Here is a 115343-nt window from a genome sequence, read left to right as displayed (position 1 = left end):
GCGGCTACGAACGGGGCTGGCCGGACAAGGCCAACGACTCCTTCAACGCAGGCAACCCGGCCATCCTCCTGGACACTCCCGAGTACGTGGTCCATCCGCCCGTGGGCAAGTGGATGATCGCCGGCGGCATGTGGCTCTTCGGGGCCGATAATCCGTTCGGCTGGCGGTTCGCGGCCGCACTGACCGGAACCCTGTCCATCCTGCTGCTCACACTGATTGCACTGAAACTGTTCCGCTCAGTGCCGCTGGCTGCCGCCGCTGGCCTGCTGCTCGCCGTCGACGGCCACCACCTGGTGATGTCGCGGACATCACTCCTGGATATCTTCCTGATGTTCTGGCTCCTGGCGGCCTTCGGAGCTTTGCTGCTGGACCGCGATGACGGACGACGGCGGCTGGCCGCACGGCTCGGACGGCTCGCGGCCGCGTCCCGGAACGCTCGGCCCGCAGCCAGCCAACTGCTGGCTGGACCGTGGCTGGGGATCCGCTGGTGGCGTCTCGCCGCGGGCGTGTGCATGGGACTCGCCATAGGCACCAAATGGTCGGGCCTGTTTTTCCTCGCCGGCTTCGGCGTGCTGACGGTCCTGTGGGACCTCAATGCACGGCGCGTCGCGGGAATCCGCGGCTGGGTCAGCGGCGGAATCATCAAGGATGGCCTGCCTGCCTTTGTCAGCATGGTTCCGGTTGCGGCGGTGGTCTACACCGCCACCTGGACGGGCTGGTTCCGTTCCGAGGGCGCCTACTTCCGGCGGTGGGCCCAGAGCAACCCCTCAGCGGAGTGGGGCTGGCTGCCGGACTCCCTGCGTTCGCTGGCACACTACCATCTGGAGGCCTACAAGTTCCATCAGGGACTGGGCTCCGAACACCCTTACGAGGCAAGCGCCTGGAGCTGGCTGGTGATGGGCCGGCCGACGTCGTTCTTCTACCAGAAGCCGGAGCAGGGCGTCCCGGGATGCGATGTGCCCAACTGCGCCTCAGCCATTCTCTCGGTGGGGAACCCGATGATCTGGTGGGGAGCGGCCATCTCGCTGGTGGTCCTGCTGTTCTGGTGGGCCGGGCGCCGGGACTGGCGCGCAGGGGCGATCCTTGCGGGCGTGGGCGCCGGCTACCTGCCGTGGTTCCTGTACCCGGAGCGGACTATGTTCTTCTTTTACGCCGTCTCCTTTGAGCCCTTCCTGGTGCTCGCGCTGGTGTATTGCCTGGGCCTCGTCCTGGGCCGGGACACCGATCCGCTCTGGCGCCGGCGGTCCGGTGTCTACGTGGTGGCGCTCTTCGTCGCGGGGGCAGTCCTGTTGTCCGCATTTTTCTACCCGGTGTGGACCGCGGAGACCATCCCCTACCAGGAATGGCGCTACCGGATGTGGATGCCGTCCTGGATCTAAGGCAGGATTGCATGAAACCCTGACCAGCCGCGAACTGCGTTGAGGCAGCGGAACGGAGACGCCCCCTTGCGAGAAGCAAGCACAAAACTCTTGGTGGAGCTGGAGCCCGGCAGCAATGTCACGGATCTCCTGCGCCAGCGGGAGTCCGCCAACCCGGCCCACGCCCTCTACGCGCGCAAAGGCCCCAACGGCTGGACCGACGTCCCGGCGCAAAAATTCCTGCACGATGTCTGTGCCCTCGCCAAAGGACTGATCGCCGGCGGCCTGGAGCCGGGCGACACCGTGGCCGTCATGTCCGCAACCCGCTATGAGTGGGCCCTGGTGGACTTCGCCATCTGGTTTGCCGGCGGCGTGAGCGTCCCCATCGACGAGACCTCGACCCCCGGCCAGGTGGAGTGGATCCTGCACGACTCCGGCGCGCGCCGCGTGTTCGCGCAGGACCGCGGCAAGGTGTCGCTTATTACAGGCATCCTGGAGACCTCCACTCTGCTCAAGGACCGGCTGGTCACCGTGGTGAGGATGGATAACGACGGCGACGCCCCGAACCTCGCCAGCCTCTCGGCTGCCGGAATGGGCGTCACGGACGCCGAGCTGGAACGCCACCGCTCCGCCGCGGACCTGGACGACGTCGCGTCCCTGGCCTACACCTCCGGCACCACCGGACGGCCCAAAGGGTGCGAGCTCACCCACGGCAACTTTGCGCTCGTGGCCGTCAACGTCGTCGCCTTTCTCCCGGAGATCCTCAAGGGGCAGAATGCGCGCACCCTGATGTTCCTGCCGCTGGCCAATGTGCTCGCCCGCGCCGCCCAGGTGGCGTGCCTCCATGCGGGCGCCACGCTGGGACACGTCAGCCGTCCAGCTGATCTGCCAGCGGATCTGGGCACGTTCAAACCCACGTTCCTCCTGGCGGTGCCGCGGATCTTCGAGAAGGTCCGGGCTGACGCCGCGCACCAGGCTGCCGGGTCCGGGAAAGCGGGGATCTTCAGGGCTGCGTCAGCCGCCGCCGTCCGTTTCTCCACGGCACAGGACACCGTGGCCCGCGGCGGGGGCAGCGGACCCGGGCTGGCGTTGCGGGCGCGGCATGCCGTCTTCGACCGGCTGGTGTACCCGAAGCTCCGCCAGCTCCTTGGCGGCCGGGTCCGTTACGCGGTATCGGCGGCCGGCCCCCTGGCACCTGAGGACGCGCACTTCTTCCGCGGCGCCGGGATCCCGGTCCTTGAGGGCTACGGGCTGAGCGAGACAACCGCCCCCTGTACAGCCAACACCCCCGCCCGGACCAGGGTGGGCAGCGTGGGCGTCCCCCTGCCGGGCACCACCATCCGCGTGGCCGAGGACGGCGAAGTGCTGGTCAAGGGGATCGGCGTGTTCAAGGGTTACCACGCCAACGAAGCGGCCACCGCCGAGGCCTTTGTGGACGGGTTCTTTCGTACCGGGGACCTCGGCGAGCTGGACCCTCAGGGCTTCCTGACCATCAACGGCCGCAAGAAGCAGCCCGCCAAAATAAACGGCTGAGCACGTGCAGTTACTTGGGGCTACGCCTCAGCGGCGATCGGCTCATCCTTGGCCAGGCCGCGACGGCGGCGGGTGGGCCAAGTGAGGATGAGCGTCACCAGGGACGCCAGGAGGACCAGCGCGGCGATGACAATACCGGCGTCGATCCAGAACTGGCCCGGGAACAGCCTGATCAGGGTGTCTTCAAGGGCAAACGTCCAGGAACCGCTGGCGAAGAAGATCCGGTGGAATTCGGTGAAGAACTGCTGCCAGCCGAGCACGGCCAATGCGCCAAGGCCCAGGATGATCGCCAGCGCAACAATGGATCCCGCGAAGAGTCCGCGGCGCACACCGCCGGTGCTGCGGCGGCGCAGGTATGCGATGGCCACGAGGCTGAGGACGATCAGGAGCGCTCCCCCGCCAAACGCGGAAAGGATGACAACTTTCACGTCGGCCATGTGGCTGACTTCGCCGTCCTTGAAAAGGTCCCCGCCGCTGCGGTTGACCAGATCACCCAGGTACCGCGGCCCCGCCCAGTTGCTGAGGTAGTCAACCGCGTAGGAACCGTACGTCATCCGGTCGTCGGTGCTGAACCCGTACCCGTCGCCCGGGAACCCGGGCCGGTTGTACTCGGCCCACAGGAACAGCGGGCTGGTGACCGCGCGGACGGCCAGCACCAGCAGGATCACCGGGTAGAAAAGGGCCAGCAGGACTTGCCAGATGCGCGGGGCCACGGGCTTGGCGTTGGCTGCGCTTTCGCGCTCCGCATTGCGGCGCTCCACTTCCTCCTGCGGCGGACGGACCTGCAGCGCTGACGTAGGCAGCGGCTCGCTGAAGTGGGCACCGTTTCGGGTGGCGCCCTGGGCGGACGGTTCTTTGCGGAGCGACTCTTCTACGGAAGGTACCGCGGCGGGAGGTTCGACGGCGGCCTCCGCGGCTTTGCGGCCGGCGCGGCTTTCGGGCTGGGTGACACCGCCCTGCCCGGCACCGGCGCCACTTGCTGGGGACACGTCGGGAGTGCTGGAGCCGGAGTCTTTCAGCCAGACAAAAGCCGGCTCTTCCGAGTCCGACGAAGTATCCAGGTCCGGATCCGGCTGCGGCTCCGTGCGTTTGGCAGGGGTCGGCGAATTGTCGTTCACAGCAGCGTCACTTCCGTTGGGTTCCACGCCGCCGGCTCTGATCCGGGCAGCGCCGTGTATCTGATATCGAGCCTACCGCCCGCTCCTCCACGAGGGCGAGGAGCCACCCCGTCGCTCCCGGATTCATGCGGCGATTTCGCTGTATCCAGCGTCGCCGGCCACCAAGTCGCCGCGTTCACCGGCGTCATAGGCCCGCCGTCCCCATACCAGGACGTAGCCCCAGTAGGCAGCCAGCACCGCCAGGCCGATGCCGATCTTGGCCCATACCGGAAGCGGGCTGGGCGTGACAAAACCTTCCACTAATCCGGAAACGAACAGCACCAGCACCAACCCCAGGGCCACGGTGATCAGCGACCTGCCTTCGTCCGCCACGGCCCGTCCCCGCGTCCGTGGTCCCGGGGACACCATGGCCCAGAAGATCCTCAAGCCCGCCGCGCAGGCAATAAAAACAGCCGTCAGTTCCATCAGGCCATGCGGCAGGATGTAGCTGTAAAAGACATCCTGCCGGCCCACGGCGGCGAAAACTCCGGCGGCGATCCCGACGCCCTGGGCGTTCGTGAACAGGATCATGGGTACCCAGAAGCCGGTGATGCCCAGGGCCACCGCCTGCGCGCTGATCCAGGCATTGTTGGTCCAGACGGCCCCCGCAAACGAGGCCGCAGGATTTTCCGAGTAGTAGCCAATGAAGTCTTCCTCGACGTACTGCCGGACCGCAGCCTCGGAGGCAACGGACCGCAGGGCCTCGGAGGACGTCCCGATCCAGAGCGCATAGGCGCCGGCAGCCAGGATAAATGCGGCGCCGCAGGCCACCGTCAGCCACCGCAGGCGGTACAAAGCCGCCGGCAGGGCAGCCACGAAGAACCGGGCCAGGTCCGCCATCACGTTGGACCGTGCACCTGTGAAACGGGTCCGGGCCTGGGCCAGGGTGGCGGACAAGGACGCCGACAGGCCGCTCTCCGGGGCAATCGACCGGATGAAGGAAAGGTGGGCCGACGTCGACTGGTAAAGGCGCAGCAGTTCATCGGCCTCTTCGCCGCTGAGGCGCCGCTTATGGGCGAGCCAGTGCAGCCTTGACCACTTGTCCCCGTTGGCGGCGGAGAAGGCATCCATATCCACGGCAACAGCCTAGCCGCCATAGACTGTGAAGGTCCGCAGGATGGCTGACAAGGGATTGGGGTATCCGCTTGAGTTCGATAATCACCGGCGAGGCCGTTGTCCTGGAACTGCGCCCCGCGTCCTTCGCCGCCCGTGCCCTCGGCCTCCTGCTGGATGTCCTGTTCAACATCATCCTGCTGGTCCTGATCCTGCTGGGCGTCGCAGCCGCCGGCCAGGACCTTGACGAGGCAGCAATGCGGGCGCTGACGCTGGTGAGCGTGGTCTTCTGCTTCGTGATTGTCCCGGTAGCCGTGGAGACCCTCACCCGGGGGCTCTCGCTCGGAAAACTGGCGACCGGCCTGCGCGTGGTCCGGGACGACGGCGGCGCCATCCGGTTCCGCCACGCCGTGATCCGGGGGCTGACCGGATTCCTGGAAATCTACCTCACCCTGGGCGGCCTCGCCATCGGCGTCGCCCTCTTCAACAGCCGCTCCAAACGGCTGGGTGACATTCTCGCCGGCACGTATGCGCTGCGCCGGCGCGTGCCGGTGGAGGCACCGGTCCGCGTCTTTGTACCCCCACAGCTTCAGGCCTGGGCCACGGCCGCGGACATCGGTCGGATCCCAGATGCGACCGCACGGCAGGCCGCCCAATTCATCCGGCAGGCCGGGCGCATGTCACCGCTGTCCGCCGCCGGAATGGCAGCGTCGATCGCCACCGAACTGGCCGGGCATGTGGCCCCTCCGCCGCCCCCGGGAACCAGCCCGGACCAGTACCTGGCGGCCGTTACCGCCGAACGCCGTCACCGTGAACTCGCGCGGCTGCAGCAGGCCCGGCGCCGGAACTCGGCCACGGCGGAGCGGTTGGACCGCCTGCCCTTCGGGCCATAGGCCTGGACCTGCCCTGGTTCTGGTCCCGGACCGAACGGTTCCTAGTTGTTGTACTCCGCCCAGGGGATGTTCCAGTCGCCATAGCCGTCGTCGACGGCGGCGTAGTCGCCTTCGGTGTTGATGATCTGAACCACATCGCCGGTGGTCATGTTCTCAAATACCCAGGCGGCGCCGTCGGGAGCGAACCCGATGCAGCCGTGCGAGACGTTCGTGTTGCCGATGAAGGGGTAGGCGGACTCCAGCGCCTGGTGGATGTAGGCGCCGCTCAGGGTGAGGCGGATGGCATACTCCACGTCCACTTCGCCGTAGTAGGCCGGATCGCCGGGCTTGAGTCCGATGCTGGCCGCCCGGAAGCGGTCATAGCGGTTCTTTTCCATCAGGACCGCGTAGCCGCGCGCTGACGGGAAGCGCTGATCGCCCATGCTGACCGGGAGGGTTTTCACTACCTGGTCATTAACGCTGAGCGTGAAAGTGTGTGCGGCGGCATCGGCGATAGCCACCCGCTTGTCACCGAAATTCACGGTGACCTTTTTATTGAAGTTGGCAATCTGGCCGTTGCCGAGGTCCACGCCGAAAAGCTGCATGTCCATGGTGACGGTGGAGTTCGCCGCCCAGAAGGCTTCCGGGCGGTACCGGACCATGGTGTCGCTGAACCAGTGGAAGGCCCCGGCCTGCCCTGCGCTGGAGGTGATTTTGATGGCCTTCTCCACGGTATCCCGGTTGACCACCGGCTCGCTGAAGATGACCTGCAGCGGCTGGCCCACGCCAACCTTCATCCCGTCCAGCGGGTAGATGGCGGCATCCGCCTCGTGCGTGCTCGAAACCGTGCTGAACGAGTTTGTGGTCCTGGTATCCCGTCCCGCCCCGTCAGTGACCACATACGTGTAGCTGTACTCGGCGTTGAATTTCAGCGGGTCGGTCGCAGTCCAGCTGCTGCCGTCCCCTGCGAACGTGCCGTGGACTACTTCACCGGCGGTGGTGGTCAGCGTGACGCTCTCGATCCTGCCGTTGCCCACCTTGAGCGACACCGGCGTGGCCGGGTTCACCTGCTTTGCGGCGTTGGCCGGCGTGACGTCCACCTTGACCGGGGCCACCACGGGCGATGCGACACCCGGTGCGGACCGGACTGCGGAGCTGGCTTCGGACTCCAGGCCACCGCGCGCAAAACCCGGCGCGACGGCGGCGAACACGCCGCCCGTTGCGGCAAGGACACACACGGCTGCCACCAAGAGAATCTTCTTGGCGGTCCCCCGCCGGCGTGGCTTAACTACAGGTTCCATAGTCCGATCTTAATGCTTGGACATAACAGCCCCGGGCACCGTCTGCACCCGGGGCATCACACGTCAGTAACGATAGTGCTCGGGCTTGTACGGTCCGGCGATGTCCAGGTCCAGGTAGTCGGCCTGTTCCTTGGAGAGTTCCGTAAGCTCCACGTCGAGGGCGTCGAGGTGCAGGCGGGCAACCTTTTCGTCCAGGATCTTGGGCAGGACATAGACCTGGTTGCTGTATTCGCGTTCGCCTTCGGGCTGGTCCCGCTTGGTCCACAGCTCGATCTGGGCGATGGTCTGGTTGGCGAACGAGTTGCTCATCACGAAGGACGGGTGGCCGGTGGCGTTGCCCAGGTTCAACAGGCGTCCCTCGGACAGGACGATGATGGAGCGCTCTTCGGCGGTCCCGGCGTCGAGCACCCACTCATGCACCTGCGGCTTGATCTCCACCTTTTTGATGCCGGGGATCCGCGCCAGGCCAGCCATGTCGATCTCGTTGTCGAAGTGGCCGATGTTGCCCACGATGGCTTTGTCGCGCATGCCGGCCATGTGTTCGGCCAGGATGACGTCCTTGTTCCCGGTGGTGGTGATGAAGATGTGGCCTTGGCTCAGCACCGACTCCAGCTTGGCCACCTGGTAGCCGTCCATGGCTGCCTGGAGGGCACAGATGGGGTCGATCTCTGTGACGATGACGCGGGAACCCTGGCCGCGGAATGCTTCTGCGGCTCCCTTGCCGACGTCGCCATAACCGCAGACGACGGCCACCTTGCCGCCCATCAGGACGTCGGTGGCGCGGTTGATGCCGTCAGGCAGCGAGTGGCGGATGCCGTACTTGTTGTCGAACTTGCTCTTGGTGACCGAGTCGTTGACGTTGATGGCCGGGAACAGCAGCTTGCCCTGTTCAGCCAGCTGGTAGAGCCGGTGCACGCCGGTGGTGGTTTCCTCGGTGACGCCGCGCAGGCTGGCCCCGATCCGGGTCCACCACTGCGGGTCTTCCTGCAGCGAGGCGCGAAGCACGTCCAGGAAGATCCGGCCTTCCTCGGACTCGTCTTCGCCTGCCGCCGGTACAGCGCCGGCAGCTTCGAACTCAACGCCCTTGTGGACCAGCATGGTGGCGTCGCCGCCGTCGTCCAGGATCATGTTCGGGCCGAGCTCCGGATTGGTGTCCGCGCCGGGCCAGGCCAGGATCTGCTGTGCAGTCCACCAGTATTCCTCCAGCGTCTCGCCCTTCCAGGCGAACACCGGGACACCCTGCGGGTCCTCGACCGTTCCCGTGCCCACCACGACGGCTGCGGCGGCATCGTCCTGGGTAGAGAAGATGTTGCACGAGGCCCAGCGGACCTCGGCACCGAGGGCTGTGAGGGTTTCGATCAGGACGGCGGTCTGCACCGTCATGTGCAGGGATCCGGCGATCCGGGCGCCCTTCAGCGGCTGGGTGGGTCCGAACTCCTTGCGGAGTGACATCAGGCCTGGCATCTCGTGCTCGGCCAGGCGGATCTGGTGGCGGCCGGCTTCGGCCAGCGCGATGTCGGCTACCTTGTAGTCAAATGTCATGGGGTTCCTTTGCTTTTGTCCGATGGCGGCGACGGCGTTGAAGCCTTTGCGCGAAAGTCGACCGCTGGTGGTGGTACGTGTTGTCCAGGCGTTGCCTAGCCAGTAGCTGCGGTTTTGTCCGTGGCGGGGCTTGGGTCCGTGGCCGGCCGGACGGCGGGATCATGCTGGTCCGAGCCGGCAGCCGTGGCGGCCTGGAGAAGTTCCGGCGGCAGCAGCAGCGGGATACCGTCCTCGATCGGGTAGCGCAGCTTCACGCCCGAAGCTCCCGCCGCCGTCGACACAAGCTCTTCGCCTTCCTGGACCAGGGGCGATCCGGTCACGGGACAGCGGAGGACGGACAACAGTTCAGGACTGATCTTTGGCATGATTGGTGCTCCCGACAGGGGCGCGTTCGCGCCGTTGGCTGACTGATTAGCAGGTTCCAGCCTACCGCCAGATCCGCCTCAGGAAGGTTCGCGCAGGACGCGCAGATGCCCCCGGCGGACGCCTTCGGTGCCGGGCGGGGCCTCCAGCGCTGAATGCGAGCCACGCTGACCCGGCATGGTCTGCGACTTGGGCGGCTGGGCCGCTGCTTCGCGGACCGCATTGGCGAGGGCCAGGAGGTCGTCCGGTCCGGGCTGCTGCGGGCTTGTGGGCATCGCCAGGCGAAGCACTTCCCAGCCGCGGGGCACGGTCAGTGACCCGGCGTGCTGCTCGCACAAATCGTAGCAATGCGGCTCGGCGTAGGTGGCAAGCGGACCCAGGACGGCGGTGGAGTCGGCATAGACGTACGTCAAAGTTGCCACCGCCGACTGACGGCAGGCTGACCTTGAACATTGACGGATAGCTCCCACGACATCACAGACTACTCCGTATCCCAAGTTGTTCGGAGTATTTGCCGAATCGGTGCCGCGCCCTGGCACGAAAACCGAGGTTATGTCGCGTAATTCTGCGCCCGGGTTTACAGTCAAGGTATGCAGTCATCGAACCAAGATTCAGCTTTTACGGTCCGTTTGGCTGACCCGGATGACCGCGCCGCAGAAACGGGTTCGGGTTCGCCCGGCCGAAGCTTTGCGATGCGCCGCCGGAACCGCCACGGTCGCGGCCTGCGCGGGGAGCTGGTGTTGCCAACGCACCCCGGTTATCGGACACGGTCGGACCGCTTTGACGACCTGGTGCTGGATTCCGCGCAGCGGCTCCACGACATCTGGGGCAAAACGCTCGACGGCGTCCGGTTTGCCGTCGACGAAATACCCCCGCAGCTGGAGCAACTGGTGGCCGACGCCGCCCCGCCTCCCATGGGCGTCTACACTCCCGCCACGGCAGAGGAAGGCCCGGTGATCACCCTGTACCGCCGGGTGGTTGAGCAGGGTTGCGCCAGCCGGGAGGAACTCCAGGATCTGGTGCACGACGTCGTCGTGGAACACACCGCCGAAATGCTCGGCGTAGCGCCGGAAACCCTGGATCCGGTCTACCGCCGCCGGTACTGACGCCGCCGGTACTGTCCTGTCAGTACCCCAGGGAGACCGGCACTTTTTCCTGCCCTGAAGCCGCCGGCGTGAAGGCCACCGTGGAGATGTCGTCCCGGCCGTCCTGCTGCAGGAGCAGCGCGCCGTAGGCAGCGTCACCTGACGCGGAGACAACATACGCCACCACTTCCGACTCGTCCACCTTCTCGGGGACCTTGATGGACGTTGTGGTGCCGCCGGCGACGTCGGCAGTGGCGGCCGCGCGGATCTTGCCGTCCGCGGTGATGGCAGCGTAGGAGACCGTGGCCCGGTTCTCAAGGACGCCAAACACGAGGGTTCGGTCACCGCCCTGGGGCACGGGCACCACATGCTGGCTTCCCAGCCGGACACCGGAGGCAGCCCAGGCGACGTCGGAGGCCTTCTCGTTCGTGACGCCCCGCGTGATGCGGGTTGCGGCCACAAATGACACGTCCGAAATGGTGGACACCGTGTAGTGGCCGGCGGGGACGCCAGCCAGGGAAATCTCGGTGACGGCCCCGGCTTTTGCCGTGACAACGCCGCCGCCGGGGAGGGCCTTCTGGCCGTCCCGGCCGAAGAGCTTGACCTCCACTACCGCGTCCGACGGTCCCGGAACCGTGATGGCCAGCGCGGGGCCCGCGTCGTTGAAGCCGCTGTTTCCCGTGAAGGCGGAGATCGCGCCTGCGTCTTGGATGTCCACTCCGGTCATGACCTGCCGTGCGGCAGGTGCGGCGCCCGGAGCAATGAAGTCGACGCCGCCTGGCGTCAGTCCCCTCAGGACACTCTGCTGGATGGACGCGGCCACCGGACCGCCGGCGCTCCGGACATGGACCGTGAGCTGGGCTTCACCAGGGGCCAGGCCAGCCAGGACGATTGAGCGGGTACCTCCCGGCGCGACCAGCAGCCCCCTGCTGCCCGGGGCCTGGATCTGACCCTTGCTGCCGAAGAGCTCCAGGCTGACGGTGGCAGGTGTGCTTGAGGCGTTGCTGAGGACAAGAACGGAGGTGCGGCCCACGGTGGTGCTGGCACCGGACAGCCAGAGGTCGTTGGCGGGCGGCTGGCAATTGGCAGCCGCCGAGCCCTGCAGGTCACCGTCCGTGGCAGTGAATCTCATAAGCCCGGCGGCTGAGGGCTTCTGGCCTGCCTGGGCGTCGGCGCTCAGGAAGCTGGCATCATCCACGCTGTGCCCGGCGAGGACGCCGGCGGTCAGGTCCTGGGGACCTGTCCCCTGGCCGGGCTGGCTGCCGTCCTTGGCGATCTCGACGGCGGGAGTCCCGTCAAGGGCAGCGAGCCTGCTGCCGGGGAGGACACCGCCGGGGGCGCTCAGGACGGCGCCCGTGACAGCGCTCTTGGCGGTCGCGGATTCGGGGCTGAACTGGGGGTCGGTGCCCGCCTCCGTTCCTTCGAGCAGGCGGGCCGGGCCAGGACATACCCCTGCGCTGGCGCCTGCGGGAACTGCAGCCAGCACGGCCGGGATGCTGCGGCTCCCTGCCGGCTGCGGAGCGACCGAGGAGGCTGCGAGTCCCGCGCCGGCTGCGGCCACAATCGCCACGGCCGAGACCAGGCCTGCCAGCATCTGCTTGCGAGGGGTCCTGCGGGCTGCGTCCTTATGCATTCTGGTGTTCCTTACGCAAAGATCCCTCGTCCCTCGAGAGCCCTGTGTTGGGCCGGCGCGCGGGCATGGGAATGGCGAGCATTACAGTGAGTCCTATCACCGTGATCTGTGCGATTCCGGACCAAAGGGCCCAAGGGGTGTCGTAGCGGATGGTCAGCTGGCCGGCGGTGGCAGGCAAGGTAAAGGCCTGGGCCGAGCCGGATGTTGTGGCAGTGAGCTTCCGCCCGTCGAACCAGGCGCTCCATCCCGGGTCCGCCCGTTCGGCGAGCACCACCAGCCGCCCTTCCGGTCCCTCGGCGACGGGGGTGTCGACGTCGTCGTATTTGGAGGGCACCAGCGCCACAGTGGCGCCGGCGCCGTCCACGATCCTGACGCGATGGGCAACGTCGGCGGGCTGCAGTACCGGCTGGTTCAGCGGCGTAATCCGCCAGAGCCAGCCGACATCCGTCTGGCCGACGGCAACGAGCCCCGGAACTGCGTCCATTCTGCTGGCCGTGAGCTGGGCGGCGGTATCTGCCGAGCGCAGCACCACGAATCCGGCACCAAGGCGCTCGAGCTCGGAACGGGGGTCCACGCCTTGGCCGGCCACCAGCGTGGCCACCACGCTGCGGATGGACGCCGTGACGTCGTCGTCCTCCCTGACCGTCTCCTGGCCGGGCGCGCCCAGGATGTTCCGGGCGGCGGCAATCGTTGACAAACTGTCCAGGGTGGTCCCGGCACCACGCATCAGGGCCGCGTCAAAGGCGCCGTTCTCCTGGGTGCTGATCAGCAGCGTGCGTGTCTGCTCCGGCCCGGTGCCACGGTCTATGGCGGTGGCGGGAAGCGTCCGGGCGCTGCCTGGCTGCACCAGCCGTGGCGTTCCCAGCGCGGGCCCTGCCGGCACGTCGGCCGGGAGGGCAACGGCTGAGGAACGTAGCAGGTTCTGCGCCGACCACACCGCCATGCCGGCCAGCGGACCGGCCAGCAGCACTACCATGGCAAGGGCCGTAGCGGAGCGAAGGGCCACGTTTCGCCGAATACTCGGCGAGGCTGCCCGGTCCGCGGCATCAAGCAAACGCTCGGCACCGATCAGGGCGGCTCCGAGCAGGGCGAACCCTGCGGCGGAGACGGCTGGACCGGTGAACGGTGTCACGAGGGTGTCGGCAGTTGCGCCGGTGGCAACGTGCCCTGCGAGCCAGCCACCGGCGAAGATCACCAGAGCCGCCACCCAGAGAACACGTGCTGTTCTGCTGCGCTTACCCGGGAGGAACAGGGCGGCAACGGCAAGCAGCAGGACGGGAACGGCCAGCAACAGTGCCAGCACGAGTGCCCATGGGATCGCCTGGCCGCTGAAGAACGGAAGGCCGGACAGGCCACCTTCGGCGGAGAACAGCAGCGGCTGGCCCAGGAACTGCTGCCACAGCGGGGCTGCCTCGAATCCCAGCGGAACACCCGGGTCTGCCAGCAATGCCCGCGGCCGGTCGATAACGGACAGCCCGAAGGGAAGAAAGAGCGCGGCGCTGGGCAAAAGAGCCCACCACACGGTGCGGCCACGACGGCCAAGCATCAGCCCGCAGAGCACAATAACCACAACGGCCGGGACTAGCAGTGAAGGCGCCGACGCGGTCACAACACCCAGCGTCAACCCTGCGGCGGCGGCGGCAGTCCAGGACGGCATGCCGTTGATCCCAGGCCGTGCGGGTGGTTTTTCGGTGAAACGCCGGTCACCCGCGGACGGGACAATGAACCGTCCGTGGCCCACAGCGGACCCGGTGGCGCGCAGGAGTGCCAGGACGAGCAGCGGGATCATGATGTGGGCCACCAAGGCACCGGCTCGGCCCTGGTTCAGTGCTATCTGCAAGGCAGGAGCGGCCGCCCAGAAGAGGGCGGCAACGAGGCGGAAGCGGCGCCGGATGGTCAGGCCCCCGGCCGCAAACCATGCGGTCAGGCCGGAAAGCGGGGCGGCGAGCAGCAGGAGCCAGGCCATGGCCGCGTTGGCGTCTCCCCCGCCGAGCAGGCCAAGGATCCACAGCACATAGCCGAAGGGGTCGCCCTTGCCCGGAAGCCCTGCCCCCAGGCTGATCCACCAGCTGGAGGCGTGGTGCCAGATTTCGCCAAGGGTGGAGGACACCGGAATGAGGCCTCCACCGGAAACAGCGTCGGCCCGGAACATCCCGGTGAGCGCCGTGAGGGAAGCCACGGACGCGATGATGATGGCGGCGATGGCGCCGGTCCCCACCCAACCCCGTTCGGTGGTGGTCAGGGCAGCGAAGTCATCTGATGAGTCCCCCGTGGGCTGGTCCGCCAGGGGGTCATGGACCAGGCCATCGGCCGTGGAGTTGTCGGCGCCCAGGGCTTCCATCAGGGAGCGGCGGTGGTTCCAGACTTCACGCCGGGGCGTCTGCAGCTTCTTGATGACGGACCGCCGGATCCGCCGGCTGTTTGCCGCGGTCCGGCGGGCCCTTGCCACGGCACCGGGCCGGGCCAGGGCAGCGAATGTGGCCACAAGCTGGGAGAAACCGTGCCCGGGATCCTTGACCGCAATGCTGAGCACGAGTTTGAAAATGCTGCCAAGCAGCGCACCGACCGCATGGACAGGCACCTTCCACAGCGGGGCGTGCTTGAGGCGCAGATGGACCTGGGCTTTTCGCGCCGCTGAAGCGTTTCCCTGGGCATGCGGCCGGTGGGCTACGTGGAACATCCGTGCAGTGGGAACTACCACCACACGATGCCCGGCGAGGCGGTTGCGCCAGCAGAAGTCGACGTCGTCGCCGGTGCCCGGCAGTGCGGGGTCGAAGCCCTTCAGGAGTTCCCAGATATCACGGCGGACGAGCATGCCGGCCGAGTTCACCGCAAACGCGTCAGTGCGGCCGTTGTACTGGCCCTGGTCCAGTTCGTCGGCATCGATCAGGGTAAGCCGCTCGGCCCAGCGGCTGGTGGAGAGTCCGACGTCGATCAGCCGGCGTTCCGAGTGCCAGTCCAGTTGCTTGCAGCCGGCCACGGTCACGGATGGCGCGCGCTCCACGGCACTGAGGAGTTCGGCCAGCGCCTCCGGGGCCGGGGCCGCATCGTCGTGCAGCAGCCAGACCCACTCTGTGGCGGCGCGCTGGGACTGGCCTTCCCAGGGCGCGTGCTTGTTGAGCCCGGCGCGCACGGCGCCGCCCATGCCGCTCTTGCCGGGCGGAAAGGTGCTCACATTGGTTGCACCGAAGGCCCGTTCCAGGAGGACGGCGGAGTCGTCGCGGGATCCGGTGTCCACTCCGATGAGGGAGTCCGCGGGCCGGGTCTGGTCCGCGAGGGCAGCCAGGGTTCTGGGGAGATAGGCACTGCCGTTGTGGGACACCACAACGGCAGTGACATGTACTTCCTGAAGAATTAGATTGCTCGCTTCCTTAGCCGCCGGCGCTCACGCTCGGAAAGGCCACCCCAAATGCCAAACCGTTCGTCGTTTGCCAGCGCATATTCTAGGCACTGCGACCGCACATTGCATGCACCGCAGACCTTCTTGGCGTCGCGCGTGGATCCGCCCTTCTCCGGGAAGAAGGCTTCCGGATCCGTTTGCGCGCACAATGCATCAGTCTGCCAGCCGAGTTCGCCTTCGTCGTCGAAGTCCTGCCTGAACGGCAGTCCGATCCACACCGGCTGAGTACTTGTTCCCTGTGCCGGGGTGCGCAGTTCCATGGGCGGATCCAGGTCGTCATCGTCCTGGTCGTGTCCGCCGTCAAGGAGTGCTTCGTGCGCCGCCAGGAAGGCTGTGGCCTGGTCCTGGAGGGGGTCTTTGGTATTGCGGTTGTAACGGTCCGCGGCGTCGGGATCCGCGGGATCGACGTACCAGTCGCTCGGCACCCCCCGTGCGCGGTATTTAGCCGTTGCCAGTCCGGCGACGACGGCATCTTCATGGATACGCTCTGCTTGCCCCACGGCGACCCTCCCCAAATGTTGCAGCCCTTGCCTGAATACTTGGACACTCGGTTGCGTGTCCGTATTTATGCAGTGACTTTCGATATCTAATTACACGCGTGTAACTAGTGGGGAGTCAAGCCGTGGACGGGATAATAATCAACTTTCCGGGCCAATCCCGGTCACGCCACGCCCGGGAGTTTTTCGAAGGCCCGGCGCGCCGGAGGCCTGGCGGTCAGCATCGGCGGCCAAAAGGTCCCATTTCCGCTGATTAGCTGCCAAAAATACAGGCGAAGCCCGAATTAGACAAATAGGATGACAAACTCCTGTGAGTAACATCACATCCCTGAGGGACCCGACTGGGATCCTTAGGGACTCGGTGCGCGGCATCCCCGCCAAGGACGCCCCATGGGGTCCGTGACAAGATAAAGCCATGAGTATCCCGGCGATAGATCTGATGACCACCCTGCGTTCCGGCCACGCCACGTCGCCCCGCCTGACCTGGTACGGCCCGGACTCCGAGCGCGTGGAACTCTCCGGTCGTGTGCTGGACAACTGGGTGGCAAAAACGAGCAATCTGCTGCAGGACGAACTCGACGCAGAGCCCGGCATGCGGCTGACCCTTGACCTGCCAGCCCACTGGAAATCAATGATCTGGGCACTGGCCGCCTGGCAGCTGGGCATGGAAACAGTCCTGGACGGCGGGGAGGCGGAGCTCCTGGTCACCGACAGGCCCGGAACCGTTGTGGGGAAGCACGACGCCGTTATCGCCGTCGCGCTGCCGGCCCTGGCGATGCGGTGGCCGGGTGACCTGCCTGCCGGGGTCATCGACTACGCCGCCGAGGTCCGCTCCCATGGTGACGTCTTTATGGCACACACAGACCCTTCGGCGGCCGGCTGTGCCATTCGGGCTGGCGGAGGCCAGCGGCACATCCACGAAAGCCTGATCACTGGTTTTGCGGCGTCGCATGAGGAAGGCGTCAGGCTTCTGGTCCCGGCCTCTGAAGGGCTGGAGCCTGCGCTGGCGAACTCGCTCGGCGCGTGGCACAGCGGTGGTTCAGTGGTGCTGGCGCACCCCGATGTGGAACTGACGGACAAGCTGCTGGCCGCGGAACGCATCCACGGCAAATAGTTTTCCTGCGTCAGGGCTGACGGCGGCTTTCTTGTGAGTCCCCGTCCGGCTGTTCCCCGTGCTGGGCGACGGCAGCAGCAGCTGCCTTCTCACGATGGTGCCGTTCGATGAGCTCGTGGTCGTGGGAGAACTCCGGCTCCTGATCCAGTTCTTCGTTGAAGACCCAGAACCGGTAAGCGAAGAAGCGGAAGATGGTGCCCAGGACCAGGCCCACGACGCTGCCGGCGATAAAGAGCGAGGGCTTGTCGTTCAGGTCCAGGATGTACTTCGCGAACCAGACGCAGCCTGAGGCGATCAGCAGTCCCACCAGGTTCATGACGGCGAACAGCGCGGCCTCACGGGCCACATTGGCCTGCTTGCGGTGTCTGAACGTCCAGTAACGGTTGGCAACCCACGAGAAGATGCTTGCCACGATGGTTGCCACCGCTTTGGCCCAGACCTCGCTGCCGTGCATCGGTCCGGTGAACAGCCAGATGAAGATGGCCGAGTCAATGATGAAGGCCACACCGCCCACGGCTCCGAACTTGGCCACTTCACGCCAAAATAGCGAGGCGAGCCCCCGGATACGATCTGCAAGTGCGCTAAACATGACCCTCCATGGCCGTCAGTTCATTGGGCCACACGGCCAGAGGTCTATTTTAGACCCGAAATCGGTGAACCCGCCCCACGCGGAGTGAAGGGTGATCGCGGAAATACCCGAAAAGCGGGCCCTTCGACGTCCCAAAGCCCGGATCCGGTGAGCTTTTCTGTAGGCTGGCATATGTGACTTTTCCAGTAATCGGCGTAGTTGGCGGCGGCCAACTCGCGCGCATGATGGCCCCGGCCGCTACCGCCCTTGGCTTTGAACTCCGTGTCCTGGCTGAGGGTGAGGACGTTTCAGCCGTGTCTGCTGTGTCCACTTCACCGGTGGGTGACTACAAGGACCTCCAGACTCTCCTTGACTTCGCGGCCGGCCTGGATGTCATGACGTTCGACCACGAACACGTCCCCACGGACCACCTCCGCGCGCTTTTGGCCGCCGGCGTGAATGTCCAGCCCGGTCCAGACGCCCTGGTTAATGCCCAGGACAAACTGGTGATGAGGGCTGCCATCGACAGCCTTGGGCTCCCAAACCCCATCTGGGCTGCTGTCGCTGACGTCGCCGCGCTCGTGGACTTCGGCGAAGAAACGGGTTGGCCGGTTGTCCTCAAGATGCCCCGCGGCGGCTACGACGGAAAGGGCGTGCGGATCATCGACTCCGCCGAGGCCGCCGAAGAGGCTGCTCCGTGGTTCGAGGCCATGAGCCCGCTCCTCGCCGAAGCCAAAGTTGAGTTCAGCCGCGAACTGTCCGCGCTGGTGGCGCGGACCCCGGGCGGCGAAGCGAGAGCCTGGCCGGTGGTGCACACTATCCAGGTGGACGGCGTCTGCGACGAAGTCATCGCCCCTGCCCTGGACATCCCCCTCGAGGTCGCCGCGGCTGCGGAAGACGCGGCGCTGCGCGTCGCCACGGAACTGGGCGTCACCGGAGTCATGGCGGCGGAACTCTTTGAAACACCGGGCTCCGGCGTCGGCTTCCTGATCAACGAACTCGCGATGCGCCCCCACAACACCGGGCACTGGACCCAGGACGGTTCGGTTACCAGCCAGTTTGAGCAGCACCTGCGGGCGGTCCTGGACCTGCCGCTGGGTGCCACCGACATCCTGGGCCCGGTAGTGGTCATGAAAAACTTCCTGGGCGGCGACAACCAGGATCTGTTTTCCGCCTACCCGGCCGCCCTCGCCAGCGAGCCGGCCGCCAAGGTCCACTGCTACGGAAAATCAGTGCGTCCGGGACGCAAGATTGGCCATGTCAACCTCGTAGGGACCTCCACGGATGATGTGGACTCGGTCCGGCAACGCGCAACCCGGGTGGCGGCCATCATCCGCGACGGCCGGGTTCCCACCGAAGAATCAGCACGGATTTCCGAGGAGAACGCATGACCACCGAAACCACCACCGGCACCGACCCCCGTCCCATCGTTGGGCTGGTCATGGGCTCAGACTCGGATTGGCCGGTCATGGAGGCCGCCGCGGATGCATTGGCTGAGTTCGGCATCCCCTTTGAAGCCGATGTGGTCTCCGCACACCGGATGCCCACCGAAATGATCCGATACGGCCAGACCGCCCACGAACGCGGGCTGCGCGTCATCATCGCGGGCGCCGGCGGAGCTGCCCACCTTCCCGGCATGCTGGCAAGCGTGACTCCCTTGCCCGTTATTGGCGTCCCGGTCCCGCTGAAGACCCTGGACGGCATGGATTCCCTCCTCTCCATCGTGCAAATGCCGGCCGGCGTTCCCGTAGCCACCGTGTCCATTGCCGGTGCCCGGAACGCAGGCCTGCTAGCAGTCCGGATCCTCGCGTCGGGCACGGACGAACTGGCAGCCACGCTCCGCGCCGACCTCCTGGACTTCGCCCAGGAACTCAACGACGTCGCCACCCGCAAGGGAGCCAACCTCAGGCAGAAAGTCAGCGAAGTCTTCGCCGACGGCAATGGTGTTCTCCGGGGCAGCCGTTAAGGAACGGGACATGTCCAGAAGCGAACCGCAGCAGCCAGCCACCGGCACGATCATGACTGATCCCGTCCGCTATCCGACCAGCGCCTCAGCCCCCGTCCGGACCAAACGGGGCTTTGCCCTGGTCCTGATGACCCTTCTGGTGCCCGGCAGCGCCCAGATTGTGGCCGGCGACCGCAAGCTCGGCCGTATTGCCCTGCGCGTCACCCTTACCGCCTGGGCTTTGCTGGCGGTCACCCTGCTGCTGCTGGCCGTGAACCGGTCGCTCCTGATCAACATCCTCACCAATCAGTTTGCCTCGCTGGTGATCATCCTCGTCCTGGTTGCCCTGGCGCTCGGATGGGCGTTCCTGTTCATCAACACCCTCCGGCTGATCCGCCCCGTTCTGCTGGCACCGGCGGCGCGTCCCGCCGTCGGCATTGCCCTGGTCCTCGCCCTGGTCCTGAGCAGCGGCACCCTTGGGTATGCCGCGTACCTGCTGAACGTGAGCCGCAACGCCATCGGCAGCATCTTCGCGGGGGGACCAGCGATCGATCCCGTGGACGGCCGCTACAACTTCCTGATGATGGGCGGTGACGCCGGCGACGACCGTACAGGCAGGCGCCCGGACAGCCTGTCCGTACTCAGCGTGGACGCCAAGACCGGCCAGACAGCCATCATCTCGGTGCCGCGCAACCTGCAGAACGCCCAGTTCAGCGAAGGCTCGCCCATGCGCGAGATCTACCCGGACGGCTACGACTGCGGCGACGCGTGCCTCATCAATGCCATCAACACCGAAGTGACCAACGAGCACGCGGACCTGTACCCGGGCGTCGCAGACCCCGGCGCCCAGGCCACCCTTGAGGCGGTATCGGGAACCCTCGGGATCACGGTCCAGGCCTACGTGCTGGTGGACATGGATGGCTTCGCCAAGCTGATCGACGCCATGGGCGGAATCCGGATCAAGGCCGGCGGCTGGGTTCCGATGAGCGGCTACTTCGACGAGGTTACCCGCACTCATGGCATGCCCTTGGGCTGGATTCCCGCCGGTGAACAAACACTCGATGGCGACCGCGCACTTTGGTACGGACGCTCGCGCGAATTCGTCGACGACTACGCCCGGATCCAGCGTCAGCAGTGTGTCCAACAGGCCATGCTCAAACAGCTGGATCCGGCCACGCTGGTGTCCAAATTCGAGGACATCGCCAGCGCAGGCACCAAAGTGGTGGATTCCAACATCTCCTCCTCCCAGCTGGGAAGTTTCGTGGATCTCGCCATGAAGGCCAAAGGCCAGGAAGTCAAACGGCTGACCATCGGGCCACCTGATTTTGACGCATCCTTCTCCACCGTGCCCGACTTTGACATCATCCACGAGAAGGTGGACCAGCTCCTGGCCTCCGCGTCGGGGCAGCCCCAGGCTGCCACGCCGGTCGACGGCATCTTGCAGCCCGCCGCGGCCGGCGGACGGCTGCAGGCGTCCTCGCAGCTGCCCACGGCTGCGTTCCTGGCAGCCGGTGGAGTCCGCGCGCAGACTGCCCCGCCGTCGTCGGACTTCACGCCGGTGACCACAACGCCCGACGGCGAGCCGATCACCGAGGCGATGCTGAACCAGCTCAAGAGCGAAGGCAACGAACAGGCGCTGCGTGAACTGGTGGCCACCAACGGCCAATGCGCGCCGCTCTAGGCCCGCTGCGCCGTCGCCCGGAAACCCGGCCGCGGCACCCGACTGCAAGACTACGTAGACCTGAAGACCAAGAATGGATACCGGCTGTGTACGAAATTGAAAACGTCCTCCGCGACTACGCCTGGGGTTCCACCACCGCCATCGCAGGGCTGCTGGGACGCCCCGAGTCCGGCCGGCCGGAAGCCGAACTCTGGATCGGCGCCCACCCCGGCGCCCCCTCGATGGCCCGCCGGGTGGACGGCTCCGTGGCACCGCTGGATGCCTTGATTGCCGAAGATCCGGAACATTTCCTGGGCGGCGAATCTGTGGCCGAGTTTGGCCCGCGGCTCCCGTTCCTGACCAAGATCCTTGCTGCCGCGCTGCCGTTGTCGCTCCAGGTCCATCCCAGCATCGAACAGGCCAAAGCGGGATTCGCCCGGGAGAATGCTGACGGCATTCCGCCCGATGCCGCGCACCGCAGCTACCGCGATGACAACCACAAGCCCGAAATGATCTTCGCGCTGACGCCGTTCGAAGCGTTGTGCGGGTTCCGGGCGCCGGCATCAACCCGGAAGATTCTGCTCCACCTTGCCGGCTGCTTCGACCTTGTGGAAACCGGGGTCCCGCCCCTGCTCGTGGAGCTGCTTGAGGTCCTGGAGAACCCGGACGAGGGCGCCGGCCTCAGGAGCGCCTTCGAGCGCCTGATCATGGGCGGCGAAGACGTCTCCCACACCACAGCCATGGTGGCCGCGACTCTGATCTCCGGCGCTCCGCTGGCACCGTACGAGGCGGAACTGTCCACGGTCATCAGCCTCAACGAGAAGTACCCGGGTGATCCCGGCGTGCTGATTTCGCTGCTGCTGAACAGGATTTCGCTTGCCCCCGGCGAGGCCGTCTACCTCCCAGCGGGCAACGTGCACGCGTACCTGCACGGCTTGGGTGTTGAAGTCATGGCGTCCTCGGACAACGTGCTCCGCGGCGGGCTGACGCCGAAGTACATCGATGTGCCGGAGCTGTTGCGGACCATCGAATTCCAGCCGGTGGCGGTGCCGATGCTCACGCCGGAATTCTCCGGTCTTGGCCAAGAGCTGTACCAGCCGCCCTTCCGGGAGTTCCAGCTTCAGCGGATCGAACTGGCACCCGGCGCGGAGCCGGTGCCGCTGGCCCAGGCGGGTGCCGTCGTCGTTATTGTCGTTGCCGGATCGGTGTATCTCGATTCGCCCAAGGGCGACCTGCAGCTGGCCCGCGGGGGCAGCGCTTTCCTTCCCGCCGCGGAAGCACCGGTCAATGTCCACCCGGTGGCCGGTGCCGAGTCCCCTGCCGTTGCCTTCGCCGTGACCACATCCCTGAAGGCCTGAGCCGTGGAATTCTTCCTGCAGACGCCTGCCTGGGCGGATGTCCAGTCGTCGCTGGGCCGCACAGTCCATCAGCAGTCCGGCCCGGGCTGGAGCTTCCTGGCCGTCGAGGAGAAAAACCCGGCCGGAAAGGTCCTCTACGCCCCCTATGGGCCGGTGGCATCCTCCGCGGAGGCGTTCGACGGCGCCCTAGCCGCCCTGGTGGCAACGGCCAGATCGTGCGGCGCTGTGTTTGTCCGGATTGAGCCGGTGTCCGCCGGGCTTGAGATGCCGGCCGCCACGGAGCTCAACCGGCGCGGCTTGCAGCCCGCACCCGTGAACCAGCAGCCTGAACTCAGCTGGATCGTGGACCTCGAAGATGACTTCAAGGATGTCCTCGCCGCGATGAAGCCCGTGAACCGGAACCTCTACCGGAACATCCACAAGAAGGGCGTCACATTCCGGGCGTCGCAGGACCCGGACGACATCAGTATCCTGCTGGACTTCCTGCACATGACATCTCGGCGGAACGGGTTCAAGCCGCAGAGCGACGCGTACCTGACGCAGGTGGCGGCCTCCCTCATGCCGGCAGGCGCTGCGACGCTGTTCATCGCCGAACTGCACGGCGAGCCGATCGCCGCGGCCTTGGCCTACGATTCCGCGGACACCCGGACCTACGCCCACGCCGCCTTGGATGACACTCACCGCAAGCTCAGCGCGGGCATCCCGCTCCTGGTGACCCTGATGGCAGACGCCAAGGACCGCGGCCTGAAACACGTGGACCTGTGGGGTGTCGCGCCCGCGGACCAGCCCGATCACAAGTGGGCAGGTTTCACCGCCTTCAAGAAGTCCTTCGGCGGCCGCGAGGTGGAGTACCCGGGCACCTGGGACCTCCCCGTTCAAAAGCTCCGCTACAACGCGTACCAGCTGGCCCGCAAGCTGCGCGACAAGCTTCGCGCCCTCCGCTCCCCCTCCGCGCGCCCAGCGCGAACGGACACTTAAGCCCCCTCACCTCCGCGCGAACTGGCAGCTAATACACTCAAATCCGCTGTTTGGGGTCATCAACTGCCAGTTCGTTCCCACCCGGTGCGGGCCGACGAACCGCTCAGGACCGCCCGCACTTTTTCGACGACGAAGGGCCGATCCCCTTCCAGGTCACTCTTCTGGACACGGATTTCTCGCCAGCCCAGATCTTCAGTCAGGCCCTGCCGCTTGATATCGCGGCGGTACTGGTCAGGATCACTGTGGTGGGCGCCGTCATATTGCAGTGCGATCCGATACTCCGGGTAGGCAGCATCCGGCCAGACCACAGGGTGACCCAGCCCGTTGCGGAGCACAGCATTCAATGTCGGTTCGGGAAGTCCGGCCTGTACCAGTGCCAGCCGCATCAAGCTTTCGGGTGCCGAGTCCGCCCCCACCCTGATCAGATCCAAGGCTAACCTCGCCGTTTTCACCCCGCGCATTCCCGGATACTGACCCACAATGTGCCTCAGGTCGGCAACAGTTGCCAGCGGCTTCCGTGGCATCGGGAAGTCATCTCCATGGCTGACGACAATGGAGTCACCGGCCGCGACAAGGTCGTTGAGGTCCAGCATGGTGGCCAGGTCGAGCCAGGTACGAGCCGGTGACGTGAGCCGAACGCCGTCGAACGATATGACCTCGCCGGGTTTGAACGACAACTGGTGACCCACAACGTTCCTGCGGCGCGGCTTGCAGCCGTCTGCAGGACGGGCTATGTGGATCCTCCAGTCCTGCTCCAGCCAAGCCGGGAGGCATACTCCGCAAATTCGCGCGCTGGTGGAGTGCGTCAGGACGCAACTAGGGTCAAGGCGGCTGTAGGCGCGGATGTTTTCTGCGACACTTCCCGTGCTGCCCAGCGGCAGTCTTATGCCGCGCGAGGGCGTGAATATGCCCTCCCTGCTCAGCTGTCTCCGAGTGAGGCCCAGGGCCTCTGCATCGGCAACAAGAAATGATCCGTGCGGGAGCTGAGGAGGCATGGGCGTCCGGGACATGCTCCATTGTGGACCGATTCCGGCCTGCGGTCTGCGTTATCCACAGGCTGGGTTACCTGCTGAAACGCGAACTGGCAGCTGATGACGCCAAATCAGGAATTTGGGGTCATTAGCTGCCAGTTCGCGCAGGAGTACGCGGGTTGAAGAACCTGCTAGTTCTTGCGGGCGTAGCCTTCCCACTTGCTGGCCTGGTGCTCGCCGTCAACAAAGCGGATGGTGCCGGACTTGGACCGCATCACGATGGACTGGGTCAGGACCTTGTCCTTGGAGTAGCGGACGCCCCGAAGGAGATCGCCGTCGGTGATGCCGGTGGCCGCGAAGTAGCAGTTGTCGCTGGACACGAGGTCGTTGGTGGACAGCACGCGGTCCAGGTCGTGGCCGGCGTCGATGGCCTTCTGCTTCTCGTCGTCGCTGGTGGGCCAGAGCCGGCCCTGGATGACGCCGCCGAGGGACTTGATGGCGCAGGCTGCAACGATGCCTTCCGGTGTGCCGCCGATGCCCATGAGGGCGTCGACGCCCGTGCCGGAGCGGGCTGCGGCAATCGCACCGGCAACGTCGCCGTCCATGATGAACTTGGTGCGTGCGCCGGCTTCGCGGATCTCTTCGACCAGGGGGCGGTGGCGGTCGCGGTCAAGGATCATGACGTTGAGCTGGTTGACCTTCACGCCCTTCGCCTTGGCGATCAGGTGCAGGTTCTGCTTGACCGGCAGGCGGAGGTCCACCATGTCGGCGGCTTCCGGGCCCGTGACGAGCTTTTCCATGTAGAACACGGCGGACGGATCGAACATCGAGCCGCGCTCAGCCACGGCGAGGACTGCCAAAGCGTTGTTGATGCCGAGGGCGGCCAGGCGGGTGCCGTCGATCGGGTCCACGGCAACGTCGCACTCAGGACCGGTACCGTCGCCAACATGTTCGCCGTTGAACAGCATGGGGGCTTCGTCTTTTTCGCCTTCGCCGATGACCACAACGCCGTTGAAGTGGACCGTGTGAAGGAAGGAGCGCATGGCGTCAACGGCCGCGCCGTCGGCTTTGTTCTTGTCGCCGAAGCCAACCCAGTGGCCGCCGGCGATGGCCGCGGCCTCGGTGACGCGGACAAGTTCAAGGGCGAGGTTGCGGTCTGGCTCGTCGATGCCCACGGCCAGGGAGGGGGAAATCGTGGAGTACTGCTGGGTCATAGGCGCTGGTGACACGTGAACCTCTTCTTCGAGTGGCGATCATTGGACCCGCTCGGCCGGATTCAGCCGGTGCGGTGATTCCTCTGATACTGATCATAGTCGTGGCGGCGCCTCCGGGGCGTGGCATGACGCAGTCCTGCAACATGGGCCTTGAGCCCCCGGCAATCCCCCGACTGTGAGTTGCGCCTGAACATGGGCGACTATAGAGGGGTGAGTGAAATGCAGGAAAAGACCAGCCCCGGGACCGACCCCTCCGACTCCGGAGCTAAAGGCGACGGCGACGGGACGGCTGAACCAACCCCCGTCCGCCCAGTGATCCCGGCGGCAGCGGCGAAGCGCGCCAATGCCTCCGTGATCGGCATGATCGTTGCCCTGGTGGTCAGCATCGCCGCCTTCCTGCCCATCATCCTGATGAATCCCCTCCCCAAGAGTGACGGATTCCGCCCGGACATTGACGTCAGCGCCGTGGCCCGGAACGCCTCGGATGTGGCGGGATTCACACCCGCAACACCGGACACCGGCAACACGTTCACGTCCAACTACGCACGATGGGAGTCGGGCAGCGGCAGCGGCGTTCCCACCTGGGAAGTTGGCTACCTGACACCGAACGAGTCCTTCATCGGCCTGGTCCAGACCCGCCAGTCCAACCCCACCTGGCTCGTCCAGCAGACCAAGAGCGCTCCCGTGACGGGAACGCGTGCGGCGGGCGGACAGGAGTGGGAGCTCCGTGACACCGGCAAAGGCGAGAAGAGCATGGTGCTGAACTACCGCGGAACCACCGTTGTCCTGACCGGAAGCGCACAGCTGGACGAATTCGCCGAACTGGGCGCCGCCGTCGTGAAGTCCATGGAGGCCAATCCGGCCGTCACAGTTTCACCGTCAGCCAGCACCGCCCCGTAAAGTAAGACCGTGGCTACCTACCTGACCCCCGCCCTTGCCTGGCGCCGCATGCGCGAAGGCAACGAACGCTTCGTTGCCGGCGAATCGTCGCACCCGAACCAGGATGCGTCCCGCCGGTCCTCGCTCGTGGAAAACCAGCACCCGTTTGCGGTGATCTTCGGCTGCTCGGACTCCAGGCTCGCCGCGGAGATTATCTTCGACCTGGGCCTGGGGGACGCCTTCGTGGTGCGCACCGCCGGCCAGGTGATTGACGACGCCGTACTGGGCTCCCTGGAGTACAGCATCAGTGTGCTGGGGGTGCCGCTGATCGTGGTGCTGGGGCATGACAGCTGCGGCGCCGTCAGTGCCACCAAGTCCGCAGTGGACACCGGCAACATGCCCGTGGGCTTTATGCGGGACCTGGTGGAGCGCATCACGCCCTCGGTGCTGACGTCCATGCGGAACGGCGAGCACGAGATCAACGACATGGTGGTGGAGCACGTCAAGCAGACGTCCCAGCGCCTTGTGGACAGCTCCCGTGTGATTTCCGCCGCAATCGAGGACGGCCGCGCCGCGGTGATCGGCCTCTCCTACAGCCTCGCCGAAGGCCGCGCCAACGTAGTTTCCGGGATCGGCGACGTCTAGGCGCTGCCCGAATCAATGCCCGTAGCATGCGGTTCACGGTTTTAGTCCGGGCCCCCGATCGCCCTAAGCTAGCCCCATGACTTCCACTGAAGAATTCCGCATTGAACACGACACGATGGGCGAAGTCCGCGTCCCCGTGAACGCCCTGTACCGTGCACAGACGCAGCGTGCAGTTGAAAACTTCCCCATCTCCGGCAAGACCCTGGAACGCGCGCACATCGAGGCGCTGGCCCGGGTCAAGAAGGCTGCCGCGCAGGCCAACGCAGAACTTGGGGTGCTCGACGGCGAGCTGGCCAAGGCGATTGCAGCGGCTGCCGATGAGGTAGCTGCCGGCAAGTACGACGGCGACTTCCCCATCGACGTTTTCCAGACCGGTTCCGGCACGTCCTCGAACATGAACATGAACGAGGTCATCGCCGAGCTGGCCACGCGTGCCCTCAAAGCCGCCGGGAGTGACAAAGTTGTCCACCCGAACGACCACGTCAACGCCTCGCAGTCCTCCAACGACGTCTTCCCCACCTCGGTCCACGTTGCCGCCACCTCGGCCCTGATCAACGACCTCATCCCGGCGCTTGGCTACCTGGCCGAGTCGCTGGAGCGCAAGGCCGTGGAGTTCACCGACGTCGTCAAGTCCGGCCGCACCCACCTCATGGACGCCACCCCGGTGACGCTCGGCCAGGAGTTCGGCGGCTATGCAGCCCAGGTCCGCTACGGCATCGAGCGCATCAACGCCGCCCTCCCCCGTGTTGCCGAAGTTCCGCTCGGCGGCACCGCGGTGGGCACCGGCATCAACACCCCGGCCGGCTTCCCGGAACGCGTCATCGAACTGCTCGCCACGGACACCGGCCTGCCGCTGACCGAGGCCCGCGACCACTTCGAGGCCCAGGCCAACCGCGACGGCCTCATCGAAGGCTCCAGCCAACTGCGCAACATCGCGATCTCCTTTATGAAGATCAACAATGACCTCCGCTGGATGGGCTCCGGCCCCAACACCGGCCTCGGCGAAATCGCCATTCCGGACCTGCAGCCGGGCTCCTCGATCATGCCGGGCAAGGTCAACCCTGTCATCTGCGAAGCGTCCATCATGGTCTGCGCCCAGGTCATCGGCAACGACACCGCGATCGCCTGGTCCGGCACCAACGGCGCGTTCGAACTCAACGTCGGCATCCCCGTGATGGCCGCCAACCTGCTCGAGTCCATCCGCCTGCTGGCCAACACCAGCCGCGTCATGGCGGACAAGATGATCGACGGTATTACCGCCAACGTGGAACGCGCCCGCTTCCTCGCCGAGGCCTCCCCCTCGATTGTCACCCCGCTGAACAAGTACATCGGCTACGAGAACGCGGCGAAGATCGCCAAGAAGGCCGTGGCCGAGGGCCTCACCATCCGTGAGACCGTCGTCGCCATGGGTTTCCTGGAGCGCGGCGAGGTCACCGAAGAGCAGCTGGATACCGCCCTGGACGTTATGTCCATGACGCGCCCGCCGCACAAGGCATAGCCCCGATCCCCACGGCGCCCAGCACGAACGTTCGACGGCGGCCGGCACCTTCCCCACGGAAGGCGCCGGCCGCCGTCGTACGTGGTGCCTGCGCTCAGCCTGTTCAAGAACCGGATCTTCGTCAACGCCACGGCCATCGGCTTTACCCTGGGCCTGGGCATGTTCTCCGCCATCGCCTTTGTGCCCACTTTCCTGCAAATGTCATCCGGGACGTCAGCGGCTGAATCCGGGCTTCTGATGCTGCCCATGATGGTAGGCCTCATGGGCATGGCCATCTATTCGGGCATCCGGATCTCCAAGACCGGCAAGTACAAGATGTTCCCCATCGTCGGGGCGGCCTTGACGATCGCGGCGATGCTGTGGCTCACCACCCTGACCGCCGAAACCCCCATCTGGGTCATCTGCGTCCAGCTGTTCGTGTTCGGCGCAGGACTGGGATCGATCATGCAGGTCATCGTCCTGGTGGTGCAGAATTCTGTCCCCGCGGATCAGATCGGCACGGCAACCAGCACCAACAACTACTTCCGCGAAGTCGGCGCGTCCCTGGGCGTGGCAGTGTTCGGCGCGATTTTCGCCAACCGGCTCTCGGAGTCACTGACCAGCGCGTTCACCGGCGCCGGAGCGTCCGCGGAACAGGCCTCGCAGTCCACCAGCACCCTGGACCCGCAGGCCCTGAGCCAGTTGCCGGACCAGCTGCGCGATGCAATCGTGAACGCCTACGCGGACTCCCTTGCTCCGGTCTTCTGGTACCTGGTGCCGTTCATCGCCCTCGCGCTGATCCTGGCCATCACGTTGAAGCAGATCCCGCTCTCGGACACCGCCGGCATGGTGGCCCGGGGCGAGGCTGTCGGCGGCGAGGAAGCAGAACGCCTGGAAGCAGAGCACCTGGCCCTGCTGAATGGCGGAACGGAGAAGGAACCCGCCGCCGTCCCTGACCCCGCGGACAGCCTGAAGGACGACGACGGCGAGCTGGTCTCCCAGCGCCGCTGACCGGCGTCGCAAGGCTATAAGCCATAGCGGCGGAGGCCGCAGTAAAAAGCCTGCAGGGGCGCCGCGATCTTGGGGGTTGCGGCGCCCCTGTTGTTTTCCTGGCGCCTGCGGACCGAGGCCGCAAGTGTCCTCTCGCGCTAAGCCGGCAGCAGCATCGCGGCAGCGGCACCGGCGAGCATAAACGGGCCGAACGGGATGGAGGACGTCAGGGTGCCGCGGCGGGCCGCCAGCAGCGCCAAGGACCAGAGGCCACCCAGCAGGAAAGCCGCGAAGGTCCCCGCGAAGACGTGCCCCCAGCCGAGATAGCCAAGGTACATTCCCAGGACACCGGCCAGCTTCACGTCGCCAAAACCCATGCCGGGCGGGTAAACCATCCGCAGGACAAAATAGAAGGCCCACAGAACCGCTCCCCCCGCCAGGATGCGCAGCGCCGGGATCCCCAGGAGCTCGGCGGCACCGTCGGGTGACCCCACGAGCGCGGCAGGACCGGCGATCACGTGCACCAAGGCCGCCGCGAGCAACAGGACCCCCGCCACACCGTAGGACGGGAAGACAATCCGGTTGGGCAGCAGATGGTGGCGAACGTCAATCACCGTCAGCCGGGCCGCCATAACAATAAAGTAGGCACAGGCGGCCAGCACCAGCCAGAACGCCAGCGGGGTGGCGTCCCACAGTCCATCGAGTCGTCGGATCACCCCTCGGATGCTACTGGATTCGCGCGCCGCACTGCTGAGCCCACGCGTAAACTGTGGATATGTCGACATGGGACACCAGGCGCCGGCCGGATCCGGAGGGCAGCGCCGCCGCTGCAGACCTGAGCACCATGTTCCGGAACCTTTGCCGGTCTTCCCCCTGGAAGTGGCAGTCACTGCGCTTTGAATACTGGGATGAACCGTTTTCCGACGTCCCCCACCCGTCTGCTCCGCTGGTCCGCGCCTGGCTGCGCCGGCCCGGGGCGCTGCGCCTGGAAACCGCTGACCGGCTTGTCCTCCACAGCACCACCGGCATCAACGATTCGAAGGACGGGTTGTACGTCAGCGCCACCCGGAAGTCCTGGCTGCTGCCGCCCCACCTCGTGGCGCCCGTTTACGACGACGGCGGCCTGGTCAGGCGCCGGCCGGAGGCAGCATACGGCGAGCCGGGCTTCGGGAACGGCCGTTTCTCGGCTGCCCTTGATCCCGTGGAACTCGCCGGGAATGCCCCGGTCCCGATCGAGTTCCCGGGCACCAACGCCGTAGAGGTCGACGCCGTTCGCCGCGTGGATCACGATGGCCGGCCGGCGCTGGAGGCAACCGTGACACCCACCGCGTCCTACCATCCAACGGATCCTGCCGCTCCGCTCTGCCTGCCCGGCAGCAACCGGGTGCGGATCGACGTGGAAACCGGCGTCTGCGTGGCCAGCCAGTCACTGGACGCGGCAACCCCGGATTACGGGCACTGGATCCGGATCCTCGCCGTGGACGAATATATGCTGGACGACCTGTTCGTGGCAGAGTCCATGAACCTTACGGACGTCCGACGCCACATCAGCTGGGACATCCACGCCTGACTACGGGTCCTCTCCGACCGCAACCGGCGGTTGACAGGCTCCACGGCCAGGCGTCGGCTAGGCTTCCCTGATGACCGCGCTGACTTCCATCTGGCCCCTCTTCGGCTTTGAGCTGACCACACCCCGCCTGGTGCTGCGTCCCATCGCCGACGCCGACATTCCGGCCGCAGTTGCCGCGGCCGCCAGCGGAGTCCACGAACCCGGCCGGAGCCCCTTCAGCACTCCGTGGACGGAACTGCCGGCGGAGTCCTTAGGGCACAACATGGCGCAGTGGTACTGGCGCTGCCGCGGCCAGGCCACGCCCGAGGACTGGACCCTGCTCCTGGGCATCTGGTACAAGGACGAATTCATCGGCTGCCAGGACATCGGCGCCAAGGACTTTGCCACCCTCAAGACCGTCAGCACCGGCTCATGGCTCAAGCAGTCCCTCCACGGCCAAGGGCTGGGCGCGGAGATGCGGGCCGCCGTCGCGCTTTACGCGTTCGACTGGCTCGGCGCCGAAGTGGCCGAATCCGAAGCCGCCGCCTGGAACGCCGCGTCCCTGGGCGTGTCCCGCTCCCTCGGCTACGAACTCAACGGCACCAACAGGCAATCCTGGGGCGGCAAGGCCGTCGAAGTCCAAAAAGTGCGCCTCACCCCCGCAACCTTCAAACGCCCCGACTGGACCCTCAAGGTAGAAGGCCACGAAGGAGCGGCCAAGTTCCTCGTCGGCTGAGTGCCGGGCGCGGCTGGGTTCGTGCGCCCCGTGCCCTTCGCCGTCGCTTAGACACCTCCCGACGCGCCGCTTCACAGAGCGGCCCGTAGCTGGGTCCGTCAGCCCCCGGACCTTCTCCGTCGCTTAGACACAGCGCATAGGGGCCATTTCGGTCGCTGGGCGACCTCCACGGCCCGATGCGCCGCGATGCGCTCCTACGAGAAGGCCCGGGGCCTGCCGTGTGCGTCGGTCACTTCTCGTGCCGATTCTTGCGGGACTGCCCGGGACGCACGAGAACGCCGGCTCAGCCTTCCGGCAGCGTGCGTCAGAGCGAGGAACGAGCAGCACGCAGAGGAAGGGTGACCCGGCGTTCGGACGGTACCGGGACAGGACCTTAGATCTCAGCCCCTTCGAGGAGCTCTGTTACCAGGGCTGCGATCGGGGAGCGCTCCGAGCGGGTCAGGGTGATGTGGCCGAAGAGGGGGTGTCCTTTCAGGGTTTCGACGACGGCGGCGATTCCGTCGTGCCGGCCGACGCGCAGGTTGTCACGCTGGGCGACGTCGTGGGTGAGGACGATCTTGGAGTTCTGGCCGATGCGGCTCATCACGGTGAGCAGGACGTTCTTCTCGAGTGACTGGGCCTCGTCGACGATCACGAAGGCGTCGTGCAGGGAACGGCCGCGGATGTGGGTCAGCGGCATGACCTCGAGCATGCCGCGGTCCATAACTTCTTCCACGACTTCCTGGCTGACCAGGGCACCGAGCGTATCAAAGACCGCCTGGGCCCAGGGGTTCATCTTTTCCGACTCGGAGCCGGGCAAGTAGCCGAGTTCCTGGCCGCCCACGGCGTAGAGCGGGCGGAAGACGATCACCTTGCGGTGCTCGCGGCGTTCCAGCACAGCTTCCAGGCCGGCGCACAGGGCCAGCGCGGATTTGCCGGTGCCGGCCCGTCCGCCGACCGAAACGATTCCGACGGCGGGGTCCATCAACAAGTCGATGGCCAGCCGCTGTTCCGCGGAGCGTCCGTGGAGCCCGAACACGTCCCGGTCCCCCTTGACCAGCCGCACCTGCTTGTCGGCGCCCACACGGCCCAGGGCTGAGCCCCGGTTGGAGAGGATCACCAGCCCGGTGTTGACCGGCATTTCGGCGGCTGCGGGGATGAAGACGGGTTCGTGGCCGTACAGGGTGGAGATTTCGTCCTCGCTGGCTTCCACCTCGGCGACGCCGGTCCAGCCCGAATCCTTCACGAGCTCGTTGCGGTATTCGTCGGCCGTAAGTCCCATGGCGGAGGCCTTAACCCGCATGGGGAGATCCTTTGAAACCACGGTGACATTCCGGCCTTCATTGGCCAGGTTCTTGGCCACTGCAAGGATGCGGCTGTCGTTGTCGCCGCTGCGGAAACCCAGCGGAAGCACCTCGGCGGAAATGTGGTTCAGCTCCACCAGCAGGGTGCCGCCCTCGTTTCCGATGGGGATGGGTTTGCTCAAGCCACCGTGTTTCACCCGGAGGTCATCGAGCAGCCGGAGCGCCTTGCGGGCAAAGTAGCCCAGTTCGGGGTCGTGCCGTTTCCCCTCAAGTTCGGTGATGACAACGATGGGAACAATGACTTCGTGCTCGGCAAAGCGCAGCAGCGCCTGTGGATCCGAGAGCAGGACGGAGGTGTCAATGACGAAGCTGCTGATGGTGGCGTCCCTTCCGGAGACAGCAAAACCGGCCGCAGATATTTCGTCTGCTGCACCGGTTTGTGAGGTGGCTCGCGTGGCGCGAGAGGTAGCTTTCTGTCCCTGGTCAAAAACGGCTTCGGGCAGTTGTTCAGAATTAGCCACATCGACTCCAGCCCCGGGCACGCCCGGAATTGTTATTGGTGAGGCGGCTCGGCCTGGAGGCCGGGTCCGGCCTCCCATACAACCGGTGCGAAATTCGCTCCATGTACTGGCCTCCCCGATCAGCCGGCGTATTTGCCTGCTGATGGATATAACGTAAATCCCTGCCCAGTAATTTCCGGTGCCATCCGTCGGCGATTCCTGTTGCCGGCTTGTGAATTCCGGATGAACGGACCGGCCGGATCAGGTCCCGAAGCGCCGCTGCCTGCCTGCGTAGTCGCGAAGGGCGCGGAGAAAGTCCACTTTGCGGAAGGCGGGCCACAAGGCCTCGCAGAAGTAGAACTCGCTGTACGCGCTCTGCCACATCAGGAACCCGGACAGCCGCTGCTCCCCGGAGGTTCTGATCACCAGGTCCGGATCCGGCTGGCCGCGCGTGTAGAGGAAACGGGAAATATCGTCCACGGACAGGGTGTCGGCGAGCGCCGAAATGTCAGAGCCCTTGGCGACGGCGTCGTGAAGCAGCTCCCGCACGGCGTCAACGATTTCGCGGCGTCCGCCGTAGCCCACCGCAACGTTGACATGGATCTTTTCGCGTACCGGTGTGCGGGCAGTGAGCTTGTTGAGCCGTTCCGCCAGGTAGTCGGGCAGGAGCTCGGGGGCGCCCATGGCGTTGACCGAGATGTTGGCGTCCTCGTCCAGGCGGTCCAGGGTGTTGGCAATGATCCCCATCAGAAGATCCAGCTCCTCGCTGGACCGGCTCATGTTGTCCGTGGACAGCATGTAGAGCGTGACCACCTTGACCCCAAGCTCCTGGCACCAGCCGAGGAATTCATGGATCTTGTCCGCGCCGGCCTGGTGGCCCTGGCTGGTGGGTGCGTTGAACTGTTTGGCCCAGCGGCGGTTGCCATCCACCATCACGCCGATGTGATTGGGAATGCGGCCGCCGGCCAACTCGCTGAGCAGCCGCCTCTCGTAGAAGTCATAAAGGAACCCGCGCAATTCCACGAGGAGACTCACCTGACTTCCGTTGCTGTTCGACGGCATTGCACATCCTAGGCTACCGTCCGGGACCGGGACCGGCGTGACGGTACGTTCCCGGATGACCCGTCATGATTGCTACCCATGAGTAACTTATCCAAAGAGAGGATATTCTGAAGCCATGAACAGCCAGACTCCTGACGGCCCCCGCGCGCCCTCGGCGGACCACGGCCACAGCCCCTTGAACGACGCCGCCGTCCGGCTGGCCGAGCTCCTGATGATCAAGCCCAAGTGGCGCGGCTGGATCCACACCGTCACGGCTCCGTTGGCACTGTCAGCGGGCATCGTCCTGGTGGTCCTCGCCCCCACTACGGACCGCAAGATCACCTCGGCCATCTACGCTGCCACCGGAGTCCTGCTTTTTGGCATCAGTGCCATCTACCACCGCGGCAACTGGTCTCCGGGCGTGAAGATTGTCCTCAAGCGCCTGGACCACACCAACATCATGCTGGTCATCGCCGGCAGCTATACGCCCCTGGCCTGGTCGCTCCTGGAACAGCCCAAGGCGGTCCTGCTGCTCTGGGTCATTTGGTCCGGGGCCATTCTCGGGGTGCTGTTCCGGCTGCTGTGGACGAACGCGCCGCGCTGGCTATACGTGCCGATCTACATCGCCCTGGGCTGCGGGTCGCTGTTCTACCTGCCTGAGTTCTTCGCGGCCAGCGTCCCCGCCGCCGTCCTGATCTGTGTGGGCGGCATTCTGTACATCACCGGTGCCGTGTTCTACGCGCTCAAGAAACCCAACTTCAGCTACGAGCACTTTGGCTTCCACGAACTCTTCCATGCCCTGACGGTCCTGGCCTTCGCAGCACATTTCACGGCGATCGCCATCGCAGTCCTCAGTTGAACCGTCGAGGCCCGGTGAGAACGCGGGAAATCGGCTCGCTTCAGTCGCGGGGCTGGGACCGGTCGGCGGCCTGGCTCTGACCATTCTCGTCGAGTCCGGCATTGTCGCCGGCAGCATCCGTGTCCCCGGCGGCACCGACGCCGTCGTGGTCATCCGCAGCTTCAATGTCAACCGCCTCAGCCGCAGCCTCCGCCGCCGCCTGGCGCTCCTCTGCCACCTGCGCCCGGTAGCGGACGCGGCGGATGCGGCGGACCATGTCCACAATCAGCAGCGTGGTGGCCAGCACAAAGAAAGCCGTCATGATGAAGCCCCACAGGCCCGGGGTGATCTGGTCCTCGGAGATGCCCTCACGCAGGCCGGGCGTCGGCAGCGGCGAGGGGGTGGCGGTCAGGGCGAGGAGCAAGTGATGCACGGTTCAAACCTTCTGTGGAAAATGATGGGCAGCCGGCCGCGGATTCCGGAGGCGGGTCCGCGGGACCCGGACCAGCCCACAGCTTTTCTACACGGCATAGAATATTCTGCCGCTTCTATCTTAGCCCGGCAAAAAGGTCCTTTTCGGGCAACTCCGCGGGGACCCTGGACTCGATCAGGGAGTAGTCTTCCCACGGCCACACGCGGCGCTGCATCTCGGCCGACACGGCAAAGAAGAACCCCAGCGGATCCACCTGCGTCCGGTGCGCGCGGAGTGCGTCGTCGCGGGCCTCAAAAAAATCCCCGCAGTCGATCTGCGTGGTGGTGGCATGGGCACCCTGCGGCGGGGTGTGGCCTTCCGCGTCCGTTTCCAGCCACGCGGCCAGCCGCTGGGCGTACGGGGACTGCAGGCCTGCTTCTTCCAGGGCAAAATGCAGTGCGCGGAACCGGTCCGGGCTGAAGGCCCTGTCGTAATAGAGCTTGCTGGGTTCCCAGGCCGCTCCGGCGTCGGGATACCTGCCGGGGTCACCCGCAGCCGCAAATGCCTCCACTGCCACCCGGTGCGCCATGATGTGGTCCGGGTGCGGGTATCCCCCGTTTTCGTCATAGCTGACGATCACCTGCGGCTTGAAGTCCCGGACCAGCCGCACCAGCGGCGCCGCGGCGCGCTCCAGCGGCTGGACGGCGAAGGATCCGGCCGGCAGCGGCGGCAGAGGATCGCCCTCTGGCAGGCCGGAGTCCGTGAATCCCAACCAGCGCTGCTGGATGCCAAGTACCTTGGCCGCCTGGTCCATTTCCAGCCGGCGCGCCCCGGCCATGTCCCGCTTGGGATGCGGCTCGCCTTCCACGGCAGGGTTCTGGATGTCTCCGCGGGATCCGTCGGTGCAGGTGGCCACCATGACTTCCACTCCGGCGGCGGCGTACATGGCCATGGTCGCGGCGCCCTTGCTGGACTCGTCGTCCGGGTGCGCATGAACGGCTAGCAGCCTCAGCGTTGCCGGGGTATTGGTGGACGCTGTCATCGAGGACGGCTCCTTATTCTTCTGCGGCTGCTGTGACGGCCACTGGACTGAAGGGACTGCATGACTGGACGGACGGGATAGCTGTGCCGGGGGTGCTGATCCGGACCGGACGGCCACGGCCTGGAACCGAACTAAACTGGACTGGTGACTACCCAGGATCAGCCCGCCGTGTCCCCGCCTGCAGACACTAGCCTAGCCAATCGTTATGGCAGTAAAAAGCAGCCCCTCCCGCGTGCGGTCAAACGTGGCATTGCCGTAGCAGCGCTGGCGGCTGGAGTGGGGTTTATGGCCTGGGTCTCCACGTCCTCAGCCGGCTCTGACGTAACGTTCAAGGACATCGGTTTCAGCACCATCGATGCCACGGCGGCCGAGGTTGATTTCCAGGTCACTAGGGAACCGGGGACGGCCGTCAAGTGCGCCGTCAAGGCCCTCGACTCCAAGTTCGCCGTGGTGGGCTGGAAAGTAGTGGACATCCCGCCCGGGGAAGCTGACGGAACGGCCGACGGCGGCAGGACAGTTTCGCAGCGCGTGACACTCCGGACGGAGTCCCTGTCCGTTTCCGGTGTGGTGGACGACTGCTGGATTCCGGGTGCCGGGACGTAGCGCCGTGTGATCTATGCCCCATCCCGGGTTGGGTATGTCCGGAGTTTTGACTACAATGGGTCAATACCTTTACCCCGCTGAGCTGGTTGCTGAGTTCCAAAAGTGGCCACCGTTGCGGGGTCTTTTGCATGTACGACCATTAGGAGAAGTCCGTGTCTACCACCAACAGCGCGCCTGCAGCCTGGCTCACCCAGGAAGCTTTTGACCGCCTGAAGGCAGAGCTGGACCACCTTTCCGGCCCTGGCCGTGCGGAGATTGTCCAGAAGATTGAAGCTGCCCGGCAAGAGGGCGACCTGAAGGAAAACGGCGGCTACCATGCGGCCAAAGAAGAGCAGGGCAAGATCGAAGCCCGGATCCGCCAGCTGACGGCCCTTCTGCGCGACGCCCACGTGGGCGAGTCCCCCGCTGACGACGGCATTGTGGAGCCCGGCATGCTCGTTGTTGCCCGGATCGCAGGCGACGAAGAGACATTCCTGCTGGGGTCCCGCGAAATCGCCGGCGATTCAGACCTGGACGTGTTCAGTGAGAAGTCACCCCTCGGCGCCGCAATCGTCGGCCACAAAGAGGGCGCGAAGCTCAGCTACACGGCTCCGAACGGCAAGGACATCACGGTGGAAATCCTCTCCGCCAAGCCTTACGCAGGCTGACGCTTCACACTGATCGTTTCAGGCCAACCAGGCCTGGCCAACGCCGGTCCCCGTCAGGGGGCCGGCGTTCTTGCGTGCTTGGGGCGCAGCAATAGGGCAGCGACAACTCCGCCTGCCGCTCCGCCGAGGTGCGCCTGCCAGGAGATGTAGCTGCCCATGATGGGCAGCACCCCCAGCAGGATGCCGCCGTAGACCATAAACAGCACCACGGCGAGCAGAATCTGGCGCCAGCTGTGGTTGAAGAAACCCCGCACGAGGAGGAAGGCGAACAATCCGAAAACCAGGCCGGAGGCGCCAACGGTGATGCCGCCGTCGCCAATCAGCCACACTGTCAGTCCGGAGCCCAGCCAGCTGAACCCGAGGGCCGCCAGGAACACCCTCGCGCCGGAGAGGAACACCAGGAAGCCGAAAACGATCAGGGGCAGGGCATTGGACAGCAGGTGGTTCAGATTGGCGTGCAGCAGCGGGAACGTCAGGATGTCCAGAAGCCCGTCCGCGGACCGGGGCCGGAGCCCGAAAGTCCGGTTCAGGGCATGCAGGGTCAGCATGTTGATCAGTTCGATCACAAAGAGCACGGCCACAAAGCCGCCGGCCACCAACAGTCCGCCTTTCGCCCGCGAGGCTGTGGTTTCCCGGTTCCGCGGCTTTCCGTCCCCCGTCGCGTCAAGCATGGCTGCTCCTAATGCACCACAATGGGCTGGAAACCCTCGGCACGAAGGGCGCCGAGGACCTGCTCGCAATGTTCGTGGCCCTTGGTTTCGAGGTTCACGGTGATGGAAACGTCGCCCATGCTGATGGACCCGCCAACACGGGTGTGGTCCAGGCCCGTGACGTTCGCATCGTTTTCGGCGATGATGCGGGCGATGGTGGCCAGCGAACCGGGCCGGTCATCCAGCATCATCCGGACGGTCATGTAGCGCCCGGCGGCGGACAGGCCCCGCTGGATGACTTTGAGCATCAGCATCGGATCGATGTTGCCGCCGGACAGGATCACGGCCGTGGTGCCGGGGTTTTCGATCTTGCCGTCCATCAAGGCGGCAACCCCCACCGCTCCCGCGGGTTCCACCACCATCTTGGCCCGTTCCAGCAGGAAGATCAGGGCCCGCGCCAGGGAATCCTCGCTGACGGTGACAACATCGTCCACGAGCTCACGGATGATGCTGAAGGGCAGCTGTCCGGGCCGGCCCACGGCGATGCCGTCAGCCATGGTGGACACCTTCTTCAGCGGAACCAGGGCGTCGGCGGCGAGGGACGGTGGATAAGCCGCGGCGTTTTCGGCCTGGACACCAATGATGCGGATTTCCCGCCCAAGTTCCCTGGCCCGGGCCTTGACGGCGACAGCGACGCCGGCCAGCAGCCCGCCGCCGCCCACACCCATCAGGATGGTGTCCACGTTGGGGATCTGCTCGAGAATTTCCAGGCCGATGGTTCCCTGGCCGGACACCACATCAACATTGTCGAAGGGGTGCACAAAGACCATGCCGGACTCGTCGGCGTAGCGCTGCGCCTCGGCGAGGGCCTCATCCACGTTGTGGCCGTGGAGGATCACCTCCGCACCGTGGCTGCGGGTGGCCGCCAGTTTCGGGAGGGCTACGCCCAGCGGCATGTAGATGCGGGCCTTGATGCCCAGGCTTTTGGCGGCTACGGCCACGCCCTGTGCGTGGTTGCCGGCTGACGCGGCCACAACACCGCGTTTTTTATCCTCAGCCGAGAGCTTGGCCATGCGGACATACGCACCGCGGACCTTGAACGATCCGGCCCGCTGCAGGTTTTCGCACTTGAAGAAGACGTCGCCGCCTACCATCCCGCCCAGGGCCCGTGAGGATTCCACCGGGGTCCGCATAATAATCCCCTCGAGCAGCTTCTGCGCCTCCAGGACATCGTCCAGCGTGACGGGAAGGGTTTCAAGGGTGTTCACGGACTTATTCTCCTTGGTGGATACGGCTCCGGCGCCATGGCTCATGTTTCAGGCCTGGGCGTCCGGATTGGCTGCTTCTGTGCTGGCTGCGGCGTCCTCGCCGCGCTTGGGCTTGAAGCCTGGCAACCGGACGTCCCTGATGGAGTCATCATGGTCCGGGCCTGGCGTCACCGGCCCTCCGGGGGTTGCCAGCACCTGTTCATGTTCCCACGTTCTGGCCGCGATGTAGCGAATTGCGGAGTTTGCTACGGCGAGGATGGGGACTGAGAACAGCGCGCCGGGGATGCCCGCAAGGTACGAACCCGCCGCCACAGAGAGGATGACCGCCACCGGGTGCAGTGCCACGGCCTTGCCCATCACGAGGGGTTGCAGGATGTGGCTCTCCAGCTGCTGGACCAGCAGGACGATAGCCAGCATGATCAGGGCGTTGACCGGCCCGTTGGCCACCAGGGCCAGGAGTACGGCGATGGCCCCGGTCACCAGGGCACCGACTACCGGGATAAAGGAACCGATGAACACGAGCACGCTCAGGGGCAGGGCCAGCGGCACCCCGATGATGGCCGCGCCGGCGCCGATGCCTACCGCGTCAACAAACGCAACAAACATCTGGATCCGTGCGTAGCTGACCATGGAAGCCCAGCCCTTGCGTCCGGCACCGAACGTTGCCGCACGCGCTTTCTTCGGGAGGAGGCGGACCAGGAAGGCCCAGATCCTGTCGCCTTCGAGCAGGAAGAAGATCAGGATGAACAGGGCCAGCACCATTCCCGCGGCGAAGTGGCCCGCGGTGCTGCCGAAGGACAACGCACCGCTGAGGATGCTGCTGCTGTTGTTCTGGAGTGCGGCGGATGCTTCCTTGAGGTACTGGTCGATCTGGTCGGCGGTGAGGTGCAGGGGCCCTTCGGCCAGCCAGTCCTGGATCTGCTTCACGCCGGTCAGCGCCTGGGACCACAATTCGCCGAAACCTGAAGCCAGCTGGCGTCCCACCAAGGCAAGGGCGCCAGCAATCACACCGATGAACCCCAGCACCGTGATGGCCACCGCGGCGCCGTTTGGCAGGCGCCTGCTCCGCAGCCAGCGCACTACCGGGCTCAGCAGCCCGGCCAGCAGTGCGGCCACCATAACGGGGATAATCAGGAAGCTGATCCGGCTGAGCAGCCAAATCAGGGCGCTGGCCATCAACAGGATGAGACCAAGCCGCCAGGCCCACGACGCAGCGATCCGGATACCATAGGGAATGTCCTGCTCAAGCTCCCGGTCCGCACGCACCCGCGCCGGGCGGGCAGTTTCCACCGGCCGGACCGTGTCCGGTACTGTGCCTGTGGGCGTTGAATCGGATGGTGTGGCGTCCTCGGCTGGCGTCATAGCCTAATACTTCCTCAGCACTGGCCCTTATGCGAAACGGCTACCCGGCCCCGCCCAGGACAGCATCGATCCCCCAGGCCATCGTGAACGTTTCCCCGGCCGAAAGCCACCGCAGCCCGTCACCCGAGTTGAAGGCGTTGGCCGGACCGGTCATGGGTTCGATGGCCACCGCCCTGGGCCTGCCGGGCAGCTCAGTTGTCACAAAGATGTGGACGTAGCCGCAGGATTCGTCCTGCCACAACGTGACACTGCGGCCGTCAGATGCGCTGAGCACATGGCGGGCCGCACCGCCGTCGAACGTCAGGTCAGTGAGGGCGACATCGATCTCAAGGTCCCCCACCGTTTGGCCGCTGCGGAAGTCACTGTCCCCGCTGACGGGCTCCGAGCTCCGCGGAATCAGGCGCTGGTCCGCCACCAGTCGGGTGCCGGCGGCGACGGTCAGGGTCAGGTGGTCCACGTCCGCGTCGCCCAGCCGCAGGTAAGGGTGGGCGCCCAGGACGAACGGCGCTGACGTGTTGGAATCGTTGATCAGCGTCTGGCGGACTTCCAGGCCACGGTCCTCACCGAGAAGGTACTGGACACGGTGCCGCACCAGGAAGGGGTAGCCATGCTGCGGGAAGACCGTCGCCTCGAGGGTCACGGAATATTGCGATTCATCAACCAAGCTGTAGGCGGAGTTGCGGAGCAGTCCATGGCTGGCGTTGTTCCGTGAAACCTCCGTGATGTCCAGTTGCTGCTTCTTACCGTCCAGGTACCAGAGCCCGTCCTCCACCCTGTTTGCCCAGGGGGCGAGGGTGATCCCGGCGGCGCCGGGGGAAATCTCGGCGTCCCCATAGGTCTCGGTGAGCTGGACACCGGCACGGCTGTAGAGCCGCAGGCCGGCCGCCAACTCAGTCACAACTGCGAACGCGTCACCCCTTCGGAGTTCGTACTGCCGGCCGGTGGCGTAGGTCTGGAATCCGGCGGGAATGCTCGCGTCCGGGGTTGTGCTCGAAGTCATGAGCCCCACCGTAACAGGGGGAAAGGACTGCCTGCCATCACCGCAAAAATGTTCTCTTTTGTGTGAAACTATTCTTTTTTGAGCGAAATATGGGATGATCGAGGCAACGGACGCCCGGCACCTGCCGGCACCAGCACGCAAAGGACCCCCGCCATGACAGGTATCACCACCACCACGCTCGCCGATGGCCGGGAGCTGATCTATTTCGACGACGGCGCCACTGCCAAGCCCCGCACGGCGGCCACCACCACCGATCACCGGCCCTTGCCCGAGCGCGGCGAGCCTGGCGAAGTACGCTTCGATGCCCTCACCGACGAGTGGGTGGCCGTCGCGGCGCACCGGCAGTCCCGCACCCACCTCCCGCCTGCCGACCAGTGCCCCATCTGCCCCACCACACCGAACAACCCCTCCGAGATCCCAGCACCCGACTACGACGTTGTGGTGTTTGAAAACCGCTTCCCGTCGCTGGGCCCGGCCGTGGGCCCAGTGCCGTCCACTCCGGCCTGGGGCACCACCGGACCCGCGTACGGACGCTGCGAAGTAGTGGCGTTCACTCCCGAGCACACGGGATCGTTCAGTGGCCTGGGTGAGGCCCGCGCCCGGACTGTAGTTGAGGCGTGGGCGCACCGCACCGAAGTCCTCAGCAAACTGCCGGGGATCAAGCAGGTGTTCCCGTTCGAAAACCGCGGGGCCGACATCGGCGTCACCCTCCACCACCCGCACGGCCAGATCTATGCGTACCCCTACCTCACGCCCCGGGCAGGGGTCATCGGAGCGGCCGCACGCAAGTTCTATGATGGGTCCGACGGGCGGCAGACGCTCACAGGCTCGCTTCTGCGGGCGGAACGCGAGGACGGGAGCCGAATGGTGATGGAGGGCGAGAATTTCAGCGCCTACGTGCCGTTCGCTGCCCGCTGGCCGCTGGAAATCCACCTGGTGCCGCACCGGCAGGTACCCGACCTGGCCGCCTTGAGCGGTGAGGAAAAGGATGAACTGGCCCATGTCTACCTTGACCTGCTCAAACGGCTCGATGCCCTGTATCCGACGCCAACGCCGTACATTTCCGCCTGGCACCAGGCCCCTCTTGACGACCTCCTGCGCCCCGCCAGCTACCTGCACCTCCAGCTGACGTCGCCCCGCCGGGCAGCGGACAAGCTCAAGTTCCTGGCCGGCTCCGAAGCCGCCATGGGCGCCTTTATCAATGACACCACCCCGGAGAGCGTGGCGGAACGGCTCCGGGCCGTGGTGGTTCCGGAGTCCAGCCCCGTCCCTGCAACAACCGCCCCTGCTGCTCTGGGGGCCCTGCCTGAAGGAGTACACGCGTGAGCGCCTCCCCTGACCCGTTGACTGCCCGGACCCCTCTGACCAACCCGGCGGAACCGGGCACTGAGGACCTGGACACAGCGCAGCCCGGCACGGCGGACCTGGCCGCCCGCTTTGGGCAGGAGTTCGGCAGGCTTCCCGACGGCGTCTGGCAGGCACCGGGACGCGTTAACCTCATCGGCGAGCACACCGACTACAACGAGGGTTTTGTGCTCCCGTTCGCGATCGATAAGACCGCCCGGGTGGCTGTCGCAGTCCGTGCGGACTCTACGGTCCGGCTCCTGTCCACTTATGGTGACCACGGCATGGTCACCGCCGACCTCGGCTCTTTGGACGCGGCTTCCGCCAAGGGCTGGACGAAGTATCCGCTCGGTGTGATGTGGGCGTTGCAGCAGCAGGGCATCACCGTTCCGGGGGTGGACCTGCTGCTCGATTCAAACGTTCCCCTGGGCGCCGGCCTGTCCTCATCGCACGCCATCGAATGCGCGGTCATCTCAGCCCTGAATGACCTGACGGGAGCTGGGCTTGAACCCGAGGAGATGGTCCTCGCCACTCAGCGCGCCGAGAACGACTTTGTCGGCGCCCCCACCGGCATCATGGACCAGTCAGCGTCGCTGCGCGGATCCAAGGGGCACGCGGTCTTCCTGGACTGCCGCGACCAGAGCGTTCAGCTGGTTCCCTTCGAGGCAGAACCTGCAGGGCTGGTGATGCTGGTGATCGATACCAACGTCTCCCACTCCCATGCCGACGGAGGCTACGCTTCCCGCCGTGCGTCCTGCGAACTGGGCGCCGAGGTCCTGGGCGTCAAGGCCCTGCGTGATGTCCGGCTGGAGGACCTGGAAGAAGCCGCCGGCCTCCTGGACGAGGTCACCTACCGGCGCGTGCGCCATATCGTGACCGAAAACGACCGCGTGCTGCAGACCGTGGAGCTGCTGGCCAGTGCCGGCCCCGGTTCCATCGGCGCCCTGCTGGACGCCAGCCACGTTTCCATGCGGGACGACTTTGAAATCTCCTGCCCGGAGCTGGATCTGGCGGTGGCCACCTCCCGTGCCAACGGGGCCATCGGCGCCCGGATGACCGGCGGCGGCTTCGGCGGGGCCGCCATCGCGCTCACCCCGGTGACGTCGGAACAGCAGGTGCGCGCCGCCGTCGTACGTGCCTTCGAAGAAGCCGGCTATGCGGCCCCTGACATCTTCACGGTGACCCCGGCAGCAGGAGCCATGCGCATTTCCTAGCGCGGGTACCCGCAAAAAGAGGGCCCCGCCTGATGCGAAATGCATCGGTGGGGCCCTCTTCGTGCATTGGGATTACGACGGCGGACGCCGGGTTTGTTGTCAGTCCTCGCCGCGGAGGATGGCCAGGACGCGGATGATCTCCACGTAGAGCCAGACCAGGGTGACCGTCAGGCCAAAGGCAGCGGTCCAGGAGAAGCGCTGCGGTGCGCCGCTCTGCACACCGGCTTCGATGCTGGTGAAGTCCATGACCAGGGAAAACGCGGCCAGGCCAATGGCCAGGATGCCGATGACAACACCAATGATGCCGCTGCGCAGGCCGAAGGGTTCCGTCGTCATACCCGTCATCATCATGACCAGGTTGACCACGGAGAACAGGCCGTAACCCACCAGTGCGATCATAAAGAACTTCATGGCTTTGGGAGAGGCGCGCACCTTGCCGCTCTTGAACAGGAGCAGCGTCACGGTGAACACGGACAGCGTGCCGATGACGGCCTGCAGGCCGACTCCCGGATACATCAGGTCAAGCACGCGGGTGAGGCCGCCGAGGAACAAGCCTTCGAGCCCGGCATAGGCCAGGATCAGGGCCGGCGAAGGCTGCTTCTTGAACGTGTTGACCAGTGCCAGGACGAAGCCGCCCAGCGCACCGACGATCATCAGGATGCTGGCCAGCCCCATGCTGACGAACAGGGTCACCGCGGCACCGGCCAGCAGGACTCCGAGGCAGGCAGCAGTCTTGACGATGACGTCGTCGTACGTCATCCGGCCGGTGTCCGCGGGACCTGCGGCCGGCTGGTTGTACATCTGGCGCAGCTGCTCATCGGTCATGTTCTGCTGCTGGCCCCAGCCATTCTGGGGATCCATGACCTGGCCGGGAGCCCGGCCGTAGGACTGCTGTCCGTAGGGCTGCTGGCCATACTGGGCCTGTCCGTAGGGCGCCTGCGGGACAGGGGGTCCCTGCGTGGCTCCACGGAAATTCTTTCCGTTGAAGATCGGGTTTCCGCCAAGTGCCATTGCTGGTGTCCTCCATATAAGGGTTAAGTGCTGAACCTTATGATCCACGTTACCAATTCCCACGCACTGGCGCCTTTGAAAGTTCCCCGCCCCAACGGGCCGCAACCCAACTGTGACCTGCGTCTTTTGGACTCTTTCCCGCTTGCGGGTCCCAGTTGTTATCCGATCGCGACCGCAAGGCCGCATTCGACGGCAAATTTTGGCCCTGACCCGCTGTAACATAGGCCACACACGGTGACGGACCTCACAGAACGAGTGCCGCCACCGTTTCGTTCGCAGCGGCTGCAAAGGCGCAGCCCAGACCACCCCCCCAAGTGGAGGTTTTCAATTTGAGAAGTACATCCAGAGGCCTGCCGCACAGACGGCGCGGCGGATTGCTAAAAATGATGGGGGCAGTCTCCGCCACCATTGTGGCAATCCTGCTCGTCGTCGCTCCGGCGTCACAGGCCACTTCCCCGTCTCCGACACCATCCCCGTCGAATCAGACGTTCCAGAACAACATCAGCGGCTTCCTCCGGGATGATGCCCGCGCACCGATCGCAGATGTCACCATCACCGCCAAAAGCGGTGACTTCGAAGGGACTGCAAAATCCGGTGCCAACGGAGCGTGGACCATTGGAGTCCCGGTCCAGGGCACCTATGAAATCGAACTGGACGAATCAACCCTGCCGGAGGGCATCAAGCTCGCGGACGGCCAGGAAAATCCCCGCAGCGTCACGTTCAGCCAGACCTCCAACCTCTCGGTGATCTTCGCCTTCGGCGAAGGCATCGTCGTCCAGCAACAGGACTTTGGCCAGAACCTGCTCAACAGGCTTGTGGCGGGACTCAGCTTTGGGCTCCTGCTGGCACTCGCCTCTGTCGGGCTGTCCCTGATCTTCGGAACCACGGGACTGACCAACTTTGCGCACGGTGAAATGGTCACCCTGGGCGCAGTGCTCGTGTTCACGTTCAACGCAACAGGCCTTCCCTTCTGGCTGGCGATCCTCCTGGCCCTGCTCGGCGGCGGTTTGTTCGGCTACGTCCAGGACGCAGGCCTGTGGAAGCCGCTGCGGCGCCGCGGCACCGGCCTGGTGCCCATGATGATCGTCAGCATCGGACTCGCCCTCGCCGTCCGGTACGTCATCCAGTTCTACTTTGGCGGCGCCACGCAGCAACTGCCCTTTGCCCAGAGCGCCGAGATCCAACTGGGTCCGGTCTCCATCTCTCCCAATAACCTCTGGTCGCTCATCATCAGCGCTATCGTGATCGCGCTGATCGGCATCATCCTGCTGAAGACCCGGCTCGGCAAGGCCACCCGCGCGGTGGCCGACAACCCGGCGTTGGCGGCCGCGTCCGGCATCGACGTCGACTCGGTCATCCGGATCGTCTGGGTTACCGGCGGCATGCTCGCCTCCCTCGGCGGAATCCTCTGGGCCTATTACCGGCCGGGCGTGACCTTCGACATGGGTTCGCAGATCCTGCTGCTCATCTTCGCCGGCGTGACTCTGGGCGGCCTCGGCACCGTCTTCGGCGCCCTGATCGGGTCCATCATCGTCGGCATCTTCGTAGAGCTGACCACCGTTTTCGGCCTCGCTGCCGACCTCAAGTATGTGGGAGCACTGTTCATCATGATTGTTGTCCTCTTGTTCCGGCCTCAGGGCATTTTGGGCCGTCGCGAGCGTGTGGGTTAGGAGACAGCCATGGACTTCGGATTCATTATTTCCAGCGCTGCCGGTGAGCTATTCAGCCCGACGACGGCGGCGTACGCACTTGCCGCCCTCGGCCTCGCGGTTCACTTCGGCTACTCGGGCCTGCTGAACTTCGGCCAGGCCGGCTTCATGGCGGTGGGAGCCTACGGCTTTGCCATCTCCACCCTCACTTTCGGCGTTCCGTTTTTTGTCGGACTTCTCATCGCCATTATCTGTTCGGCCATTTTCGCCTTATTGCTGGGTATCCCAACGCTCCGGCTCCGGGCAGACTACCTGGCAATTGTCACCATCGCCGCTGCGGAAATCGTCCGCTATATCGTCACGACCAACCAGCTCACATCCGTGACGGGTTCAGCCAACGGCCTGGCCGCGTTCGAGGGCGGGTTCTACTCGATGAACCCTTTCCCTGAAGGATCCTACTTCGGCATGAACAACAGGGATTTCTTCATCCGCGTTGTCGGCTGGGGACTTGTGATCGTCTGCTGCACCCTCGTGTGGCTCCTGATGCGCAGCCCCTGGGGCCGTGTCCTCAAGGGCATCCGGGAAGACGAGAACGCCGTCCGCTCGCTGGGCAAGAACGTCTACGCGTACAAGATGCAGGCCTTGATCATCGGTGGCGTCCTCGGCGCCCTGGCGGGCATGATATTCACCCTCCCCCGCGGCGCGGTCCAGCCGGCGAACTACGGCACCGAGCTGACGTTCTTCCTCTACACGTCCCTGCTGCTCGGCGGTCTCGCCACTGTGCTGGGACCGGTCGTGGGCGCCATGATTTTCTGGGTCGTGCTGTCACTCACACAAGGCATTCTGTTCGGCCTGATCGAATCCGGTGCCGTGACCTGGCTGAACACAGTCCAGGCCGGGCAGCTCCGCTTCATCCTGGTCGGCGTCGCGCTGATGCTGCTGATGATCTTCAGACCCCAGGGCGTCTTCGGCAACAAGAAGGAGCTGGCGTTCGCATGAGCAAGCACAGCGAAAATTCTGCAGAGGAAAACGTCGATTATATGACGGACGACCGTCCGATCGCCGCCGGGGAGGCTGCTCCAGGCTGCAAGAAACGGGACCCCATCGTGGTGGCGGAGAACGTCACGCGGAGCTTCGGCGGCATCAACGCCGTGGACGTCGAATACCTTGAGATCCCGCGCCACAAGATCACGGCGCTGATCGGCCCCAATGGTGCTGGCAAGACCACACTCTTCAACCTTCTCACCGGATTCGATACTCCGAACTCCGGCAAATGGCAGTTCGAAGGCAACAGCCTGGCCGGCGTCTCACCGTACAAAGTGGCCAGGATGGGCATGGTGCGCACGTTCCAGCTCACCAAGGTCATGGGCAAGCTCACGGTCATGGAGAACATGCGTCTTGGCGGTTCGGAGCAGCCCGGTGAGCGGCTGTCCAAGGCGCTGTTCAAGGGCATGTGGGGCGGCCGGGAGAAAGAGATAACGGCTCAGGCAGACGTCCTGCTGGAGAAGTTCAAGCTCGACACCAAAAAGGACGATTACGCGGCGTCCTTGTCCGGCGGACAACGCAAGCTGCTGGAAATGGCGCGTTCCCTGATGGTCCGGCCCAAGCTGGTGATGCTGGACGAGCCCATGGCAGGTGTCAACCCGGCACTCACCCAGTCACTCCTGGACCACATCAAGAACCTCAAAGCAGAAGGCATGACCGTGTTGTTCGTTGAACACGACATGAATATGGTCCGCCACATTGCCGACTGGGTGGTGGTGATGGCCGAAGGCAAGATTGTTGCTGAAGGCCCGCCGGGTGAAGTAATGAAGAACCCCGCAGTGATCGACGCCTACCTGGGCGCGCACCACGACGTCGACCTGGGCGACGCCGAGGGAATCAAGGAACTTGCGGCCGAACTCGTGGCCGACGAGGAGTCCATCGTCGGCACCGAAAACGCCGGCATCATCGCCCTCGAGATCGTCGCCGCGGAGTCCGACGAGCCCGGATCCAGGAAGAAGGACACCGAATGAGTGCCACCAGCGCGGCGCCCGCCGCAAGCAGCGCAGCAGCGCACGACTCCGTAGTTAAGGTAACCGACCTTGTGGCCGGCTATCTTCCTGGCGTGAACATCCTCAACGGCTGCAGCATCGAAGCCCGCAAGGGCGAACTGATCGGCATCATCGGCCCCAACGGCGCGGGCAAGTCCACGCTGTTGAAGGCCATGTTCGGGTTGGTGAAAGTCCATTCCGGCACCGTTGTGGTGCGCGGCCAGGACATCACCGGGCTGAAAGCCAACAAGCTCGTCTCCAAGGGCGTGGGATTCGTCCCGCAGAACAACAACGTGTTCGCCACGCTGACTATCGAGGAGAACATGCAGATGGGCATGTTCCAGCGGCCCAAGGACTTCGACAAACGGTTCGACTTCGTCACCAGCCTCTTCCCTGAGCTCGGCAAGCGCCGAGCCCAGCGGGCAGGCTCGCTATCCGGTGGCGAACGCCAAATGGTGGCCATGGGACGGGCCCTGATGATGGAGCCGGCCGTCCTGCTGCTCGATGAGCCGTCGGCAGGCCTCTCCCCCGTCAAGCAGGATGAGACATTCCTGCGGGTCCACGAGATCAACCGGGCAGGCGTATCGGTCATCATGGTGGAGCAGAACGCGCGCCGCTGCCTGCAGATCTGCGACCGCGCCTACGTGCTTGACCAGGGCAAAGACGCATACACGGGCACCGGCCGGGAGCTCATGAAGGATCCCAAGGTCATCCAGCTCTACCTGGGAACCCTGGCCGACGAAGCCTAGACCGGACTTCCCACCTCCGGCGCCCGTCCCGGAATACGACAAGGGGGCCGTCACCAGCCGGTGGCGGCCCCTTGTCGTGCCGCCCTGGGCCCTGGCCTCGCCCGCACGCACAGAAGCCCCCGTCCGAACCTGACGGGGGCTTCTGTGCGTCTGGGGAAGCGGCTTACAGCTTGCCGAATTCTTCCTTGGACGGCTTGTAGTTGTTGTTGTCCTGGTACTCGTAGATGCCAATGTAGGCTTCCGTCGGGTCGCCGGCATCGGAGAAGGTCACCGGACCGGACTGGCCGTCGTAATCGATGTCCTTACCGTTGCGGAGCAGCGTGACGCATGACGCGTAGTCGTTGCATTTCTCGCCGCTCTCGGAGACTGCCTTGAGCTGCTTGGCAATTTCCGTGCCCTTGGTGCTCTTGGCGGCCTCAGCGGCCAGTGCAATCAGGTTGACGGCATCGTAGGACTCGCCTGCGTAGCTGAAGTCCTTCAGGGCCGGATCAACCGCAAGCATCTTCTTCTTGAAGTCCTCCTTGGCAAACGTGCCCGGGATGGTGCCTTGCGCGCCCTTCAGCGTGCCCGGCTGGAAGTCCTTGCTGTAGTCTGACGTGTTCCCGTCCACGAGGAACATCTGAGTTGCCTTAACACCCTTGCCCGTCATCAGCGGAACGATGCTCTTGGCCTGGTCGAACGTGATCAGGGCAATGGCATCAGGCTTGGCTGCGATGACCTTGTCCACCTGGCTGCTGAACTGGGAGTCACCCTCGTTGAACAGTTCTTCAGCAACCACCTTGCCGCCGGCACCTTCAAAGGCCGCCTTGACGTTTTTCGCCAAGCCGGTGCCGTAGGCATCATTGAGGACTATCATGCCCACGGTCTGTGCGCCACAGGTCGCCATGTAATTGCCCAGGACCTTGCCCTGCAGCACATCCGACGGGGCCGTGCGCCAGTAAAGCCCCTTGTCATCCCACGCGGTGAAGTCCGGGGACGTGTTCGCGGGCGAGAACTGGATGACGCCTGCACCGGTGATCTGGTTGATGACAGTCTTCGAGACGCCGGATGATGCGGCGCCGATAATCGCACTGACGCCTGAGCCAAGCAACGCTGTGGTGGACTGGGTGGCGATATCGGTCTTGGTGTCACCGGAGTCGCGGTGGATCACCTCAACGGGCTTGCCAAGTACGCCGCCTGCGTCATTGACTTCCTTGATGCCAAGGTTGACACCGGCGATTTCGGGCGGGCCAAGGAACGCCAGCGAACCGGTTGTCGGCAGGAGCGATCCAAGCTTGAGCGGGGTTTCAGTGGTGGTGGTCGACGCCGGAACCGGGCCGCCGGCGCCCGGCTTAGCTGTGCTTCCGCCGGCAGGGCCGGGTGCCGGACAGGAAATTCCGGCTGCTGCTTTGGTGGTACTGGTTTCCGTCGAGCTCGGGGTGGAGGTACCACCACAGGCTGTAACCAGAAAGGCGACGCCGACGCTAAGCGCTGTGAGCTTGGCAAGACGGGGTGCCGCCGGGGAAAGTGAAATCATTGACAATCTCCTGGATCGAAAGGTGCGAACGGCCTTTGACGCGGATGATCAGGTGTTCCTGATTTAACTTCAAGCTAATGCAAATTTGCGGTGGATATAAGTGACTGAGGTCACATCCTTATAACAGTCGTTGCATATGCGGAATCAACGGAGGCGATGCTCGGTTTCGAAGTCGCGCGGGATGCATTGGAGGGCGCGGAGGGGCGCCGCAGGAGGACACTTGTACCCCAGGTGGGACTCGAACCCACAACACGCGGATTTTAAGTCCGCTGCCTCTGCCAATTGGGCTACTGGGGCGCCCGGTCAATGGTATCCCGTCATTCGCCCGCAAGCGGTCCGGCGTACCGGAACGTCCCGTGGACCCCGCCGGGCCAGACGGCCAGCGGGAGCAGCTGGAAGTGGTCCCCCCAGGCTGCGTCGGGCGGGAGGACGCCGAAGGACGCAGCCGGGACAAAGCCGAAGCGCGGGTAGTATTCGGTGCTGCCCAGCAACGCAATCCCGCCCTCCCCCGCCGCGTTGGCCCGGGCAATGGTGTCGTTCATGAGGGCAGTGCCGATTCCATGGCGCTGCAGCCGTGGTGTCACACCGATGGGCCCGAGCCCCAGCAACCCGTAGTCGCCCACCCAGCCCCGCGTGCTGATCACATGGCCGACTATCTCGTCGTCGAGCACCGCCACCACGCTGAACTCGGGCAGGTAGTCCTCGCACTCGAAGAGCTGGCGGAGCACGTCCACCTCCTCGGGCTCCCCGTCTACTGGCAGGCCCGTGACCGGGGAGACCGCGAACGCCTCGGCCGTCAACGCGAGGATCTTGTCCCTGTCCGCAGCCGTCTCGTACCTGAGCAACAGCTCGGGCCGCGGCACGTGCCGGCTGGCTGCTGACAGCTCAGCTAGGGCTTCGACGGCGCGTGGTGCGTCCGCCACCGGCACCAGCAGGTGGTCGTGGTGGAAGCCGGCCAGCACGTTGCAGCTGATCCTGGCGTCGGTCAGGGCCTTCCCAACGGCGGCGGTCAGGCCAACAGCCTCCAGCGCAGAGTGCACTTCGAGGGTGATCCAGGCCGCCACAAAGTCGTAGTGCAGCCCCAGGCCGTCTGCCCTTTCCCGCGGCAGGACAACCGTCAGGCCCTCGGCCTCGCGTACGGCAGCTTCGATGCCGGGCGCGAGCGGCCTGCCATGCGGCCACAGGACGTAGACGTACTCCCCCTCCCGCAGGACCGGTTTCAGTGTTGCCAGCAGGGTCTGGAGGTTCTTTTCGCCAGTCATGCTGACAGTCTAGAAGGGACACACGGCGGGAAACGCAAAACGGCGGCTATCCCCTCAAGGGGGCAGCCGCCGTCGGGCGTTACAAATGCTGTGTCAGGATGCCAGTGTTACTTGGCGTCCGCGGTGACCGACTGCTTAGGGTCCACGCTGGCGGCCTCGGCGGAGCCGGGCTTTGCCGCTCCGGCGGATGCCTCCGGCGCGCTGGCCACCGGGGCGGGAGCAGCCGCTGCCGGCTTGGGAGCCGGTGTGGCAGCGGCCACGAAAGCGCCGCGCGGGTTGTCGAGGTCGATCAGCTGGGTGGTGTCGCGGCCCATAAAGAACGCGAGGATCCAACCCATGATGACGCGGACCTTGCGCTCCATGGTGGGCATTGCCATGCCGTGGTAGCCGCGGTGTGCCAGCCAGGCGAGCGGGCCCTTAAGGCCGATGCGACCCAGGATGTTGATGTTGGCAACACCCTTCCACTCGCCGAAGCCAGCCACAGCACCCAGGTTCTTGTGCTTGTAGTCCTTCAGCGGCTTGTCCCAGCGCGAAGCCCACAGGTTCTTGGCGAGGCGCTTGGCCTGGCGAAGTGCGTGCTGGGCGTTCGGGACGCAGGTGCCGTCCGGCAGGCCGCTGCCCGTGAGGTCCGGCACGGCGGCGATGTCGCCGGCGGCCCAGGCGTTGTCGATGATGCCTTCATCGCCGGCGATGCGGAGGTCCGGCAGAACGCGGACGCGGCCGCGGGGTTCCAGCGGGAAGTCGGAGGAGCGGATCATCGGGTTGGCCTGCACGCCGGCAGTCCAGACGAGCGTGTCGGCTTCGAATTCCTGGGCGAGGGACTTGTCCGGGAGGTTGATGAGCTTCAGGGAGCCCTCAGCGCTGTCGAGGGAGGTGTTCAGCAGGACCTCGATGCCGCGGCTGCGGAGGTGCTCCACAACCCATTCGGCCTGCGGTGCCGTGACCTCGGGCATGATGCGGCCCATGGCTTCAACCAGGACAAAGCGTACTTCTTCCTGGCGGATGCGGGGGTTGTTCTTGACCGCGGCGCGGGCCAGGTCTTCCATTTCGGTGATGCACTCGATGCCGGCGAAGCCGCCACCGACAACCACGAATGTCAGTGCCTTGGCGCGGGCGGCGGGGTCCGCGATGGTGGACGCGGCTTCGAGGCGCTCCAGGACCTTGTTGCGAAGGGCCACGGCCTCTTCGATGGTCTTCAGGCCGATGCCCTTGTCCGCCAGGCCCTTGATGGGGAAGGTGCGGGTGATGGCGCCTGCGGCCACCACGATGTCGAAGTAGGGGATCTCGATGTGCTCTCCGCCGTCCGCGGGCGCCACGACGGCGGTGCGGTTGGCGTGGTCGATCGAGGTGACGCTGCCCTGGATGAGTTCAGTCTGCTTCAGGTGCTGGCGGTGCGAGACCACTGCGTGGCGGGCCTCGATGTTGCCGCCGGCCACTTCGGGCAGGAAGGGCTGGTAAGTCATGTAGGGCAGTGGATCCACGAGGGTGACGATGCCACCGGCATTCGCGATCTTCTTCTGCAGTTTGAGTGCTACGTACAGGCCGACGTATCCGCCGCCGACGACGAGTACCCTGGGACGGTCCTGGAGCTCTGGGGTGGTTGCCATGATTTAAGGATACAGCAGTTTGTGAAAATCTTCACTAACTACGTTTTGCCACCGGAATCAACGGTTTGGAACGCGCCGGTATCGGGTTCCTCGCGCGCCGCTCCGGGGTTTCGGGCAGCCCGCCGCAGCTGGAGGACTGCTGCCCCGATGATCACCACAAAGAGGATCACTGAACCGATCACGACGGCGGCGCCAACGGCACTGTCACGCTGTGAGGGCGCCTCCGCCGCGGGCACAGTGGGCTCGGGCAGGGTGGGAACGGCACTGGCCACTTCGTCGGTGGGCACCGGTGCCGGCGCACCAAGGTTGCCGCGGCGGTGGACGCGGATCCAGTCCGAGATGGAGCCGAGCGGGTTGGCGGCGGCTTCGGGGACGGAGTCCTTCAGGGCGGCCTCGGCGTTCAGCACGCCAAAGCCGTACAGCGGGTCTTTTCCGGCAGGACCGGCGTCCTTGGCCGTGCTGACGATCCGGTTGATGACCTGCTTGGCGCTCATCTCCGGCCACTTGGAACGGATGAGTGCGGCCACACCGGCAACGATCGGGGCAGCTCCGGACGTTCCCGCCCATTCTGCGTAGCCGCCGCCCGGCAGCCCGCCCAGCAGGTTTTCAGCCGGGGCCGCCACACCGATGCTGATCCCCTGGGAGGACGAGTCGACGCTCGCTGTGCCCTTGCGGTCCAGGCCGGCGACGGTGAGGACGCCAGGGATGGTGGCGGGCGCGCCGACCTGGAGGTTGCCGCCTATCCGGTTTCCGGCGGCGGCCACGATCACCACATCCTTCTGTTCGGCATAGAGGAAGGCAGCGTCCCAGCTCTGGGGCCACTGCGGTGTGGCGCTGCCCAGCGAAATGTTAATGACTTTGGCCCCGTTGTCCACGGCCCAACGGACCGCTTCGGGGATCTGGTCCTGATCGCTCTTGCCCGCGGGGTTGGCCGATCCCAGCCACGTTGACACGGACAGGATCTCAGCTTCAGGAGCCACGCCAATCATGCCGTCCGGTCCGCCGGCGGCAGCGGGGCCGGGACTGGGCGAAGCGGTGGCGCCGGCCGGCTGGTGGCCGCGGCCAGCCAGGATGGTGGCTACCAGGGTCCCGTGTTCCGGCTTGACCCCCAGGCTTTTCTGCCCGTTCGGGCTGCCGGCCCCGGACGCGTCGAAGCCTCCGGTAACGGCCCCCTTCAGGTCAGGGTGCTGGGCATCCACACCGCTGTCGATCACCGCGACCTTGACACCGGCGCCCTTGGAAACCTCCCAGGCCTTCGTAATTCCGGATTCGGCAAGCCAGTACTCTTTGTCCCGCTCAGCGTCTGCCCTCGCCGCGGGCGCCAGGGTCAGTCCGGCGGCCAGGCTGACGCCTGCAAGGGTCATCGCCAGGAGAGCTGACGCGGTCCGGCGGAACCGTGTTGTTGCTCTGGTCATGTGGGTTCCCATGCTTGGTTGGCTGATGGCCTCGTTAGTGGATGCTCAGGGCAATTCCGTCAAGAATATCGTGTTCGCTGGCCGTGGCCGTGACAATCCGGCCCGCGGTGAGCTCATTCAGCCGCTCCAGGATGCGCCGCCACACCAGCCCGCCGGCACCCATAACGTCGACGCGGCCGGGGTGCATATACGCCAGTTCCGCACGTTCTGCCCTGGTCATGTGGAGGAGGTCAGTGGCGGCTTCGGCGATGGTCCCGATGGACAATTCCGTCCCGTGGATCGCCGCCGGCGAATACTCCGGAAGCCGCAGGGCATGGGCGGTGATGGTGGTGATCGAGCCGGCCACCCCGACGACGGCGGTGGCGCGTTCCAGCGGAACATCCAGTCCCGCCCGGGCAATGGCGGCGTCGACGTCGGCTTCCGCGGCGGCGATCTGCTCCGCCGTGGGCGGATCGTCCTGCAGGTGCCGTTCGGTCAGGCGGACGCAGCCGACATCCACGGACCTGGCGGCCGTGACACCGGCGGAGGTACCGAGGACGAACTCCGTGCTGCCGCCGCCGAGGTCCACCACCAGCACCTGCTCGCCGTCAAGGATGGGCAGCACGCTGCTGGCCCCGGCGAACGACAGGGCAGCTTCTTCATCGCCCGAGATGACCTCCGGCTCAACGCCCAGCAGTTCCCGGATCCCGTCCACAAAGACCTGGCGGTTGCGCGCGTCCCGGCTGGCCGAGGTTGCCACAAAACGGATGGACTCGGCGCCATACTCGCGGATCATGGCTGCGTAATCCGCCGTGGCCGCGAAGGTGCGCTCCAGCGCCTCAGGGGCCAGTTCGCCGGTGGCGTCCACGCCCTGGCCCAGCCGGACAACCCGCATTTCGCGAACAACATCGGTGAGCTTCGCTGTCCCGTTGCTGCGGTCGATGTCGGCGATGAGCAGGCGGAGCGAGTTCGTGCCGCAGTCGATGGCGGCGACGCGGGTCATGCCCCTGCCCCGTCAGCGCTTGCGGTGTTGCGGACCGGAGCGGGCCGGCCCACGATCTCCGGCAGGCCCTGGGGTCCGTGGCGGCTGAGATCCTTTGACGGGGCCTCCCCTGCGGTGTCCCAGGCGCCGTCGCAGTAGCAGCGGTCCGTTGTCCACCATTCACTGATGCCGGCAATGGCCTCATCCCCCAGCGGGTTTACGCCGGGACCCGCCGCGAGAGAGTGGCCCACCAGGACGTGGAGGCATTTGACCCGGGTGGGCATGCCGCCGGCGGAGATGCCGTCAATCTCCGGGACGGCGCCGATGCCGGAACGCTCGCCGATGGCCGCGCGGGCTCCGAGATAGTCCTCGTGCGCTGCACGGTAGGCAGCCGCTAACGGCTCATCGGCACTCAGGCGCTCATTCATGTCGTTCATCAGCCCGGCAGCTTCCAGCCGGGAAACCGCCGAAGTGATAACGGGGTGCGTCAGATAGAACGTGGTGGGAAACGGTGTCCCGTTGCTCAGCCGCGGCGCCGTGGCGGCGACGAGGGGGTTGCCACAGACGCAGCGCGCCGGGATTTCCACCACATCGCGCACCGGCCGTCCCAACTGCCTGCTGAGTACTTCAAGATCGTGTGCTGATGGCTGGCGGGACTTCTCCGGCGCAGTCGCCGTGTTTTCTTCCACTGGCGCGGGCCATCCTTCCTCTAGCTGTTCAGTCTGTGGCCGCACGCCTGATGGACTCCCACAGGGAATCCACCCACGGCAGATCGGCGGGGTCTTGTGCTGCTGTGGCGGTCAGGCTACTGCTAGTTCCGGCCGGCAGATCGCTGCCGAAGACCCAGTAGCCGGATTCACCCGGCATAACCATGTTAATGCGGTCCCGGGCCTGCTGTTTCACGTAGTTCGGATCCTGCCACCGTGAGATCTGCTGCCGCAGGCCGTCCTGCTCGGCCTGGCGGGCGGCAATATCGGCGCTGAGGGCGGCGAGTTCGGCCCGTTTGTCGAAGAAGATCTTCACTGTGGGTGCCAGCATGATGGTGATGGCAATCATGACCACCGCCAGTGCCAGCATGCGGCCGGAGAACGCCTTGGCAGGTACGGGCTGAGTGTCATCCTGCGTGGTGTCAGGCTTCGGTGTCCTGCCCACGGCGTTACCGCTGTGGCCGCTCCCCTGCCCTTTGCTGGCCGGCATCCTCGTGTCCGGTGCGGACGTTCCTGCGCCGAACGCCGGGCTGGCTTTGCCCTTGGTCCCGCCCTTTGCGCTGCCGGCTGTACCGCCAAAATCGGCGCGGATGACGCCTGCGTCTTCCGTGGCTGGGTCCGTGGTGGCCTGATGCTTCGACGCGGCTTTGGGAACTTTGGGACGGCGGGTGGCCATGACACTCCTGAAACGTGCGGCCTGCCTCTGGCCGCAACTCTGCGCTTGATGCCGGCTCAATCAATGCCGGCTAAACAAAAACCGGTGGCTATGGTCTTTCAACCATAGCCACCGGTCAGAGGTTTACGCGGCTACTAGCCCTTGAAACGCGGGAAAGCGCTGCGGCCGGCGTAGCGTGCGGCGTCGTCGAGTTCTTCTTCGATGCGCAGGAGCTGGTTGTACTTGGCAACGCGCTCCGAGCGTGCCGGGGCACCGGTCTTGATCTGGCCGGCGTTGGTGGCCACCGAGATGTCGGCGATGGTGGTGTCCTCGGTCTCGCCGGAGCGGTGCGAGGTGATAGTGGTGTAACCGGCGCGCTGGGCCAGGCTGACGGCGTCCAGCGTTTCGGTCAGTGAACCGATCTGGTTGACCTTCACCAGCAGCGAGTTGGCGGTCTTGGTGTCGATGCCGCGCTGCAGGATGGCCGGGTTGGTGACGAAGAGGTCATCGCCGACGAGCTGGACCTTGTCACCGATGCTGTCGGTGAGGGTCTTCCAGCCGTCCCAGTCGTTCTCATCCAGGGGATCCTCGATGGAAACCAGCGGGTAGTCGGCCACGAGCTCGGCGTAGTAGGCGCTCATCTCGGTGGCGGACAGTGCCTTGCCCTCGAACTGGTAGGCACCGTCCTTGAAGAACTCGGAGGAGGCAACGTCCAGCGCCAGGGCGATGTCCTTGCCCGGGGTGTAGCCGGCGTTCGTGATGGCTTCCTGGATCAGGTCCAGCGCGGCACGGTTGGACGGCAGGTTCGGCGCGAAGCCACCTTCGTCACCGAGGCCGGTGGACAGGCCCTTGGCCTGCAGGACGGACTTGAGGTTGTGGTAGACCTCAACGCCCCAGCGGAGGCCCTCGGAGAAGGTCTCTGCGCCGATCGGGACAATCATGAATTCCTGGATGTCCACGTCGGAGTCGGCGTGGGAGCCACCGTTGAGGATGTTCATCAGCGGAACCGGCAGGACGTGCGCGTTGGGGCCGCCCAGATACTTGTACAGCGGCAGGTCAGCGGAGGCGGCAGCCGCGTTGGCAACGGCCAGCGAAACGCCCAGGATGGCGTTGGCGCCGAGCTTGGCTTTGTTGGGCGTGCCGTCCAGGTCAATCATGGCCTGGTCGATGCTGCGCTGGTCGGTGGCGTCGAAGCCGGTCAGTGCCGGAGCGATCTGGTCGATGACAGCGTCAACGGCCTTCTGGACACCCTTGCCGAGGTAGCGTCCCTTGTCTCCGTCACGGAGCTCAACAGCCTCGTGCTCACCGGTGGAGGCACCGGAGGGTACTGCCGCGCGGCCGATCTGGCCGTCGGAGAGCAGTACTTCAACTTCTACGGTCGGGTTTCCGCGGGAATCGAGGATTTCGCGGGCGTGGATGGCATCGATAAGCGCCATGGATGTGCTCCTTATGGGCGATTTTGGGGGAACGAACAGCTGGAAAAAGCGTTAAATCTGGGACGTCCTCGTCAGGACCAAGCCTAGTCGAGAGTGGTGCAGGTTACGGAACCCTATCCATCACCCGGACGTCATGATGGTGCCGCGAACTGCCGCCGGATGGCGCCCCGAAGGGCACGTTCGGCGTCGAATCCGCTGGCACGTGCAGAGCCGACGACGGCGAGCAGCAGGTCGCCGAGCTCCTCCTCGGAGCCTGGGCCCACGACCGCAGGGTTCCCTGGCCGAGCTTGCGAGGTTAGGGAGCGGTTGGGGACCGATCCGGCGCGCTCGGCCCGGTCAAGGAACTTCTGCGCCTTCGCCAGGGCCGGCAGTGCGTCCGGGATGCCTTCAAAGGGCCCCGTTCGCTCCGGACGTTCCGCAGTCTTCACGGCGTCCCACTTCCGGACAATCTCCGCCACCGAGGCAGGGAAGGTGTCCTGAAGCGTGCCGTCGGGCCGGAAGACATGCGGATTGCGGCGGACCATTTTGGCACTCAGCCCGCGTGCGACGTCGTCGAACGTGAACGTGCCGCGCTCCTCGGCGAGCCGGGCGTGCAGCACCACCTGAAGCAGCACATCGCCCAGTTCGCCGCGGAGCTCGGCGTCATCCGCGCCGGTCTCGATGGTCTCGGCAACCTCGAAGGCCTCCTCCAGGAGGTACTCCACCAGTGAGGCATGGGTGAGGGCGCCCATCCACGGGCAGTGCTCGCGCAGCTGGGCTACGACAGCGACCAGCCGATCGATGGGAGCCTGCTCAGCCAAGGTTGTCGTAGGCGTCGTTGATGTACTCCACCAACGCTTCCTTCTCTTCAAGCGGCAGGAAGGATGCCTCGGCAGCGTTGAGTGTTAGCTCCAGCAGATCGTCGAGGTCGTAGTCGAAGGTCTCCACGAAGAGTTCGAACTCGTCCGTCAGGGTGACGCCGCTCATCAGCCGGTTGTCGGTGTTGATGGTGACGTTGAAGCCCAGCTGGTACAGCATGTCCAGCGGGTGGCTCTCGATGCCCTCGCCGAATCCGGCGATCGCTCCGGTCTGGAGGTTCGATGACGGGCAGATCTCCAGGGCGATGCCGCGGTCGCGGATCCAGCTGGACAGGTCGCCCAGGGTGACCAGGCCGATGCTGTCCTCGTCGCTCGCGGCGTCGTCGTCTTCGTCGTCGAACTCCACCATGATGTCCTCGGCGATCCGGACGCCGTGGCCCAGGCGCAGTGCCCGGCCGTCAACGAGGGCGGACTGGATGCTTTCGAGTCCGGCGGCCTCGCCGGCGTGCACCGTCGCGGGGAAGTTGTGCTGGGCGAGGTAGGTGAAGGCGTCCTTGAACCGGGACGGGAGGAAGCCGTCTTCTGCTCCGGCGATGTCAAAGCCCACAGCGCCCTTGTTGCGGTGGCGGACAGCCAGTTCGGCGATTTCCTGGCCACGGTCCGCGTGGCGCATGGCGGTGATCAGCTGGCCCACCTGGATTTCGCGACCGCTTTCGCTCACGGCGTCGACGCCGGCTTCGAGGCCTTCCTGGACTGCTTCAACAACCTCGTCCAGTGACAGGCCCTTCTGGAGGTGCTGCTCCGGTGCCCAACGCACTTCGCCGTACACCACGCCGTCGTCCGCGAGGTCCTCGACGAATTCCTTGGCGACGCGGATGAGGCCTTCCTTGGTCTGCATCACGGCGACTGTGTGGTCGAACGTCTCCAGGTAGCGGACGAGTGAGCCGGAATCCGCGGACTCGCGGAACCACTCGCCCAGGGCCACCGGGTCGGTGGAGGGCAGCGTGTGGCCAACGGCCTCGGCCAGTTCGATGATGGTGGCTGGACGGAGACCACCGTCCAGGTGGTCGTGGAGCGACACCTTGGGCAGGCTCTTCAGGTCGAAATCGATGGCAGGGGCAGCGTCAACAATAGGCTCAGTCACCATCCAACCTTAGGGTCGGCAGGCGGCTTATGCCAGCCGCTACTTTCCGAGCTGCTCCGCCTCAGCCGGGGAGGACGCCAGCAGCGGCGAAGCCGCGGTATGCGCGGGCACGGAACCTTCCGGGCCGCCGTCGAGCCATTCATCCACAGTTTCGGCGTCATTGCGGGCCAGATGCTTGTGCCACCAGCGCAGGAGGTGGTCGATCAGGATGCCTAGCACGATGGCGAACACCACTGCAATGCCTGCGCTGAGCAGCGGGTTGTTGTGGAGCCAGGGGAACGAACTGGCCAGGATCCCGATGCCGATGGAGTACCCCACCCACGTGATGCAGGCGAAGGCATCCAGCAGGAAGAACCGGCGGTGCGCAAAGCCGGTGCTGCCAGCCACATAGTTGACCGCCACCCGGCCCCAGGGAATGTAGCGCGCGGTGAAAATCAGGACGGCGCCGCGTTTTTCGAGTTCATACCGTGCCCAGCCGAAAGCCTTCTGCACTTTGGGACGCCGCATCCACTTCCAGCGGTCAAGGCCGATCCTGCGGCCGAGCATAAACGCCATGTTGTCACCCGCGATGGCACCGATCAGTGCTGTCGCGCCCAAGATCCAAAGATTCGGTTCACCGCTGTGCCGGGAAAACGCGGCCAGCGCCACAATCAGCGTCTCGCTGGGAACCACCATGGCGAAGCCGTCAATGAAGAAGAACACAAGAAGGACCGGGTAGATCCACCATTGGCCCGCTGCATGGAGCACGGCCTCATTAATAAACTCCACGCGGGTCTTGCTCCTAGACGAAATGATGCAGCCGGAAGTGACGTAAATCGCTCTTCAGTGTCCCATGCCCGGGACCTCGCCCGCTACGCTCGGACGCCGCAAACCCTAGGCTTCCGGATCCTTCAGCCGCTCCACGACAGGAACCTTTCCCCGGATGCGGTTAATGATCAGATCCACGACGATTCCAAGGCCCACGGCGCAGACGATGGCGATGGCCGCGCCGAGCAGATGGTTGTTTTCAAACCACTGGCCGAAGAACAGCCCGATACCCACGGAGTAGGAGGCCCAGAGTGTGGCAGAGAGGACCGTCAGGCCAACGAAACGAAGGTGCGGATAGTGGGTCACGCCCGCGGTGAGGTTGACGGCAACCCTGCCGATGGGGATGAACCGCGCCACCAGGATCAGCGACGCCGGCCGTTTCCTCAGTTCGTCTCCTGCCCAGCGGAACGCACCTTGCATACGCGGCCCGCGCATCCAGTGCCAGCGCCGGGTACCCACACGGCGTCCGATGAGGTAGGCGATGTTGTCGCCCGAGAAGGCGCCCAGGCCCGCGACGGCCATCAGCAGCCAGGGATTGGGGACGTCCGCGGTGGCGGCCACGGCGGCTAGGCCCACCACCACGGATTCGCTGGGAATAGGCGGGAAAAACCCATCAATCAGGCAGCAGGCCAGCACAAGGAGGAGCACCCACGGCTGCCCGGCGGCAGCGAGGATGAATTCATTGATCGCCTGCATTGTCCCTATGCAATTCGGTCGATGATGAGCTGTTGCGCCGGGCGTGCCCCTTCGGGGGCGATCGTGACGGCGTGTTCCAGGGCTTCCTTGGCGCGCGCGAACTTCTCCGGCGTGTCTGTGAGCAGCGTCATGAGCGGCTCACCGGCACGGACCGTGGCACCGGGCTTTGCATGCATGCGGATCCCTGCACCGGCCTGGACGGCGTCTTCCTTGCGGGCACGTCCCGCGCCGAGGCGCCACGCCGCAACGCCCACTGCCAAGGCATCGAGCCCCACCAGGACACCGTCGGCCGGGGCGTAGATGACCTCGGATTCCTTGGCGACCGGCAGCTTGGCGCGCGGATCTCCGCCCTGCGCTTCGATCATCCGGTTCCAGACGTCCATGGCCCGGCCGTCCTTCAACGCGGCGCGCGGATCGGCGTCGTGTACGCCAGCGCAGGCCAGCATCTCTTCGGCCAGCCGGACGGTGAGTTCGACGACGTCTTCCGGGCCGCCGCCGGCCAGGACCTCCACGGATTCCTCCACTTCGATCGCGTTGCCTGCGGTGAGGCCGAGCGGGGTGCTCATGTTGGTCAGCAGCGCCACGGTGTTCACGCCCGCGTCCTTGCCGAGGGCCACCATGGTTTCGGCCAGTTCGCGTGCCCGGGCCTCGTCCTTCATAAAGGCTCCGCTGCCCACCTTGACGTCCAGGACCAGTGACCCCGTGCCTTCGGCGATCTTCTTGCTCATGATCGAGGAGGCGATCAGCGGGATCGCCTCGACCGTGCCTGTGACGTCACGCAGTGCGTAGAGTTTCTTGTCCGCCGGCGCCAGCCCTGCCCCGGCAGCGCAGATCACGGCGCCGATGTCCTGGAGCTGCGCCATCATTTCGTCGTTGCTCAGGGCCGCCCGCCAGCCGGGGATGGATTCCAGCTTGTCCAGGGTGCCGCCGGTGTGGCCAAGGCCGCGGCCCGAGAGCTGCGGCACGGCCACGCCGAACACTGCCACCAGCGGTGCCAGAGGCAGCGTGATCTTGTCCCCCACTCCCCCGGTGGAATGCTTGTCGCTGGTAGCCTTCACACCGCCGTCGGGCCGCCGGAGGCCCCCGAAGTCCATCCGTTCGCCCGACGCGATCATCGCCGCCGTCCAGCGCGAAATTTCGGCGCGGTCCATGCCGTTGAGCAGGATGGCCATGTTCAACGCGGCCATCTGTTCGTCGGCGATGACCCCTCGGGTGTACGCGTCAATGGTCCAGTCGATCTGTTCCGGACTCAGGACGCCCCGGTCCCGCTTGGTGCGGATGATGTCGACGGCGTCGAATGCCTCAGTTGCCTGTGTCACCTTGGGTCCTCCAGGTTTTGGGGACCAAATGCGTCGGGCAGCACCTGGTCCATGGTTTTGATGCCTTGGGTGGTCATAAGCTCCATGCCAGGCGCGCGGAATTCGTAGAGAAGCTGCCGGCAGCGGCCACACGGCATCAGGACGTTGCCGGCGGAGTCCACGCAGTAGAAGGCGCGCAGCAACCCGCCGCCGGTCATGTGCAGGTTTCCCACCAGGGCACATTCAGCACACAGGGTGAGACCGTAGCTGGCGTTCTCCACGTTGCAGCCGCTGACCAGCCGCCCGTCCTCGGTGAAGGCCGCGGCCCCCACCGGGAACTTCGAATACGGGGCGTAGGCGTTTTTCATGGCGTCCACGGCCGCGGCCTCCAGGGCCTGCCAGTCGACGGCGTTCTGTTCCACGGCCGTCAACCCTTGACGTACGGGATGCCGCTGGCTGCCGGTGGCCGGGACCTGCCCACCAGCCCGGCCACGGCCAGCACCGTCACCAGGTAGGGCAGCATGGCCATGAACTGGCTCGGCACCGGGGTTCCGATGATGGTCACAATGCTCTGCAGGTTGTCTGCAAAGCCGAACAGCAGGGCGGCGAAGAACGCGCCGATCGGGTTCCAGCGTCCGAAGATCAGCGCGGCGAGTGCTATGAAGCCTCGTCCGCCGGAGATCTCCTTCGTGAAGCTGTCGATCGCCACGAGCGTGAAGAACGAGCCACCGATTCCTGCAATGGCACCACCCAGGGTCACGTTCCAGAAGCGCGTGGCGTTGACCTTGATGCCCATCGTGTCGGCTGCCTGCGGGTGTTCACCCACAGCGCGGACCCGCAGGCCCCACTTGGTTTTGAACAACCCAACCCAGACAACGATGACGGCGACGTACATCAGGTAGCCCACCAGCGACTGCTTGAACAGGATGGGGCCGAGGATCGGAATTCCGGAGAGGATGGGAATCTGGACGATGTCCAGGCCGGGCGGTGAGTTGAACTTGGCCTTGTCCGCCTGCATAACAGTGCTGAACAGGAAGCCGGTGACGCCGGAAATCAGGACGTTGAGCACCACGCCGACAATGATTTGGTTGACCAGGTACCTGATGCTGAACACCGCAAGCACCATGGACACCGCCGCGCCGGCCACAGCGGCCGCGAGCAGGCCCACGAAGGGGTTCTGCGTAATGCTGGCCACGATTGCCGCGGTGAAGGCGCCGCCCAGGAGTTGGCCTTCGATGGCGATGTTGACTACCCCGACCCGCTCGCACAGCACGCCGGACAAAGAGCCGAACACCAGCGGGACGGCCAGGGTGACCGAACCGGCGATGAGTCCGGCGAGCGAAATGCTGGGCGTCCGGGCACCGCCCACCACCCAGATGAGGAAGGCTGCCACAAACAGCACCGTAAAAGTGACGGTCAGCCAGGCCGGCGCGGGCCGGGCCTTGGTCTTCAGATAGACGGCATAGGCCGCGAGCCCAAGCATCAGGACCGAGAGGACGATCCCACCCGGCATTGCAGGAATTTCCAGCGTGGGCAGCTGGAAGAAATCCCCGCCGGTGGAAATTCCGAACCTTGCGGTCTGCGCTGATCCCATCAGGCCGAAGAAAACAAAAGCGACGAGTCCCAGCGCCGAGAGCAGGACGGGGGTTTTCCAGAGCACCGGTTTGCCGGATGTTGGCTGGGCCTCGTCGGCCTGGGGCGATGTTCCGGGCGTTCCGCGTCCCGGCAGGGGCGATGTTGCTGTTGCGCTCATGCTGCGCCTCCGGTGGTTGCTGCCTGCTGGGTTTTTCCGGCCTTGGCCGGCTTCTTGCGGCGGGGGTTCAGCCCGAAGACTGCCCGCACCAGCGGCGGGGCCGCGATAAAGAGGACAATCAGCGACTGGACCACCAGGACAATGTCGATGGGCGTTCCGGTCTGGATCTGCATCTGCACGGCACCGGCGCGGAAGGCGCCGAACAGCAGGCCGGCAGCGAAGGTGCCCCACGGCGTCGAACGTCCCAGCAGCGCCACCGTGATGGCGTCAAACCCGTACGTTGCAGCGACGCCGTCTGTCAGGACCTTTTCCGTGCCCGCCACCTGGGCCACGCCGGACATGCCGGCCAGTGCGCCGGCAATGGCCATGACCAGGATGGTGGACCGGGAGACGTTGATGCCGGCGGTCAGGGCAGCCTTCGGATTGGCTCCCACGGCCCGGAATTCAAAGCCGACGGTGGAGCGGTTCAGCAGCCACCACACCAGGACGGTGGCCGCGATGGCCAGGACGAAGCCCAGGTGCAGGCGGTACTGCGAGCCGAAAATCTGGGGGTAGATCGCGGTGGGATCCAGAATGGGCGAGATCGGGTTGGACTCCCCCGGGCGCTGGAACGCCGGCGTGTTCAGCAGGTACCGCAGGAAGTAAAGGGCGATGTAGTTGAACATGATGGTCACGATGACTTCGTGGGCACCTGTCCTGGCTTTGAGAAGGCCAACCAGGCCACCCCAGAGAGCGCCGCCCACGATGCCCGCAACCAGCACCAGCAACAGGTGCAGGCCCAGGGGAAGGTGCAGGGCAAAACCAACCCAGGCCGCCAGGATGCCTGCCATGATGATCTGGCCCTGGGCACCAATGTTGAACAGGCCTGCCCGGAACGCGAGGGCAACGCCCAGGCCAGCCGTGATGAGCGGTGTGGCGATGGTGAGTGTCTCCATCATGGGTGCGAACCGGGCGGCCAGGCTGGAACCCCTGGGGTTGAAGACGGACCCCTGGAACAACGCCACATAGGACCGGGTGGCAGCGTCCCAGACCGCGGAAAGGAAATCGGTGGGCCGGGCGAAAAGGTACGACGAGGTGGCACCGACGCGTTCGTCAGTGGCGGCAATGAGCAGTCCGCCGATCACGAGTGCCAGCAGCACCGCCAGGACTGAGACCATGCCGCTGCCGGTGAAGATCTTCCGGAGCAGCGTGTCCGGCCCGCCGGGCAGCTTTCCGCTTTGGGCGCTGGCTGGTACGGCTGAAGGGCTGATGGCGCCGCCGGCCGTGTCCACGGCCACCCCTGCGGCGGTTTCGTCCGCCGCCGGGGTCGGCTGGTGCGGTTTCGGGTGCTGGTCAGCATGCTTAGGGTGATGCTCTTCAGGCATGATCGCCTCCTTCGGGGCTGGAGGCTGCACGGCGTTCTGCGGTAGCGGCATCCTTCGTGTCGGCCGGGGGCGTTTCAGTGGCCGGCGTGTCAGCTTTCACCAGGCCGGTGTGGTCAGCGCCGGCAGCGTCTTCCGCAGAGATCCCGGCCATCATCAGGCCCAGGACGTCGCGTCCGGTTCCTGCGGGAACGATTCCCACCAGTTTGCCCTTGTAGAGCACGGCGATACGGTCGGCGAGTTCCATGACCTCATCCAGTTCGGTAGAGATGATCATGACCGGTGTGCCCTGATCCCGTTCAGCCACGATCCGCTTGTGCAGGAACTCGATGGACCCGACGTCCACACCGCGGGTGGGCTGCGAGGCGATAAAGAGGCGCAGCGGCCGGGACAGTTCCCGCGCCATGACCACCTTTTGCTGGTTGCCGCCCGAGAGGGTGCCGGCGGCCAGCAGGCCCGAGGGCGTCCGGACATCGAACTCGTCGATCCGCGATTTCGCGTTCTCCAGGACCTTCGCCGGGCTCATACTGATGCCCTTGGCAAACGGTGGCTGATCGTAACGGTCAAGGATCAGGTTTTCGGCGATCGAGAACGTGCCGATCAGGCCATCAACAGACCTATCTTCCGGGACGAAGCCGACACCGGCGTTGAGGACGTCCTTCACGCTGCGGCCCACGAGCTCCACGTTGTCCAGGAGAATGGAGCCCTGCACGCGCTCCTGCAGTCCGAGGATGGCTTCGGTCAGTTCGGTCTGCCCGTTGCCTTGGACGCCCGCAACGGCCAGGATCTCTCCGCGCGCAATGTCGAAACTGATGCCGTCCACGGTGTGCTGACCGTTCGGAGCAATGACTGTGAGGTCCTTGACCTGGAAAGTCTTCTCTTTGGGGCTGGCGGGGGCTTTGTCGAGCGTGAGGCTGACGGCGCGGCCCACCATCATGGAGGCCAGCTCTGCTGTGGAGTCACCGGGACTGGCCGAACCCACAACTTTGCCGCGGCGGATCACGGTGATGGTGTCCGAGACAGCTTTCACTTCACGCAGCTTGTGCGAGATGAAGACAATCGAGGTTCCGCTGGACTTGAGCTGGCGCATGATGTCCAGCAGTTCGTCCGTTTCCTGGGGCGTCAGCACTGCCGTGGGCTCATCCAGGATCAGCACCCTGGCGTCGCGGACCAGTGCCTTGATGATTTCCACACGCTGTTGGACACCCACGGGGAGGTCCTCCACCAGCGCGTCCGGATCGACGTCGAACCCGTAGCGGTCGGAAATCTGTTTGATCTTGCGGCGGGTGTCCTCCAGGTTGAGGAAGCCTACGGCCTTTGTGGTCTCGGCTCCAAGAGCCACGTTCTCCGCGACGGTGAAGACGGGGACCAGCATAAAGTGCTGGTGCACCATGCCGATCCCGGCGGCCATGGCGTCGCCGGGCCCCCGGAACGAAACCGGTTTGTCGTCGATGAGGATCTCGCCCTCGGAGGGCTCGTAGAGCCCGTACAGCACATTCATCAGGGTGGACTTGCCGGCCCCGTTCTCGCCCAGCAGACAGTGGATCTGTCCGGGTTCAACCACCACGTCAATGTGGTCGTTGGCGAGCAGGGAGCCGAAGCGTTTGGTGATCCCTCTGAGTTCAAGTTTCAAAACTCTGACCAATCTCGAAGCGTCCGTACATGAACCGGACGGGATATGAGGCTGCAGCACCAGCCTAGTGCCTGCAGCCTCGGGTGGGCGGTAGCGCGGAGGCATGCATTGCAACGCAAAGCGCCACCTCCCGGGCAGTCGATGACCATCCGGGGGCGGCGCTTGGCGAGGATGACTATACCTTGGGACTTGCCGCTGACTCGACCTTCAGCTTGCCGTCGACGATGTCTTTCTTGAGCTGGTCCAGCTCGGACTTCAGATCGGCAGAGACCTGGGAGTCGAAGCTGTGGAACGGTGCCAGCTGGACGCCGTCGTTCGCCAATGTGCCCACGTAGGGGGTGTTGGTGAACTTGCCTTCCTTGTCTTCCTTCACCACGGTCTCAACGGCCTCGCCCATGAGCTTCATGACCGAGGACAGCATGATGTCCTTGTATTCCGGTGCAGTGAGGAAGCCATCGGAGTCGACCCAGATCATCTTGACGTCCTTGCCGGCCGCCTTCGCTTCGTTCAGGGCTGCGCCGGCGCCTTTGCCCACCGGACCAGCTACGGGCATCACGATGTCCGCACCCTGGTCCAGGAAGTTCTGGGTGAGCTGCTTGCCGACGTCCTGCTTTTCGAAGTCGCCGGTAAAGCTGCCGTCCTGTGAGGCCTTGTCCCAGCCAAGGACTTTAACGCTGGTGCCCTTCTTCTCGTTGTAGTACTTCACGCCGTCGGCATAGCCGTCCATGAAGATGGTGACCGTGGGGATCTTGATGCCGCCAAAGGTGGCCACGGTTCCGGTCTTGGTGGTGCCCGCAGCGAGGTAACCGGCCAGGAACGCAGCCTGGGAGGTGTCGTAGATGATGGGCTTGACGTTGCTGATGGGCGGGTCGTAGCCGAAGTCGACGATGGCGAAGTGGCTGTCCGGGTTTGCCGCGGCCTGGGTCTTGGTGGCGTCACCAAGCAGGAAGCCGACGGTCAGGGTGAGGTCGCAGTTGGCGGCAACCATCGCACGGAGGTTTGGTTCGAAGTCGTTGTTGGACTTGGACTCGGCCTGGTTGACCTTGATGCCCAGGTCCTTCTCAGCCTTCTTCAGTCCATCGTAGGAGGACTGGTTGAACGACTGGTCATCGAATCCGCCGGAGTCGGAAACGATGCAACCGGTGTAGTCTGTGGCCGTCACGGTGGGGCTGCCGGCTTCGGGCGGCGCACCGCAACTGGTCAGCAGGAGTGCGGTAGCACCCATGGTGGCCACGCTTGCAACTGAACCGTGCTTGAGGTGTGCACGCAGTGATGTCTTCAAGATTCCTCCAGGATGAAGAGAGAGGCGCTACGACGTGAATTCAATGAGTGTCTGTTTCAACCCTGAAATTCTGTTTTCACTGACGGTCCGCAGCACTGCGCCGAAGCGCTCTGATAGAACCAACATTAGTGGCCTGCAGCACATCCGCTATCACATTGGCGCCGGATCCTGAAGATTGTTGAGAATTTGTTACCAACCAGTAGAAGGCGGCCAGTCCGCACCCATCCACTAAGCGCGAACGGACACTTGGGGCCCGCCGGGAGCGGGCCTCAAGTGTCCGTTCGCGCTGGTGGGGAGCTTAGAGGCGCACCAGCATCTTGCCGGTGTTCGCGCCGTCGAGGAGGTCCATGAAGGCCTGGGGCGCATTCTCCAGTCCATCCACCACGGTCTCGTCATACTGGACTGAACCGTCCGCCAGCCAGGCTGACATCTTCCCGAAGAATTCAGCACTGTGCTGGCGCTGTCCACTGACCAGGAACCCCCGGAGGGTGAGCTGCTTGCCAATGGCAAGCGCGAGGTTCCGCGGCGCCGCGGCGGGTTCGGTGGAGTTGTACTGGGCTATCGCACCGCACATGGCCACGCGGCCGGCCACATTCAGGACGGCCAGGGCAGCCTCCAGGTGATCGCCGCCCACGTTATCGAAATACACGTCAATCCCTGCGGGTCCTGCCGCCTGGGCAAGCTGTTCGCGCACCGGCCCGTCGTTGTAATTGAACGCGGCGTCGAAGCCCAGTTCCAGGAGCCGGGCCGCCTTCTCCGCGGTTCCGGCGCTCCCGATAACCTTGGAAGCGCCCATCGCCTTGGCGATCTGGCCCACAAGCGAGCCCACGGCGCCCGCCGCTCCGGACACGAACACGGCATCGCCTGGTTTGAACTCCGCCACTTTGAGCAGGCCGGCGTACGCCGTCAGGCCGGTCATGCCCAGCGCGCCAAGGAACGCCGACGCCGGCGCAAGGTCCGTGCGGGCAACCGAGGTTGCGTCTGCGTCCAGGACCGCGAATTCCCGCCAGCCCAGTTGATGGACGACGGCGTCCCCCACCTTCCGCCCCTCGGCCCTGGACGCGATGACCTCACCGATGGCGCCGCCGTCGAGCGCTGCATCCAGAGCGAACGGGGCCGAGTACGACTTGACGTCGTTCATACGGCCGCGCATGTAGGGGTCCACGGAGATGTAGAGGTTGCGGACCAGGATCTGGCCGTCCTGAAGCTCCGGCAGCGGTGACTCTGCCAGTCGGAAGTTTTCGGGACCGGGACGCCCTACCGGGCGTGAGGCCAGGCGGATTTCGCGGGTGGATGTTGGCAGTGCCGTTGTCACGCTCATGCGGCGAACTCCAGGATCTTGATGTCCACGGTCATGTTTCCGCGGGTGGCGTTGGAATAGGGGCAGATCTGGTGCGCTTTGGCCACCAGGGACTCGGCCGTGGCGAGGTCCAGGGCCGGGACCGCGATCTCCAGTTCAGCGGCGAGGCCGTAGCCCACGCCGTCGTTCAGTGCGCCAAAGTGGATCTTGGCCGCCACGGCTGAATCGGTCAGGTCTGCGCGCTCCTTGCGCCCCACGAGGCGGAGCGCCGAGTGGAAGCATGCCGCGTAACCGGCGGCAAAAAGCTGCTCCGGGTTGGTTCCCTGGCCGTCACCGCCCAGCTCCACGGGGCTGGCAAGACTGACATCCAGCTTGCCGTCATTGGTGCGTGCGTTGCCGTCGCGGCCTTCGCCGGAAGCCAGGGCCTCGGCAGTGTAGAGAGTCTTCATATGTGGTCCGTCCTGTTGGATGTGGATAACGGAAATCTTGGGCGCTCAGTGCGCGCGGTGAAGGGCTTCTGTGAGCCTTTCAAGAGTGGTGCGAAGCTGTTCCAGCTCATCGGCTGACAACCCGGCGGCGTCCGCAAGGTGCCGTGGAATCCCGCTGGCCTTGCTGCTGAGCGAGCGTCCGGCCGGCGTCAGGTGGACTGCAACACGGCGCTCATCTTCCCCGGACCGGCGGCGCTCCACGAGCCCCATAGCCTCAAGCCGCTTGAGCAGCGGCGACAGCGTGCCGGAATCAAGGCCCAGTTCCTCGCCGAGCTCCTTGACGCCCTTCGGCTCCGATTCCCAGAGGACCAGCATCACCAGATACTGCGGGTACGTCAGGCCGAGGTCTTCCAAGACGGGGCGGTAGACCGCTGTTGCCGCGCGGGACGCGGAGTACAGCGCAAAACACACCTGGCGGTCGAGGCGGGGGGCATCTGTCATACCTAAGACGGTAGTCCACAATTCAATTGTGCACAACTTACCCTGCCAAAGAGACGCGCTAACGAGCAGATAACACCCTCAAAACCGGGATTTGAGGGTGATATCTGCCAGTTCGCGCGGGAGGTGGGGCTTAAGTGTCCGTTCGCGCCAGGGGTTAGGTAGGTCGGGGGCGCGGGGGCTAGAGGTCGCGGATGGTCCGGAGGGCCGCTGCCGTGAGGACCTGGATGCCCAGGCCAAGGGCGCGTTCGTCCAGGATGTAGTCACCGCGGTGCAGGTCGTATTCTTCGCCACCCGGAGTCTTGGTGCCCAGTCGCATCATCGCTCCGGGCCGCTCAGCCAGGAACCAAGCGAAATCCTCACCACCCATGGACTGCGGCGTCAGCACCACGGCGCCCTCACCGATTTCCGCGCGGGCCGCAGCCTCGATCAGCGCTGTCTCGTCCTCAGAGTTAACCACCGGCGGGACACCCCTGGTGTGTTCCAGATGGACATCCACTCCATAGGGCGCGGCCACCTGCTGCACGACTTCATCCAGGAGCTCGCCGGCGTCATGCCAGGCATCGCGGTCGAGGCAGCGCATGGTGCCGGACATGTAACCGGTGCCCGGGATGGCATTGGGTGCCGATCCGGCGTTGATCTGCCCCCACACCACGGACACCCCGCTGCGGACATCCACCCGGCGTGAAAGCACGGCCGGAACGTTGACGGCGATCTGCGCGAGGGCGAAGACCAGGTCCTCGGTGAGGTGCGGGCGGGACGTATGGCCGCCGCGGCCGCTCAGCTCGATCTTGATGGTGTCCGAGGCGGACGTGATGGCGCCGATGCGCGTACCGATGCGTCCGACGTCGATCCTTGGGTCACAGTGCAGCGCAAGGATGCGCGGCACACCGTCCAGGACGCCCTGCTCAATGCAGGACAGTGCGCCGCCGGGCATGGTCTCCTCGGCAGGCTGGAAAATGATCCGGACGGAACCGCCCAGCGGGGACTCCTCGTGCATACGTTGCAGGACCAGCGCGACGCCGAGCATGGCGGCGGTGTGGACGTCGTGGCCGCAGGCATGGGTCACGCCATGGTTCTTCGAGGCAAACGGCAGGCCGGTTTCCTCGATGATGGGCAGGGCGTCAATGTCGCCCCGGAGCGCCGTGGCGAGGGGCCCCTCTCCGACGTCTACGGTAAGGCCGGTGCCTTCAAGCCGCCGCGGGGCCAGCCCTGCAGCTTCGAGCCGCTCCACCAGCTTGTCTGTGGTGCGGAATTCCTTGAAGGAAAGCTCGGGGTGCGCGTGCAGATCCCGGCGGAAGTCGATCAGCTCCGGCAGGAGGGGTTCCAACCATGGCCGCACTAATGCGGTGGGCTCGGCTTCAGTAGTGTAATTACGCACTCATTTACTCTAGCGAGCGTCCACGGAATAGCGTCATCACGGCGGGCGCGTTACAGATTGTGCCGCGCCTGGACACTCCCGACCGGGTTACAGAACGTCGGTGTCGCCACTGGCCTTGAGCGCGTCAACGGCTCCCTTGACCCGCTGCGCGTGCTGCTTGGTGGTCACCAGGAGGGCATCGCCCGTGTCAACGATGACCACATCCTTGATGCCGATCAGGGCGATCACGCGCTTCGTGTCCGAAACCACCACACCGCTGGCGTTTTCGGTGAAAACCCGGGCGCCTTCACCGATAACGGTGACGTCATCGACTTCCCGCGCACTGTTGAGCCGGCCCACCGAAGCAAAGTCCCCGACGTCGTCCCATCCGAAGGTGCCCGGCACAACGGCAACATCGCCGGCAGCGGCGGCAGGCTCGGCCACTGCATAGTCAATGGCGATCTTGGGCAACGTGGGCCAGACGCGGGCTGTGACGGCATCACGTTCGGGAGTGTCCCAGGCCTGGGCGATCTCCTGCAGGCCCTTGAACAGCTCCGGCTGGTTGGCCTCAAGGTGCCTCAGCATCAGGGCAACGGGAGCCACGAACATTCCTGCGTTCCAGACATACTCACCGCTGTCCACATACTGCTGGGCAACTTCCTCGTCCGGCTTCTCCACGAACTCCACCACGGCCTGGGCGCTGGGCGCACCTTCGATGTTGAGTTCCTCGCCGGCGCGGATGTAACCGAAGCCGGTGGACGGATGGGTCGGCTTGATGCCGATGGTCACGATCTTGCCGGCGGCGGCCGTGTGGATGGCCTCGCGGACGGCCTGCTGGAACAGGTGGTCAGGACTGATGACCTGGTCAGCGGCGAAGGAACCCATGATGGTGTCCGGGTCGCGCTGGTACAGGATGGCGGCGGCCAGGCCTATGGCGGCGCCGGAATCCTTGGGCTCGCTCTCCAGGACCAAGTCAGACTCCTGGACCTCGGGCAGCTGCCGGCAGACGGCGGCCCGGTGTGCCGTGCCGGTCACCACGAGGACGCGCCTGCCGGCCAGCGGCTCGAGGCGGTCGTAGGTGGCGCGCAACAGAGTGCTGCCGGACCCGGTGAGGTCGTGGAGGAACTTGGGAGCTGCTGCGCGTGACAGGGGCCAGAGGCGGGTCCCCACTCCGCCTGCCGGAATCACCGCAATGAAGCGGTTCAGGGGTGAATCCGGGCTTGTCGCTTTGTCTGTACTCATCACGGCTACTTTAGCTGACGAGCCGTGAACTGCCCTTTCAGAACCCTCCGCCAACTCCCGCGGGCGAGCCATGGTGTGGTGTTCGTCTCATCTGCAGGCGAAACGCAGGCATTGCGGGGTCACCAAGGAGTTCCTAAATTGAATAAGCTGTGAGCGAAGCCTAGATTTAGGCCTGAGCTACGAGTTGCTCTCGCAGCAGGCGTTCCCCCCGCGTGGATCTCATGCCAGCGCCGCTGTGTTGCAGGGAGGTTTATCAGTGCCGACAAAACCAGCTGGCACCTTGTACCGCGGCCGTGAAGGCATGTGGTCCTGGGTAGGACACCGGATTACCGGTGTAGTGATCTTTTTCTTCTTGTTGGTCCATGTGCTGGACACCTCATTGGTGCGTGTGTCCCCGGAGGCCTACACGGCTGTTATCGGTGCCTACAAGAACCCCCTCATGGCCCTGGGTGAAACGGGCCTGGTTGCCGCGATCGTCTTCCACGCCTTTAACGGCCTGCGGATCATCGCCGTCGACTTCTGGAAGAAGGGCGCCAAGTACCAGCGCCAGATGCTGTGGACCGTCCTGGCCCTGTGGGTAGTTGTTATGGTCGGCTTCTCCATCCGCCACCTTTCCCTCGCCTTTGGAGGTCACTAAGCCATGACTGCAACGATCGAAAGCCCACGCAGTGGGAAAAACAGTAGCGGCAAAATCTCCCCCCAGTACCGCCGCACCGGCGCAAGCCGGGGCAACTTCGAAATGTTCGCCTGGCTGTTCATGCGCCTGTCCGGCGTAGTGCTGGTGGTGCTCATCTTCGGGCACCTCTTCGTGAACCTCTTGGTGGGCGAAGGCATCAAAGCCATCGATTTCGGCTTTGTCGCCGGCAAGTGGGCTGACCCGTTCTGGCAGATCTGGGACCTCGCCATGCTGTGGCTGGCCATGCTGCACGGCACCAACGGCGTCCGCACCATCATCAACGACTACGCCGAGAAGGATTCCACCCGTCTCTGGCTCAAGATCGTCCTCTACGCGGCCACCACCGTGATCATCGTCCTCGGCACCCTGGTGATCTTCACCTTCAACCCGTGCCCCGTGGTTGACGGCGTTCCGCTGCCCGGCGGCTTCTGCCCCGCGTAGCCAGATCATCCGCTGCCCGCGGTGAGCCGCAGGCTGTATTTTGCGGTGCAGGCAACGCCCGCCCGTTGTTTTATAGCGAATTTTGAGAGAAAGAGCGCCCAAGTATGCAGGTCCATAAGTACGACGTCGTCATCGTCGGTGCCGGTGGCGCTGGCATGCGCGCCGCGATCGAGTCCGGTCAGCGCGCGCGAACAGCAGTACTGACCAAGCTCTACCCCACCCGCTCGCACACCGGTGCGGCGCAGGGTGGCATGTGTGCGGCCCTTGCCAATGTCGAAGAAGACAACTGGGAATGGCACACCTTTGACACGATTAAGGGCGGCGACTACCTGGTTGACCAGGACGCCGCCGAGGTCATGGCGAAGGAAGCCATCGACGCCGTGCTGGACCTGGAAAAGATGGGCCTGCCGTTCAACCGCACGCCCGAAGGCCGGATTGACCAGCGCCGCTTCGGTGGCCACACCCGCGACCACGGCAAGGCGCCCGTCCGCCGCGCCTGCTACGCAGCAGACCGCACCGGCCACATGATCCTGCAGACCCTGTACCAAAACTGCGTCAAGCACAACGTGGAGTTCTACAACGAGTACTACGTCCTTGACCTCCTGACGGTCGAGGAAGACGCCGTCCGCGAGGACGGCACGCCGTACAAGCAGAAGCGCGTTGCCGGCGTCGTGTCCTACGACCTCGCCTCCGGTGAGCTGCACGTGTTCCAGGCCAAGTCCGTGATCTTCGCTACCGGCGGCGCCGGCAAGGTCTTCAAGACCACCTCGAACGCCCACACCCTGACCGGCGACGGCATGGGCATCGCGTTCCGCAAGGGCATTCCGCTGGAGGACATGGAGTTCTTCCAGTTCCACCCGACAGGCCTCGCCGGCCTGGGCATCCTGCTTTCCGAAGCCGCACGCGGCGAGGGCGCCATCCTGCGTAACTCCGAGGGTGAGCGATTTATGGAGCGCTACGCCCCCACCATCAAGGACCTGGCACCGCGTGACATCGTGGCCCGTTCCATGGCCAACGAAGTCCGTGAAGGCCGCGGCTGCGGCCCGAACAAGGACTACGTCCTCCTTGACCTGACCCACCTGGAGCCGGCGCACATCGATGCCAAGCTCCCGGACATCACCGAGTTCGCCCGCACCTACCTGGGTGTGGAACCGTACACGGAGCCGGTTCCGGTGTTCCCCACGGCGCACTACGCCATGGGCGGCATCCCCACCAACATCACCACCGAGGTCCTGCAGGACAACGACACCGTGATCCCGGGCCTTTACGCCGCCGGTGAGGTTGCCTGCGTTTCGGTCCACGGCTCCAACCGCCTCGGCACCAACTCACTGCTGGACATCAACGTGTTCGGCAAGCGCGCCGGCATCGCCGCCGCGGAGTACGCCAAGACTGCTGACTTCGTGGACCTCCCGGAGGATCCGGAGGCCTACACCATCGAGCTGCTGGACATTGCCCGCAACGGCACCGGCGACGAGAAGGTGGCGGTGATCCGCAAGGAACTCCAGGACACCATGGACGCCAACATGCAGGTGTTCCGTACGGCTGACACGCTGAACCAGGTCCTGACGGACATCGAGTCCTTCGAGGCGCGGTACAAGAAGATCAGCGTCCAGGACAAGGGCAAGCGCTTCAACCTGGACCTGCTCGAAGCCGTTGAGCTGGGTTTCCTGCTGGAACTGGCCAAGGTCATGACCGTGGCGGCCCTGCACCGTGAGGAATCCCGCGGCGGACACTTCCGCGAGGACTTCCCGGAACGCGACGACGAAAAATTCATGAAGCACTCCATGGCGTACAAGGATGACCACGCCCCGGCCGACGGCACCGCGGGGACCGCGGAAACAACAGCCGGCATCCGTCTGGGCACCAAGCCGGTCGTCTTTACCCGCTACGAGCCGATGGTGAGGAAGTACTAAGATGACCGCTGAACTTGCTGAGCCAGCCTCCAAGATCGAACTGCCCGCACACATCGGAGGCGGCGGAGAGATCCCCACGTTCGACGTCACCCTGCGCGTCCGCCGTTACAACCCCGAGGTGTCCGAGGACGCCACGTGGGAAGACTTCAAGGTGACCATGTACGGCACCGATCGCGTGCTGGATGCGCTGCACAAGGTCAAATGGGAAATTGACGGCAGCGTTTCGTTCCGCCGTTCCTGCGCCCACGGTGTCTGCGGTTCGGATGCCATGCGCATCAACGGCCGCAACCGCCTTGCCTGCAAGACCCTCCTGAAGGACCTGGACACCACCAAGCCCATCACCGTTGAGCCCATCAAGGGCCTGCCGGTGGAGAAGGACCTGATCGTGGACATGGAGCCGTTCTTCCAGTCCTTCCGTGAAGTCATGCCGTTCCTGATCAACAAGGGCCACGAGCCCACGAAGGAACGCCTGCAGTCCGCCGAGGACCGTGAGCGCTTCGACGACACCACCAAGTGCATCCTCTGCGCGGCGTGCACGTCCTCCTGCCCGGTGTTCTGGACCGATGGCCAGTACTTCGGCCCGGCCGCGATCGTCAACGCCCACCGCTTCATTTTCGATTCCCGTGATGATGCCGGCGACATGCGCCTGGAAATCCTAAACGACAAGGAAGGCGTGTGGCGTTGCCGCACCACCTTCAACTGCTCCGAAGCATGCCCCCGCGGCATCCAGGTGACCCAGGCAATTGCCGAAGTCAAGCAGGCAATTCTCTCCCGTAAGATCTAATTCAGGTTCTTGCTTACGACGGCGTCACCCACCTTAGGTGGGATGGGCGCCGTCGTTGTTTAACACCTGACGGCACCAACGAAAGCAGCACGCGATGTCCCGCTCCGAAAAAGTCAGCTTCGAAGGATCCACCGGCGAGCTCCTGTCCGGCATCATCGACGTCCCGGAGGGGCCGGTGCGGGGCTGGGGTGTGTTCTCCCACGGCTTCACCCTGGGCAAGGACAGCCCCGCGGCGTCCCGGATGTGCAAGGCCCTGGCTGACACCGGCATCGGGATGCTCCGCTTCGACAACCTGGGGCTGGGCGAGTCCGCCGGCCATTGGTCGGAGGGCTCCTTCAGCCACAAAGTGGCGGACACCGTGGTGGCCGCCGAGTTCATGCGCAGCAAGGGGAGGGCCATCTCGCTGCTGGTGGGCCACTCCTTCGGCGGCGCGGCGGTGCTCTCGGCCGCCCGCCAGATCCCGGAGCTCGACGCCGTCGCAACAGTGGCTGCCCCGTTCTCACCCAAGCACGTGGCCCACGTCTTTGACGCCGCACTGGACAAGATCCTCAGCGAGGGCAGCGCGGAAGTGGACCTCGGCGGGAAACGCGTGGAGATCCGGAAACACTTTGTGGAGGACCTGGAGAACGCGGACCTCACGGACTGCATCCGGCAGCTGCACAAGCCACTGATGGTCCTCCACTCCCCCACGGACAACACCGTGGGCATCGAGAACGCCAGCACCATCTTCCAGACGGCGCGCCATCCGCGGAACTTCGTCTCACTCGAAGGCAGCGACCACCTACTGACCGGCAAGGGCCAGGCAGCCCGGGCCGCCAGGATTATTTCTGCCTGGGCCGACCAGTACCTCGACGCCGGGAAGTAATCCCGGCTTTTTCGTCCACTTCGCGGATGGTGGACCAGCCGGCGGACACGAGGTAGACCTGGCTGACCAGGTTGAACCAGATCAGCAGGCCGATGATGATGGCAAACGGCGCCAGGATGGGGTTCCGTCCCGCGCCGGCCAGGAGTTCAGTGCTGAAGACCTGCAGGACGGTGGTGCCCACCGCGGCAAGGATGGTCCCCTCCAGGAGTGCCCGCCGGGAGAGCTCGAGCCCACCGGCCAACCGGAACATGATGACGGCCGTGACCCAGTTGAGCGTAAGCGGCACACCGATCTTGATCACGGTGGTCAGCGGACCTGCCACCGTCGGATCCAGCTGCAGGAAGTCCGTGACCCAGCCGGCCGCCGTGCCGAACACCAGGGACGCTCCGGCGCTGATCACCAGGGCCACTCCCAGCAGCAGCAGGGTGCCGGCGTCGCGCAGTTTGAGGACAATCGGGTTGATTTTCAGGGGCGGCAACTGCACCACACCGCGCAGGCCGTCACGGAGTCCGGCGATCCAGCCCAGGGACGTGATGACTGTAACCACGGCAGCAATCACGGCGGTCCAGCCGAGGCCGTCCGGGTTCAGGAGGTCGTTCGGATCAACCAGCCCTTCTCCCCCGCCCACCTTCAGCAGTCCGGGCGCACTCTGGGCCACGCTGCCGATGATGGTGTCCAGCAGGGCAGGCTGGCCCCGCAGCACCAGGCCGGCAACGGAGAAACCCGTGGCCAACAGGCCGGTGATGGAAAAGAACATGTTGAAACCGATGCCGGCGCTCATCAACGGGCCATGCTGGAGGTTGTAGTGCTGCCACGCGCGCATCGGGCGGAAGGCATTAAGCCTGGCCAGCAGCCACTGGAGCATCGCCAGCGAGCTGGCCACCGGGCCGCCGTCGGACCTTCTGGCTTTGCCCCACTCCATCCGTTTCCGGATGACGGCGAGCTTGAGGCGGGCCTGCTCAGTGGGGAGCGGTGGCTCCGTTGGCGTCGGCGTCCGCGGCGAAGGACCCGCCGTCGTCAGTTTCGGTCCCAAAGTCCAACTCTTCCCGTAGCTGCCAAATGCCGTCGGCATCGTGCTCGTAGAGTCCCATGCTAACCACCGGGAAGGTCGCCCGGTAACTTTCAAGCACCGTTTCGGCTTCGTCCAGGCTTTCGGGCGCGACATCGTGGGCGATCGTGACATGCGGATGGTAAGAGAACGGCAACTCGCGTTGCAGCGGGCCGGTCTGGAGTTTTTCGTGGAGCTCCACGCAGGAGTCGAACCCGTCCTCGACGTTGATGTAAACCACCGGGGAGACCGGCCGGAACGTTCCGGTCCCGGCGATGGTGACCATAAAGGGGACCTGCCGCCGCGCCACGTCGCGGACGTGCGCCTGCGTGGCTGCCCAGTCCTGGGTGGGCGTGGTGGTGACCAGCGTGATGTGCGCGGGCACCACCCCCGCCATTGGGTCCCCGAAGGAGGCGCGCCACCGTTGAAGTTCCTCGGCGATGGCAGGGGGGAAGCCCAGAATGACGCCTACGCTCATTCCTTCACTGACATTGCTGGCGGCCGACATCGAGCTAGCGGACGCCTGCGAGGCTGAGGGACGGCAGGAAACCCATGCGCTCATAGACCTGACCAAGGGTCACTGCGGCGATTTCCCTGGCCCGCTCGGCGCCCTGGGCCAGCAGCCGGTCCAGCTCGGCCGGGTCAGCCATCAGTTCGTTGGTGCGGTTCCGCAGCGGCGTGATGAAGTCCACCATGATCTCCGCAAGGTCCACTTTCAGGTGGCCGTACATCTTGCCCTCGTACTCCGTCTCCAGCTCAGCCACGGACTTTCCGGTGAGCGTGGAGTAGATGGTGAGGAGGTTGGAAACCCCCGGCTTGGCTTCGGCGTCGAACCGGATCTCGGTTCCGGTGTCAGTGACTGCGGACTTGATGCGCTTCGCGGCGAGCTTGGGGTCTTCCAGGAGCTGGATGGAACCGTGGGGCGACCCGCCTGTCTTCGACATCTTGGCAGTCGGGCTCTGGAGGTCGTAGATCTTGGCGCTGGCCTTGAGGATGGTGGCCTCCGGCACGGTGAACGTGTGGCCGTAGCGGGTGTTGAAGCGCTGGGCCAGGTTCCGGGTGAGCTCCAGGTGCTGCCGCTGGTCCTCGCCCACCGGCACGAGGTCAGTCTGGTACAGCAGGATGTCGGCTGCCATGAGCGTGGGGTATGCAAACAGTCCAAGAGTTGCGGCGTCCGTGCCCGACTTCTGGGTCTTGTCCTTGAACTGTGTCATCCGGGACGCTTCGCCGAAGCCGGTGATGCAGTTCAGTGCCCAGGCCAGCTGGGCGTGCTCGGGGACGTGGGACTGCACAAAGAAGATGCTTTTGTCCGGGTCGATGCCGGCGGCAATGTACTGCGCGGCAACCACCCGGGTGCGCTTGGCGAGCTCGGCGGGATCGAAGTCCACGGTGATGGCGTGAAGGTCCGGGATGAAGAAGACGGCATCATATTCGGCCTGCATGTCCACCCAGTTGCGGACAGCGCCAATGTAGTTGCCCAGGTGCAGGGAGTCCGCCGTGGGCTTGGCACCGGAGAGGATGCGTTTCTTGGTCACCGGGGAAGTCGGGCTAGTCATGGGGAAAAAACCTTCGGGGCTTAGAGCCGGTAGTCCACTACCAGCGGGGCATGGTCAGAGAAGCGGGTGTCCCACGAGGGCGCCCGGTCAACGACTGCCGAGAGCGCGGCGGCGGCGAGGTCCGGGGTGGCCATGTGGTAGTCGATGCGCCAGCCGGTGTCGTTGTCGAACGCCTGGCCACGCTGTGACCACCAGGTGTAGGGGCCGTCGACGTCGCCCGCCAAGCCCCGGTGCACGTCCTTCCAGCCGATGTCCTCGCCGAAGAAGCGGTCAAAATAGGCACGTTCGTCGGGCAGGAAGCCGGCCTTCTTGACGTTGCCCTTCCAGTTCCTGATGTCCCGTTCGGTGTGGCCCACGTTCAGGTCGCCCACCACAAGTGCGTGATCGCTGTGCTTGGTCAGTTCCGGCAGCCTGGTGGTCATGACATCCAAAAAGCGGTACTTGTCCACCTGCTTCGGGGTACCCACCTCGCCGGAGTGCACGTAGGCGCTGGCAACGGTCAGCTGCGCGGGGTTCCCCTCGGCGTCGGCCACCCTGAAGTCAGCCTCAACCCAGCGTCCGGCGGTGGCGAAGTAGTCATCGCCGATGCCGTTGCGGGTTTCCAGCGGCTCTTCACGGGACGCAATGGCGACGCCGGCGCGGCCCTTGGCCTCGGCTTCGGCGTGCAGGATGTGCCAGCCGTCACCGAGCAGCTGGCGCACGATCGCGTCAGGGGCCCGGACTTCCTGGAGGCAGAGGATGTCCACCTCGCGGGGCTCCAGCCATGCCGCCATACCGTTCTTGTAGGCAGCCCGGAGGCCATTGACGTTGACTGATGCGATGCGAAGGTGGTCCTTCTTCAATGCCGAGATCACCCGCACTACTCTAGTCGATGATGGTTCCGCTGACCGGGTCCCCGGTGCCGCCGGCAGCGCGGATCATGTCGCGGGCGTTGGTGGCGGTGATCTCGATGGTCTCCAGCGCGCGGCGGATCGTATCCTGGTCCGCTGCCTCACCCTTGGCGCGTTCCTTCTCCACTACTTGGATCTGGACCTGGACGATCTTGAAGGAGTGGTCCAGCTTGAGGTCGCGGACTTCGTCCGCTTCGGTCCGCTCGTACACCACCCGGGTGCCGCCGTGGTCGGCCGAGGACGACGACGGCGCGCGGCCGGCTGCGCTGTTGAAGGCGTTCTGGGCCTCGGTCAGCTTGGCGCCGGCTTTTTTGGCGGCCTTCTGGATGCTGAACACCACAAAGGCAGCGAGGGCCAGCCAGAAGGCGGCGATGATGGCCACAACCCAGCCCACGACGTCGTTCTGGTTCGCCGCAAAGATCACGGCAACGAGGAACGCGATGACAAAGACCATCATTCCCGGGCCGCTGATCCGCAGCATGGAGAAGCCGCCCTTGGACCGGCCGGACGGAGATTGAGTGTTACCCAGAGATCGCATGCGTCTATTGTCTCAAACGCAGCAGAGCCCCAACGCACCTTCCACCCCCGGCGAACAGCGGCCCGGCACACTATTGTGCAGGATCTGGCCGCGGCGTACCGTGAAACGCGCTAGGGGTGGAAGTTCACATTTCTATCTGAGGACAAATCATGAAAAGTCACGCGTTCAGGACAGCCGCGGTGGCCACAGCCATCGTCTCCCTCGTAGGAATCAGTGCCCCAGCTGTGGCAAAACCGGGCGGCGTTCCGGCCGTTCCACTTAACACCGGCCAGGAAGTCGGTCCGGTCCACACCGGGGCAGGTGGATCCTTCAGTTACACCATCGACGATGACAAACTCTGCTATACGCTGACGGCCCGCGATCTGTCCGTTCCTGCCATGGCGGCCCACATCCATGTCGCTGCACGCAACGCGGCCGGCCCGGTTGTTATTCCGCTTGATGTGGTCAGTGGCACCGACTGGACGGTTGATGCCTGCACTACGGCTGACTCGGACCTACTGGCCGCCATTGAAGCCAACCCAGGCGCTTATTACGTCAATGTGCACAACGCTGACTTCCCTGCGGGGGAGATCCGCGGCCAGCTGAAGTAGGTTGTGGTTTCTCTGCAAAAAGCCCGACGGCGGCCCGTACCTTTTCACTGAGGGTGCGGGCCGCCGTCGGGCTTTGCTGTTAAGGAACGAAACTAGGCGATTCCCGCCTGGCGCTCCGCGGTCTCCACCACATTGGCGAGCAGCATGGCACGGGTCATCGGCCCCACGCCGCCCGGGTTCGGGGAGATCCACGAGGCGACGTCGGCAGCGGCGGGGTCCACGTCTCCGGTGACCACTGCCTTACCGTTGCCGTCGTCAACACGGCTCACGCCGACGTCGAGCACTATTGCGCCCGGCTTGAGGTCCGCCGCCTTGATCATGTGCGGGACTCCCGCGGCGGCGATCACGACGTCGGCCTGGCGGAGTTCGGCGGCCAGGTCCACGGTGCCGGTGTGCGCCAGGATGACCGTGGCGTTGACGTCCTTGCGGGTCAGCAGCAGCCCGACGGGACGGCCGATGGTCACACCGCGGCCCACCACGAGGACGCGCTTGCCCTTGAGGCTGATGCCGTGCCGGGTGAGGAGCTCCACGCAGCCCTTGGGGGTGCACGGCAGCGGCGAGGTCATGGGTCCGCTGACGTTGGCCACCAGGCGGCCCAGGTTCATTGGGTGCAGGCCGTCTGCGTCCTTGTCCGGATCCATGGCCTCCAGGATGACGTCCTGGTTGATGTGCTTGGGCAAGGGAAGCTGCACGATGTAGCCGGTGCATTCCGGGTTCCCGTTCAGCTCACGGACTACAGCGAGGAGTTCGTCCTGCGTGGCTTCCTCGGGGAGGTCGCGGCGGATGGATGTGATGCCCACCTCGGCGCAGTCTTTGTGCTTGCCGCCCACATACCAGGTGCTCCCGGGGTCGGAACCCACCAAAATGGTGCCCAGTCCGGGGATGACGCCCTTAGCCTTGAGTGCGGCCACACGTACGGTCAGCTCGGCCTTGATGGCAGCGGCGGTAGCCTTGCCGTCAAGAACCTGTGCTGTTTTTGTGGTTTCAGTCATGGATTACCACTGCTCGTGCTGCGGGTACAGCGGGAAATCGGCGGCGAGCTTGTCCACGCGGGACTGAAGGGCCTCTACGTCAGTGGCGGAGCCGGCCTTCAGGGCGGTGGCGATGATCTCCGCGACCTCAGTGAACTCCTCGGCGCCGAAGCCGCGGGTGGCCAGGGCCGGGGTGCCGATGCGCAGGCCGGAGGTGACCATCGGCGGGCGGGGGTCGAACGGAACAGCATTGCGGTTCACAGTGATGCCCACGGAGTGCAGGAGGTCCTCGGCCTGCTGGCCGTCGAGCTGGGAGTTGCGCAGGTCCACCAGGACCAGGTGCACGTCGGTGCCGCCGGTGAGGACGGAGACGCCGGCGTCGGCGACGTCGGCCTGGTTGAGCCGGTCTGCAATGATCTTGGCGCCTTCCAGGACACGCTCCTGGCGCTCCTTGAATTCCTCGGTGCCGGCGATCTTGAAGGCCACGGCCTTGGCCGCAATGACGTGCATGAGCGGCCCGCCCTGCTGGCCCGGGAACACGTTGGAGTTGATCTTCTTGGCCCACTCCTGCTTGGCCAGGATCACACCGGAGCGCGGCCCGGCGAGGGTCTTGTGCACGGTGGAGGTGACGACGTCGGAGTACGGCACCGGGCTCGGGTGCAGGCCCGCAGCCACCAGTCCGGCGAAGTGTGCCATGTCGGTCCAGAGCAACGCGCCCACTTCATCGGCGATGGAGCGGAAGGCCGCGAAGTCCAGGTGGCGCGGGTAGGCGGACCAGCCGGCGATGATGACCTGGGGCTTCTCGGCGATGGCCTGCTCACGCAGCTTGTCCATGTCAACGCGGAAGTTGTCCGGCTCCACTTGGTAGGCAGCCACGTTGTACAGCTTGCCGGAGAAGTTCAGCTTCATGCCGTGGGTCAGGTGGCCGCCGTGGGCCAGGGACAGGCCCAGGATCTTGTCACCGGGGGTGATCATGGCAGACAGTGCTGCGGCGTTGGCCTGGGCACCGGAGTGCGGCTGGACGTTGGCGTACTCGGCACCGAACAGTGCCTTAACGCGGTCGATGGCCAACTGCTCGGCGATATCCACATATTCACAGCCGCCGTAGTAACGGCGGCCCGGGTAACCCTCGGCGTACTTGTTGGTCAGGACCGAGCCCTGGGCTTCCATGACGGCGCGCGGGGCAAAGTTTTCGGAGGCGATCATTTCCAGGGTGCCGCGCTGGCGGCCAAGTTCCTGGTTGAGGACTGCTGCGATTTCGGGGTCAAGCTCGGCCAGCGACTGGTTGCTGACGGCGGCTGTTGTGGTGGCGGTAGTAGTCACGAAAAACTCCTGGCTAGGGATACGGGCACTGCTAAGGTCAGGCTACCGGCTGGCGCACATCACCGCCCATTGATGACAGGGCGTGAAAGTGAGCCGCGTCCTCAAAGGTTGCAGCTCCGGTAAAACATGACCCTCGGCCCAGGCGTACGATCCGTGGTCTTCGTGATTGCCGCTCCCTGGTGGTTAGCCACCCAACGCCAGTTGCGACCCCACCAGACTACCAAACGCGGGCGTGCCGCGCGGGTAGGCTTGTAGTCGTGACTGAAGAGCAGCTGAACCGAGCTTACGTATTGACATTGTCCTGCCCGGACCGCCCCGGAATTGTCCACGCCGTGGCCGGAGCGCTCCTGGTGGCGGGCTGTAATATTTTGGACTCGCAGCAGTATGGCAGCCCCGCAACCGGCAACTTCTTTATGCGGGTGGAAGCGACGACGACGGCCTCCCGGGCCGAGGTCCAGGCCGCCCTTGAGCCGGTGGTCCACTCCTTCGGCATGCAGTGGAGCCTCAACCCCGTGGGCCAGAAGGTGCGCACGCTCCTGATGGCCAGCACGTCCGCGCACTGCCTCAACGACATCCTGTTCCAGCAGCGCTCCGGCACCCTGCCCATCGAGATCCCGGCCATCGTCTCCAACCACCGTGACCTTGCCGGGCTGGCCGAGTTCTACGGCATCCCGTTCCACCACATCCCGGTCACCCCGGACACCAAGGCCCAGGCCGAGGACAAGCTGCGCGCCCTCATGGCCGAGCACGATATCGAACTGACCGTTCTGGCCCGCTACATGCAGATCATTTCGGATGACCTGTGCGCGGAGCTCACCGGCAAGGCCATCAATATCCACCACTCGTTCCTGCCGTCCTTCAAGGGCGCCAAGCCCTACCACCAGGCTCATGCCCGCGGCGTGAAGCTGATCGGCGCCACTGCCCACTACGTCACGGCCGCGCTGGACGAGGGCCCTATCATCCAGCAGGAAGTCATCCGCGTGGACCACGCCCGCACTCCGGAGCAGTTCGTGCAGATGGGCCGTGACGTGGAGGGCCGCACCCTGACGCAGGCCGTCCAATGGCATGCAGAACACCGGGTCCTCTTGGACGGCAACCGGACAGTGGTCTTTAACTAAGCGGTCTCTTATCTAAGGTCGTGGGTCATGGACGCAGTTGAGAATGCGGTGGAGGAACCCGGCAGCGAGCTGCGCCTCGCCGAGTTCTACAACCGCCGCGCGGCGTCCGGCGCGGAACATCCGCTCGCGCCCCAGCGGGTAGAACAGCGTGAGCGGTTCATCGCGCTGCTCAAGGCCGAGAGCCGGCACAACGTTCTGGAGATCGGCTCCGGCATGGGGCTCGATGGCCTGCAGTTCGTCCGGGCCGGCATCCATTACACCGGCGTTGACCTCTCCGAGGAGCACGTCCGCAGGTCCCGGGCGAAAGGCCTGGACGTCTCCGTGGCCAGCGCCCGGCAGCTGCCGTTCCCGGACAAAACCTTTCCGGCCCTCTGGACCATGAGCACGCTGCTGCACGTCCCCGCCACTGATATCGACGGCGTCCTGCGCGAGCTGGTGCGCGTTACGGCACCCAACGCGCCTATCGCCGTCGGCCTCTGGTCCGGTGAGGATGAAGAGGTCCTGAACCCCGAGGACGACGTCGAACCCCGCCGGTTCTTCAGCCGGCGCAGCGACGCGACGGTGCGGCAGGTCTTTGGCCGGCACGGTGCCATCGAGGACTTTGTCACCTGGCCGGAAGGCAACGGCGAGGAATCCGGCCCGGGTGCGGGGACCTGGACGCAGCACTACCAGTTCCTGATCCTCCGCACCCCCGCCTCTCCCAAGTAAGTAGCGCTAACTGTCGTTATGAGGGCTCATAACGACAGTTAGCGCTACTTAGTTGGGGTGGGCGGATGTCCTAGGCTTGGCCCATGGCTCCTCTTTACACTTTCGCCGGCGACACTCCGGCCGTCCACGAATCCGCCTTCATCGCTCCGACGGCGTCGATCATCGGCAAGGCCACGCTCGCTGAGGATTCGAGCGCCTTCTATGGGGTGTCGGTCCGGGCGGACACGGCGGCCATCAGCGTCGGCGCCGGCAGCAACCTGCAGGACAACGTGGTGCTCCATGCAGATCCGGGCTTCCCCTGCACGGTCGGGGCCGGGGTCAGTGTGGGGCACGCCGCCGTCGTCCATGGCTGCACTGTGGAGGACGACTGCCTGATCGGCATGGGCGCCACCGTGCTTAACGGCGCGGTGATCGGCACCGGCTCGCTCGTGGCAGCCGGCGCCGTTGTCCTGGAAGGGACTATTGTGCCGCCCCGCTCGCTGGTTGCAGGCGTCCCGGCGAAGGTACGGCGGGAACTCACCGATGAGGAGTTCGACGGCGTCAAGCAGAACGCCGCCCGCTACGTCGAACTGGCCCGGGCGCACCGGGAGCTGCACGGGTAGTCCGCACCCGCCCCTAACCTCGCAAGCTCGGCCAGGGAACCCTGCGGGCGTGGCCCCAGGCTCGTTACCCTCAGTCCAGGGTGATAGGCCCGATTGCGTCCAGGAGTTCGCCCGGACCGGGGTTGCCCACCGCCGATGTCCCGCCCAGGTGGTTCACCACACCCCACACCGCGTTCAGGCCGGTGGTCACGGCGCCCTCGGCCCAGCCCGCGGTAAAGGACACGTCGTCACCCGCGAGGAAGATCCCGCGCTGGGATTCGGGCAGCTTGTCCTGCTTGAAGTGCGTGAAGAGGCGCTGTTGGTAGCGGTAGTGCCCCGGCAGGTTCGCTTTGAAGGCACCCATGAAGTTGGGGTCCGCTTCCCAGGAAACGGTGATGGGCTGGCCCACGATGTGGCTGGCGATGTCCACGCCCGGGTAAATCTGCTCGAGCGAGTGCAGCATCAGCTCAACGCGTTCGTCGGCGTCCAGCGCCAGCCATTTGAGCGCGTCATCGTTCCACGTGTAGGACAGCAGGATCACGGCGGGCTTTTCCGGGCCGTCATCCAGGAGGTAGGTGGCCCTGTTCAGCCGGTCCGTGAGGGTCATGGACAGGACCTCACGGCCGGTGTCCGGATCGATGTCCTTCCAGAACGGCCGGTCCACCATCACAAACGTCTTGGATGACTGCATGTAGTGCGAACGCTCGATCGCAGTCCACAGTTCGGCCGGGAACAGTGCCTCCTCGGTGTGGATGCGCGTGGACAGCAGCCAGGACTGGCATGTGGTGACCACGGCGGGGTAGCTGGCTTCGCGACCCCAGCGCTCCCGGATCCGGAGGTCGCCGTCGGCATCGCGGCTGATCTTGTCCACAGCCCCGCGGGGTGAGCCGGAGTGGAGCGACGCCAGAGACGTTCCGTCGGGCCAGTGGGCCATGCCCGACGGCGCGTGCTGCCACAGTGCCTCGGGCAGCCGTTGCGCTCCCCCGCTGATGAGCCGGTGCTGGTCATCGGCGTCGGTGTAGACCACGCGGAGGATCTCCAGGATGGAGTTGGGGAAGTCGGTGTCCCAGCCACCGGTGCCGAAACCCACCTGGCCAAAGGCCTCACGGTGGGCAAAGCCGGCTTCCTTGAATGACTCGCTCCCGGCAATGAACCCGTAGAAGGTCTGCTCGTCCATGAGCGGCAGCAGCTCGTTCCACAGGTCCTTGATCCGTCCGGTGTCCCGGGCCCGGATGGCCTCCTGCATTTCGACGAACTTCGCGCCATCGTTCACGGCGGCCTTCCAGGCGTCGGCCACCTCGCGGAAGAACGGCGGCAGGTCCTGGGCAGTCTCAGCGTAGTACTTCTGGCCGGCCAGTTCGATCACGGTGCTGGACGTGACGGGTGCCAGAGGGTTGGGGAAATCCTGGGTGTCCAGCCCCAGCAGGTCCACGTAGTGGTAGAAAGCCCTGCCCGACACGGGGAACCGCATACCTCCCAGATCGGCCACAACGCCGGGAGCGGACGGGAAGCTGGCGGTGCGCAGGCGGCCGCCGATCTGGTCCGCTTCGTAGACGACCGGCCGCAGGCCCAGTTTCATCAGTTCGTAGGCCGCGACGAGGCCCGAAAGGCCCGCCCCTACAACGGCTACCTCGGTGCCGTAGAGTTCCGGCGGAACCGCACCGAGCCCTGCCGGGTGGGCGAGGTAGTGGTCGTAGCTGAACGGAAAATCGGGGTTCAGCATGGTGATGGGGCCAGACTGTGTGCTGGAGGGGTCAGAGGCCGGGAGTTCGGTGGCGACGGTCATGAAAGCTCTGCTTTCGTTTGTTCTGGGGTGGACAGCGTTGAAGATTCCGGCCTGCTCAGCTCACGGTATTCCTCCTGGCTCAGCGCCGCTACCCTGGAGTTCCTTCGACCGTAGCCGAAGTAGGCGGCCAGGCCCACCAACATCCAGATTCCGAAGGTCACCCAGGTATCGGCGCCCAGGTTGGCCATGAGGAAGGCGCACATGAGCGCCCCGAGAATCGGCGTCAGGGGGAACAACGGTACGCGGAACGTGCGCTCCAGTTCGGGCCTGGTGCGCCGCAGGTAGATGACGGCCACGTTGACCAGGGCGAAGGCGAAGAGCGTGCCGATGCTGGTGGCGTCTGCCAAGGCACCCAGTGGAACCAGCCCGGCGGTGAGGGCGACGCCGATGCCCACCAGCAGGGTGCCGGCAACGGGGGTGCCGGTTCGGGATGAAACACGACCGAAGATCTTCGGGATGAGCCCGTCGCGGGACATGGAAAGCAGGATGCGGGTCTGGCCGTAGAGGACCGTGAGCACAATGCTGGCGATTGCCAATACGGCCCCCACCGCAAAGACCAGCGCGATCCACGCCTGGCCGGTGGTTTCCTCAAGGATGCGCACCAGGGCGGCGTCGGTGCCGTCGAACCAGCCCCACGGGCGGGCACCGATGGCCGCCACGGCCACCAGGACATAAATCGTGGTGACGATCACCATGGACAACATGATGGCCCGCGGGAGGTCACGCTTGGGGTTGCGGGCTTCCTCGCCGGCGGTTGAGGCGGCGTCGAAGCCGATGTAGGAGAAGAAAACGCTCGAAGCAGCGGCCGAAACACCGGCAGCGCCCATCGGCAGGAGGGGCTCGAAGTTGCCGGCGTTGAAGGCCGTGAAGGCCACGGCGCAGAAGAAGATCAGGATGCCCACCTTCACCACAACAATGGCGGTGTTGATCCAGGCGCTTTCCTTGGCTCCCCGGACCAGCAGGATAGTTGCCAGCACCACAATCACCATGGCCGGGATGTTGACCATCCCGCCGTCGCCCGGGGGCTGGGAGATGGCGTCGGGGAGAACCTGCCCGAACACGGCGAGGGTTTCGTTCACGTACTGGCCCGCGCCCACGGCAACGGCTGCCACGGATACGGCGTACTCAAGCACCAGGCACCAGCCGCAGATCCAGGCCATCCCCTCGCCCATGGTGGCGTAGGTGTAGGAGTAGCTGGAACCGGCGACCGGGACCAGCCCGGCCATTTCTGCATAGGACACTGCGGAGAGGAGCGCGGCGAGCCCGGCGATGGCGAAGGAGATCCAGATCGCAGGGCCAGCCAGCGGAACGGATTCACCCAGGATCACCAAGATGCCGGTTCCCAGTGTGGCGCCGACGCTGATCATGGTCAGCTGCAGGACTCCGAAGCTGCGGACCAGTTTCGGGCCGCCATGGCCGCTTTCCGCTTCGCTGACCATCTGTCCGATCGGTTTCCGGCGCAGCAGTTGCGCGGCCAGCCCGGGACGGCGGGCTGGCAGCGCCGTGGCAGGTCCGGAGAGTGTTGGCACAGTCATCGTTGACGTCCGTTCGTGAGTAGTTGTCGGTTTCCCCTCATCCAGAGTAGGGGTGTGAGCCGTGTCTCAGGGTTGTGCAAAGTGACCTATAGTTTTCAACCATGAGACGTAATGCACCAAAGTCGGGAACGCTGAACGGGCCGGCCCCGGGTTCCTCCGTGCAGCCTGATGCCGCGGAACACCTGGATGCCGTGACCCTGGGCCAGTTTCTGGAAGCGCTCCCCCGGGACCTCACGGTCCTGCACGACGCCGGCAACGCCGACGCGCCCCTGCGCTGGGTGGAGCCCAGCGAACTGGAGGATCCCACGCCGTACCTGATTGACGGGGAGTTCGTCCTCACGGCAGGACTGCCGTTCCTGGACGACGGCGGCACCAGGGCGAGGGCGGACACGTACGTGCGGCGGCTGGTCGGCGCCGGCGTCGCGGCCTTGGGATTTGGCCTGCAGCCGTATTTCGACGCCGTCCCGGACCACGTGCTGTCGGCGTGCCAAACGCATCGGCTCACCCTGGTGCAGATCCCCAGCAGTGTCCCCTTCGCCGCCATCGGGCTGGAGTTCTCCCAGCTGCTGGAATCCGGCAACGCCCGGGTCTTCCGTCAATTAGCCGATACCAACCGGCAACTGATGCGGGCGGTGCTGTCGGCCAGGCCAGAGCACGAACTCCTGTCCGCACTGGCACAGCGGGTTCCGGTGTGGGCCCAGCTTTTCGGGTCGGACGGCCGGGTTCGCGCCCGGGCGGCAGCAGCCGGGACCGGCGGGACCGGCCCTGCCGCCGCCGTCGAGCCTTCCGCGCTGCAACCGATGTTGAGGCGGCTGCTGGCTGGCAACGGCCCGCGGGTGGAGACGGACTCGTTTCCGGCGGCCGGTTCCGCCCTGGTTTTTGGCCATCCGCTCCGAAGCACCAAGGACGCCACCCTCGGGGCACTGATCCTGGGCACGGACAGGGCGCTGACCCCGGCGCAGAACAGTGTGGTGTCCTCGGTAGTGGGGCTGCTGGAACTGCTGGTGCGACAACGCACCAGCGGCTCGCTCGCCCCCAGCCAGCTGGCAACGGCACTGCTGCTGCATCCGGAGAACCTGGCCGCCGGCTCAACCCGGCAGCTGAACGTCCTGAGGGACCTCCTGGCGCAAAGCGTTTCCGGAACCCGGTCCGGTGCCCTCCGGGTGGTTCAGGGCGTCCGGGCGGACGCGTCGGCGCCCGCGTCGGCCGATGGCCCTGTCCGGGAACTGCTGCAGTGGCGCAGGCTGTTCGACACGAAGATGGTGGAGCTGACGGACTACGGTTTTGCCGGCGTCACCCGGCTGAAGGTGGACGACGCGCTGCTGCATGAGGTGGAGGAGCTGGGCTGGCGCCTGGTGGTGGGCGATCCGACGGAAATGGCCGGACTCCCTGCCGCGTACCAGCGCGCGGCGTCGCTGCGGGCCCGCGTCCGGGCCAGCGGAGAAAGCGTGCGTGTGGATGACGTGACGTGGTCGGTCACAGGGCTGTTGGGCCGCGGCGCCGGCACCATGCTTGCCGCCCGGCTACTGGAACCGGTCCTGGCGCAGGAGCCTGACCGAATCAGCTCCCAGCTCGGTGTCCTGAAGTCATGGCTGAGCGAAAACGGCAACTGGGACGCCACTGCCAAAGTCCTGGGCATGCACCGGAACAGCGTGCGGCGCCAGATCAATGCACTGGCCGAGCTGCTGGCCATGGACCTTGGTTCCGCCCAGGTGCGGGCGGAGTTGTGGATTGCCCTGCAGTACGTGGACGGTCTGGAGGACCGGATGGTTCAGATGCCCCAGGACCGGTAGAGCTCCGGGCGGCGTTCCCGGAGATAGGGCACCACGTCACGGGCATTTCGGGCGGCGTCCGGATCCACCTCGGCGAACAGGAGTTCGGCTCCCGGTCCCGCCGTGGCCTGCAGCGAACCATCCGGTCCGGCAATGACACTGCCGCCGAGGAATTCGCAGCCGTCCTCCGTTCCTGAGTGGTTGGCATAGGCGATGGTCAGCTGGCTTTCCAGCGCGCGGGCCCGGAGCAGGACCTGGGGAACCGTCTCGAAACCGTGCGCCAGTGCGGTGGGCACCAGCAGCAGCTCGGCTCTGCCCAGCGCGGCGGCCCTGACCGTTTCCGGAAATTCCACGTCGTAGCAGATCACCATTGACGTCCGGAAGCCGTTGAAATCGACGACGGCGGGAGCCGCTTCGGCGGGGCTGAACGCCGCGCGTTCGTCATCGCCAAAGAGGTGCACTTTTGCGTAGGTGAGAAGCTCAACCCCCGCGCTGTCCACGAGCGTGGAGGTGATGTGCCAGCTGCCCCTTTCCGTGACTGACGGCAGGCTGTAGACCAGTCCGATTCCGTAGCGGCGCGAGATGCCTGCCAGCGTCTCCCTGATGGCGGGAAGCCCGGTGGGGTCCAGCTCCGCGCGGAGCCGCAGCGGCGCGTAGCCCACGGGAAACAGCTCCGGGGTGACCAGGACTGCTGCGCCCTCCCCGGCGGCCGCCCGGGCAGCCGCATCCAGGGCGGCGCAGTTTGCATCCACATCGAGTACGCGGGCATTTGCCTGCATCAGGGCCAGCAGCACCGTTACCACCTCACATGATCGGGACGGCCACATGAAGTATGCGTCCGCTTTCCCCAGCCTAGCCACCGGCCCTGAACGACATCCGGGGCCAATTGCACCGGCCGAAGCCACAGGAGGGACGGATCGTCCTATCTTTTTGTCTCATCCGGCAGACTCCTTGCGTTAACTTCTTGACTACAACAGTCAATGTAGGGCAGTCTTCTTTTCATGTCCGCCACACCGCGCTCGACGAGGAGCAAGTCAAAGAATCCGGGATCCCAGTCAGCCCTCCGGCAACTGAACCAGCAACGGATCATCGAGACCCTCATGAGCGGCCCGTCCACCCAGGCCGAGCTTGCACGCCAGACCGGCCTCTCCACCGCCACGGTCTCCAATATCGTCAAAATCATGCAGGATGCGGGCCTGGCGTCAACCGAACCGATCACCAGTTCCGGACGCCGAGCACTCAACGTAAGACTCAACAGCAACGGCGCGGTGGCAGTGGGAATCGATTTCGGCCGGCGGCATCTCCGAGTGGTCCTGGCATCCCTGAGCTACCACGTGATCGCTGAGGAATCCGTCCTGCTGCCGCTCGGCCACCAGGCCGAGGAAGGCATTCGGGCAGCCGTAGGACTGCTGGACAAACTGCTGGAGCAAAGCGGCGTGGACCGGACCCTGGTGGTGGGCGCCGGCGTCGGAATTCCCGGCCCCATCGATCGCCGGACCGGCACCGTAGCGCAGGGCGCTATCCTCCCCGAATGGGTAGGCATCAACATCCTCCAGCATCTGGAGGAAAAGCTCAATATCCCCGTATTCGTTGACAACGACGCCAATCTTGGCGCTTGGTCCGAGGTCACGTGGGGGCCGCATTCGGGCGTGAGCAACCTGATGTTCCTCAAGATCGGTTCGGGCATCGGCGCGGGCCTGATCCTCAACGGCGCGCCCTATTACGGCACCGTTGGCATAACCGGCGAGATCGGCCATGCAACCATCCACGAGCACGGGCTCGTGTGCCGCTGCGGCAACCGTGGCTGCCTGGAAACCATTGCCTCCACTACCACCATGATGGAGCTGCTGGGCCGCGGCGAAGACCCGCCCCTGACGCCGGCAGACATCGTGCGGAAAGCCCTCGCCCGCGACTCCGCAACACTAAGGGTGGTGGATGATGCAGGCCTGGCAGTGGGACGCGCCCTGGGCAATGTGGCCAATCTGATCAACCCTGAAGTGATCGTGGTGGGCGGTCCCCTCGCGGGGCTGGGCAACCTGCTGCTCGATCCCATCAGGCGGGGGCTCATCAGGCATGCAGTGCCAGTGATCGGCGAGACCACCAAGCTGACGATGTCTTCCCTCGGAGACCGCGCAGAGGCCCTGGGGGCTGCCGCGTTGGTGTTCCAACACGCCGGGATCCGGCGAACGTAGCCGTTTCGTTATCCGGATAATTGCGTTAAAGACTTGACGACAACGGGTGTGATCCAGTTTACTTTTTCATCAGACGCCCCTGCGCTTTGCGGGGCGGACAAAGAAGTCATGCATTGGAGGCGTAAGGGCAAATGACGTCCCAGACCACGCACACTGACCCGGTCATCCTGGAGATGCGTTCCATCACCAAGGAATTTCCCGGTGTCAAGGCACTCGACGAGGTCAGCCTCCGGGTCAAGGCCGGAGAAGTCCACGCCATCTGCGGCGAAAACGGCGCCGGCAAGTCGACCCTCATGAAGGTCCTCTCCGGCGTCTACCCGCACGGCAGTTACAACGGCGACATCGTCTACCAGAACGAAGTCCAGCAGTTCAAGGACATCAGGGCCAGCGAACACGCCGGAATTGTGATCATCCACCAGGAGCTCGCCCTGATCCCGGAACTCTCGATCATGGAGAACATCTTCCTCGGCAACGAGCCCACCAAGCGTGGCGTCATCAATTGGGATGAGGCCCGCAGCCGCTCCATCGAGCTCTTGGCCCGCGTCGGGCTCCGCGAGGATCCCGACACCCCGATCAAAGAAATCGGCGTCGGCAAGCAGCAACTCGTGGAAATCGCGAAGGCGCTCAATAAGTCCGTGAAGATCCTGATCCTTGACGAGCCCACGGCGGCCCTGAACGAGTCCGACTCCCAGCACCTGCTGGACCTGATTCTGGGCCTGAAGGGCAAAGGGATCACCTCAATCATCATTTCGCACAAGCTCAACGAGATCGAACAGATCGCGGACTCCATCACCATCATCCGCGACGGCAAGTCGATCGAGACCCTTGATGTCAAGGCCGACGGTGTCGACGAGGACAGGATCATCAAGGGCATGGTCGGCCGGACCCTGGAGTCACGCTTCCCGGAACATGAACCGAAAATCGGCGAAGTGCTCTTCGAGGTCAAAAACTGGACCGTGGGCCATCCGCAGATCGAGGACCGCCTGGTCTGCAAGGGCTCGAACTTCCACGTCCGCAGCGGCGAGATCGTCGGTTTCGCCGGCCTGATGGGTGCCGGAAGGACCGAGCTTGCCAGGTCAATCTTCGGCCGGTCCTACGGACGTTTCATTTCCGGCCACCTCTACAAAGAGGGTAAGGAAATCACCCTGAAGAGCGTCCGGCAGGCAATCGACGCCGGCCTCGGTTACGTCACCGAAGACCGGAAGTCGCTCGGGCTGAACCTGCTCGACGACATCAAGACCACGACGGTGTCCGCCAACCTGGAAAAGATCAGCAAACGCTCGGTCGTCGATGACAACCAGGAATTTGCCGTCGCCGAGGAATACCGGAAGTCGCTGCGCACCAAGACCCCGTCCGTGGAGGAAGGCGTCGCGAAGCTCTCGGGCGGCAACCAGCAGAAGGTGGTGCTGGCGAAATGGATGTTCACCGATCCGGACCTGCTGATCCTTGACGAACCGACCCGCGGGATCGACGTCGGCGCAAAGTATGAGATTTATGGCATCATCCAGCAGTTGGCCAACCAAGGGAAGGGCGTCATTGTCATTTCCTCCGAACTGCCGGAACTGCTGGGGCTCTCGGACCGCATCTACACCATCTTCGAGGGCGCCATCACCGGGGTCCTCAACAAAGACGAAGCCAGCCAGGAAAGCCTGATGAAACTGATGACCTCCGCCCGCAAGGCCGCCTGACTTTCTGGAACATTCCAGACCCTTCCAGACACAAGGACTGACACAATGAACGCGTTAAAGAAGCTCTTTGGCGGCAACACCCGCCAATTCGGCATGATTTTTGCCCTCGTGGCACTGATCATCTTCTTCCAGGTGGCCACTGGCGGCAATACGCTCACCTCCGGCAACGTCATCAACCTCTTCAACGGCAACTCCTACATCCTGATCCTGGCCATCGGCATGGTGCTGGTGATCATCGCAGGACACATCGACCTGTCCGTCGGTTCCGTCGCCGCCGTCGTGGGCGTTTCGGTGGCCATGGCCATGCGGGACTGGGGAATACCCTGGTACGCCGGCGTGCTGCTGGGTCTGGCCCTCGGCGCGCTGATCGGGATGTGGCAAGGCTTCTGGACAGCCTACGTCGGTATCCCCGCCTTCATCGTGACGCTGGCCGGCATGCTGCTGTTCCGCGGCCTGAACCAATTTATCGGCAAGTCCAACACCATCCCGGTCCCCCGCGATTTCCAGTATCTGGGCTCCGGCTACCTCCCGGAGGTGGGGCCGGACACCGGCTTTAACAATCTCACTCTGTTGCTTGGCCTCGCCGGAGTTGCGTTCGTCATCTTCAGTGCCGTGCGCTCCCGCTCCCATGCCAAGGCCATCGGCGCCCACGTCCCTGAAGCGTGGGTCGTGATCACCAAGCTGGTCCTTGTGTGCGGCGCCATCCTGTTCGCCACGTACCTCTTCGCCACCGGCCGGCCTGGCACCTCATTCCCCATCCCGGGCCTTATCCTCGCTCTCCTCGTGCTGATTTACGGTTTTGTGTCCTCCAAGACGATCGTCGGACGCCACGTCTATGCCGTCGGTGGCAACCGCCACGCGGCCGAACTGTCGGGCGTGCAGTCCAAGAAGATCAACTTCCTGGTGATGATGAACATGTCCGTCCTCGCCGGCCTTGCGGGCATGATCTTCGTTGGCCGCTCCACCGCTTCCGGGCCGTTCGACGGCGTCGGCTGGGAACTGGACGCCATCGCAGCCGTATTCATCGGCGGCGCAGCAGTAACCGGCGGCGTCGGCACCGTGATCGGCTCGATCGTCGGCGGCCTGGTGATGGCCGTCCTGAACAACGGCCTGCAGCTGCTCGGCATCGGCGCCGACCTGACCCAGATCATCAAGGGCCTCGTCCTGCTGATCGCGGTGGCCTTCGATGTCTACAACAAGTCCCAGGGCAAGAAGTCCATCATCGGCATGATGATGAAGAACTTCGGCCGAAACAACGAGATCAAGCCCGACGAGACGACCAGCACCAAAGAAGTCATCCACCGCGAAGCCTGATCGGCTCCCCCACGTTTCCCCCACACCACCTATAGAAAGAGAACCAAGCAAATGCAAATGATTGGTAAAGCAGGAAAGGTAGCGGCGATCGCCGCCATCGCAGCACTGGCGCTGACGGCCTGCGGCCGCACGGAACCCACCACCCCCGGCGGCGCCTCAGGCGCAGCAGGATTCCCGCAGGACTCCTCGATCGGCGTCGCGCTCCCGCAGAAAACCAGCGAAAACTGGGTCCTGGCCGAGAAGTTGTTCAACGACGGACTCAACAGCGCAGGCTTCAAGGCCGATGTGCAGTTTGCCAACGGCGGCGTCTCCGAGCAGCAGAACCAGATCAGCGCCATGGTCACCAAGGGCGCCAAGGTCATCATCGTCGGGGCCATCGACGGTGCCCAGCTCGGCACCCAGCTCCAACAGGCCAAGGACGCCGGCGCGACCATCATCGCGTACGACCGTCTGCTGCTGAACACCGAGAACGTGGACTACTACGTGGCCTACGACAACTTCAAGGTCGGTGAGCTGCAGGGCCAGGCGCTGCTGGACGGAATGAAAGCCAAGAAGCCCGAGGGCCCGTATAATATCGAGCTCTTTGCCGGTTCCCCGGATGACGCCAACGCGAAGGTCTTCTTCGACGGCGCCATGAGCATCCTGCAGCCGAAGATCGACGACGGCACCCTCACGGTTCTGTCCGGACAGACCTCGTTCGAACAGGCTGTCACCCAGGGCTGGAAGGCCGAGAACGCCCAGCGGCGTACGGACACCCTGCTCGCAGGCACCTACGGCGGCGCCACGCTGGACGGCGTGCTGTCTCCGAACGACACGCTGGCCCGCGCGGTCCTGACCTCCGTCAAGGCCGCCGGCAAGCAGCTTCCTGTCATCACTGGCCAGGACTCCGAGGTTGAGTCCGTCAAGTCCATCATGGCCGGCGAGCAGTACTCCACCATCAACAAGGACACCCGCAAGCTCGTTGAGCACGCGATCACCATGATCAAGGACCTGCAGGCAGGCAAGACGCCCGAGGTCAACGATGACAAGTCCTATGACAACGGCACGAAGGTGGTTCCGGCGTTCCTGCTGGAGCCGGTCATCGTGACCGCAGCGAACGTCAAGACGGCCTACACCGATGATCCGGTACTCGGCCCGATCACCAAGTAACACCGAATGCGGACATGCCCCGGCCCCCACAGGGAGCCGGGGCATTCCGCGTCCCAACGCTCTCTCACTTAATGCACGCTTTTCACTAACGCTCTCTCACTGCCCGCCGCCTTTCACAGCCCAAACACAGCTTCGGCCGTCTTCCTGCACAGGCCCGGCCGCGAAGGTAGGAGCAGATGCCAGCCTTCCGCCGGCCCCAGATCCTAGGAGTACAGTGAGCGTCCTTGCCCGGAGTGGTGGCAATGCCTTCAGAAACAAGGTCCGAACAGCTGCGGTGGTGGCGGTTCTGGCCGTCGCGATCGGACTTGCACTGGCCATGCTGGTGGCCAACCAGGCCGTCGGAGCCAAAGTCCAGGAGCTGAACGCATCCGTCGGGACCGTCCTGACCGTCAACCCGGCCGGCGGCCAGGGCTTCGAAGGCGGCGGCGAACCGCTGACTGCCGAGCAGGCCGCCACCGCAGCGGCCGTCCCCAACGTCAGCTCCGTCGTCGGAACCAGTGCACTCCGGATGCGGAATGCCGCCGAAGCCGCGGCGCAGACGGCGGCCGGCACCCAAGCTGGCCCCGGCGGCGGCCAAGGCGGTCCCGGCGGACAGAACGCCACCACGCTGACCACCAGCCTTACCGCTGCCGTCGACGCCGGCACGCTGGGCGGCCGGAACCAGGCCGCGAACGGCACCACGGGAACCACCACCGCGCAGCCCGTGCGCTCGCTCCCCATCACCGCAACCGGAATCGGCGGTGAACTGGACAGCACGGGCAAGGCCCTGACCATCACCGAAGGCACCGGGCTCGGCGACTACACGGCTGAATCCGCCAACGCCCTCCTGGGAACCACTCTGGCCGAGAAGAACAACCTGACCATCGGTTCAACGTTCACCATCAACGACCAGACGTTCACTGTGGCTGGCCTCTTCGATTCCGGCACCACGTTCGGCAACAACGCCCTGTACCTGACCCTGCCCACGGCCCAGACGGTCGCGGCACTGCCGGGCGAGCTCTCATCGATGATCGTCACCGTGAACTCCATGGAAAACCTCGAGGCCGCCAAAACCGCGCTTGAGTCCGCCCTCGGCACGGACAAGGCCGACGTCACCCAGGGCCAGAACCTGGAGTCGGCCGTGAGCTCGCTCGGCAGCGTCAAGAACATCTCCCTCATCGCCTTCGTCGCAGCCCCGGGCACCGCCGGACTGATCATCCTGCTGATCATGGTCATGCTGGTCCGCGGGCGCCGCCGGGAAATCGGTGTCCTGAAGGCGATCGGTGCACCCACCCGCACCATCGGCCCGCAATTCGTGCTGGAGGCGCTGGTTCTGGTGGGCATGGGCAGCGCGGTGGGCGCCGCCGTCGCCTCCTTTGCCAGCGGAGGCATCGCTTCCGCACTGATCAGCACCAACACCACGACGACGGCGGCCACCACCACCGGTCGCGGGGCCGCCATGGCCGGCGCTGCCGGCGGCGCTGGAATGCCGGGCGGCGGTACTGGCTTCCCCGGCGGCCGGGGTGGGCCTCTCGGTGGCGCTTCCCAGCTGCTGACATCGGTCACCGCCAGCGCTTCCCCCGGCGTCATCGCCGCCGGCATCGCAGCGGTGTTCGGCGTGGCCATCATCGGCGCGCTGGTCCCTGCACTGCTCACGGCACGCATCCGTCCCATCGAAGTCCTGCGAGGAGAATAGCCATGATTGAAGTCAAGAACCTGGTCCGCACTTTCAACTCCGGTGACCGCACCATCAAGCCGGTCAACGACGTCAGTTTTGTTCTCGAACAGGGCACGCTGGCGTCCATTGTCGGCAAGAGCGGCAGCGGCAAGAGCACACTGTTGTCCCTCCTGGGTGCGTTGGACAAACCGACCAGCGGAGACGTCGTCGTCAACGGCGTGAGCCTGGCCGGGATGCCGGACGGCAAGCTGACCGAGTACCGGCGCCGGGATATCGGGTTCGTTTTCCAGCAGTTCAACCTGATCCCGAATCTTTCTGCGATGGACAACGTCATGCTGCCCATGGAGTTCGCGGGCGTGCGAAGGACAGAGCGTCGGCAGCGGGCAACGGACCTTCTGGAGCAGGTGCAGCTGGACCCGGAGAAGCAGGTGCGCCGCATCAACCGGCTGTCCGGCGGCGAGCAGCAGCGCGTGGCGATTGCCCGGGCGCTGGCCAACGAACCCAAGCTGATCCTCGCTGACGAGCCCACCGGCAACCTGGACGAGCAGACCGGTGACCACATCATCGAACTGCTCAGCTCGCTCAGGCGTGACCACAACACCACCATCCTTGTGGTCACGCACGACAAGGCGTTGGCCAACAAGACGGACCGCCGCTTCAGGCTCCAGCAGGGCAGGCTGACGGAAGAACCGGCGCGCGCCTTGGTCTGACGCCCGGACTGGTCTGAATGAGAGGATGGGCACCATGAGTGCGCCCATTGCCACACCGTGGCTGTCCAGCCAGTCCGATCCGGATCCCCGGTCTGCCACTGGAAAACGCCTGCGGTGGGGCGTCATAGCCACCGGCGGGATCGCGCGGTCAGTATCGCAGGACCTGGCACTGCTCCCAGACGCCGACCTTTATGCCGTCAGTTCCCGCTCACAGGGAACTGCGGAGAGTTTCGCGGCCGATTACGGTTTCGCCAAGGCCTACGGGGACGACGACGGCGTGCCCGGCTACCAGCGGCTGCTCGCCGATGACTCGGTGGACGTTGTCTACGTCGCCACGCCGCACGCCCAGCACCACCAGATTGTGCTCGCTGCGCTCAATGCGGGCAAGCACGTCCTGTGCGAAAAGGCGTTCACCATCAACGGCAGGGAAGCGAGCGAGCTCGTCGCGCTTGCCCGGGAACGGAAGCTCTTCCTCATGGAGGCAGTGTGGTCCCGCTTCCTCCCGGGCATGCAGCGGGCGTTCGAGATTGCCGCGTCCGGGGAGCTCGGGGACGTGCACTGGGTGACCGCTGACCTGGGCTTTCCCGCGCCCTATTCCACGACGTCCAGGCTGTGGGCCAGGCAGGACGGTGGCGGCGCCCTCCTGGACATCTCGGTCTACCCCCTGCTGTGGGCGGTGGGAACGCTGGGGTTCCCACAGACCGTCAGTGCCACCGGCTTCATCAATGACGACGGCGTGGACGCCCAGAATGCCCTGACCCTCGGCTACAACCATGGTGCCCAGGCCCAGCTGACGTCCTCGCTCCTGGCGTACGGTCCCCGGACTGCCACCGTGGCGGGCAGCCTGGGCTACCTCCAGAGTGTGGGTTCCATCAACAACCCGCGGGAGTTGGTGATCGGCGTCGGACGGGAAGGGCTGCGCACGGAGGCGTTCGACGTCGTCGGCATCGGCTACACCTACGAACTGCGCGAGGTGACCCGCTGCATCCAACAGGGTCTGACCGAGAGCCCCGTCATGCCGCTGGAGGATTCCATCAAAACGATGCGGCTCTTTGACGGAGTGCGCGGGCAACTGGGCGTCAGCTACCCGAACGATGCCCACTGACCATTTTGGCCTATGACTTTTTTGTAAACAGGCTTGACAGTCATCTTTCGGATATCGATGACTGAGTGACAAATTAGTAAGCTTGCTGGATTTATTTTCAGTTTCCCTAGACTTGCTGCACGCGGGAGTCTTACGCTGATGAAATCGTAGGTCTCAACGATACTGGGGGTGTACGCATGGCTAAAGTTCGATCGCCGTGGCGTGCGCTCCGTCCGCTGCTCCTCGCAGGTGCGGTGACTGCCACTTGGCTGACACTTTCCGCTTCAGCCGCGACGGCAGACTCTTCACGAGATTCAGGATCCCTTCTGGGCGGCCTCACTTCATCGGCTGCGTCCCTGACTGCGCCGTTGTCCGGCGCTGTCTCTCCCGTTCTTGAGGCCGCATCGCCGGCTCCTTCACCCACCGGACTCCTGCAGCCCGTAGTGGGCAGGGTGGCGGGCACGGCCGATCAACTGATCGCCGCCGTCCCTGTGGTGAAGAGCGTGGTTCCGGCCGGCAGCGTTACGGGCGTGGATGTCCCCGTTGCCGCCGTGGTGGATACCGCTGCAGATGACCTGATTGAGACAGTCGCCCCTCCGCTGACCGATGCCGCACCGGTTCTTGAGCCTATTCTGAAGTCCGTAGTGGATCTGGTAGATGCGACCGTTGCGTCCTCACCGGTCCAGCTGCCCGGCACTTCCAACAACTTGCTTGCCGTTACGGGAATGCCGTCGCTGCCGGTTCCGGCCGGCACAGAAATGCACGCAGCCCCGGCAGAAAGCCCCTGGACCACCGACCCTTCCACGCCACCGGCTCCGGCAGGACCTGCAGGACCTGCTTCGGGTGTAGGGAGCGGCGCTTCGCCCTCCGGCGCCTCAGGCTCTGCTGCCTCGCTGGACGAGTTCGGTTTCAACCTGCTGCTTTCGGGAGCCTTCCCCATCAACGGATCACCTGAGCACACCCCTTCGCCGGCGTCATTCGACCCCGGTTCCTCACCTGACTAGTTGAGCCCTCCTGCCCTTTCCTGGGCAGAACACGGCCTCCAGGCGCTGAAAAGCGCCCCACATCAACTTCTCAGGAGACATCATCATGAATTGCAACCTTCGCAGGGGGCTGCTCAGCACCCTCTTTGCCGGCGGCTTACTGGCCTTCGGCGCCACAGCAGCAAGCGCCGCGGACACAACCAGCGGACCGGAACTTTCCGCATCCGCCCTGGTCTCGGCAGCGGCATCCGTTGACACGACGTCGTTGGGCCTGCTGGGTGGCCCAACGCAGTCGGATACTGCGGATGTCGCTGCCGTAGTCGACGTCAACCTTGGCCTTGGCAACGGCCTTCTCGGCAGCACGAACAGCACCGACACCGACAACACCACCGCCGACATCGCCACCGTAGTAGACGTCAACCTCGGAGACAACCTCCTCGGCAACACCAACGGCAACGGCAACACCACCGCCGACGTAGCCGCAGCAGCGAACATCAATCTCGGCCTCGGTGACGGCATCCTCGGCAGTACCGACGGCAGCCTGGCTGCCGTTGTTGATATCGATCTGGGCCTGGGCACGTCCGGCGTTCTTGACGGCGCGAATGTTGCTATTGATGCATGCGTCATCATGGGCGGCGGCACCGATGGCTGTGGAACCCCAGGTACGGAAACCCCCGGTACGGAAATGCCCGGTACGGACACCACGGACCCGGGAACCGGCACGACGGGTGACACGGACACCACGGACCCGGGATCCGGAACTACCGGCACCACCGATCCGGGAACCGGAACTACCGGCACCACGGACTCAGGTACCGGAACTACCGGCACCACGGACCCAGTTACCGGAACTACCGGCACCACGGACCCGGGAACCGGAACTACCGGCACCACGGGAGGTGGCACGACCGGTATCACTGTTGTTCCCGCCGGCACCACCACCGGTTCGGTATCGGCCGCAGCAAACACCATGGGCAACACCTCAGGCCAGGGCGGCACAGCCACGCTGACCAAGACGGGCATGGAGGCTTCATTGATCCCCCTCGCCCTCATCCTGCTGCTTGCCGGACTGCTGATGCTCAAGCGGCGCCGGAAGGCCTAACCGGATTCCGCACTCAGCGGACTGCGACGGCTAAGACTGTCAACGCACATGCTCCGCCGTTCGCGGCAGAGCCAGCTTTTCCGAATAGGAGGTGGTCACCCGAGAGCCCAACTACCAGCACTTGTCCCTTGTGACCGGAGGTCCGGCTGAGAAAGTCCCAATCACGTCTCAGCCGGGCCGCCGGCGTGCCGGCAGACGACTTTAGGGATGCGCCAACGGCCGGTATTATTGAGGACGAATAGTGCCGCAGCGCACCGGGAGGAACTGGTCATGGTGGCGGATTCGCCTAGCTCCATTAGGAATGAAGTGCTCAGCGGACGCTATCGGCTGGCGGACATAATCGGCCGCGGCGGCATGTCATCCGTCTACCGCGCCCGGGACGAAAACCTGGGCAGGGATGTCGCCCTGAAGCTCTTTGCCCCACAGGCACCGGATGCCAATGAGCTCAGGCGCCAGGAAGCCGAAATCCAGCTGCTGGCAACGCTCAACCATCCCAGCCTGGTCACGCTGTTCGATGCAGGCATCGATACCCGTGTCCTGGAGGAACCTCGGCCGTTCCTGACAATGGAGCTCGTGGAGGGCCAGGACCTCCGCAGCCGGATCAGGCACAGTGCAGTTCCCTTGGACGAGCTTGCGGTCATCGGGGCAGGCGTAGCTGACGCGCTGGCCTACGTGCACAGCCTGGGCATCATCCACCGCGACATCAAGCCCGGGAACATCCTGCTCGTGCAGATCCGTCCGGGTGAACCTTTGCGACCCAAACTCACGGATTTTGGCATCGCCAGGATGGCGGATTCAGCCCGGCTGACCGCCACGGGAACCATGGTGGGGACGGCCGCGTATCTCAGTCCGGAGCAGGCCATGGGTTCTCCCCTGTCGCCCGCCACTGATATCTACTCGCTGGGTCTGGTACTGCTGGAATGCGTCAAGCAGACCGTTGAGTTCCCGGGCAGCGCGGTCGAATCCGCTGTGGCCCGGTTGCACCGGGCACCAGAGGTCCCAGCTGACCTTCCGGCGGAGTGGGCTGATCTGATCCGTTCCATGACTGCCATCGAACCGCTGGAACGTCCCGTCGCGTCCGATGTTGAATCCGTTCTGCGTCAGGCCCTGGTATCACCGGTGTCCGCACCGGGCGAGCTCGAACCGGAGACAACCCGCGTACTCCCGGCCATGCCGTTCAGGCCACCGTCCATCGCCATCACCGCTGAATCAGACCTGCCCCTAGTCCGGGCCAGCAAGAAACAAGCGGATGTCACCCGCGGTTCCGACGCGCGCGGCTGGGTCCCGGACTTGTCTCGTCTCCGCCACACCGGAAGGCGGTTCTGGACGGTCATCGCACTGGGCGTGCTCGCCGCTGGAGCAGCCGCAGCGGCGCTGACCTTCAGCCTGGCACCTCAGCCAACGCCCGACGTCGTTCCTTACCCCGCCGTCACCGGCACCTTGGGCGACCACCTCAAGGAACTTCAGGAAAGCGTGGAACCATGAGCCCTGCACCGAAGCACCGCGGGCGTTCGGCCACTGCCAAACGCCTAACAGCTGCAGCAGCATTTCTGCTCGCCGGTTCACTGGCAGCGTGCGGTCCTGCTGAGACCGGCCTTCAACGTGATGCCTCCCGCCAACTCCAGGAACGAGTCCTCGGCGTCAGCCAGGCCGCAGCCCATAATGACCCCGCTGGCGGACTGGCAGCCTTGGATAGGCTCGAGGCCGATCTTGCCTCCGCTGCGGGGACCGGGCAGGTTTCCGAGGAACGCCGGCGCAGCATCACGACGGCCGCCACTGCCGTCCGCGCCGACCTGACGGAAGCCAAGGCCCTGGCCGACGCAGCAGTCGCGAAGGCTGCAGAGGACGCCGCCGCGGCGCGAAGGCAGGCAGAGGCGGACGCCGCTGCGGCTGAGGCCGCCAAGGTGGCCCCCGCGCCGGCAGCTCCTAAGCCTGATGAAGACAAGGGAAATAGAGGCAAAGGCAAGGACGGCTGACGGGCAGACGGACGGCCCGTTATGTATTAACTCACCCGCGCTTCATCCGCTCCCGTCGGCCATACGAGAAAGGCGGCGTCCCGGTTTCCCGGGGCGCCGCCTCCTAACGTTCGTTTCCGCTTAGTTCAGGGTCGCAATGACCTTGTTCAGCGTGGCGGACGGACGCATCACGGCCGAGGCCTTGGCCTCGTCCGGACGGTAGTAACCGCCGACGTCCACCGCTGAGCCCTGCACCGCGGCCAGCTCGCCCACGATAGTGTCCTCGTTGGCGGAAAGCTCCTTGGCCACAGCCGCGAACGATGCCGCCAGCTCCGCATCCTCGGTCTGCTTGGCCAGTTCCTCGGCCCAGTAGCGGGCGAGGAAGTAGTGGCTGCCACGGTTGTCCAGCTCGCCGGCGCGGCGGCTCGGGGACTTGTTTTCCAGCAGGAAGGTTCCCGTCGCCTTGTCCAGGGTGTCTGCCAGGACCTGCGCGCGGGCGTTGTTCGTGGTGGTGGCCAGGTGCTCGAAGCTGACGGCCAGAGCCAGGAATTCACCCAGGCTGTCCCAGCGCAGGTGGTTTTCCTTGAGCAGCTGCTGGACGTGCTTGGGAGCAGATCCGCCGGCGCCGGTCTCGAAGAGGCCGCCACCGTTCATCAGCGGAACAACCGACAGCATCTTGGCGCTGGTGCCCAGTTCCAGGATGGGGAACAGGTCCGTGAGGTAGTCGCGGAGCACGTTTCCGGAGACGGAGATGGTGTCCTCGCCCTTGCGGATGCGCTCCAGGGTGAAGGCAGTTGCCTTCACCGGGGACATGATTTCGATCTGCAGGCCCTCGGTGTCGTGGTCCTTGAGGTATTCGTTGACCTTGGCGATGAGGTTGCGGTCGTGCGCGCGGGTCTCGTCCAGCCAGAACACTGCGGGCGTCTTGGAAGCGCGGGCGCGGGTGACGGCCAGCTTGACCCAGTCGCGGATGGGGGCATCCTTGGCCTGGCAGGCGCGCCAGATGTCACCGGGAGCAACCTCGTGTTCGATCAGGACGGCGCCGGAACCGTCCACGATCTGCACGGTGCCGGCTTCCTGGATCTCGAACGTCTTGTCGTGGCTGCCGTATTCCTCGGCGGCCTGGGCCATCAGGCCTACGTTCGGGACGGTGCCCATGGTGGTGGGGTCGAAGGCGCCGTGGGCGCGGCAGTCGTCCAGAACAACCTGGTAGATGCCGGCGTAGGAGCTGTCCGGGAGGACCGCCAGGGTGTCGGCTTCCTGGCCGTCCGGGCCCCACATATGGCCGGAGGAGCGGATCATGGCGGGCATGGAAGCGTCCACGATGATGTCGGAGGGCACGTTGAGGCTGGTGATGCCCTTGTCAGAGTCCACCATGGCCAGTGCCGGGCCGTCGTCGAGGCCCTTCTGGATGAGCGCCTTCACGCCTGCACGGACATCCTCCGGAAGCTCCTCGAGGCCGCTCAGGATGGCGGCAAGGCCGTTGTTGGGGCTCAGCCCGGCGGCGGTGAGCTGCTTGCCATAGGTCTCGAACAGTTCGGAGAAGTAGGCCTTAACCACGTGGCCGAAGATGATGGGATCCGAGACCTTCATCATGGTGGCCTTCAGGTGCGCTGAGAACAGGACGCCCTCTTCCTTGGCGCGGACTACCTGGGCTGCCAGGAACTCGTCCAGCGCCGCGGCGCGCATAACAGTGCCGTCGATGACTTCACCGGCGAGCACCGGGAAGGCCTTCTTCAGGACCTTGACCGAGCCGTCTTCGCGGACCAGCTGGATGGCGATGGTGCCGTCGGACCCGATGACCACGGACTTCTCGTTCGCGCGGAAGTCATCAGACGACATGGTGGCAACGTTGGTCTTGGAATCCGCGGACCAGGCACCCATGGAGTGCGGGTTCTGGCGGGCGTAGTTCTTGACGGACAGCGGTGCACGGCGGTCCGAGTTTCCCTCGCGCAGGACCGGGTTCACGGCGGAGCCCTTGATCTTGTCGTAACGGGAGCGGACGGCCGTTTCCTCGTCCGAGGAGGGGTTGTCCGGGTAATCCGGCAGGTTGTAGCCCTGGCCCTGAAGCTCGGCGACGGCGGCCTTCAGCTGCGGGATGGAAGCGCTGATGTTGGGCAGTTTGATGATGTTGGCGTCCGGCGTCTTTGCCAGCTTACCCAGTTCAGCAAGGGCGTCGCCGATCTGCTGTTCCGGGGTGAGGTAGTCACCGAACACGGAGATGATGCGGCCTGCGAGCGAAATGTCACGGGTCTCCACCTCCACACCTGCGGTCGAAGCAAACGCCTCGATGATCGGCAAGAACGAATAAGTAGCCAGCATCGGCGCTTCGTCGGTGTGGGTATAGATAATCTTGGACATGCGCGGGCGTCTCCCTGGAGGTCGGCTGATTTTTTTGGAAATTTTGTTCTATTTCACCACCCCTAACTTACCTGAGGACACGGCTTTGAACCGTACCGGGGCGGCCGGACGGCCCTGCATTACAGCGGATTGAGGCATGGGGGAACGCCCGACGGCGGAGCGCACCTCGGGCGGCCAGCCGCCGTCGCGCTTTACCTCCGGGAGCCACCGGTGCAGGTGAGGATCCGGTCAGCGCCGCTTGTGGGGTATGTCACTGGGCCAGAGCTGCACGTACTTGGGGTCCTGCCTGCGCAGCTCCTCCGTCGCCGTAAACGAATGGATAGGGTCGACGTCGCGCAATTGCACGGCTGCGGCGTAGGCCTCAATTTCCGGCGAAGCGCCGTGGGCGCTCCCTTCGGCTGCAAAATGCCGGCCATGCACGGCCGACTTCTTGGCGGACTTCCAGAAAGCAATCACGATGGGCCCCAATTCGCATAGAGTCCGGAGCCCAGATCGGACGTGCCACTGTATAGGAGAAAAATACCCTTCGGCAACGGTTTTGACCAGAGCGGCACACTAGTTCCAGCAAATCCAGGACACGTTTGCGGACCATACTTTTGGCGTCACTACTATTTACAAATTTGTCATGTCTCGATAGGTTACATGGGTCACGCGGCTGGCTCTCCAGGGCACGCCTTCACACGTTTTAGACAGGACAATAATGACGCGTACCAGGTCCTTGGCTGCCACCCTCCTGAGCCTTTCGGCGGCTGCCGTCCTGGCGCTGGTTGGCGCCGCGGGTGCAACAGCCGCCCCTTCGGCGTCGGGCGACAAGTCGGCACCATCCGTTACCAGCACTTCGGTGGACAGTACCGGGGTTGCCGATTACTGGACTGCAGACAGGATGCGCGCCGCCATTCCCGGCGACGTCCTCGCCGACAAAGCAGTGGAACGAGGCAACACCTCCAGCGCCATTTCGGTGGAAAAGGGAGCCTCCACCAAGGTCAAAGCTACCAAGGGCAAACCGACCATCGCCAAGCTTGAGACGCCGGTGGACCACATCGGCAAGGTCTTCTTCAGCATCGGGACCACTAACTACGTCTGCTCCGGCAACGCCGTCTCCTCTGCCAACCAGAGCACGGTGGCCACCGCTGGACACTGCGTCAACGAAGGGCCCGGCGCGTTCGTCACCAACTTCGCGTTCGTCCCGGCCTACGACAACGGCAACGCTCCATACGGCAGGTGGACGGCCAAGGCCCTGTACGCCCCCACCCAGTGGACCGCCAACGGTGACATGACCTACGACACTGGCTTCGCCGTCATGAATCCGCTCGGCCAGCAGCTCCTGACGAACGTCGTAGGGGGTTCCGGTGTTGCCTTCAACCAGCCGCGGGGCCTGACCTACAAGTCCTACGGATACCCCCAGGCATCGCCCTTCAACGGCGCCTCCCTCTGGAGTTGCACTGGTACGGCCACCAATGACACCTACAACCCCCAGTTCTATACCCAGGGCATCCCCTGCGACATGACCGGCGGTTCATCCGGCGGCCCGTGGTTCATCGGCTCCGGCTCGGACGGCCTCCAGAACTCGATCAACAGCTACGGCTACAACAGGTCGTCCGTAATGTACGGGCCGGACTGGGGCACTGTCATCCAGGATGCGTACAACGTTGCAGCGGCCGCCTAGGAACTCCTCGCCTGGCGAGGAACCCGGCAACGGATCCGTCAGCCACAGCGAATCGGACCAGACACACGAGGAGATCCTCGAGTACTGGACGAAGCAGCGGATGGCGGATGCCAAGCCCCGGGAGCTTCGGCTTCCGGAAGGGGGTCCGCGCCTCATGCAGCGGGGCGCGGACCCGGCACCAGATCATCCCTAGCTGCCCATTAAGGCCCGACGGCGCCTGCCCCCTCTGCGGGGACAGGCGCCGTCGACGTTTAACCGCCTAGTGGAAGAAGTGGCGGGCACCCGTGAAGTACATGGTGATGCCGGCCGCGTTGGCCGCAGCGACGACTTCCTCATCCCGGACGGAACCGCCCGGCTGGACCACGGCGCGGACGCCGGCGTCGATCAGGATCTGCAGTCCGTCAGCGAACGGGAAGAACGCGTCGGAGGCTGCCACGGCGCCGCGGGCGCGCTCAGGTGCGCCGGTCGCGTCCGCGTTTGACGCACCGCCAGCACCTTCGACGTCGGACTCCACCGAAACGCCCAGCGTGTTGGCACGCTCGACGGCCAGACGGCAAGAGTCCAGGCGGTTGACCTGGCCCATGCCGATACCCACTGCTGCACCGTGATCGGCGATCAGGATGGCGTTGGACTTGGCGGCGCGGCAGGCAATCCAGGCGAAGGCGAGGTCCGCGAGCGTTTTTTCGTCAGCGGCTGCGCCAGCGGCGAGGGTCCAGTTGGCAGGGTTGTCGCCGTCGGCGTCCACCTTGTCGCTCATCTGGACCAGCACACCGCCGGATACCTGGCGCATTTCTGCCGGGTAGCGGTCGTAGCCTTCGGGCAGTGCGAGCAGGCGGATGTTCTTCTTCTTGGCGAGGATCTCCACGGCTTCCGGCTCGAAGTCCGGCGCGATGACAACCTCGGTGAAGATGCCGGCAACGGTCTCGGCCATGGCGGCGGTGACCGTCCGGTTGGCAGCGATGACGCCGCCGAAGGCCGAAACGGGGTCGCAGGCGTGGGCCTTGGCGTGGGCATCGGCGATAGTGTCTGCAGCATCAGCGGAACCAACGGCGACACCGCACGGGTTGGCGTGCTTGATGATGGCGACGGCGGGCTCGGCGAAGTCGAACGCGGCGCGGAGGGCGGCGTCGGCGTCGACGAAGTTGTTGTAGCTCATGGCCTTGCCGTGCAGCTGGTCGGCCTGCGCGATGCCGGCCGGGGCTGCCTTGTCTACGTAGAGCGCAGCCTGCTGGTGCGGGTTTTCGCCGTAGCGGAGAACCTCGGAGCGCTCCAGCGACAGGCCGGCGTAGGCAGGCCAGTCGATAATGCCGTCGCCGTCTTCATCCAAGAACTGGCTGGCAGTCCAGGTGGCCACGGCGTTGTCGTAGGACGCGGTGTGGGCGAACGCCTTGGCGGCCAGCCGCCGTCGGGTCTTCAGGTCAAAGCCGCCCTCAGCGGCGGCGGTGACCACGGAGCCGTAGAATGTGGGGTCAACAACAATGGCGACGGCGGCGTGGTTCTTCGCTGCCGAACGGACCATGGCGGGGCCGCCGATGTCGATCTGCTCAACGACATCGTCCTGCGCGGCGCCGGACTTCACGGTCTCAACGAACGGGTAAAGGTTCACCACCACCAGGTCGAAGGTTTCAATCTCCATGCCGGCGAGGGTTTCCATGTGCGCGGGGACGCGGCGGTCCGCCAGGATGCCGCCGTGAACGCGCGGGTGCAGCGTCTTGACGCGGCCGTCCAGCATTTCCGGAGACCCGGTGACTTCTTCGACTTCCTGGACCGGGATACCGGCCGCGGCGATCTTCTTGGCAGTGGAACCGGTGGAGACGATCTTCACGCCGGCTGCGTGCAGGCCCTTGGCGAGCTCCTCCAGACCGGTCTTGTCGTAAACCGAGATCAGCGCCCGGCGGATGGGAACACGGTCGATGGATACACGGTCAGGCTGCGTGGCGCTCACAAAAAGTCTCCGTCTGATCTCGCGGAACAGTGCCGCGGTTGGTGGGGATGGGCCCAGTTTATCGTGTTGTGCGGTTTGCCCCGCTTGCCGGCGGCAGTGTGAACGTCAGTGGGCACGGTTAGAGTTTTCACAGGAGGCTGCGATGAATACTTACACCACTGTGCCCAGCGGCGAACAGGTGGTCCAGGAACTGCCCTGGCGATGGAAAGTCCAGGGCAGGATCTTCGTGATCGGCGGCCTCGGCTTTATGTTCGATGCCTGGGACGTGACGCTGAACGGCATCCTCATCCCGCTGCTCTCGACGCACTGGGCCCTGGCTCCCGGCGAAGTGGCCTGGGTGGGTACGTCCAACCTGATCGGCATGGCGCTGGGCGCGTTTGTGTGGGGAACCATCGCGGACACGATCGGGCGGAAGAAGGCCTTTACGGCCACGCTGCTGATCTTCTCGCTCTTCACGGTCCTCGGCGCCTTCTCCCCCGACTTCATCTGGTTCTGCGTGTTCCGGTTTATGGCCGGGTTCGGTCTGGGCGGCTGCATTCCCGTGGACTACGCGCTGGTGGGTGAGTTCACACCACGCAAGCAGCGCGGGAAAGTCCTCACCGCAATGGACGGCTGGTGGCCGGTGGGCGCGGCCCTTGCCGGTTTTGTGTCAGCCGGTCTAGTGGCAATGCCGTTTACTTTGTGGTTTTTGGTGTTCGCTTGAGTGGCCAGTTGGACATTTTGCGTTTGACGGCGCGGGGAACGGTGCGTTGTCGGCGTG

Annotated in this window: 103 protein-coding genes, 1 tRNA gene, 3 pseudogenes and 1 riboswitch (1 of these 108 running past the window's edge); of the genes and pseudogenes, 48 read left to right on the top strand and 59 right to left on the bottom strand. The window is 65.1% G+C overall.

All coding sequences use genetic code 11. The features are described 5' to 3' along the window. A protein-coding gene (locus ACVWY0_RS03715) for a dolichyl-phosphate-mannose--protein mannosyltransferase (RefSeq protein ID WP_485835478.1) crosses the window boundary here: on the top strand, positions 1–1379 show its 3' portion. It extends 304 nt beyond the left edge of the window; 1379 of the gene's 1683 nt are visible here — the last part of the coding sequence; its start codon lies beyond the left edge, outside the window; its stop codon occupies positions 1377–1379. A 66-nt stretch (positions 1380–1445) separates the two neighbouring features. Continuing rightward, a pseudogene (locus ACVWY0_RS03710) lies at positions 1446–2867 on the top strand (AMP-dependent synthetase/ligase); the annotation flags it as partial. A gap of 44 nt (positions 2868–2911) precedes the next feature. Here ACVWY0_RS03710 and ACVWY0_RS03705 read toward each other — a convergent pair. Further along, the gene (locus ACVWY0_RS03705; RefSeq protein WP_485835548.1) at positions 2912–4009 is read right to left on the bottom strand and encodes a TIGR01906 family membrane protein; all 1098 of its coding nucleotides are present in this window, start codon (positions 4007–4009) and stop codon (positions 2912–2914) included. 123 nt (positions 4010–4132) lie between these two features. Next, complete coding sequence (locus tag ACVWY0_RS03700; protein WP_485835477.1) at positions 4133–5125, bottom strand: stage II sporulation protein M; 993 nt, start codon at positions 5123–5125, stop codon at positions 4133–4135. Between the two features lie 68 nt (positions 5126–5193). Here ACVWY0_RS03700 and ACVWY0_RS03695 point away from each other — a divergent pair, with 68 nt between their 5' ends. Next, positions 5194–5994 carry an RDD family protein gene (locus ACVWY0_RS03695; RefSeq protein ID WP_485835476.1) on the top strand — a complete coding sequence of 267 codons (801 nt, stop codon included), beginning with the start codon at positions 5194–5196 and terminating at the stop codon, positions 5992–5994. A gap of 41 nt (positions 5995–6035) precedes the next feature. Here ACVWY0_RS03695 and ACVWY0_RS03690 read toward each other — a convergent pair whose 3' ends face one another. From ACVWY0_RS03690 to ACVWY0_RS03675, 4 genes are all read right to left on the bottom strand, one after another. Next, positions 6036–7274, bottom strand: a complete 1239-nt coding sequence (locus ACVWY0_RS03690; protein WP_485835475.1) for a L,D-transpeptidase — start codon at positions 7272–7274, stop codon at positions 6036–6038. Between the two features lie 63 nt (positions 7275–7337). Continuing rightward, complete coding sequence (ahcY, locus tag ACVWY0_RS03685; protein WP_485835474.1) at positions 7338–8816, bottom strand: adenosylhomocysteinase; 1479 nt, start codon at positions 8814–8816, stop codon at positions 7338–7340. A 95-nt stretch (positions 8817–8911) separates the two neighbouring features. Continuing rightward, positions 8912–9181 carry a Trm112 family protein gene (locus ACVWY0_RS03680; protein WP_485835473.1) on the bottom strand — a complete coding sequence of 90 codons (270 nt, stop codon included), beginning with the start codon at positions 9179–9181 and terminating at the stop codon, positions 8912–8914. Positions 9182–9259: 78 nt separating this feature from the next. Then, positions 9260–9649, bottom strand: a complete 390-nt coding sequence (locus ACVWY0_RS03675; protein ID WP_485835472.1) for a DUF3499 domain-containing protein — start codon at positions 9647–9649, stop codon at positions 9260–9262. 120 nt (positions 9650–9769) lie between these two features. On the opposite strand from ACVWY0_RS03675, the gene ACVWY0_RS03670 reads away from it, so the two are divergent. Next, entirely contained in the window at positions 9770–10285 is a 516-nt protein-coding gene (locus ACVWY0_RS03670) for a metallopeptidase family protein (RefSeq protein ID WP_485835471.1), read from the top strand. Between the two features lie 19 nt (positions 10286–10304). Here ACVWY0_RS03670 and ACVWY0_RS03665 read toward each other — a convergent pair whose 3' ends face one another. From ACVWY0_RS03665 to ACVWY0_RS03655, 3 genes are read right to left on the bottom strand one after another with little or no spacing between them, the layout of a single operon-like run. Beyond that, positions 10305–11897, bottom strand: coding sequence for a DUF5719 family protein (locus tag ACVWY0_RS03665; protein WP_485835470.1), 1593 nt, complete (start codon positions 11895–11897; stop codon positions 10305–10307). Further along, positions 11890–15222: a glycosyltransferase family 2 protein gene (locus tag ACVWY0_RS03660; RefSeq protein ID WP_485835469.1), complete on the bottom strand. Its 3333-nt coding sequence runs from the start codon at positions 15220–15222 to the stop codon at positions 11890–11892. The genes ACVWY0_RS03665 and ACVWY0_RS03660 overlap by 8 nt, the downstream gene beginning before the upstream one ends. Positions 15223–15251: 29 nt before the next feature. Continuing rightward, positions 15252–15797, bottom strand: coding sequence for a WhiB family transcriptional regulator (locus ACVWY0_RS03655; protein ID WP_485835468.1), 546 nt, complete (start codon positions 15795–15797; stop codon positions 15252–15254). 412 nt (positions 15798–16209) lie between these two features. Between ACVWY0_RS03655 and ACVWY0_RS03650 the strand changes: the two genes are divergently transcribed. Beyond that, positions 16210–16908: a TIGR03089 family protein gene (locus tag ACVWY0_RS03650; RefSeq protein WP_252574154.1), complete on the top strand. Its 699-nt coding sequence runs from the start codon at positions 16210–16212 to the stop codon at positions 16906–16908. A 10-nt stretch (positions 16909–16918) separates the two neighbouring features. Here the strand turns inward: ACVWY0_RS03650 and ACVWY0_RS03645 are convergent, their stop codons facing one another. Then, positions 16919–17497, bottom strand: a complete 579-nt coding sequence (locus tag ACVWY0_RS03645) for a GtrA family protein (protein ID WP_485835467.1) — start codon at positions 17495–17497, stop codon at positions 16919–16921. A 173-nt stretch (positions 17498–17670) separates the two neighbouring features. Here ACVWY0_RS03645 and ACVWY0_RS03640 point away from each other — a divergent pair, with 173 nt between their 5' ends. The 5 genes from ACVWY0_RS03640 (at position 17671) to ACVWY0_RS03620 (ending at position 23417) form a co-directional block, all read left to right on the top strand. Then, positions 17671–18867, top strand: coding sequence for a 5-(carboxyamino)imidazole ribonucleotide synthase (locus ACVWY0_RS03640; RefSeq protein ID WP_485835466.1), 1197 nt, complete (start codon positions 17671–17673; stop codon positions 18865–18867). Then, a complete protein-coding gene (gene purE / locus ACVWY0_RS03635) occupies positions 18864–19442 on the top strand; it encodes a 5-(carboxyamino)imidazole ribonucleotide mutase (protein ID WP_485835465.1) in 579 nt (192 codons plus the stop codon). Before ACVWY0_RS03640 ends, purE begins: the two co-directional genes overlap by 4 nt. A gap of 10 nt (positions 19443–19452) precedes the next feature. Further along, on the top strand, positions 19453–21102 hold the full coding sequence (locus tag ACVWY0_RS03630) for an LCP family protein (RefSeq protein ID WP_485835464.1): 1650 nt from the start codon (positions 19453–19455) through the stop codon (positions 21100–21102). Positions 21103–21188: 86 nt separating this feature from the next. Further along, positions 21189–22439, top strand: coding sequence for a mannose-6-phosphate isomerase, class I (gene manA, locus ACVWY0_RS03625; RefSeq protein WP_485835463.1), 1251 nt, complete (start codon positions 21189–21191; stop codon positions 22437–22439). A 3-nt stretch (positions 22440–22442) separates the two neighbouring features. Beyond that, the gene (locus ACVWY0_RS03620; protein WP_485835462.1) at positions 22443–23417 is read left to right on the top strand and encodes a lipid II:glycine glycyltransferase FemX; all 975 of its coding nucleotides are present in this window, start codon (positions 22443–22445) and stop codon (positions 23415–23417) included. 59 nt (positions 23418–23476) lie between these two features. Here the strand turns inward: ACVWY0_RS03620 and ACVWY0_RS03615 are convergent, their stop codons facing one another. Further along, positions 23477–24106: an endonuclease domain-containing protein gene (locus ACVWY0_RS03615; RefSeq protein ID WP_485835461.1), complete on the bottom strand. Its 630-nt coding sequence runs from the start codon at positions 24104–24106 to the stop codon at positions 23477–23479. Positions 24107–24579: 473 nt separating this feature from the next. Further along, positions 24580–25602, bottom strand: coding sequence for a class II fructose-bisphosphatase (gene glpX, locus ACVWY0_RS03610; protein WP_252566698.1), 1023 nt, complete (start codon positions 25600–25602; stop codon positions 24580–24582). Between the two features lie 219 nt (positions 25603–25821). Here glpX and ACVWY0_RS03605 point away from each other — a divergent pair, with 219 nt between their 5' ends. From ACVWY0_RS03605 to ACVWY0_RS03590, 4 genes and pseudogenes are all read left to right on the top strand, one after another. Then, the gene (locus ACVWY0_RS03605) at positions 25822–26502 is read left to right on the top strand and encodes a DUF4245 domain-containing protein (RefSeq protein ID WP_485835547.1); all 681 of its coding nucleotides are present in this window, start codon (positions 25822–25824) and stop codon (positions 26500–26502) included. Between the two features lie 9 nt (positions 26503–26511). Further along, complete coding sequence (locus ACVWY0_RS03600) at positions 26512–27126, top strand: carbonic anhydrase (protein WP_485835460.1); 615 nt, start codon at positions 26512–26514, stop codon at positions 27124–27126. 76 nt (positions 27127–27202) lie between these two features. Beyond that, the gene (locus tag ACVWY0_RS03595) at positions 27203–28624 is read left to right on the top strand and encodes a class II fumarate hydratase (RefSeq protein WP_485835459.1); all 1422 of its coding nucleotides are present in this window, start codon (positions 27203–27205) and stop codon (positions 28622–28624) included. Positions 28625–28717: 93 nt separating this feature from the next. Further along, positions 28718–29614, top strand: a pseudogene (locus ACVWY0_RS03590) (MFS transporter); the annotation flags it as partial. 137 nt (positions 29615–29751) lie between these two features. Here ACVWY0_RS03590 and ACVWY0_RS03585 read toward each other — a convergent pair. Further along, on the bottom strand, positions 29752–30309 hold the full coding sequence (locus ACVWY0_RS03585; RefSeq protein ID WP_485835458.1) for a prepilin peptidase: 558 nt from the start codon (positions 30307–30309) through the stop codon (positions 29752–29754). Between the two features lie 59 nt (positions 30310–30368). On the opposite strand from ACVWY0_RS03585, the gene ACVWY0_RS03580 reads away from it, so the two are divergent. Further along, complete coding sequence (locus ACVWY0_RS03580) at positions 30369–31163, top strand: hypothetical protein (protein WP_485835457.1); 795 nt, start codon at positions 30369–30371, stop codon at positions 31161–31163. A 70-nt stretch (positions 31164–31233) separates the two neighbouring features. Further along, positions 31234–31878, top strand: a complete 645-nt coding sequence (locus tag ACVWY0_RS03575; RefSeq protein ID WP_485835456.1) for a GNAT family N-acetyltransferase — start codon at positions 31234–31236, stop codon at positions 31876–31878. Between the two features lie 373 nt (positions 31879–32251). Here the strand turns inward: ACVWY0_RS03575 and phoH2 are convergent, their stop codons facing one another. Continuing rightward, the gene (gene phoH2 / locus ACVWY0_RS03570; protein ID WP_485835455.1) at positions 32252–33682 is read right to left on the bottom strand and encodes an RNA 5'-3' helicase PhoH2; all 1431 of its coding nucleotides are present in this window, start codon (positions 33680–33682) and stop codon (positions 32252–32254) included. Positions 33683–33922: 240 nt separating this feature from the next. After that, positions 33923–34684: an isoprenyl transferase gene (locus ACVWY0_RS03565; protein WP_252566700.1), complete on the bottom strand. Its 762-nt coding sequence runs from the start codon at positions 34682–34684 to the stop codon at positions 33923–33925. A gap of 154 nt (positions 34685–34838) precedes the next feature. On the opposite strand from ACVWY0_RS03565, the gene trhA reads away from it, so the two are divergent. Next, complete coding sequence (gene trhA / locus ACVWY0_RS03560) at positions 34839–35561, top strand: PAQR family membrane homeostasis protein TrhA (RefSeq protein ID WP_485835454.1); 723 nt, start codon at positions 34839–34841, stop codon at positions 35559–35561. 40 nt (positions 35562–35601) lie between these two features. Here the strand turns inward: trhA and ACVWY0_RS03555 are convergent, their stop codons facing one another. Together ACVWY0_RS03555 and mca are read right to left on the bottom strand one after the other, a co-directional pair. Beyond that, positions 35602–35973 (bottom strand): hypothetical protein, encoded by a 372-nt coding sequence (locus ACVWY0_RS03555; RefSeq protein ID WP_485835453.1) that lies wholly within the window; start codon positions 35971–35973, stop codon positions 35602–35604. A gap of 115 nt (positions 35974–36088) precedes the next feature. Next, positions 36089–36994 (bottom strand): mycothiol conjugate amidase Mca, encoded by a 906-nt coding sequence (gene mca, locus ACVWY0_RS03550; protein WP_485835452.1) that lies wholly within the window; start codon positions 36992–36994, stop codon positions 36089–36091. A 144-nt stretch (positions 36995–37138) separates the two neighbouring features. Between mca and ACVWY0_RS03545 the strand changes: the two genes are divergently transcribed. After that, a complete protein-coding gene (locus ACVWY0_RS03545; RefSeq protein WP_248761972.1) occupies positions 37139–37597 on the top strand; it encodes a DUF4307 domain-containing protein in 459 nt (152 codons plus the stop codon). Positions 37598–37749: 152 nt separating this feature from the next. Then, positions 37750–38244 (top strand): transcription elongation factor GreA, encoded by a 495-nt coding sequence (gene greA / locus ACVWY0_RS03540; protein ID WP_056343498.1) that lies wholly within the window; start codon positions 37750–37752, stop codon positions 38242–38244. Positions 38245–38297: 53 nt separating this feature from the next. On the opposite strand, the gene ACVWY0_RS03535 is transcribed toward greA, so the two are convergent. From ACVWY0_RS03535 to ACVWY0_RS03520, 4 genes are read right to left on the bottom strand one after another with little or no spacing between them, the layout of a single operon-like run. Next, positions 38298–38915 (bottom strand): rhomboid family intramembrane serine protease, encoded by a 618-nt coding sequence (locus tag ACVWY0_RS03535; protein WP_485835451.1) that lies wholly within the window; start codon positions 38913–38915, stop codon positions 38298–38300. Positions 38916–38923: 8 nt separating this feature from the next. Beyond that, the gene (gene ilvA / locus ACVWY0_RS03530) at positions 38924–40162 is read right to left on the bottom strand and encodes a threonine ammonia-lyase (RefSeq protein ID WP_104060985.1); all 1239 of its coding nucleotides are present in this window, start codon (positions 40160–40162) and stop codon (positions 38924–38926) included. A gap of 48 nt (positions 40163–40210) precedes the next feature. Next, positions 40211–41524 carry an AI-2E family transporter gene (locus tag ACVWY0_RS03525; protein ID WP_485835450.1) on the bottom strand — a complete coding sequence of 438 codons (1314 nt, stop codon included), beginning with the start codon at positions 41522–41524 and terminating at the stop codon, positions 40211–40213. Positions 41525–41564: 40 nt separating this feature from the next. After that, positions 41565–42524: an aldose 1-epimerase family protein gene (locus ACVWY0_RS03520; protein WP_485835449.1), complete on the bottom strand. Its 960-nt coding sequence runs from the start codon at positions 42522–42524 to the stop codon at positions 41565–41567. A 153-nt stretch (positions 42525–42677) separates the two neighbouring features. Between ACVWY0_RS03520 and galT the strand changes: the two genes are divergently transcribed. Beyond that, a complete protein-coding gene (gene galT / locus ACVWY0_RS03515) occupies positions 42678–43850 on the top strand; it encodes a galactose-1-phosphate uridylyltransferase (protein ID WP_485835448.1) in 1173 nt (390 codons plus the stop codon). Between the two features lie 68 nt (positions 43851–43918). Further along, complete coding sequence (galK, locus tag ACVWY0_RS03510) at positions 43919–45082, top strand: galactokinase (RefSeq protein WP_485835546.1); 1164 nt, start codon at positions 43919–43921, stop codon at positions 45080–45082. A 99-nt stretch (positions 45083–45181) separates the two neighbouring features. On the opposite strand, the gene ACVWY0_RS03505 is transcribed toward galK, so the two are convergent. After that, a complete protein-coding gene (locus ACVWY0_RS03505; RefSeq protein ID WP_485835447.1) occupies positions 45182–46093 on the bottom strand; it encodes a Bax inhibitor-1/YccA family protein in 912 nt (303 codons plus the stop codon). A gap of 386 nt (positions 46094–46479) precedes the next feature. Between ACVWY0_RS03505 and ACVWY0_RS03500 the strand changes: the two genes are divergently transcribed. Genes ACVWY0_RS03500 through ACVWY0_RS03485 form a run of 4 tightly spaced genes read left to right on the top strand, consistent with a single transcriptional unit; the run spans position 46480 to position 50524 of the window. After that, a complete protein-coding gene (locus ACVWY0_RS03500) occupies positions 46480–47763 on the top strand; it encodes a branched-chain amino acid ABC transporter permease (protein ID WP_485835545.1) in 1284 nt (427 codons plus the stop codon). A 9-nt stretch (positions 47764–47772) separates the two neighbouring features. Continuing rightward, positions 47773–48741: a branched-chain amino acid ABC transporter permease gene (locus ACVWY0_RS03495; RefSeq protein ID WP_485835446.1), complete on the top strand. Its 969-nt coding sequence runs from the start codon at positions 47773–47775 to the stop codon at positions 48739–48741. Further along, positions 48738–49757 (top strand): ABC transporter ATP-binding protein, encoded by a 1020-nt coding sequence (locus ACVWY0_RS03490; protein WP_485835445.1) that lies wholly within the window; start codon positions 48738–48740, stop codon positions 49755–49757. Before ACVWY0_RS03495 ends, ACVWY0_RS03490 begins: the two co-directional genes overlap by 4 nt. Next, positions 49754–50524, top strand: a complete 771-nt coding sequence (locus ACVWY0_RS03485) for an ABC transporter ATP-binding protein (protein WP_485835444.1) — start codon at positions 49754–49756, stop codon at positions 50522–50524. The genes ACVWY0_RS03490 and ACVWY0_RS03485 overlap by 4 nt, the downstream gene beginning before the upstream one ends. A gap of 163 nt (positions 50525–50687) precedes the next feature. Here the strand turns inward: ACVWY0_RS03485 and ACVWY0_RS03480 are convergent, their stop codons facing one another. The 24 genes from ACVWY0_RS03480 to ACVWY0_RS03365 form a co-directional block, all read right to left on the bottom strand. Further along, complete coding sequence (locus tag ACVWY0_RS03480) at positions 50688–52040, bottom strand: ABC transporter substrate-binding protein (protein ID WP_485835443.1); 1353 nt, start codon at positions 52038–52040, stop codon at positions 50688–50690. 223 nt (positions 52041–52263) lie between these two features. Next, positions 52264–52337: transfer RNA gene (locus ACVWY0_RS03475), tRNA-Leu, on the bottom strand. Between the two features lie 20 nt (positions 52338–52357). Continuing rightward, on the bottom strand, positions 52358–53302 hold the full coding sequence (locus tag ACVWY0_RS03470) for an N-acetyltransferase (protein WP_485835442.1): 945 nt from the start codon (positions 53300–53302) through the stop codon (positions 52358–52360). Positions 53303–53409: 107 nt separating this feature from the next. Then, the gene (locus tag ACVWY0_RS03465; RefSeq protein ID WP_485835441.1) at positions 53410–54909 is read right to left on the bottom strand and encodes an NAD(P)/FAD-dependent oxidoreductase; all 1500 of its coding nucleotides are present in this window, start codon (positions 54907–54909) and stop codon (positions 53410–53412) included. A 38-nt stretch (positions 54910–54947) separates the two neighbouring features. Then, positions 54948–56324 carry a S8 family serine peptidase gene (locus tag ACVWY0_RS03460; RefSeq protein ID WP_485835440.1) on the bottom strand — a complete coding sequence of 459 codons (1377 nt, stop codon included), beginning with the start codon at positions 56322–56324 and terminating at the stop codon, positions 54948–54950. A 34-nt stretch (positions 56325–56358) separates the two neighbouring features. Then, entirely contained in the window at positions 56359–57306 is a 948-nt protein-coding gene (locus ACVWY0_RS03455; protein WP_485835439.1) for a Ppx/GppA phosphatase family protein, read from the bottom strand. Beyond that, on the bottom strand, positions 57303–57974 hold the full coding sequence (locus ACVWY0_RS03450; protein WP_485835438.1) for a DUF501 domain-containing protein: 672 nt from the start codon (positions 57972–57974) through the stop codon (positions 57303–57305). Before ACVWY0_RS03450 ends, ACVWY0_RS03455 begins: the two co-directional genes overlap by 4 nt. A 28-nt stretch (positions 57975–58002) precedes the next feature. Beyond that, positions 58003–58668, bottom strand: coding sequence for an FtsB family cell division protein (locus ACVWY0_RS03445; protein ID WP_485835437.1), 666 nt, complete (start codon positions 58666–58668; stop codon positions 58003–58005). Positions 58669–58802: 134 nt separating this feature from the next. Then, entirely contained in the window at positions 58803–60083 is a 1281-nt protein-coding gene (gene eno / locus ACVWY0_RS03440; RefSeq protein WP_056343550.1) for a phosphopyruvate hydratase, read from the bottom strand. A 131-nt stretch (positions 60084–60214) separates the two neighbouring features. Continuing rightward, on the bottom strand, positions 60215–60814 hold the full coding sequence (locus tag ACVWY0_RS03435) for a MazG nucleotide pyrophosphohydrolase domain-containing protein (protein ID WP_082575901.1): 600 nt from the start codon (positions 60812–60814) through the stop codon (positions 60215–60217). 61 nt (positions 60815–60875) lie between these two features. After that, on the bottom strand, positions 60876–62024 hold the full coding sequence (locus ACVWY0_RS03430) for an adenosine deaminase (protein ID WP_485835436.1): 1149 nt from the start codon (positions 62022–62024) through the stop codon (positions 60876–60878). Between the two features lie 39 nt (positions 62025–62063). After that, positions 62064–62792, bottom strand: a complete 729-nt coding sequence (locus ACVWY0_RS03425) for a DedA family protein (RefSeq protein WP_485835435.1) — start codon at positions 62790–62792, stop codon at positions 62064–62066. Between the two features lie 105 nt (positions 62793–62897). Next, a complete protein-coding gene (locus ACVWY0_RS03420) occupies positions 62898–63527 on the bottom strand; it encodes a DedA family protein (RefSeq protein ID WP_485835434.1) in 630 nt (209 codons plus the stop codon). Between the two features lie 5 nt (positions 63528–63532). Beyond that, positions 63533–64846, bottom strand: coding sequence for a thymidine phosphorylase (locus tag ACVWY0_RS03415; protein WP_485835433.1), 1314 nt, complete (start codon positions 64844–64846; stop codon positions 63533–63535). Next, a complete protein-coding gene (locus ACVWY0_RS03410; protein ID WP_485835432.1) occupies positions 64843–65247 on the bottom strand; it encodes a cytidine deaminase in 405 nt (134 codons plus the stop codon). Before ACVWY0_RS03410 ends, ACVWY0_RS03415 begins: the two co-directional genes overlap by 4 nt. Before the next feature lie 5 nt (positions 65248–65252). Next, positions 65253–66578 (bottom strand): ABC transporter permease, encoded by a 1326-nt coding sequence (locus ACVWY0_RS03405; protein ID WP_485835431.1) that lies wholly within the window; start codon positions 66576–66578, stop codon positions 65253–65255. Continuing rightward, positions 66575–67942 (bottom strand): ABC transporter permease, encoded by a 1368-nt coding sequence (locus tag ACVWY0_RS03400; protein ID WP_485835430.1) that lies wholly within the window; start codon positions 67940–67942, stop codon positions 66575–66577. Before ACVWY0_RS03400 ends, ACVWY0_RS03405 begins: the two co-directional genes overlap by 4 nt. Then, positions 67935–69572, bottom strand: a complete 1638-nt coding sequence (locus tag ACVWY0_RS03395; protein ID WP_485835429.1) for an ABC transporter ATP-binding protein — start codon at positions 69570–69572, stop codon at positions 67935–67937. Before ACVWY0_RS03395 ends, ACVWY0_RS03400 begins: the two co-directional genes overlap by 8 nt. Positions 69573–69747: 175 nt before the next feature. Beyond that, a complete protein-coding gene (locus ACVWY0_RS03390; RefSeq protein ID WP_485835428.1) occupies positions 69748–70854 on the bottom strand; it encodes a BMP family lipoprotein in 1107 nt (368 codons plus the stop codon). A 298-nt stretch (positions 70855–71152) separates the two neighbouring features. Then, positions 71153–72175: an NADP-dependent oxidoreductase gene (locus ACVWY0_RS03385; protein WP_485835427.1), complete on the bottom strand. Its 1023-nt coding sequence runs from the start codon at positions 72173–72175 to the stop codon at positions 71153–71155. Beyond that, positions 72172–72603: an organic hydroperoxide resistance protein gene (locus ACVWY0_RS03380; protein WP_104060963.1), complete on the bottom strand. Its 432-nt coding sequence runs from the start codon at positions 72601–72603 to the stop codon at positions 72172–72174. The genes ACVWY0_RS03385 and ACVWY0_RS03380 overlap by 4 nt, the downstream gene beginning before the upstream one ends. 45 nt (positions 72604–72648) lie before the next feature. Further along, complete coding sequence (locus ACVWY0_RS03375) at positions 72649–73083, bottom strand: MarR family winged helix-turn-helix transcriptional regulator (RefSeq protein ID WP_485835426.1); 435 nt, start codon at positions 73081–73083, stop codon at positions 72649–72651. Between the two features lie 178 nt (positions 73084–73261). Further along, positions 73262–74461, bottom strand: coding sequence for an amidohydrolase (locus ACVWY0_RS03370; protein ID WP_485835425.1), 1200 nt, complete (start codon positions 74459–74461; stop codon positions 73262–73264). Positions 74462–74548: 87 nt separating this feature from the next. After that, entirely contained in the window at positions 74549–75682 is a 1134-nt protein-coding gene (locus tag ACVWY0_RS03365; RefSeq protein ID WP_485835424.1) for a mannose-1-phosphate guanylyltransferase, read from the bottom strand. 256 nt (positions 75683–75938) lie between these two features. Between ACVWY0_RS03365 and sdhC the strand changes: the two genes are divergently transcribed. The 5 genes from sdhC to ACVWY0_RS03340 all read left to right on the top strand — a co-directional run bounded on the left by sdhC (position 75939) and on the right by ACVWY0_RS03340 (position 80361). Further along, entirely contained in the window at positions 75939–76319 is a 381-nt protein-coding gene (gene sdhC, locus ACVWY0_RS03360) for a succinate dehydrogenase, cytochrome b556 subunit (RefSeq protein ID WP_354249327.1), read from the top strand. Positions 76320–76322: 3 nt separating this feature from the next. Then, a complete protein-coding gene (locus tag ACVWY0_RS03355; RefSeq protein ID WP_485835423.1) occupies positions 76323–76799 on the top strand; it encodes a succinate dehydrogenase hydrophobic membrane anchor subunit in 477 nt (158 codons plus the stop codon). 104 nt (positions 76800–76903) lie between these two features. After that, positions 76904–78712: a succinate dehydrogenase flavoprotein subunit gene (sdhA, locus tag ACVWY0_RS03350; protein ID WP_485835422.1), complete on the top strand. Its 1809-nt coding sequence runs from the start codon at positions 76904–76906 to the stop codon at positions 78710–78712. A gap of 1 nt (position 78713) precedes the next feature. Next, on the top strand, positions 78714–79496 hold the full coding sequence (locus tag ACVWY0_RS03345; RefSeq protein ID WP_056347269.1) for a succinate dehydrogenase iron-sulfur subunit: 783 nt from the start codon (positions 78714–78716) through the stop codon (positions 79494–79496). A gap of 94 nt (positions 79497–79590) precedes the next feature. Then, the gene (locus ACVWY0_RS03340) at positions 79591–80361 is read left to right on the top strand and encodes an alpha/beta hydrolase family protein (protein WP_485835421.1); all 771 of its coding nucleotides are present in this window, start codon (positions 79591–79593) and stop codon (positions 80359–80361) included. On the opposite strand, the gene ACVWY0_RS03335 is transcribed toward ACVWY0_RS03340, so the two are convergent. Genes ACVWY0_RS03335 through ACVWY0_RS03315 form a run of 5 tightly spaced genes read right to left on the bottom strand, consistent with a single transcriptional unit; the run spans position 80318 to position 84393 of the window. Next, a complete protein-coding gene (locus ACVWY0_RS03335) occupies positions 80318–81283 on the bottom strand; it encodes a YihY/virulence factor BrkB family protein (RefSeq protein WP_485835544.1) in 966 nt (321 codons plus the stop codon). The genes ACVWY0_RS03340 and ACVWY0_RS03335 overlap by 44 nt on opposite strands. Positions 81284–81320: 37 nt before the next feature. Then, positions 81321–81917, bottom strand: a complete 597-nt coding sequence (locus tag ACVWY0_RS03330; RefSeq protein WP_246848738.1) for a 2'-5' RNA ligase family protein — start codon at positions 81915–81917, stop codon at positions 81321–81323. Between the two features lie 4 nt (positions 81918–81921). Beyond that, the gene (gene trpS, locus ACVWY0_RS03325) at positions 81922–82965 is read right to left on the bottom strand and encodes a tryptophan--tRNA ligase (protein ID WP_485835420.1); all 1044 of its coding nucleotides are present in this window, start codon (positions 82963–82965) and stop codon (positions 81922–81924) included. Between the two features lie 20 nt (positions 82966–82985). After that, a complete protein-coding gene (locus ACVWY0_RS03320; protein WP_485835419.1) occupies positions 82986–83819 on the bottom strand; it encodes an exodeoxyribonuclease III in 834 nt (277 codons plus the stop codon). Positions 83820–83829: 10 nt separating this feature from the next. Then, a complete protein-coding gene (locus ACVWY0_RS03315; RefSeq protein WP_485835418.1) occupies positions 83830–84393 on the bottom strand; it encodes a hypothetical protein in 564 nt (187 codons plus the stop codon). A 149-nt stretch (positions 84394–84542) separates the two neighbouring features. On the opposite strand from ACVWY0_RS03315, the gene ACVWY0_RS03310 reads away from it, so the two are divergent. Continuing rightward, complete coding sequence (locus ACVWY0_RS03310; RefSeq protein WP_485835417.1) at positions 84543–84983, top strand: CHRD domain-containing protein; 441 nt, start codon at positions 84543–84545, stop codon at positions 84981–84983. Between the two features lie 92 nt (positions 84984–85075). Here the strand turns inward: ACVWY0_RS03310 and ACVWY0_RS03305 are convergent, their stop codons facing one another. Both ACVWY0_RS03305 and glyA read right to left on the bottom strand, forming a co-directional pair. Beyond that, positions 85076–85975, bottom strand: a complete 900-nt coding sequence (locus ACVWY0_RS03305; protein WP_485835416.1) for a bifunctional methylenetetrahydrofolate dehydrogenase/methenyltetrahydrofolate cyclohydrolase — start codon at positions 85973–85975, stop codon at positions 85076–85078. Positions 85976–85978: 3 nt separating this feature from the next. Further along, positions 85979–87277, bottom strand: a complete 1299-nt coding sequence (glyA, locus tag ACVWY0_RS03300) for a serine hydroxymethyltransferase (protein ID WP_485835415.1) — start codon at positions 87275–87277, stop codon at positions 85979–85981. A gap of 129 nt (positions 87278–87406) precedes the next feature. Beyond that, positions 87407–87492, bottom strand: a riboswitch (ZMP/ZTP riboswitch). A gap of 42 nt (positions 87493–87534) precedes the next feature. Here glyA and purU point away from each other — a divergent pair. From purU to ACVWY0_RS03285, 3 genes are all read left to right on the top strand, one after another. Beyond that, positions 87535–88395, top strand: coding sequence for a formyltetrahydrofolate deformylase (gene purU, locus ACVWY0_RS03295; protein ID WP_485835414.1), 861 nt, complete (start codon positions 87535–87537; stop codon positions 88393–88395). Between the two features lie 27 nt (positions 88396–88422). Further along, complete coding sequence (locus ACVWY0_RS03290) at positions 88423–89103, top strand: class I SAM-dependent methyltransferase (protein WP_485835413.1); 681 nt, start codon at positions 88423–88425, stop codon at positions 89101–89103. Between the two features lie 83 nt (positions 89104–89186). Continuing rightward, positions 89187–89705: a gamma carbonic anhydrase family protein gene (locus ACVWY0_RS03285; protein ID WP_485835412.1), complete on the top strand. Its 519-nt coding sequence runs from the start codon at positions 89187–89189 to the stop codon at positions 89703–89705. A gap of 70 nt (positions 89706–89775) precedes the next feature. Here the strand turns inward: ACVWY0_RS03285 and ACVWY0_RS03280 are convergent, their stop codons facing one another. Together ACVWY0_RS03280 and ACVWY0_RS03275 are read right to left on the bottom strand one after the other, a co-directional pair. Beyond that, positions 89776–91470 carry a flavin monoamine oxidase family protein gene (locus ACVWY0_RS03280; protein WP_485835411.1) on the bottom strand — a complete coding sequence of 565 codons (1695 nt, stop codon included), beginning with the start codon at positions 91468–91470 and terminating at the stop codon, positions 89776–89778. Then, positions 91467–93005: an amino acid permease gene (locus ACVWY0_RS03275; RefSeq protein ID WP_485835410.1), complete on the bottom strand. Its 1539-nt coding sequence runs from the start codon at positions 93003–93005 to the stop codon at positions 91467–91469. Before ACVWY0_RS03275 ends, ACVWY0_RS03280 begins: the two co-directional genes overlap by 4 nt. A 101-nt stretch (positions 93006–93106) precedes the next feature. Between ACVWY0_RS03275 and ACVWY0_RS03270 the strand changes: the two genes are divergently transcribed. Then, a complete protein-coding gene (locus ACVWY0_RS03270; RefSeq protein WP_485835409.1) occupies positions 93107–94798 on the top strand; it encodes a PucR family transcriptional regulator in 1692 nt (563 codons plus the stop codon). Here the strand turns inward: ACVWY0_RS03270 and ACVWY0_RS03265 are convergent. Then, positions 94777–95571: a nitrilase-related carbon-nitrogen hydrolase gene (locus tag ACVWY0_RS03265; RefSeq protein WP_485835408.1), complete on the bottom strand. Its 795-nt coding sequence runs from the start codon at positions 95569–95571 to the stop codon at positions 94777–94779. The genes ACVWY0_RS03270 and ACVWY0_RS03265 overlap by 22 nt on opposite strands. 207 nt (positions 95572–95778) lie before the next feature. Between ACVWY0_RS03265 and ACVWY0_RS03260 the strand changes: the two genes are divergently transcribed. From ACVWY0_RS03260 to ACVWY0_RS03210, 11 genes are all read left to right on the top strand, one after another. After that, positions 95779–96969, top strand: coding sequence for an ROK family transcriptional regulator (locus ACVWY0_RS03260; protein WP_485835407.1), 1191 nt, complete (start codon positions 95779–95781; stop codon positions 96967–96969). A gap of 131 nt (positions 96970–97100) precedes the next feature. Further along, the gene (gene mmsA, locus ACVWY0_RS03255; RefSeq protein WP_485835406.1) at positions 97101–98657 is read left to right on the top strand and encodes a multiple monosaccharide ABC transporter ATP-binding protein; all 1557 of its coding nucleotides are present in this window, start codon (positions 97101–97103) and stop codon (positions 98655–98657) included. Between the two features lie 45 nt (positions 98658–98702). Then, the gene (gene mmsB, locus ACVWY0_RS03250) at positions 98703–99971 is read left to right on the top strand and encodes a multiple monosaccharide ABC transporter permease (RefSeq protein ID WP_485835405.1); all 1269 of its coding nucleotides are present in this window, start codon (positions 98703–98705) and stop codon (positions 99969–99971) included. Positions 99972–100022: 51 nt separating this feature from the next. Continuing rightward, positions 100023–101120: a substrate-binding domain-containing protein gene (locus ACVWY0_RS03245; RefSeq protein ID WP_485835404.1), complete on the top strand. Its 1098-nt coding sequence runs from the start codon at positions 100023–100025 to the stop codon at positions 101118–101120. Positions 101121–101334: 214 nt separating this feature from the next. Next, complete coding sequence (locus tag ACVWY0_RS03240; protein WP_485835403.1) at positions 101335–102795, top strand: ABC transporter permease; 1461 nt, start codon at positions 101335–101337, stop codon at positions 102793–102795. A gap of 2 nt (positions 102796–102797) precedes the next feature. Then, positions 102798–103487, top strand: a complete 690-nt coding sequence (locus ACVWY0_RS03235) for an ABC transporter ATP-binding protein (protein WP_252601159.1) — start codon at positions 102798–102800, stop codon at positions 103485–103487. Positions 103488–103521: 34 nt separating this feature from the next. Beyond that, a complete protein-coding gene (locus tag ACVWY0_RS03230; protein WP_485835402.1) occupies positions 103522–104592 on the top strand; it encodes a Gfo/Idh/MocA family protein in 1071 nt (356 codons plus the stop codon). Between the two features lie 176 nt (positions 104593–104768). Next, on the top strand, positions 104769–105575 hold the full coding sequence (locus ACVWY0_RS03225; RefSeq protein ID WP_485835401.1) for a hypothetical protein: 807 nt from the start codon (positions 104769–104771) through the stop codon (positions 105573–105575). 85 nt (positions 105576–105660) lie between these two features. Beyond that, entirely contained in the window at positions 105661–106656 is a 996-nt protein-coding gene (locus ACVWY0_RS03220) for a hypothetical protein (protein ID WP_485835400.1), read from the top strand. 270 nt (positions 106657–106926) lie between these two features. Then, complete coding sequence (locus tag ACVWY0_RS03215; RefSeq protein WP_485835399.1) at positions 106927–108141, top strand: serine/threonine-protein kinase; 1215 nt, start codon at positions 106927–106929, stop codon at positions 108139–108141. After that, on the top strand, positions 108138–108632 hold the full coding sequence (locus tag ACVWY0_RS03210) for a hypothetical protein (protein ID WP_485835398.1): 495 nt from the start codon (positions 108138–108140) through the stop codon (positions 108630–108632). Before ACVWY0_RS03215 ends, ACVWY0_RS03210 begins: the two co-directional genes overlap by 4 nt. A 120-nt stretch (positions 108633–108752) precedes the next feature. On the opposite strand, the gene ACVWY0_RS03205 is transcribed toward ACVWY0_RS03210, so the two are convergent. Further along, positions 108753–110972, bottom strand: coding sequence for an NADP-dependent isocitrate dehydrogenase (locus ACVWY0_RS03205; protein ID WP_485835397.1), 2220 nt, complete (start codon positions 110970–110972; stop codon positions 108753–108755). A gap of 228 nt (positions 110973–111200) precedes the next feature. After that, a complete protein-coding gene (locus ACVWY0_RS03200) occupies positions 111201–111428 on the bottom strand; it encodes a hypothetical protein (RefSeq protein ID WP_485835396.1) in 228 nt (75 codons plus the stop codon). Between the two features lie 244 nt (positions 111429–111672). Here ACVWY0_RS03200 and ACVWY0_RS03195 point away from each other — a divergent pair, with 244 nt between their 5' ends. Beyond that, positions 111673–112638 carry a trypsin-like serine peptidase gene (locus ACVWY0_RS03195; RefSeq protein ID WP_485835395.1) on the top strand — a complete coding sequence of 322 codons (966 nt, stop codon included), beginning with the start codon at positions 111673–111675 and terminating at the stop codon, positions 112636–112638. A gap of 259 nt (positions 112639–112897) precedes the next feature. Here ACVWY0_RS03195 and purH read toward each other — a convergent pair whose 3' ends face one another. Beyond that, on the bottom strand, positions 112898–114583 hold the full coding sequence (purH, locus tag ACVWY0_RS03190) for a bifunctional phosphoribosylaminoimidazolecarboxamide formyltransferase/IMP cyclohydrolase (protein WP_485835394.1): 1686 nt from the start codon (positions 114581–114583) through the stop codon (positions 112898–112900). Between the two features lie 142 nt (positions 114584–114725). On the opposite strand from purH, the pseudogene ACVWY0_RS03185 reads away from it, so the two are divergent. Further along, a pseudogene (locus tag ACVWY0_RS03185) lies at positions 114726–115274 on the top strand (MFS transporter); the annotation flags it as partial. Positions 115275–115343 lie beyond the last annotated feature (69 nt).

The organism is Arthrobacter sp. UYNi723 (assembly GCF_054057635.1).
Note: the sequence above shows the minus strand (reverse complement) of the source record. Positions and strands in the feature narration are given on the sequence as shown.

What these genes read in the sequence shown, in the direction of transcription:
- ACVWY0_RS03690 (WP_485835475.1), bottom strand. Translation starts at nt 7,274, where the DNA reads ATGGAACCTGTAGTTAAGCCACGCCGGCGGGGGACCGCCAAGAAGATT.
- ahcY (WP_485835474.1), bottom strand. Translation starts at nt 8,816, where the DNA reads ATGACATTTGACTACAAGGTAGCCGACATCGCGCTGGCCGAAGCCGGC.
- ACVWY0_RS03680 (WP_485835473.1), bottom strand. Translation starts at nt 9,181, where the DNA reads ATGCCAAAGATCAGTCCTGAACTGTTGTCCGTCCTCCGCTGTCCCGTG.
- ACVWY0_RS03670 (WP_485835471.1), top strand. Translation starts at nt 9,770, where the DNA reads ATGCAGTCATCGAACCAAGATTCAGCTTTTACGGTCCGTTTGGCTGAC.
- ACVWY0_RS03665 (WP_485835470.1), bottom strand. Translation starts at nt 11,897, where the DNA reads ATGCATAAGGACGCAGCCCGCAGGACCCCTCGCAAGCAGATGCTGGCA.
- ACVWY0_RS03650 (WP_252574154.1), top strand. Translation starts at nt 16,210, where the DNA reads ATGAGTATCCCGGCGATAGATCTGATGACCACCCTGCGTTCCGGCCAC.
- ACVWY0_RS03645 (WP_485835467.1), bottom strand. Translation starts at nt 17,497, where the DNA reads ATGTTTAGCGCACTTGCAGATCGTATCCGGGGGCTCGCCTCGCTATTT.
- purE (WP_485835465.1), top strand. Translation starts at nt 18,864, where the DNA reads ATGACCACCGAAACCACCACCGGCACCGACCCCCGTCCCATCGTTGGG.
- ACVWY0_RS03630 (WP_485835464.1), top strand. Translation starts at nt 19,453, where the DNA reads ATGTCCAGAAGCGAACCGCAGCAGCCAGCCACCGGCACGATCATGACT.
- glpX (WP_252566698.1), bottom strand. Translation starts at nt 25,602, where the DNA reads ATGACCCAGCAGTACTCCACGATTTCCCCCTCCCTGGCCGTGGGCATC.
- ACVWY0_RS03605 (WP_485835547.1), top strand. Translation starts at nt 25,822, where the DNA reads ATGCAGGAAAAGACCAGCCCCGGGACCGACCCCTCCGACTCCGGAGCT.
- ACVWY0_RS03595 (WP_485835459.1), top strand. Translation starts at nt 27,203, where the DNA reads ATGACTTCCACTGAAGAATTCCGCATTGAACACGACACGATGGGCGAA.
- ACVWY0_RS03580 (WP_485835457.1), top strand. Translation starts at nt 30,369, where the DNA reads ATGTCGACATGGGACACCAGGCGCCGGCCGGATCCGGAGGGCAGCGCC.
- ACVWY0_RS03575 (WP_485835456.1), top strand. Translation starts at nt 31,234, where the DNA reads ATGACCGCGCTGACTTCCATCTGGCCCCTCTTCGGCTTTGAGCTGACC.
- trhA (WP_485835454.1), top strand. Translation starts at nt 34,839, where the DNA reads ATGAACAGCCAGACTCCTGACGGCCCCCGCGCGCCCTCGGCGGACCAC.
- mca (WP_485835452.1), bottom strand. Translation starts at nt 36,994, where the DNA reads ATGACAGCGTCCACCAATACCCCGGCAACGCTGAGGCTGCTAGCCGTT.
- ACVWY0_RS03535 (WP_485835451.1), bottom strand. Translation starts at nt 38,915, where the DNA reads ATGCTTGACGCGACGGGGGACGGAAAGCCGCGGAACCGGGAAACCACA.
- ACVWY0_RS03525 (WP_485835450.1), bottom strand. Translation starts at nt 41,524, where the DNA reads ATGACGCCAGCCGAGGACGCCACACCATCCGATTCAACGCCCACAGGC.
- ACVWY0_RS03520 (WP_485835449.1), bottom strand. Translation starts at nt 42,524, where the DNA reads ATGACTTCGAGCACAACCCCGGACGCGAGCATTCCCGCCGGATTCCAG.
- galT (WP_485835448.1), top strand. Translation starts at nt 42,678, where the DNA reads ATGACAGGTATCACCACCACCACGCTCGCCGATGGCCGGGAGCTGATC.
- ACVWY0_RS03505 (WP_485835447.1), bottom strand. Translation starts at nt 46,093, where the DNA reads ATGGCACTTGGCGGAAACCCGATCTTCAACGGAAAGAATTTCCGTGGA.
- ACVWY0_RS03500 (WP_485835545.1), top strand. Translation starts at nt 46,480, where the DNA reads ATGGGGGCAGTCTCCGCCACCATTGTGGCAATCCTGCTCGTCGTCGCT.
- ACVWY0_RS03495 (WP_485835446.1), top strand. Translation starts at nt 47,773, where the DNA reads ATGGACTTCGGATTCATTATTTCCAGCGCTGCCGGTGAGCTATTCAGC.
- ACVWY0_RS03490 (WP_485835445.1), top strand. Translation starts at nt 48,738, where the DNA reads ATGAGCAAGCACAGCGAAAATTCTGCAGAGGAAAACGTCGATTATATG.
- ACVWY0_RS03485 (WP_485835444.1), top strand. Translation starts at nt 49,754, where the DNA reads ATGAGTGCCACCAGCGCGGCGCCCGCCGCAAGCAGCGCAGCAGCGCAC.
- ACVWY0_RS03480 (WP_485835443.1), bottom strand. Translation starts at nt 52,040, where the DNA reads ATGATTTCACTTTCCCCGGCGGCACCCCGTCTTGCCAAGCTCACAGCG.
- ACVWY0_RS03470 (WP_485835442.1), bottom strand. Translation starts at nt 53,302, where the DNA reads ATGACTGGCGAAAAGAACCTCCAGACCCTGCTGGCAACACTGAAACCG.
- ACVWY0_RS03465 (WP_485835441.1), bottom strand. Translation starts at nt 54,909, where the DNA reads ATGGCAACCACCCCAGAGCTCCAGGACCGTCCCAGGGTACTCGTCGTC.
- ACVWY0_RS03460 (WP_485835440.1), bottom strand. Translation starts at nt 56,324, where the DNA reads ATGACCAGAGCAACAACACGGTTCCGCCGGACCGCGTCAGCTCTCCTG.
- ACVWY0_RS03455 (WP_485835439.1), bottom strand. Translation starts at nt 57,306, where the DNA reads ATGACCCGCGTCGCCGCCATCGACTGCGGCACGAACTCGCTCCGCCTG.
- ACVWY0_RS03445 (WP_485835437.1), bottom strand. Translation starts at nt 58,668, where the DNA reads ATGGCCACCCGCCGTCCCAAAGTTCCCAAAGCCGCGTCGAAGCATCAG.
- eno (WP_056343550.1), bottom strand. Translation starts at nt 60,083, where the DNA reads ATGGCGCTTATCGATGCCATCCACGCCCGCGAAATCCTCGATTCCCGC.
- ACVWY0_RS03435 (WP_082575901.1), bottom strand. Translation starts at nt 60,814, where the DNA reads ATGGGCGCCCTCACCCATGCCTCACTGGTGGAGTACCTCCTGGAGGAG.
- ACVWY0_RS03420 (WP_485835434.1), bottom strand. Translation starts at nt 63,527, where the DNA reads ATGCAGGCGATCAATGAATTCATCCTCGCTGCCGCCGGGCAGCCGTGG.
- ACVWY0_RS03405 (WP_485835431.1), bottom strand. Translation starts at nt 66,578, where the DNA reads ATGAGCGCAACAGCAACATCGCCCCTGCCGGGACGCGGAACGCCCGGA.
- ACVWY0_RS03400 (WP_485835430.1), bottom strand. Translation starts at nt 67,942, where the DNA reads ATGCCTGAAGAGCATCACCCTAAGCATGCTGACCAGCACCCGAAACCG.
- ACVWY0_RS03385 (WP_485835427.1), bottom strand. Translation starts at nt 72,175, where the DNA reads ATGAGCGTGACAACGGCACTGCCAACATCCACCCGCGAAATCCGCCTG.
- ACVWY0_RS03380 (WP_104060963.1), bottom strand. Translation starts at nt 72,603, where the DNA reads ATGAAGACTCTCTACACTGCCGAGGCCCTGGCTTCCGGCGAAGGCCGC.
- ACVWY0_RS03375 (WP_485835426.1), bottom strand. Translation starts at nt 73,083, where the DNA reads ATGACAGATGCCCCCCGCCTCGACCGCCAGGTGTGTTTTGCGCTGTAC.
- ACVWY0_RS03365 (WP_485835424.1), bottom strand. Translation starts at nt 75,682, where the DNA reads ATGAGTACAGACAAAGCGACAAGCCCGGATTCACCCCTGAACCGCTTC.
- ACVWY0_RS03355 (WP_485835423.1), top strand. Translation starts at nt 76,323, where the DNA reads ATGACTGCAACGATCGAAAGCCCACGCAGTGGGAAAAACAGTAGCGGC.
- sdhA (WP_485835422.1), top strand. Translation starts at nt 76,904, where the DNA reads ATGCAGGTCCATAAGTACGACGTCGTCATCGTCGGTGCCGGTGGCGCT.
- ACVWY0_RS03345 (WP_056347269.1), top strand. Translation starts at nt 78,714, where the DNA reads ATGACCGCTGAACTTGCTGAGCCAGCCTCCAAGATCGAACTGCCCGCA.
- ACVWY0_RS03340 (WP_485835421.1), top strand. Translation starts at nt 79,591, where the DNA reads ATGTCCCGCTCCGAAAAAGTCAGCTTCGAAGGATCCACCGGCGAGCTC.
- ACVWY0_RS03335 (WP_485835544.1), bottom strand. Translation starts at nt 81,283, where the DNA reads ATGGAGTGGGGCAAAGCCAGAAGGTCCGACGGCGGCCCGGTGGCCAGC.
- ACVWY0_RS03330 (WP_246848738.1), bottom strand. Translation starts at nt 81,917, where the DNA reads ATGTCGGCCGCCAGCAATGTCAGTGAAGGAATGAGCGTAGGCGTCATT.
- trpS (WP_485835420.1), bottom strand. Translation starts at nt 82,965, where the DNA reads ATGACTAGCCCGACTTCCCCGGTGACCAAGAAACGCATCCTCTCCGGT.
- ACVWY0_RS03315 (WP_485835418.1), bottom strand. Translation starts at nt 84,393, where the DNA reads ATGCGATCTCTGGGTAACACTCAATCTCCGTCCGGCCGGTCCAAGGGC.
- ACVWY0_RS03310 (WP_485835417.1), top strand. Translation starts at nt 84,543, where the DNA reads ATGAAAAGTCACGCGTTCAGGACAGCCGCGGTGGCCACAGCCATCGTC.
- ACVWY0_RS03305 (WP_485835416.1), bottom strand. Translation starts at nt 85,975, where the DNA reads ATGACTGAAACCACAAAAACAGCACAGGTTCTTGACGGCAAGGCTACC.
- ACVWY0_RS03290 (WP_485835413.1), top strand. Translation starts at nt 88,423, where the DNA reads ATGGACGCAGTTGAGAATGCGGTGGAGGAACCCGGCAGCGAGCTGCGC.
- ACVWY0_RS03285 (WP_485835412.1), top strand. Translation starts at nt 89,187, where the DNA reads ATGGCTCCTCTTTACACTTTCGCCGGCGACACTCCGGCCGTCCACGAA.
- ACVWY0_RS03280 (WP_485835411.1), bottom strand. Translation starts at nt 91,470, where the DNA reads ATGACCGTCGCCACCGAACTCCCGGCCTCTGACCCCTCCAGCACACAG.
- ACVWY0_RS03275 (WP_485835410.1), bottom strand. Translation starts at nt 93,005, where the DNA reads ATGACTGTGCCAACACTCTCCGGACCTGCCACGGCGCTGCCAGCCCGC.
- ACVWY0_RS03270 (WP_485835409.1), top strand. Translation starts at nt 93,107, where the DNA reads ATGAGACGTAATGCACCAAAGTCGGGAACGCTGAACGGGCCGGCCCCG.
- ACVWY0_RS03260 (WP_485835407.1), top strand. Translation starts at nt 95,779, where the DNA reads ATGTCCGCCACACCGCGCTCGACGAGGAGCAAGTCAAAGAATCCGGGA.
- mmsA (WP_485835406.1), top strand. Translation starts at nt 97,101, where the DNA reads ATGACGTCCCAGACCACGCACACTGACCCGGTCATCCTGGAGATGCGT.
- mmsB (WP_485835405.1), top strand. Translation starts at nt 98,703, where the DNA reads ATGAACGCGTTAAAGAAGCTCTTTGGCGGCAACACCCGCCAATTCGGC.
- ACVWY0_RS03245 (WP_485835404.1), top strand. Translation starts at nt 100,023, where the DNA reads ATGCAAATGATTGGTAAAGCAGGAAAGGTAGCGGCGATCGCCGCCATC.
- ACVWY0_RS03235 (WP_252601159.1), top strand. Translation starts at nt 102,798, where the DNA reads ATGATTGAAGTCAAGAACCTGGTCCGCACTTTCAACTCCGGTGACCGC.
- ACVWY0_RS03230 (WP_485835402.1), top strand. Translation starts at nt 103,522, where the DNA reads ATGAGTGCGCCCATTGCCACACCGTGGCTGTCCAGCCAGTCCGATCCG.
- ACVWY0_RS03225 (WP_485835401.1), top strand. Translation starts at nt 104,769, where the DNA reads ATGGCTAAAGTTCGATCGCCGTGGCGTGCGCTCCGTCCGCTGCTCCTC.
- ACVWY0_RS03220 (WP_485835400.1), top strand. Translation starts at nt 105,661, where the DNA reads ATGAATTGCAACCTTCGCAGGGGGCTGCTCAGCACCCTCTTTGCCGGC.
- ACVWY0_RS03215 (WP_485835399.1), top strand. Translation starts at nt 106,927, where the DNA reads ATGGTGGCGGATTCGCCTAGCTCCATTAGGAATGAAGTGCTCAGCGGA.
- ACVWY0_RS03210 (WP_485835398.1), top strand. Translation starts at nt 108,138, where the DNA reads ATGAGCCCTGCACCGAAGCACCGCGGGCGTTCGGCCACTGCCAAACGC.
- ACVWY0_RS03205 (WP_485835397.1), bottom strand. Translation starts at nt 110,972, where the DNA reads ATGTCCAAGATTATCTATACCCACACCGACGAAGCGCCGATGCTGGCT.
- ACVWY0_RS03195 (WP_485835395.1), top strand. Translation starts at nt 111,673, where the DNA reads ATGACGCGTACCAGGTCCTTGGCTGCCACCCTCCTGAGCCTTTCGGCG.